88 protein-coding genes and 1 pseudogene (1 of these 89 running past the window's edge) are annotated in these 83,591 nt (G+C 60.7%); 38 read left to right on the forward strand and 51 right to left on the reverse strand.

Annotated elements, in window-relative coordinates; genetic code table 11:
* Nucleotides 1–146: the final stretch of a LysR family transcriptional regulator gene (locus AACW30_RS14295; RefSeq protein ID WP_106578490.1), read on the forward strand. The gene continues 760 nt to the left of window position 1, outside the view; only the last 146 of its 906 coding nucleotides appear in the window; its start codon lies off the left edge, out of view; its stop codon occupies nucleotides 144–146.
* On the opposite strand, the gene AACW30_RS14300 is transcribed toward AACW30_RS14295, so the two are convergent.
* Nucleotides 133–573 (reverse strand): multidrug/biocide efflux PACE transporter, encoded by a 441-nt coding sequence (locus AACW30_RS14300; protein ID WP_106578489.1) that lies wholly within the window; start codon nucleotides 571–573, stop codon nucleotides 133–135. The two genes, AACW30_RS14295 and AACW30_RS14300, sit on opposite strands and share 14 nt — an antisense overlap.
* A gap of 88 nt (nucleotides 574–661) precedes the next feature.
* Here AACW30_RS14300 and AACW30_RS14305 point away from each other — a divergent pair, with 88 nt between their 5' ends.
* Entirely contained in the window at nucleotides 662–1,516 is an 855-nt protein-coding gene (locus tag AACW30_RS14305) for a LysR family transcriptional regulator (protein ID WP_119741536.1), read from the forward strand.
* 144 nt (nucleotides 1,517–1,660) lie between these two features.
* On the opposite strand, the gene AACW30_RS14310 is transcribed toward AACW30_RS14305, so the two are convergent.
* Complete coding sequence (locus tag AACW30_RS14310; RefSeq protein WP_200622914.1) at nucleotides 1,661–2,503, reverse strand: LysR family transcriptional regulator; 843 nt, start codon at nucleotides 2,501–2,503, stop codon at nucleotides 1,661–1,663.
* A 111-nt stretch (nucleotides 2,504–2,614) separates the two neighbouring features.
* On the opposite strand from AACW30_RS14310, the gene AACW30_RS14315 reads away from it, so the two are divergent.
* Entirely contained in the window at nucleotides 2,615–3,340 is a 726-nt protein-coding gene (locus tag AACW30_RS14315; protein ID WP_200622916.1) for an SDR family oxidoreductase, read from the forward strand.
* Between the two features lie 126 nt (nucleotides 3,341–3,466).
* Here the strand turns inward: AACW30_RS14315 and AACW30_RS14320 are convergent, their stop codons facing one another.
* Genes AACW30_RS14320 through AACW30_RS14335 form a run of 4 tightly spaced genes read right to left on the reverse strand, consistent with a single transcriptional unit; the run spans nucleotide 3,467 to nucleotide 5,997 of the window.
* A complete protein-coding gene (locus AACW30_RS14320; RefSeq protein WP_200622918.1) occupies nucleotides 3,467–4,690 on the reverse strand; it encodes an RNA polymerase sigma factor in 1,224 nt (407 codons plus the stop codon).
* Nucleotides 4,687–5,163: an SRPBCC family protein gene (locus AACW30_RS14325; RefSeq protein WP_106578484.1), complete on the reverse strand. Its 477-nt coding sequence runs from the start codon at nucleotides 5,161–5,163 to the stop codon at nucleotides 4,687–4,689. Before AACW30_RS14325 ends, AACW30_RS14320 begins: the two co-directional genes overlap by 4 nt.
* A gap of 27 nt (nucleotides 5,164–5,190) precedes the next feature.
* The gene (locus AACW30_RS14330) at nucleotides 5,191–5,535 is read right to left on the reverse strand and encodes a YciI family protein (protein ID WP_200622924.1); all 345 of its coding nucleotides are present in this window, start codon (nucleotides 5,533–5,535) and stop codon (nucleotides 5,191–5,193) included.
* A gap of 42 nt (nucleotides 5,536–5,577) precedes the next feature.
* Nucleotides 5,578–5,997: a YybH family protein gene (locus AACW30_RS14335; RefSeq protein ID WP_200622925.1), complete on the reverse strand. Its 420-nt coding sequence runs from the start codon at nucleotides 5,995–5,997 to the stop codon at nucleotides 5,578–5,580.
* A gap of 147 nt (nucleotides 5,998–6,144) precedes the next feature.
* Between AACW30_RS14335 and AACW30_RS14340 the strand changes: the two genes are divergently transcribed.
* Nucleotides 6,145–6,633: a GNAT family N-acetyltransferase gene (locus tag AACW30_RS14340; protein WP_106578481.1), complete on the forward strand. Its 489-nt coding sequence runs from the start codon at nucleotides 6,145–6,147 to the stop codon at nucleotides 6,631–6,633.
* Nucleotides 6,634–6,654: 21 nt separating this feature from the next.
* Complete coding sequence (locus AACW30_RS14345) at nucleotides 6,655–7,260, forward strand: pyridoxamine 5'-phosphate oxidase family protein (RefSeq protein ID WP_119741528.1); 606 nt, start codon at nucleotides 6,655–6,657, stop codon at nucleotides 7,258–7,260.
* A 38-nt stretch (nucleotides 7,261–7,298) separates the two neighbouring features.
* On the opposite strand, the gene AACW30_RS14350 is transcribed toward AACW30_RS14345, so the two are convergent.
* Entirely contained in the window at nucleotides 7,299–7,781 is a 483-nt protein-coding gene (locus tag AACW30_RS14350; protein ID WP_106578479.1) for a GyrI-like domain-containing protein, read from the reverse strand.
* Between the two features lie 197 nt (nucleotides 7,782–7,978).
* Between AACW30_RS14350 and alaC the strand changes: the two genes are divergently transcribed.
* Nucleotides 7,979–9,196: an alanine transaminase gene (gene alaC / locus AACW30_RS14355; protein WP_200622926.1), complete on the forward strand. Its 1,218-nt coding sequence runs from the start codon at nucleotides 7,979–7,981 to the stop codon at nucleotides 9,194–9,196.
* Nucleotides 9,197–9,318: 122 nt separating this feature from the next.
* Here alaC and AACW30_RS14360 read toward each other — a convergent pair whose 3' ends face one another.
* The gene (locus AACW30_RS14360) at nucleotides 9,319–10,671 is read right to left on the reverse strand and encodes a GntP family permease (RefSeq protein WP_106578477.1); all 1,353 of its coding nucleotides are present in this window, start codon (nucleotides 10,669–10,671) and stop codon (nucleotides 9,319–9,321) included.
* Between the two features lie 84 nt (nucleotides 10,672–10,755).
* Nucleotides 10,756–11,289 (reverse strand): gluconokinase, encoded by a 534-nt coding sequence (locus tag AACW30_RS14365; protein WP_200622927.1) that lies wholly within the window; start codon nucleotides 11,287–11,289, stop codon nucleotides 10,756–10,758.
* A 212-nt stretch (nucleotides 11,290–11,501) separates the two neighbouring features.
* Here AACW30_RS14365 and AACW30_RS14370 point away from each other — a divergent pair, with 212 nt between their 5' ends.
* Together AACW30_RS14370 and AACW30_RS14375 are read left to right on the forward strand one after the other, a co-directional pair.
* A complete protein-coding gene (locus tag AACW30_RS14370) occupies nucleotides 11,502–12,533 on the forward strand; it encodes a LacI family DNA-binding transcriptional regulator (protein ID WP_200622993.1) in 1,032 nt (343 codons plus the stop codon).
* A 461-nt stretch (nucleotides 12,534–12,994) separates the two neighbouring features.
* On the forward strand, nucleotides 12,995–13,234 hold the full coding sequence (locus AACW30_RS14375) for a DUF6124 family protein (RefSeq protein WP_106578476.1): 240 nt from the start codon (nucleotides 12,995–12,997) through the stop codon (nucleotides 13,232–13,234).
* 134 nt (nucleotides 13,235–13,368) lie between these two features.
* On the opposite strand, the gene AACW30_RS14380 is transcribed toward AACW30_RS14375, so the two are convergent.
* Nucleotides 13,369–14,244, reverse strand: coding sequence for a LysR family transcriptional regulator (locus tag AACW30_RS14380; protein WP_179609653.1), 876 nt, complete (start codon nucleotides 14,242–14,244; stop codon nucleotides 13,369–13,371).
* A gap of 109 nt (nucleotides 14,245–14,353) precedes the next feature.
* Here AACW30_RS14380 and AACW30_RS14385 point away from each other — a divergent pair, with 109 nt between their 5' ends.
* From AACW30_RS14385 to AACW30_RS14405, 5 genes are all read left to right on the forward strand, one after another.
* Nucleotides 14,354–14,788, forward strand: a complete 435-nt coding sequence (locus AACW30_RS14385) for a PACE efflux transporter (RefSeq protein WP_200622936.1) — start codon at nucleotides 14,354–14,356, stop codon at nucleotides 14,786–14,788.
* A 59-nt stretch (nucleotides 14,789–14,847) separates the two neighbouring features.
* Nucleotides 14,848–15,480: a glutathione S-transferase family protein gene (locus AACW30_RS14390; RefSeq protein WP_106578473.1), complete on the forward strand. Its 633-nt coding sequence runs from the start codon at nucleotides 14,848–14,850 to the stop codon at nucleotides 15,478–15,480.
* A gap of 15 nt (nucleotides 15,481–15,495) precedes the next feature.
* Nucleotides 15,496–16,233 (forward strand): NAD-dependent epimerase/dehydratase family protein, encoded by a 738-nt coding sequence (locus AACW30_RS14395; RefSeq protein WP_106578472.1) that lies wholly within the window; start codon nucleotides 15,496–15,498, stop codon nucleotides 16,231–16,233.
* A 140-nt stretch (nucleotides 16,234–16,373) separates the two neighbouring features.
* The gene (locus AACW30_RS14400) at nucleotides 16,374–17,789 is read left to right on the forward strand and encodes an MFS transporter (protein WP_119741516.1); all 1,416 of its coding nucleotides are present in this window, start codon (nucleotides 16,374–16,376) and stop codon (nucleotides 17,787–17,789) included.
* A gap of 133 nt (nucleotides 17,790–17,922) precedes the next feature.
* On the forward strand, nucleotides 17,923–18,459 hold the full coding sequence (locus AACW30_RS14405; protein WP_119741514.1) for a hypothetical protein: 537 nt from the start codon (nucleotides 17,923–17,925) through the stop codon (nucleotides 18,457–18,459).
* Nucleotides 18,460–18,575: 116 nt separating this feature from the next.
* Here AACW30_RS14405 and AACW30_RS31540 read toward each other — a convergent pair whose 3' ends face one another.
* The 3 genes and pseudogenes from AACW30_RS31540 to AACW30_RS14415 all read right to left on the reverse strand — a co-directional run bounded on the left by AACW30_RS31540 (nucleotide 18,576) and on the right by AACW30_RS14415 (nucleotide 20,932).
* A complete protein-coding gene (locus tag AACW30_RS31540; protein ID WP_372239338.1) occupies nucleotides 18,576–19,148 on the reverse strand; it encodes a methyl-accepting chemotaxis protein in 573 nt (190 codons plus the stop codon).
* Nucleotides 19,149–19,166: 18 nt separating this feature from the next.
* Nucleotides 19,167–19,895, reverse strand: a pseudogene (locus tag AACW30_RS31545) (PAS domain-containing protein); the annotation flags it as partial.
* A 167-nt stretch (nucleotides 19,896–20,062) separates the two neighbouring features.
* Nucleotides 20,063–20,932, reverse strand: coding sequence for a LysR family transcriptional regulator (locus AACW30_RS14415; protein ID WP_106578468.1), 870 nt, complete (start codon nucleotides 20,930–20,932; stop codon nucleotides 20,063–20,065).
* A gap of 96 nt (nucleotides 20,933–21,028) precedes the next feature.
* Here AACW30_RS14415 and gstA point away from each other — a divergent pair, with 96 nt between their 5' ends.
* Nucleotides 21,029–21,631 carry a glutathione transferase GstA gene (gene gstA, locus AACW30_RS14420; protein ID WP_200622940.1) on the forward strand — a complete coding sequence of 201 codons (603 nt, stop codon included), beginning with the start codon at nucleotides 21,029–21,031 and terminating at the stop codon, nucleotides 21,629–21,631.
* Between the two features lie 125 nt (nucleotides 21,632–21,756).
* Here gstA and AACW30_RS14425 read toward each other — a convergent pair whose 3' ends face one another.
* The 9 genes from AACW30_RS14425 to AACW30_RS14465 form a co-directional block, all read right to left on the reverse strand.
* Nucleotides 21,757–23,151, reverse strand: a complete 1,395-nt coding sequence (locus AACW30_RS14425; protein WP_200622942.1) for an aromatic amino acid lyase — start codon at nucleotides 23,149–23,151, stop codon at nucleotides 21,757–21,759.
* Nucleotides 23,148–24,152 (reverse strand): ornithine cyclodeaminase family protein, encoded by a 1,005-nt coding sequence (locus AACW30_RS14430; protein ID WP_119741505.1) that lies wholly within the window; start codon nucleotides 24,150–24,152, stop codon nucleotides 23,148–23,150. The genes AACW30_RS14425 and AACW30_RS14430 overlap by 4 nt, the downstream gene beginning before the upstream one ends.
* 406 nt (nucleotides 24,153–24,558) lie before the next feature.
* Nucleotides 24,559–25,485, reverse strand: a complete 927-nt coding sequence (locus AACW30_RS14435) for an aliphatic sulfonate ABC transporter substrate-binding protein (protein WP_200622944.1) — start codon at nucleotides 25,483–25,485, stop codon at nucleotides 24,559–24,561.
* Nucleotides 25,485–26,498, reverse strand: a complete 1,014-nt coding sequence (locus AACW30_RS14440) for an ABC transporter substrate-binding protein (RefSeq protein WP_119741499.1) — start codon at nucleotides 26,496–26,498, stop codon at nucleotides 25,485–25,487. Before AACW30_RS14440 ends, AACW30_RS14435 begins: the two co-directional genes overlap by 1 nt.
* Before the next feature lie 151 nt (nucleotides 26,499–26,649).
* Nucleotides 26,650–29,286 (reverse strand): TonB-dependent receptor plug domain-containing protein, encoded by a 2,637-nt coding sequence (locus AACW30_RS14445; RefSeq protein WP_200622947.1) that lies wholly within the window; start codon nucleotides 29,284–29,286, stop codon nucleotides 26,650–26,652.
* A 241-nt stretch (nucleotides 29,287–29,527) separates the two neighbouring features.
* Complete coding sequence (locus AACW30_RS14450; RefSeq protein ID WP_119741494.1) at nucleotides 29,528–30,466, reverse strand: FecR domain-containing protein; 939 nt, start codon at nucleotides 30,464–30,466, stop codon at nucleotides 29,528–29,530.
* A complete protein-coding gene (locus AACW30_RS14455) occupies nucleotides 30,463–30,972 on the reverse strand; it encodes a sigma-70 family RNA polymerase sigma factor (protein ID WP_106578459.1) in 510 nt (169 codons plus the stop codon). Before AACW30_RS14455 ends, AACW30_RS14450 begins: the two co-directional genes overlap by 4 nt.
* 108 nt (nucleotides 30,973–31,080) lie before the next feature.
* Nucleotides 31,081–31,872: a phosphate/phosphite/phosphonate ABC transporter substrate-binding protein gene (locus tag AACW30_RS14460; RefSeq protein WP_200622948.1), complete on the reverse strand. Its 792-nt coding sequence runs from the start codon at nucleotides 31,870–31,872 to the stop codon at nucleotides 31,081–31,083.
* Nucleotides 31,873–31,881: 9 nt separating this feature from the next.
* Nucleotides 31,882–32,811: a fatty acid desaturase gene (locus AACW30_RS14465; protein WP_106578457.1), complete on the reverse strand. Its 930-nt coding sequence runs from the start codon at nucleotides 32,809–32,811 to the stop codon at nucleotides 31,882–31,884.
* Nucleotides 32,812–33,112: 301 nt separating this feature from the next.
* On the opposite strand from AACW30_RS14465, the gene AACW30_RS14470 reads away from it, so the two are divergent.
* A complete protein-coding gene (locus tag AACW30_RS14470) occupies nucleotides 33,113–33,544 on the forward strand; it encodes a GNAT family N-acetyltransferase (protein WP_106578456.1) in 432 nt (143 codons plus the stop codon).
* Between the two features lie 66 nt (nucleotides 33,545–33,610).
* On the forward strand, nucleotides 33,611–34,429 hold the full coding sequence (locus tag AACW30_RS14475) for a class I SAM-dependent methyltransferase (protein WP_200622949.1): 819 nt from the start codon (nucleotides 33,611–33,613) through the stop codon (nucleotides 34,427–34,429).
* Nucleotides 34,430–34,565: 136 nt separating this feature from the next.
* On the opposite strand, the gene def is transcribed toward AACW30_RS14475, so the two are convergent.
* From def to AACW30_RS14490, 3 genes are all read right to left on the reverse strand, one after another.
* Nucleotides 34,566–35,105, reverse strand: a complete 540-nt coding sequence (gene def, locus AACW30_RS14480; protein WP_200622951.1) for a peptide deformylase — start codon at nucleotides 35,103–35,105, stop codon at nucleotides 34,566–34,568.
* Nucleotides 35,102–36,070 (reverse strand): YihY/virulence factor BrkB family protein, encoded by a 969-nt coding sequence (locus tag AACW30_RS14485; RefSeq protein WP_106578453.1) that lies wholly within the window; start codon nucleotides 36,068–36,070, stop codon nucleotides 35,102–35,104. Before AACW30_RS14485 ends, def begins: the two co-directional genes overlap by 4 nt.
* Before the next feature lie 181 nt (nucleotides 36,071–36,251).
* Complete coding sequence (locus AACW30_RS14490; RefSeq protein ID WP_076015848.1) at nucleotides 36,252–36,437, reverse strand: CsbD family protein; 186 nt, start codon at nucleotides 36,435–36,437, stop codon at nucleotides 36,252–36,254.
* A 198-nt stretch (nucleotides 36,438–36,635) separates the two neighbouring features.
* On the opposite strand from AACW30_RS14490, the gene AACW30_RS14495 reads away from it, so the two are divergent.
* Nucleotides 36,636–37,013: a hypothetical protein gene (locus AACW30_RS14495; protein ID WP_106578452.1), complete on the forward strand. Its 378-nt coding sequence runs from the start codon at nucleotides 36,636–36,638 to the stop codon at nucleotides 37,011–37,013.
* A gap of 166 nt (nucleotides 37,014–37,179) precedes the next feature.
* Here AACW30_RS14495 and fadD1 read toward each other — a convergent pair whose 3' ends face one another.
* Together fadD1 and fadD2 are read right to left on the reverse strand one after the other, a co-directional pair.
* Nucleotides 37,180–38,871: a long-chain-fatty-acid--CoA ligase FadD1 gene (fadD1, locus tag AACW30_RS14500; protein WP_145159507.1), complete on the reverse strand. Its 1,692-nt coding sequence runs from the start codon at nucleotides 38,869–38,871 to the stop codon at nucleotides 37,180–37,182.
* Between the two features lie 389 nt (nucleotides 38,872–39,260).
* Nucleotides 39,261–40,949 carry a long-chain-fatty-acid--CoA ligase FadD2 gene (fadD2, locus tag AACW30_RS14505; protein WP_119741486.1) on the reverse strand — a complete coding sequence of 563 codons (1,689 nt, stop codon included), beginning with the start codon at nucleotides 40,947–40,949 and terminating at the stop codon, nucleotides 39,261–39,263.
* Nucleotides 40,950–41,170: 221 nt separating this feature from the next.
* Between fadD2 and AACW30_RS14510 the strand changes: the two genes are divergently transcribed.
* Nucleotides 41,171–42,115: an alpha/beta hydrolase gene (locus AACW30_RS14510; protein WP_200622952.1), complete on the forward strand. Its 945-nt coding sequence runs from the start codon at nucleotides 41,171–41,173 to the stop codon at nucleotides 42,113–42,115.
* A 71-nt stretch (nucleotides 42,116–42,186) separates the two neighbouring features.
* On the forward strand, nucleotides 42,187–42,657 hold the full coding sequence (locus tag AACW30_RS14515) for a MaoC family dehydratase (protein WP_003175719.1): 471 nt from the start codon (nucleotides 42,187–42,189) through the stop codon (nucleotides 42,655–42,657).
* A 69-nt stretch (nucleotides 42,658–42,726) separates the two neighbouring features.
* Here the strand turns inward: AACW30_RS14515 and AACW30_RS14520 are convergent, their stop codons facing one another.
* Nucleotides 42,727–43,194: a ferritin-like domain-containing protein gene (locus tag AACW30_RS14520; RefSeq protein ID WP_106578448.1), complete on the reverse strand. Its 468-nt coding sequence runs from the start codon at nucleotides 43,192–43,194 to the stop codon at nucleotides 42,727–42,729.
* Nucleotides 43,195–43,398: 204 nt separating this feature from the next.
* Here AACW30_RS14520 and AACW30_RS14525 point away from each other — a divergent pair, with 204 nt between their 5' ends.
* Both AACW30_RS14525 and AACW30_RS14530 read left to right on the forward strand, forming a co-directional pair.
* A complete protein-coding gene (locus tag AACW30_RS14525) occupies nucleotides 43,399–43,635 on the forward strand; it encodes a DUF3820 family protein (RefSeq protein ID WP_017139191.1) in 237 nt (78 codons plus the stop codon).
* Nucleotides 43,636–43,645: 10 nt separating this feature from the next.
* Nucleotides 43,646–44,821, forward strand: a complete 1,176-nt coding sequence (locus AACW30_RS14530) for an aminotransferase class V-fold PLP-dependent enzyme (RefSeq protein ID WP_200622953.1) — start codon at nucleotides 43,646–43,648, stop codon at nucleotides 44,819–44,821.
* A gap of 202 nt (nucleotides 44,822–45,023) precedes the next feature.
* Here the strand turns inward: AACW30_RS14530 and AACW30_RS14535 are convergent, their stop codons facing one another.
* From AACW30_RS14535 to zwf, 3 genes are read right to left on the reverse strand one after another with little or no spacing between them, the layout of a single operon-like run.
* A complete protein-coding gene (locus AACW30_RS14535) occupies nucleotides 45,024–45,689 on the reverse strand; it encodes a bifunctional 4-hydroxy-2-oxoglutarate aldolase/2-dehydro-3-deoxy-phosphogluconate aldolase (protein ID WP_106578446.1) in 666 nt (221 codons plus the stop codon).
* Between the two features lie 17 nt (nucleotides 45,690–45,706).
* The gene (pgl, locus tag AACW30_RS14540) at nucleotides 45,707–46,420 is read right to left on the reverse strand and encodes a 6-phosphogluconolactonase (protein WP_200622959.1); all 714 of its coding nucleotides are present in this window, start codon (nucleotides 46,418–46,420) and stop codon (nucleotides 45,707–45,709) included.
* Complete coding sequence (gene zwf, locus AACW30_RS14545) at nucleotides 46,407–47,873, reverse strand: glucose-6-phosphate dehydrogenase (RefSeq protein WP_106578444.1); 1,467 nt, start codon at nucleotides 47,871–47,873, stop codon at nucleotides 46,407–46,409. Before zwf ends, pgl begins: the two co-directional genes overlap by 14 nt.
* 219 nt (nucleotides 47,874–48,092) lie before the next feature.
* Here zwf and AACW30_RS14550 point away from each other — a divergent pair, with 219 nt between their 5' ends.
* Nucleotides 48,093–48,953 carry a MurR/RpiR family transcriptional regulator gene (locus AACW30_RS14550; protein ID WP_170039859.1) on the forward strand — a complete coding sequence of 287 codons (861 nt, stop codon included), beginning with the start codon at nucleotides 48,093–48,095 and terminating at the stop codon, nucleotides 48,951–48,953.
* A 130-nt stretch (nucleotides 48,954–49,083) separates the two neighbouring features.
* Here the strand turns inward: AACW30_RS14550 and AACW30_RS14555 are convergent, their stop codons facing one another.
* The 10 genes from AACW30_RS14555 to AACW30_RS14600 form a co-directional block, all read right to left on the reverse strand.
* The gene (locus AACW30_RS14555) at nucleotides 49,084–49,929 is read right to left on the reverse strand and encodes a D-hexose-6-phosphate mutarotase (RefSeq protein ID WP_200622961.1); all 846 of its coding nucleotides are present in this window, start codon (nucleotides 49,927–49,929) and stop codon (nucleotides 49,084–49,086) included.
* A 221-nt stretch (nucleotides 49,930–50,150) separates the two neighbouring features.
* Nucleotides 50,151–51,497 carry a carbohydrate porin gene (locus tag AACW30_RS14560; RefSeq protein ID WP_200622962.1) on the reverse strand — a complete coding sequence of 449 codons (1,347 nt, stop codon included), beginning with the start codon at nucleotides 51,495–51,497 and terminating at the stop codon, nucleotides 50,151–50,153.
* 96 nt (nucleotides 51,498–51,593) lie between these two features.
* Nucleotides 51,594–52,754 (reverse strand): ABC transporter ATP-binding protein, encoded by a 1,161-nt coding sequence (locus tag AACW30_RS14565; RefSeq protein WP_200622964.1) that lies wholly within the window; start codon nucleotides 52,752–52,754, stop codon nucleotides 51,594–51,596.
* 2 nt (nucleotides 52,755–52,756) lie between these two features.
* Nucleotides 52,757–53,602, reverse strand: coding sequence for a carbohydrate ABC transporter permease (locus AACW30_RS14570; protein ID WP_106578440.1), 846 nt, complete (start codon nucleotides 53,600–53,602; stop codon nucleotides 52,757–52,759).
* The gene (locus AACW30_RS14575; RefSeq protein ID WP_017253695.1) at nucleotides 53,595–54,503 is read right to left on the reverse strand and encodes a carbohydrate ABC transporter permease; all 909 of its coding nucleotides are present in this window, start codon (nucleotides 54,501–54,503) and stop codon (nucleotides 53,595–53,597) included. The genes AACW30_RS14570 and AACW30_RS14575 overlap by 8 nt, the downstream gene beginning before the upstream one ends.
* A 92-nt stretch (nucleotides 54,504–54,595) precedes the next feature.
* Nucleotides 54,596–55,882, reverse strand: coding sequence for an ABC transporter substrate-binding protein (locus AACW30_RS14580; RefSeq protein ID WP_106578439.1), 1,287 nt, complete (start codon nucleotides 55,880–55,882; stop codon nucleotides 54,596–54,598).
* A 104-nt stretch (nucleotides 55,883–55,986) separates the two neighbouring features.
* Nucleotides 55,987–57,246 (reverse strand): D-mannose isomerase, encoded by a 1,260-nt coding sequence (locus tag AACW30_RS14585; RefSeq protein WP_200622966.1) that lies wholly within the window; start codon nucleotides 57,244–57,246, stop codon nucleotides 55,987–55,989.
* A 256-nt stretch (nucleotides 57,247–57,502) separates the two neighbouring features.
* Entirely contained in the window at nucleotides 57,503–58,330 is an 828-nt protein-coding gene (locus AACW30_RS14590; protein WP_124418339.1) for an ATPase, read from the reverse strand.
* A gap of 127 nt (nucleotides 58,331–58,457) precedes the next feature.
* A complete protein-coding gene (locus AACW30_RS14595) occupies nucleotides 58,458–59,456 on the reverse strand; it encodes an NAD-dependent epimerase/dehydratase family protein (protein ID WP_119741470.1) in 999 nt (332 codons plus the stop codon).
* Nucleotides 59,457–59,554: 98 nt separating this feature from the next.
* Nucleotides 59,555–60,451, reverse strand: a complete 897-nt coding sequence (locus AACW30_RS14600) for a LysR family transcriptional regulator ArgP (protein WP_200622968.1) — start codon at nucleotides 60,449–60,451, stop codon at nucleotides 59,555–59,557.
* Nucleotides 60,452–60,549: 98 nt separating this feature from the next.
* On the opposite strand from AACW30_RS14600, the gene AACW30_RS14605 reads away from it, so the two are divergent.
* The 7 genes from AACW30_RS14605 (at nucleotide 60,550) to AACW30_RS14635 (ending at nucleotide 68,072) form a co-directional block, all read left to right on the forward strand.
* Entirely contained in the window at nucleotides 60,550–60,951 is a 402-nt protein-coding gene (locus AACW30_RS14605; protein ID WP_200622969.1) for an ACT domain-containing protein, read from the forward strand.
* Between the two features lie 5 nt (nucleotides 60,952–60,956).
* A complete protein-coding gene (locus AACW30_RS14610) occupies nucleotides 60,957–61,556 on the forward strand; it encodes a LysE/ArgO family amino acid transporter (RefSeq protein WP_119741464.1) in 600 nt (199 codons plus the stop codon).
* A gap of 178 nt (nucleotides 61,557–61,734) precedes the next feature.
* A complete protein-coding gene (locus AACW30_RS14615) occupies nucleotides 61,735–62,331 on the forward strand; it encodes a superoxide dismutase (protein ID WP_003212997.1) in 597 nt (198 codons plus the stop codon).
* A gap of 149 nt (nucleotides 62,332–62,480) precedes the next feature.
* Entirely contained in the window at nucleotides 62,481–62,720 is a 240-nt protein-coding gene (locus AACW30_RS14620; protein ID WP_200622970.1) for a hypothetical protein, read from the forward strand.
* 200 nt (nucleotides 62,721–62,920) lie between these two features.
* Nucleotides 62,921–64,972, forward strand: a complete 2,052-nt coding sequence (locus AACW30_RS14625) for a putative bifunctional diguanylate cyclase/phosphodiesterase (protein WP_200622971.1) — start codon at nucleotides 62,921–62,923, stop codon at nucleotides 64,970–64,972.
* 127 nt (nucleotides 64,973–65,099) lie between these two features.
* Nucleotides 65,100–66,443, forward strand: coding sequence for an imelysin family protein (locus AACW30_RS14630; protein WP_106578430.1), 1,344 nt, complete (start codon nucleotides 65,100–65,102; stop codon nucleotides 66,441–66,443).
* A 174-nt stretch (nucleotides 66,444–66,617) separates the two neighbouring features.
* On the forward strand, nucleotides 66,618–68,072 hold the full coding sequence (locus AACW30_RS14635) for a TrkH family potassium uptake protein (RefSeq protein WP_200622972.1): 1,455 nt from the start codon (nucleotides 66,618–66,620) through the stop codon (nucleotides 68,070–68,072).
* Here AACW30_RS14635 and AACW30_RS14640 read toward each other — a convergent pair.
* The gene (locus AACW30_RS14640; protein ID WP_106578428.1) at nucleotides 68,029–69,087 is read right to left on the reverse strand and encodes an AraC family transcriptional regulator; all 1,059 of its coding nucleotides are present in this window, start codon (nucleotides 69,085–69,087) and stop codon (nucleotides 68,029–68,031) included. The genes AACW30_RS14635 and AACW30_RS14640 overlap by 44 nt on opposite strands.
* Nucleotides 69,088–69,246: 159 nt before the next feature.
* On the opposite strand from AACW30_RS14640, the gene AACW30_RS14645 reads away from it, so the two are divergent.
* From AACW30_RS14645 to AACW30_RS14655, 3 genes are all read left to right on the forward strand, one after another.
* Nucleotides 69,247–69,558, forward strand: a complete 312-nt coding sequence (locus tag AACW30_RS14645; protein ID WP_106578427.1) for a DUF962 domain-containing protein — start codon at nucleotides 69,247–69,249, stop codon at nucleotides 69,556–69,558.
* A 391-nt stretch (nucleotides 69,559–69,949) separates the two neighbouring features.
* Nucleotides 69,950–70,132 (forward strand): hypothetical protein, encoded by a 183-nt coding sequence (locus AACW30_RS14650; RefSeq protein ID WP_169367492.1) that lies wholly within the window; start codon nucleotides 69,950–69,952, stop codon nucleotides 70,130–70,132.
* 103 nt (nucleotides 70,133–70,235) lie between these two features.
* Entirely contained in the window at nucleotides 70,236–71,432 is a 1,197-nt protein-coding gene (locus AACW30_RS14655; protein ID WP_106578425.1) for an MFS transporter, read from the forward strand.
* On the opposite strand, the gene arfB is transcribed toward AACW30_RS14655, so the two are convergent.
* The 3 genes from arfB to AACW30_RS14670 all read right to left on the reverse strand — a co-directional run bounded on the left by arfB (nucleotide 71,429) and on the right by AACW30_RS14670 (nucleotide 74,065).
* Nucleotides 71,429–71,842: an alternative ribosome rescue aminoacyl-tRNA hydrolase ArfB gene (arfB, locus tag AACW30_RS14660; RefSeq protein ID WP_034109044.1), complete on the reverse strand. Its 414-nt coding sequence runs from the start codon at nucleotides 71,840–71,842 to the stop codon at nucleotides 71,429–71,431. The two genes, AACW30_RS14655 and arfB, sit on opposite strands and share 4 nt — an antisense overlap.
* A 12-nt stretch (nucleotides 71,843–71,854) precedes the next feature.
* Nucleotides 71,855–72,538 carry a pentapeptide repeat-containing protein gene (locus AACW30_RS14665; RefSeq protein ID WP_106578424.1) on the reverse strand — a complete coding sequence of 228 codons (684 nt, stop codon included), beginning with the start codon at nucleotides 72,536–72,538 and terminating at the stop codon, nucleotides 71,855–71,857.
* A 105-nt stretch (nucleotides 72,539–72,643) separates the two neighbouring features.
* Nucleotides 72,644–74,065, reverse strand: a complete 1,422-nt coding sequence (locus AACW30_RS14670) for an amino acid permease (RefSeq protein WP_106578423.1) — start codon at nucleotides 74,063–74,065, stop codon at nucleotides 72,644–72,646.
* 647 nt (nucleotides 74,066–74,712) lie between these two features.
* On the opposite strand from AACW30_RS14670, the gene AACW30_RS14675 reads away from it, so the two are divergent.
* Nucleotides 74,713–74,850, forward strand: coding sequence for a hypothetical protein (locus AACW30_RS14675; RefSeq protein ID WP_003175756.1), 138 nt, complete (start codon nucleotides 74,713–74,715; stop codon nucleotides 74,848–74,850).
* Between the two features lie 73 nt (nucleotides 74,851–74,923).
* Nucleotides 74,924–75,883: a leucyl aminopeptidase gene (locus AACW30_RS14680; RefSeq protein ID WP_200622977.1), complete on the forward strand. Its 960-nt coding sequence runs from the start codon at nucleotides 74,924–74,926 to the stop codon at nucleotides 75,881–75,883.
* A 191-nt stretch (nucleotides 75,884–76,074) separates the two neighbouring features.
* On the opposite strand, the gene rluB is transcribed toward AACW30_RS14680, so the two are convergent.
* The 6 genes from rluB to AACW30_RS14710 all read right to left on the reverse strand — a co-directional run bounded on the left by rluB (nucleotide 76,075) and on the right by AACW30_RS14710 (nucleotide 81,115).
* Nucleotides 76,075–77,319 carry a 23S rRNA pseudouridine(2605) synthase RluB gene (rluB, locus tag AACW30_RS14685; protein WP_106578420.1) on the reverse strand — a complete coding sequence of 415 codons (1,245 nt, stop codon included), beginning with the start codon at nucleotides 77,317–77,319 and terminating at the stop codon, nucleotides 76,075–76,077.
* Between the two features lie 144 nt (nucleotides 77,320–77,463).
* Nucleotides 77,464–77,655: a DUF1289 domain-containing protein gene (locus tag AACW30_RS14690; RefSeq protein WP_005790815.1), complete on the reverse strand. Its 192-nt coding sequence runs from the start codon at nucleotides 77,653–77,655 to the stop codon at nucleotides 77,464–77,466.
* A 135-nt stretch (nucleotides 77,656–77,790) separates the two neighbouring features.
* Nucleotides 77,791–78,777: an SMC-Scp complex subunit ScpB gene (scpB, locus tag AACW30_RS14695; RefSeq protein ID WP_200622982.1), complete on the reverse strand. Its 987-nt coding sequence runs from the start codon at nucleotides 78,775–78,777 to the stop codon at nucleotides 77,791–77,793.
* A 12-nt stretch (nucleotides 78,778–78,789) separates the two neighbouring features.
* Nucleotides 78,790–79,488 (reverse strand): segregation and condensation protein A, encoded by a 699-nt coding sequence (locus AACW30_RS14700; protein ID WP_177410104.1) that lies wholly within the window; start codon nucleotides 79,486–79,488, stop codon nucleotides 78,790–78,792.
* A gap of 120 nt (nucleotides 79,489–79,608) precedes the next feature.
* Nucleotides 79,609–80,238 (reverse strand): L-threonylcarbamoyladenylate synthase, encoded by a 630-nt coding sequence (locus AACW30_RS14705; protein WP_106578417.1) that lies wholly within the window; start codon nucleotides 80,236–80,238, stop codon nucleotides 79,609–79,611.
* A 13-nt stretch (nucleotides 80,239–80,251) separates the two neighbouring features.
* The gene (locus tag AACW30_RS14710) at nucleotides 80,252–81,115 is read right to left on the reverse strand and encodes a PHP domain-containing protein (RefSeq protein ID WP_106578416.1); all 864 of its coding nucleotides are present in this window, start codon (nucleotides 81,113–81,115) and stop codon (nucleotides 80,252–80,254) included.
* A gap of 87 nt (nucleotides 81,116–81,202) precedes the next feature.
* Between AACW30_RS14710 and AACW30_RS14715 the strand changes: the two genes are divergently transcribed.
* The 4 genes from AACW30_RS14715 (at nucleotide 81,203) to AACW30_RS14730 (ending at nucleotide 83,312) form a co-directional block, all read left to right on the forward strand.
* Nucleotides 81,203–81,799, forward strand: a complete 597-nt coding sequence (locus AACW30_RS14715) for a septation protein A (protein ID WP_106578415.1) — start codon at nucleotides 81,203–81,205, stop codon at nucleotides 81,797–81,799.
* 1 nt (nucleotide 81,800) lies between these two features.
* Nucleotides 81,801–82,100, forward strand: coding sequence for a YciI family protein (locus tag AACW30_RS14720; RefSeq protein WP_015885584.1), 300 nt, complete (start codon nucleotides 81,801–81,803; stop codon nucleotides 82,098–82,100).
* Between the two features lie 119 nt (nucleotides 82,101–82,219).
* Nucleotides 82,220–82,627 (forward strand): translation initiation factor 2, encoded by a 408-nt coding sequence (locus AACW30_RS14725; RefSeq protein WP_200622983.1) that lies wholly within the window; start codon nucleotides 82,220–82,222, stop codon nucleotides 82,625–82,627.
* 7 nt (nucleotides 82,628–82,634) lie between these two features.
* The gene (locus tag AACW30_RS14730) at nucleotides 82,635–83,312 is read left to right on the forward strand and encodes a response regulator transcription factor (protein WP_200622984.1); all 678 of its coding nucleotides are present in this window, start codon (nucleotides 82,635–82,637) and stop codon (nucleotides 83,310–83,312) included.
* Nucleotides 83,313–83,591: the final 279 nt, after the last annotated feature.

Genomic DNA, 83,591 nt, shown 5'->3' on the forward strand with positions numbered 1-83,591 from the left:
CGCTCGATGCCGGCAGCCTGGTGGAGTTGTTTCCCGACTGGCCGGACGAGCGTTTTCCGCTGTACGCCTACTACCCGTCGCGGCATTTGCCCGCCGCCAAGGTGCGGGCGTTTCTGGAGTTTGTCGCCTCGCTCAAGCTTGGCTGACCAGCCGCCGCTGTAAGAACTTTTCCCGCAGCACGTCATAGCCCCAGTGATACACATAGGTGTACGGCAGGAAGAACAGCAGCACGCCGATGTCGAGAATAAACGCCTGCATCAGGCTGATGTTCAGCCACGCGGCGATCAACGGCACGCACACCAGAATCAGGCCGCCCTCGAACATCAACGCGTGCAGCACACGCGTCCAGCCGTTGTTGGCGAGCTTGCAGCGTGCCTTCAGGCGATCGAACAGGCCGTTGAAGATCACGTTCCAGGTCAGCGCCATCAGGCTGATTGCCAGGGTGACCATGCCCATCTCCAGGGCAGGCTTGTCCATGATCCATGCCAGCAACGGGGTACAGATCAACAACGCCAAACCTTCAAAACCAATGGCCTGGCATACACGTTCAGTAATCGACTTGGTAGGGTTCATGACCCGGCTCCGTGAGTGACGACGGTTGCCATGATTACCCTTTGAATCGATACTTCATAACTAATAACCATCGATCAAGGCGATAGTCATGGCCTCTCATGAAGTGCTGCAGGCGTTTGTCCAGGCGGCCACCCAAGGTTCGTTTTCCGCCGCGGCGCGCAAGTTAGGCAAGAGCCAGTCCACCGTAAGCGCGGCGGTCGCGAGTCTGGAGATTGACCTGGACGTGGTGCTGTTTGATCGCAGCAGCCGCAAGCCAACGCTCACGCCCGCCGGCCATGTGTTATTGCAACGGGCCGAGCAGGTGTTGGAAGCCAGCAGCCGCCTGGAGCTGGCGGCGAGCCAGTTGGCAATGGGTTTGGAGCCGAAGTTGAGTATCGCCATGTCCGATACGTATCAGTCGGAGCGTTTCGAGCTCGCGCTTAAAGCGTTTGAACAACGCTACCCGGACCTGGAGCTGGAATGGCTGATCGCCGAATGCGAAGACCTGATCGCCCTGGTGCAAAGCGGCCGCGCGCAGATTGCCTTGATCGAAGCCCAGGAGGTTTACCCGCCCGACCTGACCCGCGCGCCCGTGGCAGAGCGTACGGAAATCGCCGTGTTCGTGGCCCCCACTCATCCTTTGGCCAACGTGCAAAACCTTGACCCGCAGGCCTTGCAGCAACACCGCGAATTGCGTCTGGCCAGCATCATCAACCCCAACGAAACCCGCCCGACCGGCCGTGTGTGGTCGGCGCCGAGTTTTCTGATGCTGATGGAAATGGCCCAGCTCGGTTTCGGCTGGGCGGCGCTGCCGCGCTGGCTGGTGGAGCGATTTGGGAATGCCGGGCTGGTGGAACTTGAGGTGCGCAGTTGGCCACGTTCGGTGGCGGTGGATGCGCTGTGGTCACGCCAGCACCCGCCGGGGCCGGCGGGGAGTTGGATGTTGGGGCAGATGTTGGAGTGATTACTTGCAGGCGATAGAGATCCAAATGTGGGAGCGGGCTTGCTCGCGAAGGCGGTGGGTCAGTAAAAAATGCGCTGACTGGCACACCGCTTTCGCGAGCAAGCCCGCTCCCACATTGGAACTGCTTCGAACAGGAGATTTGTGTCACGCCGCAGAGAGCTGTGGCGGCCGATTGTTCTGGAAATATTCGTGCAGGGCGCGCAATGCAGGCAATTCCAACGCCTGCGCGGCAAAGCACAACCCCACGCGCCGCGTCGGCGCCGGCAGGTGCCATTCGCGAGTCACCACGCCGGCCCGTTCGGCCGCCATCGACTGCGGCAACATGGCCACGCCCACACCGGCCGCGACCATGTGCAGTGCCTGGGTCAACGAACCGGCATGCCCGGCCACTGCATGCGGCGAACGGCCGTACAGCGCCATCAAGCGTTGGTGCGAATCGTGTTGTGGGCAGGTGATCCAGTCTTCAATCGGCGCCCAGGCCTGCGCTTTACCGGCGTGTGCCATCGGGTGTGCCTCGGGCAATGCCATCACGTAGGACTCCTCCCAAAGCGGCAGGAACAGCTCGTCCTCGCAGCACATTTCCTCCACGGCCAAGCGCCCGTCGCCTTCGCAACCTTCCTGCAAGGTCAGCAGCAAACCCGGCAGGCCGTGGTGCGCCATACGCAGGAAAGTCTCGATCTGGCTGTCGGCAATATCGCCCTCCACGCCCAGCTCCAGGGCGATACGGTTTTCGCGCCCGCGAAACAAACCGCTCAAGGCGTCCGCTTCGGCGACCATGCGCCGCGCCTGCGGGTACAGCACCCGGGCCTCGGCGCTGACTTCTACACCCCGCGGTTGGCGCACAAATAACGCCACACCGAGTTCGTCTTCCAGCTGCTTGATGGTCACCGACAGCGTCGGTTGGCTGATAAACAAACGCTGGGCGGCCGCGGTGATGTTGCGTTCTTCGAACACCGCGAGAAAGGCCCTGAGGTGACGCACATCCATAGCTTTATCCGATGGCAGACAGAGGAATAAGGCATTTTTCAGCCTCGGCGGCGGTAAATATACTGCGCCGACCGTTCAGTTATCGATATTTCTTATTCCAGGAGTGCATTCATGAGCAAGCCACTGATCATCATCACCGGTGCCAGTTCCGGTATTGGCGAAGCCACCGCCCGCCTGTTGTCGGCCGCCGGCCACCCACTGCTGTTGCTGGCGCGGCGCATAGAGCGCCTGAACGACCTGGCACTGCCAAACACCTTGAACCGCGGCGTCGACATCACCGACCGCGTCGCACTGGTTGCCGCCGTTAAAGAAGCCGAGGCGCAATTCGGCCCGGCCGACGCGCTGATCAACAACGCCGGCGTCATGCTGCTGGGCGCCGTCAGCGAGCAAGACCCGCAGCAATGGGAGCAGATGCTCGACGTCAACGTGAAAGGTTTGCTCAACGGTATCCATGCGGTGGCCGGCAGCATGGTCGCGCGCAAGGGCGGCACGATCATCAACGTCAGCTCGGTGGCCGGGCGCAAGACCTTCCCAAACCATGTCGCGTATGTCGGCACCAAGTTCGCGGTGCATGGGATTTCGGAAAACCTGCGCGAGGAATTGTCGCCAAGCAACGTGCGGGTAATCACCATTGCACCGGGTGCGGTGGAAACTGAACTGCTCAGCCACACCACTGATGAGGCGATCAAGACGGGTTATCAAGCCTGGAAACAGGACATGGGCGGCACCGTGTTGAGCGCCGATGATGTGGCTTCGGCGATTGCCTACGCCTACCAGCAGCCGCAGCATGTGTGCATCCGTGAGATTGTGTTGGCGGCTACTCGTCAGCAGCCTTAACCGAACAAACTGCCCCCCCTGTTGAATGTGGGCGCAGGCTTGCCGGCGATGGCGGTGTATCAGGCTGTCAATCTGTTGGCTGATACACCGCTATCGCAGGCGTGCCAGTGCCCACAGTGTTGATCCTTATGGTCTGATGGTTTTGAGTTCGGCCAGGCGCCGCTCTAAAAAGCGCTTTTCTGGGGTTTGCTGAGTCAGTGACAGGGCTTTTTCGTACGAAGCACAGGCTTGCTCGGTACGCCCCAACTGCCGACAAAACTCCCCGCGCGCCGAATGTGCCCAGTGGTAATCCAGCAACTCGCCTCGCGCAAAAATCGCTTCCACTGCCTGCAGGCCTGCCCACGGTCCATCGCGCATGGCCAGTGCCACCGCGCGGTTCAACTCGATCACCGGCGACGGCACAGCCCTGAGCAACACGTCGTAGAGCCCGACAATCTGCAGCCAGTCCGTTTCCCCCGCGCTCGACGCTTCGGCGTGCACCGCCGCAATGGCGGCTTGCAGGCAATACGGGCCAAAACGCCGTGTGCTCAACGCCTGCTCCACCAGCGCGCAGCCTTCAGCAATCAAGGACGCGTCCCACAACCCACGGTCCTGTTCATCCAGCAACACCAACTCGCCGTCGGCCGAGGTGCGCGCCGCTCGGCGTGACTCGTGCAATAGCATCAGCGCCAGCAGGCCGATGACTTCCGGCTCTGGCAGCAGTTCCACCAGCAGGCGTCCCAGCCGAATGGCTTCGCGGGTCAGGTCCTCCCGCGTAAGGTTCGCGCCCATGGACGCCGAATAGCCCTCGTTGAACACCAGGTAAACCACGCGTAACACGCTGTCCAGGCGCTCGGGCAATTCGTCGCGGGACGGCACCTGATAGGGAATCCCTGCTTCGCGAATCTTGGCCTTGGCGCGCACGATGCGCTGGGCGATGGTGGTGGGCGTGGCGAGAAAGGCGCGGGCGATTTCTTCGGTGGTGAGGGCGCAGATCTCACGCAAGGTCAGCGCCGCCTGGGCGTCAGGCGCCAGCGCCGGGTGGCAGCAGGTGAACATCAGGCGCAGGCGGTCGTCTTCCACGTCGTCCTCATTCCACTCGGCCGCTTCCAGCGCGTCGGCCTGCTCCTGCAACAAGGGGGTAAAACGGGCCTGGCGGCGCAGGCGGTCGATGGCTTTGAAACGACCGGTCGAGACCAGCCAGGCGCGTGGATTGCTCGGCACACCGCCGCGCTGCCAGCGCTCGACCGCGACGAAGAACGCCTCGTGCAGGGCTTCTTCAGCGAGGTCGAAATCACCGAGCAAACGGATCAGCGTGGCGAGCACGCGGCGTGACTCGCTGCGGTAGATCGCCTCGAGTTCAGGCGTCAATCGGGCATGCCCTGGGTCACCAGCGTCACCAGGCGGTCGAGGCTCTGGCCCCAGCCGTCATGAAACCCCATGGCTTCGTGCGCCTGTTTATCGGCTTCGCTCCAGTGCATCGCGCGAGCGGTGTACAGCGTCTTGCCTTCGACCTCTTCGAAGGTCACTTCGGCGGTCATGAACGGCTTGCCCGACGGCACCCAGCCTGGCGCGTAAGCATCGGTAAACACCAGCCGGCTCGGCGCCTGGATCTCCAGGAACACGCCTTGGGTCGGGTACTCAGCGCCATCCGGTGCGCGCATCAGGGTACGAAACAGACCACCGACCCACAGGTTCATTTCGCACTCGGGCGTGGTCATGCCGTGGGGTCCCCACCATTGTTGCAACAAGGCAGGTTCGGTCCAGGCGCGAAACACACGGTTACGCGGGGCGTCGATCAAGCGGCTGATGGACAGTTCAAATTCGGCAATTGGCGTTGTCATGGGATAAACCTCTTGTGGTTGTTGTTTTCAGAGATTCAATTCACGCACGGGGCGTACTTCCACACTGCCGACCCTGGCTGCCGGTATGCCACCGGCCACCTGGATCGCTTCGTTCAAGTCCTTGGCCTCGATCAGGTAAAACCCGGCAAGCTGCTCCTTGGTTTCGGCAAACGGCCCGTCGGTGATCGACAACTTGCCATGGCGCATGCGCACGGTGGTGGCGGTGTTCACCGACTCCAGTGGCTCGGCGGCGAGCATGCGCCCACTGGCCTGGATTGCCTCGGCGTAGGCAAAACACTCAGGGTCCGCAGGGCTGTCCGGCGAGGTGTGCAACACCTGCTCGTCGCTGTAGATCAGGCAGAGGTATTTCATGGGCGTCTCCCTTTTCGGACTACTGACTATAGTTGGTGGCGGTCAGGGTTTCAGGTCGAACAATGCGCTGCCGCTGCCCATGTCGAAGGGCGCCGACCAATGCTCATGCACCACGCGCCATTGACCCTCGATGCGCTGGTAACCGGCGGTCACCCGCATCCAGCACGCCTTCACCACGCCATCGGGCCCGGCGCCGCCGCAATGGGCCAGCCAATGGGCAAACGCACTCTCTGGGGCCTCGACGATATGCAGCTCATGAAACTCGAAAATACCGGGGCCGGGGCAATGCTTCATGCAGTCTTCCCAATGCGTGCGGTAGGCCGCCCCGCCCTTGAATTGCAACGCGGTGACGGCGTCGAACGCGACGATATCGTCGGCGTAAAAGCTGACAATTTTATCGATATCACGGGCCAGCACGGCCTGCTGCCATTCATCGATCAGACGGGTGATTGCAGTGCTCATGGCGATACTCCTGAGGGTGGAAAATCACGAGGGACACCCTTAGTCGAACGCGCTTTGGGTAAATCGACAACGCGCTGAAAAATAATTTCGCCACGCGCAAACCCGCTAGAATCCACGCCTCTTTGTAGGATTTGGTATGCGCCCTCGATGGAAACTCGCCTCGTGCCCTATGAGACGCTGAGCCTTGTGCAAAAACAGCAACTCGACACCCTGCAAGTGCATCCCGAGCAACTGGCGTATTCAGGCGATATCTACTGCGCGCTGAACAGCCTGTTGGTCAATCCCAGCCCCAACGCCATCAAAGGCTTCGCCCTGCTCGCCGATGACGTTCCCGTCGCTTTCCTGCTGCTTAAACGCCCGCCCTGCCTGCCTCATTGGGCCGATGAACACAGCGCCACGCTGCATGCGTTGCAGGTTGATCGGCATCAGCAGGGGCGTGGGTTCGGCAAAGCCTGTTTGCAGGCGCTGCCGGCGGCGGCCCTGCAAGCGTGGCCGCAGATCAAAGCGTTGGAGTTGTCGGTGGACGCGCAGAATGTGGCGGCGATGGGCCTGTATCTGGCGGCGGGCTGGGTCGACAGCGGCGAGGCGTACAAGGGCCGGATTGGCCACGAGCGCCGGCTGGCGTTAGTGTTTTGAAACGATAAGGAGGTGGTGAACATGCTGACAACCCTGGAACAACTCGAAACCCTCTACGGCCTCCCCCACGAGCGGGCAGTGCGCAAGGAGATCCCGTTTCTCAACGAGGATTACCAGGCCATGGTGCGGGCGTCGCCGCTGGTGGTGGTCAGTTCATCCGGGCCGGAGGGCATCGATGGCTCGCCGCGCGGCGATGTGCCGGGGTTTGTGCGGATTGTGGATGAGCGCACCCTGGCGATCCCGGATCGGCCGGGCAATAACCGCCTCGATACCCTGCGCAACCTGGTGCAGGACCCCCGCATCGCATTGCTGTTCATCATCCCGGGCATTGGCGAGACCTTGCGCGTGAATGGCCGAGCGCAAATTTGCATCGAGCCCGAGTTGCTGGAGAGTTTTGCGGTGAATGGCAAGCCTGCGCGCTCGGTGATTCTGGTGCAGGTGCAAGCCGCGTATTTCCATTGCTCAAAAGCGTTTGTGCGCTCGGACTGCTGGAACCCCGAGAAGCACCTGGACCGTTCGGCATTGCCGTCGGCCGGGGCGTTTCACAAGCGGCTCAATGATGGGCAGTTTGACGCCGAGGCGTATGACCGGGAAATGCCGGAGCGGGTCAAGGCCACGCTGTATTGAAGGATCTGTGGGGCCGGAGCGCCGGCCCCTGTGATTCATCAGGCTTTCTTTTCGACCGGCATCCAGATCTCGACGGAACCCGTGCCTTTGCGTGCATCAAAATCCGCGCTGTAGCGCTCGAAATCCGCCCCGGCCACCTTGTAGCCCGAGTGTGGCAACCACTCGAACATGATGCGCTCGTAGGTCTGCTCAAGCGCTTGCACCGGGCCGTGGTGCGCGAATACCGCGTAATGACGGGCAGGCAATTCAACCGACTGGAAATTGCTGGGTACATCGCTTTTGGCCGGCACTTCAACGCCGGCCAGATAGTCGAACTCGCCTTGCTTGGCGTTGTAGCACACGCCGTATGTCTGGCGGTCAACGCGCTTGCTGATGTCTTTGATGTTGTTGTCGAGCACTTCCCACAACTTGGGAATGTCCCCCACGGTGGCTTTGTCGTAATGGCCCTTGAGCCCGGCAATCACCAGGGCTTTGCCCTCTTCCAGGCGTGGCTGCAACGGTAATTTTGTCTGCTGATCCATCTGAACAGTCTCCTTCTTGTTAGGGCACAAACCCGCATCGAGTATAGGGGCATATTGACGCCTCACCCCAATCAGAAATTTTTCCTGCGCCATCTGGACAACTGGCCATCACCGACCGTATTGTCTGCCCCGCAGGCCACCGCAGTGGCCGACGTCGCTCGGACGGTTCCGGGCGCTTACGTACTCTTGAGGCAACAATGGCAGACCAAGGTTCGCCGCGCCGCTTTGCGCGCATAGATCGACTCCCTCCTTACGTTTTCAATATCACTGCCGAGCTGAAGATGGCTGCGCGTCGGCGCGGCGAAGACATCATCGACTTGAGCATGGGTAACCCTGACGGCGCCACGCCTGCACACATCGTGGAAAAAATGGTCACCGTCGCCCAGCGTGAAGACACCCACGGCTACTCCACCTCCAAAGGCATTCCGCGTCTGCGCCGGGCGATCTCGCGCTGGTACAAGGACCGCTATGAAGTGGACATCGACCCGGAAACGGAAGCCATCGTCACCATCGGCTCCAAAGAAGGCCTGGCGCACTTGATGCTCGCCACGCTCGACCAGGGCGACACCGTGCTGGTGCCCAACCCGAGCTACCCGATTCACATCTACGGTGCCGTGATTGCCGGCGCCCAGGTGCGCTCGGTGCCGCTGATTCCGGGGGTGGATTTTTTCGCTGAACTGGAACGCGCCATTCGTGGCTCGATCCCCAAGCCGAAGATGATGATCCTCGGCTTCCCGTCCAACCCCACCGCGCAGTGCGTGGAGCTGGACTTCTTCGAACGGGTGATCGCCCTGGCCAAGCAGTACGACGTACTGGTGGTGCACGACCTGGCCTACGCCGACATCGTCTACGACGGCTGGAAAGCCCCGTCGATCATGCAGGTGCCGGGCGCCAAGGACATTGCGGTGGAGTTTTTCACCCTGTCCAAGAGCTACAACATGGCCGGCTGGCGCATCGGCTTCATGGTCGGCAACCCGGAGCTGGTCAACGCGCTGGCGCGCATCAAGAGCTACCACGACTACGGCACCTTCACCCCGCTGCAGGTGGCGGCGATTGCGGCGCTCGAAGGCAATCAGCAGTGCGTCAAAGACATCGCCGAGCAATACCGCCAGCGCCGCAATGTGCTGGTCAAGGGCCTGCATGAACTGGGCTGGATGGTTGAGAACCCGAAGGCGTCGATGTACGTCTGGGCCAAGATTCCCGACGCGTATGCCGCCATGGGCTCGCTGGAATTTGCCAAGAAACTGCTGCTGGAAGCCAAGGTGTGTGTGTCGCCGGGCATCGGCTTTGGTGAGTATGGGGACGATCATGTGCGCTTTGCGCTGATCGAAAACCAGGACCGCATTCGCCAGGCGGTGCGCGGGATTCGCGGGATGTTCCGCGCGGATGGGTTGGTAGCCAAAACCGGGTCATAACTCGGTCAACACTGTGGGAGGGGGCTTGCCCCCGATAGCGGAGTGTCAGTCACTGCATCGGATGACTGGTCCACTGCCATCGGGGGCAAGCCCCCTCCCACATTTGTTTTGCGGTGAACCTGTTACACCACCATCGACAGCAACATGATAAAGATCAGCGCCACCACCGACAGGATGGTCTCCATCGCTGTCCAGGTCTTGAACGTCTCGACCACGGTCATGTTGAAGTACTGCTTCACCAGCCAGAAACCCGCATCGTTGACGTGAGACAACACCAGCGAGCCTGCGCCCGTCGCCAACACCAGCAGCTCACGGTTAACCCCTGGGATCATGCCCACCACCGGCACCACGATGCCTGCGCCGGTAATGGTCGCCACGGTCGCGGAGCCAGTCGCCACGCGAATCACTGCCGCCACCAGCCAGGCCAGCAAAATCGGGTTGATCTGCGCGTTCACGGCCATGTGGCCGATCACATCACCCACGCCGCTGGTCACCAGCATCTGCTTGAAACCGCCGCCGGCGCCGATGATCAAAATGATCGCAGCGGTCGGCGCCAGGCTGGCGTCGAGCAGCTTGAGGATCTGCTTGGAATGAATGCCCTGGCGATGGCCAAAGGTGTACAGCGACAACAGCAACGCCAGCAGCAACGCGGTGATCGGGTGACCGATCATGTCCATCCAGTTACGAATGGCGTGGCCGTCCGGCAGCGCGACGTCAGCGAAGGTTTTGAGCAGCATCAGGAACACCGGCAGCAGCACGGTGATCAGGGTAATGCTGAAGCTCGGCAGGTCTTTGGACTCCGGCTCGCGGGCCAGTTGATCGACCAGTTCCTGGGACGGATTGCCCGGAATGTACTTGGCGATAAACGTACCGAAAATCGGCCCGGCAATGATGGCGGTCGGCAGTGCGACGATCAGGCCGTACAGGATGGTCTTGCCGATGTCCGCGCCAAACACGCCGATGGCCAACAGCGGGCCCGGGTGCGGTGGTACCAGGCCGTGCACGGCCGACAGGCCGGCGAGCAGCGGGATGCCGATTTTGATCAGCGACACGCCGGTGCGGCGCGCAACGATAAACACCAGCGGGATCAGCAACACAAAACCGATCTCGAAGAACAGCGGGATGCCCACCAGGAACGCGGCGAACATCATCGCCCACTGCACTTTCTCTTTGCCGAAGGCGCGGATCAAGGTCTGCGCGATCTGATCGGCGCCGCCGGACTCGGCCATCATTTTGCCGAGCATCGTGCCCAGCGCGAGGATGATGCCGACAAAGCCGAGCACGCCGCCAAAGCCGTCCTGGAACGCCTTGATGATCTTGTCCACGGGCATGCCCGAGGTCAGGCCGAGAAAGCCGGCCGCGATGATCAGTGCAATGAACGGGTGCACCTTGAACTTGGTGATCAAAAAGATCAGCCCGATGATAGTGACCACTGCATCTAGCAGCAGGTAAGACTCGTGGGACATGCCAAACATGGGGGGTCTCTCCTGTTTGTTGTTGTTATTAAAGCGGGTGTTGAATTTCCTGCCGGGGATAGCGCTATCTTTTCCGGCAAAAAATTAATGGGTTGGTTCAAAGCCGTGTTGCAGCCACCAGGCATTGGTTTGCTCGGCCAGGTCCTCGACGCTGTCTTCGCTGGCGTTGAGCGCCAGGGTCAGCAGCTCGCCCACGGGCGATTCAAGGGTGGCGAACTGGCTGTCGATCAGGCTGGCCGGCATGAAATGGCCGGGGCGATGGGACACGCGGTCGGCGGCCACGGCGCGGGTCAGCTCCAGGAACACAAAGCCCAGGCCCGGCGCGGCTTCGCGCAGGTGGTCGCGGTATTTTTTCTTCAGCGCCGAACAGGTCAGCACCGGATGCTCGCCGGCTTTGAGCGAGCGACGCAGCTCATCGCACAGGATATCGAGCCAGCCGGCGCGGTCTTCGTCGTTGAGGGGATGGCCGGCGCTCATCTTTTCGATGTTCGCGGCGGGGTGAAAGCTGTCGCCTTCGATGGCGGTGGCGCCGTTCAGACGGCACAGGGCTTCGCTGACGCTGGACTTGCCACAGCCAGAAACACCCATGATGACCAGGGCGGTAACAGGTTGACTCATGAAACACCTCAGGACGCAGATAGCGCTACCTTCGCACGCTGTAAGGCTAGTGCAAAAACAGGCTTTTCCCGCGCCGACTTGTCATTTTTATGGAGTGACGCGTGCATCCTCTCCAACACCGTTGAACCGGATCAGGCAACCCTGCGTTCAAGAATTTGCAGCCTTTTGGAGACAGCGCTACCTTAGTGCCTCGATTTTTGTTTGGCAACCGCCTGATGACCTCCAAGAACGATAAAAATACCCGCACCACCGGTCGCCCGACCCTCAATGAAGTAGCCGGCCTGGCCGGCGTCAGCCCGATCACCGCCTCCCGCGCCCTGCGTGGCATCAGCACCGTGGCCACCGAGCTGGTGGAAAAAGTGCAATTGGCCGCCGCCGAACTCAACTACGTGGTCAACCCCGCCGCCCGCGCCCTGGCCTCGGCGCAAAGCCACTCGGTGGTGGTCATCGTGCCGTCGCTGTCCAACCTGCTGTTTATCGAAACCCTGGAAGCCATCCACCAAGTGCTGCGGCCCAAGGGCTTTGAAGTGCTGATCGGCAACTCTCACTATTCGCGCGACGAAGAAGAAAACCTGTTGCGCAACTACATGGCCTACCAGCCACGCGGGTTGCTGCTGACCGGCTTTGACCGCACCGAAAGCGCGCGCCGGATGGTCGAGGCGAGCAATGTGCCGTGTGTGTACATGATGGACCTGGACCCGAATGCCGGCGTGAACTGTGTGGGCTTCTCGCAATTGGCCGCGGGTGAAACGGCGGCGGCGCATCTGATCTCGCGTGGGCGCAAGCGCCTGGCCTACATCGGCGCGCAATTGGACCAGCGCACGTTGCTGCGCGGCGAAGGTTTCCGCCGCGCGCTGCAACAGGCCGGCATGTATGACCCGGCGCTGGAATTGCTGACGCCGCGCCCCTCCTCCGTGGGTTTGGGTGGCGAGTTGTTTCTGCAGTTGCTGGCGGCGCATCCGGAGGTGGATGCGATTTTCTTCGGCAACGACGACCTGGCCCAGGGCGCACTGCTCGAAGCCCTGCGCCACGGCATCAACGTGCCGGAGCGCGTGGCCGTGTTGGGTTTCAACGACTTGCCCGCCTCTTCTTTCATGGTGCCGCGCTTGAGCAGCATCAGCACACCGCGTGAAGCAATTGGCCGGCGCTCGGCGGAGCACCTGTTGACGATCATGGCCGGCAACAAGATCGCCAAGCCGGTGGTGGACATGGGCTTTGAGTTGCAAGTGCGCGAGAGCACCTGATTTTTGAAGGCCAGACACACTCAACGTGTGGGAGCTGGCTTGCCAGCGATGGCGCAGTGTCAGGTAATGATGTGTTGACTGATTCACCGCCATCGCAGGCAAGCCAGCTCCCACCTTTTTTTACCGTGCTCGCTTGAGATGTAGGACGCCTGTAGGACGCGGCTGACATTGCGGTCAGCGCCTTGCCCGGCTGCCTACGCTTACGTCAGAATCCGCCGGCTTGTGCGCTTGGGTGGTGGTCTTTAAGGTTTACCGGTCGCTGAATTTCTCGGTGATCGGGTTTAGTAGCCCTACTTTTGGACACTCTTAATGCATGAGCCTCATCTGAGTTTGATGGCGGCTGTGCGTAGGGCATCTTCGGGTGCGCCGGCTTTGAGTGTCCACCGGTCTACTAACCTGCGTACAGCTGCCACCCCTCGTTTAGTAGCGATCCGGCGGCGGCCTGTTTCCAGGACGCTCAAATGATCAAAGAAACTGAAAAACCGGTAACTACTCTTTTCACCATCACGCCCGATACACCCATCGAGTCCCTACTGATCAACAGCTACGAAACCGTGTGTTCCGTCAGCGCCTTGTTGCTCGACCTGTCCGACGACCTCACTGGCAAGCACCGCGACATAGCTCTCGCCATTCACCAATTGAGCGAGCTATCAGTGCTCATGGTAGGCAAAGCCATGGACCAGCAAACACCGCGCACCTAACGCCTAGCGCGGTTAAACATGTGGGAGCTGGCTTGCCTGCGATGGCGGCGGGTCAGCTACAAATGGGCTGACTGACCCACCGCCTTCGCAGGCAAGCCCGCTCCCACCTTTACCGTGCCCACTTTAGGGCGGGGTTAATCCGCTGAAGCCAGCATGTTCACCAATGCCGACGCCCCCTTATGCAACGGCTGATTTTTCAACCACACCGCATTCACCACCATGGCCAGCCCGTTCTCGATGTTCTTGAAGTTCAAGCGCCGCAAGCGCCCCGCCGCCAACAACGGCGCCACCACCGACTGCGGGAAGTTGCCCCAACCCAGCCCGGCTTCCACCATTTCCAGCGCCATGCCCAGGGTGTCGGTCCGCCAATAGGATTGCCCCACCAGTGGTCGACAATCGCTGAGAGGCAAGTCCCGGCCGGCCACCAGAATCTGTCGCACCCGCACCAAGTCTTCCAAAAACGGCTCACCGCCCGCCTGAGGGTGGCGCGGGCTGATACAGGCCATCAGTTGCTCGCTGCCGACAAACTGAAACCGCTCCAGCACGTTCACGCTCAAGCCCGCATAGGCCAGGCACAGCTGCACCCGGCCGCTGTGCAGCAGCTGCAAAACGTCATCTTGCGGGGCGGTCAGCACTTCGATATCAAGCAACGGGAATTGCTCACTGAGCTCGCCAATGGCGGCCAGCAGGCGGCGCGTATTGATGTCGGCGCCCACGCCAATCGACAGCTTGCTCTCCAGCCCTTGGGACAGCTGCAACGCATGCACCTGCAATTGTTTGAGTTGCTCGGCCATCAGCCGTGCATGGGGAATCAACGCCAGCGCCAGGTCGGTGGGCACCGGCTCGCGGTGGCTGCGATCGAACAACGGGTAACCCAGCTCGGCTTCAAGGTTGGCAATGCCCATGCTCACGGCTGAAGGCACTTTGCCCAACGCCCGCGCCGCCGCCGAAAACGAGCCACGCTCCACCACCGCCAGGAACAATTGGACACTGTCACTGGTAAAACTCATCGCGCCACCTATCAATAAAATTGAAATCTTCTGACTTTTAGTATCAGTCAAACTGACGCTATCGTCTGCACCCTCTGACGTTCCTGTCACGTAAAAAAGAGGAAGTGCTATGCAAGGCGTGAAACGCAAACTGGTGTATGTGTCGCTCTATGAGCTGATCGGCATGACCTTCTCGGCGCTCGGGCTGGCGCTGCTATCGGGCACTCACCTGTCCAGCACAGGGCCGTTGGCTGTGGTCATCACGACCATCGCGGTCACCTGGAATTTCATCTACACCTCACTGTTCGAGCGCTGGGAAAGCCGTCAAGCCGACCGCACGCGCACCGTCAAGCGGCGGATTGCCCACGCGGTCGGGTTTCAACTGACGCTGATCGTCTTCCTGATTCCGCTGATCGCCTGGTGGATGAAGGTCAGCCTGGTACAGGCGTTTGTGCTGGACCTGGCGTTGATCCTGTTCATTCCCTGCTACACGTTTGCCTTTAACTGGCTGTTCGACCGCACCTTCGGTTTGCCCGCGTCGGCGTTGCCGGCCACAACCGCGTAGCGTCGAAGGTTTACCCCTGATAGATTCCCATGGGTCATCTCCATCGTCAGGGAAGTACCATGGGACACTCACTGAAAATCCTCGGCCGCACGTCCTCCATCAACGTGCGCAAAGTGCTCTGGACCTGCCAGGAACTGGGCATCGACTACGTGCGCGAAGACTGGGGCATCGGTTTCAAACCCACCCAGTCGGCCGAATTCCTCGCCCTGAACCCCAACGCCCAGGTGCCGGTGCTGATCGACGACCACGGCGTGCTGTGGGAATCCAACACCATCTGCCGCTACCTGATAGGCCTTTACCAACGCCACGATCTGTTACCCGCCGAACCGGCGCCACGCGCTCGGGTCGAGCAGTGGATGGACTGGCAAGCCACCGAACTCAACCGCGCCTGGGGCGATGCGTTCACCGCTCTGGTGCGCAACAACCCGGACGGTCTCGACCCGGCGCAGATTGTCGCCGCCGTGCGCGTATGGAACGACAAGATGGGCCTGCTGGAGCAACAGCTGGCCAAGACCGGCGCCTACGTGGCTGGCGACGAATTCACCCTCGCCGATATCCTCATCGGCCTCTCGGTGCATCGCTGGCAGAACACCCCCATGGAGCGCCCGCCCTACCCCGCAGTGGCGGCCTACTACCAGCGCCTCAGCCAACGCCCGGGCTTTCAGACCTTCGCCCTTGGCGGTCATAACTGAAACAAGGACACCACCGTGAAAGGACTCAACGTATTGCTCACCGGCGCCTGCGGCAGAATCGGCAAGGTGTTTTTCGAAGCCTCGAAAGACCGCTACCGCTTCACCCTTACTGACCGCATCGCACCGGACTTCGACCTGGGCGAGCACCGTTACATAAAAGCCGACCTCAGCGACAAAGCCAGCCTGGCCGGCCTGCTCAACGGCATCGACGTGATCGTGCACCTGTCAGGCATCCCCGACGCCAGCGCCGCGTTCGAGGACCTGCTGCCCAACAACATCCTCGCCACCACCTACCTGTTCGAAGCCGCCGTGGCCGCGGGCGTAACACGCCTGGTGTACGCCAGCAGCGCGCAAGCCATCGAGGGCTATCCGGTTGACCGGCAGATCACGCCCGGCATGCAGGTCATGCCCGGCAACCTCTACGGCGTGAGCAAATGCTACGGCGAGGCGCTGTGCAGCTACTACGCGGCAAAAACCGCGCTGTCGACCATTGCCCTGCGCATCGGCGCCTTCGAATCGCGCCAAGCCCCCGACCTGAACAACGCCCGCGACCTCAGCGCCTGGCTCAGCCCGCGTGACGCCGTGCAATTGCTGCAACGTTCGGTTGACGTCGAAGGGGTCAAACACCTGATCGCCCACGGCATTTCCAATAACCGCTTCAAGCGCCTGGACTTGAGCGAAACCACACGGGTGCTGGGCTATCAGCCGGTGGATGATGCATTCCAGACCTTCGAGATGCCCATCACCTATTGACCCCCTGCGCCATAAAACCTTCAAACCGGAAGGCTTGGCGCAATAAATCGGCAATTGCGTGCCGTGGCGCACGCAATTTCACAAGCGCCGGTTTACGTTAGCCCGCTAAGATTCCAGGTCACTGCCCCTGGAATCCGCCCATGTCGACACTCACCGCCTCAGCCACGGACGGCATTGACCCGATCCGTGCCGCCCACATCAGCGCGCGCATTGACCGCTTGCCCGCCGTCGCCACGCTCTGGCGCCTGGTGGCGTTGCTGTCGATCGGCGGTTTTTTCGAGCTGTATGACTTGTTCCAGACCGCCTATATCAGCCCCGGCCTGATCAGTGACGGGATTTTCCACACTGGCAGCGAGGGCGTGTTCGGGTTCTCCGACCAGGCCGCTTTCGCCTCGGCAACCTTCCTCGGCCTGTTCCTCGGCGCCAGCCTGCTCAGTCCCATTGCCGACCGCTTCGGGCGTCGGGCGATCTTCACCTTCGCGTTGATCTGGTACACCGTCGCGACGGTGTTGATGGGCATCCAGACCTCCGCCCTGGGCATCATCTGCATGCGCTTTCTGGTGGGCATTGGCCTGGGCATCGAACTGGTGACCATTGACGCCTACCTTTCGGAACTGGTGCCCAAGCGCATGCGCAGTTCGGCCTTTGCCTTTGCGTTTTTCATCCAGTTTTTGTCAGTGCCGGCGGTGGCGTTGATGTCATGGTGGCTGGTGCCCCAGGCGCCGTTCGGGGTGTCGGGCTGGCGCTGGGTGGTGCTCAGCAGTGCGGTGTTTGCGCTGTTTATCTGGCAACTGCGCAAGCGCCTGCCGGAGTCACCGCGCTGGCTGGCGCAGAAAGGCCGTTTTGACCAGGCCGGTCAGATCATGGACAGCCTGGAAGCACGCTGCCAGAAAGACCACGGCAAAGCGCTGGATGAACCCGAACCCGAAGCGGTCAGCGTGCAGGGCAACGGCCGTTTTGCCGATATCTGGCAACCGCCTTACCGCCGCCGCGCGTTGATGCTGATTGTGTTTCATGTGTTCCAGGCCATCGGCTTTTTCGGCTTCGGCAATTGGCTGCCGGCGTTGCTCTCGGGCCAGGGCGTGAGCGTGACCCACAGCTTGCTGTACGCCTTTATCATCACCCTCGCCTACCCGCTGGGCCCGTTGCTGTTTGTGAAGGTGGCCAACCGCTTCGAAAACAAATGGCAGATCGTCGGCTCGGCCATGGGCGCGATGATCTTCGGCAGCCTGTTCGCCCTGCAAACCACGGCGGTGGGGCTGGTGATCTGCGGGGTGATGATTACCTTTTGCAACGCCTGGCTGAGCTTCAGTTATCACTCGTACCAAAGCGAACTGTTCCCCACCAATATCCGCGCGCGGGCGGTGGGCTTCTGCTATTCGTTCAGCCGTTTGTCCACGGTGTTCAGCAGCCTGTTGATCGGTTTTATCCTCGAACACCTGGGCACGCCGGGCGTGCTGGCGTTTATCGCCAGCAGCATGTTGATCGTGATGATCACCATCAGTTGGTTCGGGCCGCGCACGCGTAACCTGGCACTGGAAAATATTGCGCACTGACGGCAAGCCTTGGCCGCCGGCGGGCCAAAGATTGCCGCGACGGCGGTGTCATCCCCAATAAAACCGGGCACATCGCCCTCGGCATGCTATTTGCTCCACCTCAAACACCGAACACATCCTCAGGTGACCGATCATGCTGGTTAACAACAACGCCCAAGCGGTGTCGACCGTCCAACAGCTCAAGCGACCCGACATGGACCCGGCCAATGCCGCCGCCAGCACGCTGTACAGCGGTGCCCTGCAAGCGGCGCAGCAAAGCGTGACCGTGCCGGCCGCGCAGAAGGACCTGGACAAGGCCAACGACCGCATCGACGAAGCCTTTGCCAAGACCCGTGTGCAGTTGCAAGCCACCACGGCGGCAACGACCGCCACGACGGCATCCACCACGACGGCAACAAGCACCGATGTGCCTGCCGCCGGCTCGACCACCAGCAGCGCGCGGGCCGACTTCACCGACTACATGAACAAATCCCCGGCCGAACGCATTCGCGAACAGCTGCTCAAGGAGCAGGGTTTGACCGAAGCGCAGGTGCAGGCCATGCCGCAGGAAAAACAAGACGCGATTGCCAAGCAAGTGGCTGATCGTGTGAAGCAGCAGCAAGAACAGCAAGTAGCGGCGAAAGCCACGGACCCGGCGCAGTCGGTGAAAGAGACCCTGGCTGCGATTTAACCGACACGGCCAATCAAAATGTGGGAGTTGGCGTGCCTGCGATGCAGACACCCCGGTGTATCAAGTACACCCAGGTGACGCTATCGCGGGCAAGCCAGCGCCCACAGGGGCCGTGCCTACTGCAGCTGCAGGGTCGAGTTGAACTGGCTGATCGCATCCACCACATGCCGTGACCCTTCCTGAATCTCCAGGATCACCTGCCCCGCTTCATTCGCCAGCTCCACCCCAAGCCCGGTGCGGCTCAAGCTCGACTGCATGCTCGAAACCGCGCTCAGCGACAGGTCGTGGTTCTTGCGCACCACATCCACAATCTCCACCGTCGCCTGGCTGGTACGCGCCGCAAGGCTGCGCACTTCGTCGGCCACCACCGCAAACCCGCGCCCATGCTCGCCGGCCCGCGCAGCTTCAATGGCCGCGTTGAGCGCGAGCATATTGGTCTGCTCGGCGATGCTGCGAATGGTCTGCACGATGGAACCGATGATGTCCGACTGCTTGCTCACCGCATCGATGCTCTGGGCCGCCTGGTTCAAGTCGTGGGAAATCTCCTCGATGATCTGCACGGTTTGCTGCACCACCTCCGAGCCCTTGCGTGCGCACGCGTCGTTTTGTACTGAGGTGGCGTGGGCCGAATCGGCGGCGGTACGCAGGGTGGTGACCTGATCGGTGATGTCACTGGCGAACTTCACCACTTTGTACAGGCGCCCATTGGCATCGAAGATCGGGTTGTAGGACGCCTCCAGAAACAGGGTTTTGCCGTATTTGTTTTTGCGTTCAAAGCGGTGGGAATGGTATTCGCCGCGGTTGAGCGAGGCCCAAAAGGCCTTGTACGCCGGGGATTCCACTTCGCCGCGATGGCAAAACATGCTGTGGTGCTGGCCAATGATTTCTTCGCGGGAATACTGCACGGTGCGCAAAAAGTTGTCGTTGGCATTGATGATCTGGCCTTGTGGCGTGAACTCGATCACGGCCATGGACCGGCTGATCGCATCGATCAGGCTTTGGTTCTCGTGTTCATGGTGGACCCGCGCAGAAATGTCCGACGCCACTTTGATCACGCTCTGCACCTGATTGCTGCTGTCCAGCACCGGCATGTAGCTGGCTTGGAGCCACACTTCCTCACCGCGCTTGTTCAGGCGCATGAACGTGCCACTGAGCGCTTCACCCCGCGCCAGGTCGCGCCACAGCTTGGCGTAGGTCTCGGTGTGGGTGTATGCCTCTTCGCAAAAGATGCGGTGATGCTTGCCGCGAATCTCCTCCACGCTGTAGCCCATGGTTTTACAGAAGTTGGGATTGGCGTCGAGGATCACGCCGTTGCGGTCGAACTCGATCATCGCCATGGAGCGGCTGATGGCAGCAAGCTTGGCGTTGGCTTCGGTGAGAGCACAGGAAAAACGTTCGATTTCTTGCAGGTCGGATTTGTGATGGCGGTTGAACATGGTCAGATCACCCTAGATTCCCGGCGCCTGAAACGGCGCATTCCATTCTTCAGTTGGCTATTGCTGGCACACCTTCATGGGAAAAAACCATCCGAATCGCTTTACATGCCAAGCGTCATCAACGGTTCTGGGTGAGCATAGACAGGGCATGGCGCTATGCAAGGCCACTAGTCAGCCAGCATTTTTAACAATGCACCGGCCGCCGCCGAGGGTGGAAGGGTCTGCGAACCGACCAAGGCAAACTCACGGTACAACGGCACCGTCAGCGGCATCACGCGCAGGCCATTGCGCTGGGCCGGCAAGGCCATTTCCGGCACCAGCGTGACACCGACGCCCTCGCGCACCAGGCTGTAGGCGCTGCTCCATTCACGCACTTCCACGCGGATATCGTGCAGGCGCAGGCCCGCGTCGGCCGCCAGGCTGCGGGCATTCGCGGTACAGCCGCCGGTGGCCAGTACGAAGGGTTGTTCGAGTAAGGCTTCGAGCGCCACGCTGGCATCCTGCGGGCACTGCGCCAGTGGATGGTGGGCCGGCAGCACTGCCATCCACAGGTCGCGACCCAATACCGTGGCGTTGCGCTCGGGTTTGGGGTTGAGCACCACGCCCAAATCGATCAGGCCCGCGTCGAGCAAGGTGTGCACTTCGCTGTCAGTCACTTCCAGGGTGGTGACCTCGATACCCGGGTTCAACTGACGGAAACGCTGCAGCAACGGCGTGAGAAAAGTCGCCAACACCTTCGGAAAACTGGCGATGCGAATGTTCCCACGCAGCAGCGGGCGCGCTTCATCCACCGTGGTGCGAATGGCCTGCAGCGCGCCCATCATCACCCGCGCCTGCGCGATCACGTCGAGCCCAAGCGCTGTGGGCAACGTCTTGCGCGGTTCACGGGTAAACAGTTGCGCGCCCAGCGTCGCCTCCATGGACGCCATGGCCTGGCTGGCGGCGGACTGCGTCATGCCCACCTGTTCGGCAGCCGCCGTGATGCTGCCGTGGTCGGCGACCGCCACCAGCAGGCGCCAGTGCATCAGGTTCATCATGGCAGTAGCTGTCCTTATGGATGGGGTGTGCAGGTTTAATTTTACGCACGGTGCCACGCCCGCGAGACTGGCGCAAACCCAACGGAGTCGCCTTTGATGAAACTGTATTTTTTCCCCAACGCCTGTTCGCTCGCCCCGCATATCGTGCTGCGTGAATTGGCGCTGCCGTTCGAGCTGGTGCAGGTGAACAACCAGGCTAAAACCTTCGGCAACGGCGAAGATTTCCTGCAGATAAACCCCAAGGGCTACGTGGCGGCGCTGCAACTGGACAACGGCGCTGTGCTGACCGAAGCCAGCGCCATCCTGCAATACCTGGCCGACCTCAAACCCGCCGCCCTGCTCGCCCCGGCCAATGGCAGTTGGCAACGCGTGCGGTTGCAGGAATGGCTGAACTTTATCGCCAGCGAGATTCATGGCGGCTTGGCGATTTTCTTCAACCCGGCCATTCAAGGCGAAGTGCGGGCGATGTTTTTGGCCACGCTGTTCAAGCGCTTTGCGATTCTGGTGCAGACACTGGAGCGTCAGGATTACCTGCTGGGCGAGCAGTATTCGGTGGCGGACACGTATTTGTTTGTGGTGCTGCGCTGGGCGGGTGTCCACGCTATTGATTTGCAACAGTGGCCGGCATTGGCGGCGTTTCAACTACGCGTAGGATCACGGCCCGCTGCTATCGCCGCATTGGCCGCCGAGGCCGCATGACCTGAAATGCAAATAAAAATGTGGGAGCGCGCTTGCTCGCCAATGCGGTGGGTCAGTCAGCACATGCATCAACTGATACACCGCAGTCGCGAGCAAGCCCGCTCCCACCGTTGATCTGCTTCGTTTCAAAGAAAGGGTTTCAAGCTGCCATCGGTGATGAACGCACTCAGCGCCAATACATCCACCGAACCCGACCGGTCCTGATCCAGATGCGCCACTTGGCTGCGCACCGCGTCATGGACCCGCCGCGTGCCCTGCCCCAATCGCGCTACACCCCGCAGGTCTACCGCCTGCGCCGCGACGATCAGTTCAATGCTGGCCAACCACACCACCCGCTCGGTCAACCGGCGGGTCTTGTCGACCACCGCCAGCGCCTGCCCGGCGTAGTCTTCCACCCGATCGGCCACCGGCACGCTGACGGCGGGCAGCGGGTTGGCCAGGTGCCCGATCTCTGCGACCAGCGCCGCGCTGGTGCGCTGCAAGGCCGCCATGCCGACATGCCCCGGCTGCGTGATCAGAAAGCGCGGCAAGTCACTGGACGCGGGCGACAGCAACTTGGCAATGCGCTCGGCGCTGCACGCGGCGACTCGACTCAGCGCCAGGCCCAAACCTTCAGCGGCGAGGGCCAGGTGCGTGCTGTCGAAATTGGCCGTGGCCAACACCAAAGATTCCTCGCTGATCAGCGCCGGATTATCCGCGCCGCTGCGCAGTTCCAACTCGATCAGTTCATGCAGTTGCTGTAACGCCTGTTGCGCAGCGCCTTGCACAACCGTGGCACAACGAAAGCTCAACGGATCTTGCAAGCGGCGCGGGCTGTACGCCAAATCGCCGCCTTCAAGCAGGTGCAACAACGCCGCCGACTGCTCGGTTTGCCCAGGCGCCGGGCGCAAGCGTGAGGCCCACGGCTGGAACGGGCTGAGGTTGGCCCGGTAGCCTTCACACGACAACGCCAGCGCCGCCAACACGGCCTGTAACACCTGCTGCGCCTCGGCCACCAGTAACGCCCCCAGCCCGACACTTGCCGCATTCGCCGACACCAGCGCCAGGCCATCCTTGCCGGTCAACGGCACCGTAAGCGCCAAGCTCAAGTGAGCCAACGGCGCCAGGTCACTCTCGCCCAGCGAGCCGAGCAACGGCACCTCGGGCTCGGCACCGGAATTAAGCAACGCCAACAGTGCCTCGGCCGCCGCCGGTGAAATGCCCGAACGGCCCTGGGCCAACCCGGCCAAACGGGCGGCGGTGATTGCGCGTAATTCCTGGCGGTTGGCCAGACGCCCGACGCCCACCGCTCGGCCCAGAGGAATAGTGGCCTGCAACGGTGCCACCGGCGTGTCCACCGCGGCACCGAGCCCGGTGGTCACGCCATAAATCGGCGTGCCCTCGGCCGCCCGTTTCAGCAGCAGGCGGTGGCCTTCGTCGATCCGCTGGCGCGCTTGCGCGCTGAACTGCGCCGGTGTGTCGTGCCGGGCAATGGCGAGCAGATCTGCCAACGCCAAGCCTTGGGGATCGAAGCTGATCATGCCCAGCGCAGCCGCTGGCCGATGCCCAATCGCTGGGCTTTTTCCAGCAGTGCATGGCCCAGGGCGATGTCGCTGAGGCTCAGGCCACGGTGCCAGAACAGGATGGTTTCTTCCGGGTTTTCGCGGCCGGTTTTCAAGCCGGCGACAATCTGCCCAAGCTCGGCGTGCAGGGTGTCGGCACTGAGCTTGCCGGCATCGACATGCGCGCGCAGTGCGCCAAACATCCCGCCTTTGCACTGGCCCCAATCGTCCACCACCAATTTGCTCATGATGTCGGTCAGCGACAATTGCACCGCGCTCATGGTGCCGTAGGGCACGACGAAGGCGCCGGGTTTGATCCAGTCGGTGTGCAACAACGGCTCGGGCTGATCCAGGCGCGAGGCCTCGACCACGATGTCGGCGCCACGCACGGCCGACTCCCAGTCGTCGGTGACAATCACCGGCTTGCCCAAGTCCTGGCGCAGGCGTTGGGCGAAGGCTTCGCGGCTTTCGCTGCGGCGCGAATGCACACGGATCTCCTCGAAGTCGAACAGATGGTCCAGCAGGCGCACATTCCAATACGCGGTGCCGCGCGCGCCGATATGCGCCAGCACTTTGCTGTCGGGCCGGGCGAGGTATTTGGCGCCGATGGCGGTGACGGCGCCGGTGCGCATGTCGGTGATTGCCGAGGCGTCGAGGATGGCCCTGGGAATGCCGGTGGCCGGGTCCAGCAGGTTGAGGATCGCCAACTCCGACGGCAGGCCCTTGCGGTAGTTATCGACAAAGTCGCCCACTACCTTGACCCCGGCATAACCGATGTCGCCGCCGAGCACGCCGCGCAACACGTTGAAGTGGCCGTTGATGCCGCCGCCAGGAATCAGGTGAGTGCGCGGCTCGATCACCGCCTCGCCACGGCCCTGAATCGCCAGGCTGGCTTGGATGGCGGTGAGGATTTCCTCGTTGGAAAGGTTGAGCGCGTCGATGTCCAGGCCGTTGAGAAAGTCGATGTAGATCGGTTGCATGGTCTGCTCACTGAGGGGAGGTTTTAGAACTTGTTGTGGCGTACGGGCTTGGTGTGGCGAGTGGGATTCCTGTGGCAAGTGGGCTTGTTGTAGCAAGTGGGCTTCCTGTGGCGAGCGGGCTTGTTGTAGCAAGTGGGCTTCCTGTGGCGAGCGGGCTTGTTGTAGCAAGTGGGCTTCCTGTGGCGAGCGGGCTTCTCGTGGCGAGCGGGCTTGCCCCGCGTTGGGCTGCGAAGCGGCCCCATTTCAAACCTGCGCGCGTCCCCTGACACACTGCGGTGAATGGTTTTGGGGCTGCTGCGCAGCCCAACGCGGGGCAAGCCCGCTCGCCACAACAAGCCTGCTCGCCATACCAAGCCCGCCCCCATACCAAGCCCGCTCACCACAGGAGCCTTGCTGGCCGCTGGATTCAAGGCGCCTTGAACACGATCTGCTGCACATCGACCTTCTTCGGGATCAGGCCGTTGGCAAAGAACAGGTCGGCAGTGCGTTGCTGGTTGGCGATGTCGATGGCTTCCAGCGGACGAATCGGCGCGGGCGAGCGGTGTTCGAAGTAGCTTTTAACCACCGCCGGTGGCAGGCCCAGGGTCTTGGCCATCAGCGCAATGCTTTGCTCGGGTTGATCCAGGGACAGGCGCTGGGCCTTGGCCAGGGTGTTGATAATCGTGCCGACCGCTTGCGGGTGCTGTTTGGCAAACGGGCTGCTGACCACAAAGAAACTGCCCGCCGGGTTGAGGCCTTGGCCATCGCCGAGCACGCGGGCGGAGCCGTCGACCACGGCCGCGGAGTAGTACGGGTCCCACACTACCCAGGCGTCGACCTTGCCTTGTTCAAACGCGGCACGGCCGTCGGACGGCGACAGGTACACCACGTCTACATCCTTCCACTGCAAACCGGCGCGCAGCAGACTCTTGAGGAACAGGTTGTGTGCGCTGGAACCCTTGAGCAGCGCCACGCGCTTGCCCTTGAGTTCGGCCACGTGCTGGATCGGGCTGGCTTTGGGCACCAACACTGCTTCGGTCTTGCCCTCATTCGGCTCGACGGCGAAGTACTGCAGATCAATGCCGGCGGCCTGGGCGAAGATCGGCGGGATGTCGCCGATGTTGCCGATGTCCAGGCTGCCGCCGTTCAGCGCCTCGATCAGCGGCGGGCCGCCAAGGAATTCGATCCATTGCACCTGGGTGCCGGGCAGCGCGTCTTCAAACAACTTGTGCTCGCGGGCCAGCACCATGCTCACCGAGCTTTTCTGGTAGCCGATGCGCAATGTGGAAGGTTCGGCGGCGAGCACATGGCTGGCCACCAGCGAAAGCACAACAACAGCGAGGGCTTTGAGCATCAGAGGGCTCCCTTGACCTTGGCCGCGACATCCGCCGGCACCCATTGCTGCCAGACGTTCGGCTGCGCTTTGAGGAACGCCAGCGCGACCTGGCGTGGCTGTTCACGTTTCTCGCTCATCTGCGCAAGGATGCCGTTGAGCAGGTCGATCGGCAGGTCGACTTTTTCAAAGAACGTGACCAGTTGCGGGTACTGCGCCTTGAACGGCGCCGACACACCAATCGCCAGATGCGCCGGCATTGAACGGGTGCCGATGGGGTGCGGGTTGTTGGCGTCGGCCAGGGTTTTCCAGGCCTCGGCGTTGAACGGCGGTTCTTCCAGTTTGATCAGCTTGAAGCGGCCCAGCAGCGGGGTTGGCGACCAGTAGTAGAACAACACCGGTTTGCCGCGGCGGATCGACGACGCCACTTCGGCATCCAGCGCCGCGCCGGAGCCGGTACGGAAGTTGACGAAGGTGTCGGTCAGGCCATACGCCTTGAGCTTCTGGCTGTTGACGATTTCCGAGGTCCAGCCGGTGGGGCTGTTGAGAAAGCGGCCTTTGCTGGGGTCTTCGGGGTCGCGGAACACGTCCTTGTAGCGCGACAGGTCGGCCACCGACTTGAGGTCCGGGGCCAGGGGTTTGATGCCGCGCTCGGCGTCACCCTTGATCACGTATTCCGGCACCCACCAGCCTTCGGTGGCGCCTTTGACCGTGTCGCCCAGGCCGAACACTTTGCCTTCGCCTTCAGCCTTGACCCACGCCGGACTGCGCCCGGCCCACTCTTCGCCGATCACTTGAATGTCGTCCTTGGCCAGCGCGGCTTCCAGGCTCACGGTGCTGCCGGGCAAGGTGTCGGTGGGCAGGCCGTAGCCTTTCTCGACGATCAGGCGCAGCACTTCGGTGATCAGGCTGCCGCTTTCCCAGGTGATGTCACCGAAGTGGATCGGTTTGACGGCATCGGCAGCGTGGGCCGGCTGGGCCAGGACGGTCAGTGCCAATAGCGAGCCACCGAGCAGGTTTTTTAGTGTTCTCATGAGTAGCCTCTTGGAGATTCGATTCACAACGCATTCACAGTGGGCATGGTCAATGTGGGAGCTGGCTTGCCTGCGAAGGCGGTGGTGGCTTCAACATCGCTATCGCGGGCAAGCCAGCTCCCACACTTGATCGGTGTGCTATTGCAGTGGGTTAAAAGTCATAACTGAGCCGCGTGTAGTAAAACGCCCCTTCCGGCGCGGTCGGTGACAGGTAGCTGTATTGCTGGCCCGGCGTCTGGCGCAGGCGGCTGTTGAAGTCGTCGGGTTTGCTGTCGAACAGGTTGTTCACGCCCACCGACACGCGCAGTTGCTTGGTGAACGCGTAGTTGACGTCGAGGTCGGTGCTCCATTGCGCACTGAAAACCTGGTCGTACTGCGCGTTGGTCTCGCTGGCCGCGTATTTGCGGTATTTGCCGTAGCGGGTTTGGTTGAGGGCGATGGTCCATTGGTTGAGCGTGTGCACCGCGCCGAACACCAGTTTGTCTTCGGGATAGCCGTGTTCGATAAAGCCACGCGCTTCGCGGGTCAGCACTTCAAAGCCGTTGGGGTTTTCGTGGACTTTCTCGATGGTGGTGCGCGCCTTGGTGTAGCCGGCGGACAGGGCCAGGTTGCCGAACTGCGCGAGGTACAGGTTGTACTTGCCGACGATGTCGACGCCGCGCGTGCGGGTGTCGGCAGCGTTGGTCATGAACTGCGCCCAAGAGTACTGGCCGTAACCGGCATTGGTGAGGATCTGCTCGGCCAGTGGCCCGGAGATGCCGCCGCTGAACAGCAAGCGGTCGCGAATCGAGATTTGATAGGCGTCGATGGTCAGCGAGGCATTTTCTGCCGGTCGCAGCACCAGGCCCAAAGAGTAGTTGGTCGATTTCTCAGGTTTGAGCGGTTGCGCGCCAAGGGCACGGGCCGCCGGGTTGTCGGCCGGCAGCATGCGCGTCAGCACCGGGTTGCCGTTGGCGTCCAGGTTGGTGGTGGTGGTCCACGAGGTGCCGATCTGCCCCAGGCTCGGCGCGTGGTAAGCATTGTTGACCGTAGCGCGCACGCCCACTTGCGGGGTGAAGTCATAACGCGCCGAGAGCTTGCCGGTGGTGGCCGAGCCGAAGTCCGAGTAGTGCTCGGTGCGCCCGGCGACACCGACTTGCAGCTTGTCGGTGACCTGGTTTTCAAGGCCGAAATACACGCCGCCCACGTCCCGTTTAAACGTGCCGGCGTCTTCCGGGGTCAGGCCCGAGGCTTGTACCGCGCCAACCTGTACGCCATCGATGCCGCCGTAGGAATAGGAATCGTAGTCGCCGGCTTCGAGGCGATATCGCTCATGCCGATACGCCACTCCGCCGGAGACAGTCAGCGGGTGGCTGGACCAGCTCACGTCCAGGTCCTTGGCGTAATCGAGAGTGATGTTGGTCTGGTCGTTGACCAGCGTGGCGACGTTGAACTTGGTCGGGCTGTTGGCGCCGTAGCTCGGGTTGACCGTGTTGAAGGCCAACTCGTCGTGCTCGTCGCGGCCATAGGTGGCGCTCAGGTCGAAGCGGCCGATGCTGTCGTCTTCATAACGCGTGCCCACGGTGATGGCGCCGTCTTCGTAGCGATAGCGGTACTTGGGAATCGTGCCGCCGGGGTAGATCGAGGCAACGTTGTTCGGGCTGCTGGCCAACAGCGGCGGCGTGTTGTTCACCGAGGTGTCCTGGCCGAAGGTGGCGAAGCTGTAGACGCGCCATTGGTCGTTCAGGCCGATCTCGGCGTTGGCCGCCAGGTTGTATTTGTCACGCCCGGCGCCGCCCCAGCGTGGGTCTTGCACCTGACCGTCGGCGATGTACTTGTCGCCAATGTCGTCGGGCTTGTTGTTCAACGTGTTGAAGCTCAGGGTCAGGAAGCCATCGCCCGGCAGGCCAATGCCGTACCAGCCGTCGGTGGTTTTGCTGAAGCCATCGCCCTGGGCGTATTTGCCCAGTTGCGTGTTGATGCCGCCACCGCTGTCGCGCTCCTTGAGCACGATGTTGACCACCCCCGCCACTGCGTCGGAGCCGTACTGTGCCGAGGCGCCATCACGCAGCACTTCGACGTGGTCGATGGCGCTGATGGGGATCATGTCCAGGTCCACCGGCTGGGCGCCAATGAACGGCACGCCACCGGAAATATTCACCACTGCCGAGGTGTGCCGGCGCTTGCCGTTGATCAGCACCAAGGTCTGGTCAGGCGACAGGCCACGCAAGGAAGCGCCTTTGGGGTCTTGCCCGCGGGTGGCGCTGTTGTTCTGCGGAAAGTTGAACGACGGCAGCAGTTGGAACAGCGCTTGGTTAAGGCTGGTGGCGCCGGTCTGCTTGAGTTCTTCGGCGTTGATCACATCCACCGGCGCGCTGCTGGTCAGGGCGGTGGCATTGCTGCGCCGGGTGCCGATGGCGACCACGCGGTCGAGGGTCGGCGCCTGCGCGGCGCTGGTCTGCGCCTTGACGCTGCTGGTCGCGTTTTTGGCTGCGCCTTCCTTGATGATGAACGCACCGTCCGGGCTCACCTGCACTTGCAGGCCGGTGCCCTTGAGCGCGGCGTCCACCGCCTGGTGCGCTGACAGCGAACCGTCGACCGTGGCCGAGGAATAATTGCCCAGTTGTGGCGTGAAGGAAATCACCTGGCCGCTCTGGCGACTGATGTTCAACAGCACTTCATCCAGCGGGCCGGGGGCGATGTGGTAGACCTGACGCGCCTCTTCGGCACTGGCGGCAAATGACAGAAACAGGCTGGCCAACGGCACCAGGGCAAAGGTTCGAAGCGGCACACGGTTGAACTGACTCACTTTGGCTCCCCCCAAGGAAACTCGAGAACGCTGCTCCCCGCAGCGCTTACGGGAGTGATGTGGGATGGCGGGGGCAAAACTTGCAGATCGTTTGGTTATGTCGATAGAACCCACCCGCGAAGTGAAAACCCCACCCCTGTGGGAGCTGGCTTGCCTGCGATGCAGGCGACTGGGTCCATCAGCCACCACCAGGTGATGCCATCGCAGGCAAGCCAGCTCCCACATTGGCCGAGCAAGTCCGTCAGGCCGCATTGACGGTCACCCACAACCCGGTGCGGCGGGTGATGTGGATCGGCAAGGTGCGCGCCAGGGTGTCGAGGATTTGCTGCGGGTTGTCCAGCCGATAAAGGCCGCTGACGCGCAAGCCGGCGACTGACGGGTCCAGGCGCAACACGCCAGTGTGATAGGGCCGCAACGCGTCGATGACTTCGGCCAGCGGACGGTCACGCACTTGCAGGAAGCCGTCGATCCACGCCGTGGCGCCGGCCGAACTGACCTGCACCGGGCCGAAGCCGGCGCGGTCGAAATGCACTTCATGGCCGGCGGCGAGTTGCAGGCGTTCGCCGCTCTGACGATCGATTTCCAGCGCGCCATCGAGCGCCACGACCTGGCCCTGCCCTTGCCTCTCGCGCAACACAAAGCGATTGCCGTAGGCGCGCACCTGCGCCTGCTCGGTCTGAATCAGAAAGGGGCGGTTACGGTCGCTGGCGACCCTGGCCAGCAACTCGCCTTCGCGCAGGCGCACCAGGCGCCGCTGCGGGTCGAACTGGATATCCGCCGCGCTTTGCGCGTTGAGCAACAACTCGCTGCCGTCGGCCAGGGTGACGGTGCGACGTTCACCGGTGCCGGTGCGGATGTCCGCAGTCAGGTCCGCTAACCCCATGGGTTTGCTCAACAGCGCAGCGCCCATGGCCACGCCTGCACCCGCCAATGCGACCTGCAAGACATGGCGGCGGCTGGAAGGCGCATCCAGCGCTTGCTGCAGAACCTTGCCGCTTACGCCTTGCGCTTGCGCAACCTGAAACACGCCAAGGCGCGTTTCCAGTTGCCGGCACAATGCGTCATGCCGCGGGTCGGCTGCGCGCCAGTGGTGATAGCGCTGCCAGTCCGCCGCCGTGGCCTCGCCCGAACGCAGCAGCACGTACCAGCGCGTGGCGCTGTCGATCAAGGCGTCGTTCATTCCAGGCACAGCCGCAGGCAACGGTTGAGCGCGCGGGCCATGTAGTCGCTGACCGAGCGTTGGGAAATCCCCAGTTCAGCGGCAATCTCGGGATACGTCAGGCCATTGAGTTGCGACAGCAGGAAGGTCGCCTTGACCTTGGCCGGCAAGCCGTCGAGCAACTGGTCGATGGCCTGCAAGGCTTCGAGCATGTGCGCCAGGTCTTCGGGAGACGGTGCGGTGCAGGTTTCGTCGTTGTCCAGGGCATCGAGATAAGCGCGCTCCAGATCCCGCCGGCGCCACAGCTGGTACATCAGGCGCTGGGCAATGGTGGTGAGCAAGGCGCGGGGCTGACGAATCGGCACCACGCCTGGCGAACTCAGCAGTTGGACGAAGGTGTCGGCGGCGATGTCTTCGGCGTGGGCACGCGAGTCGAGATGGCGGTGCAAACGGCTGCACAGCCAGTCGTAATGACTGCGGAACAATCCGCCCACGTAATCGCTGTGAGAAGTGTCGGCGCCGGACATAGTGGCTCCATCTGAGTAGGTTGCGCGTTATGTCCGGTGTTCCGGTGGAGCGATCCTAGCAAGGCGGCTTATTCTTTAATAATATTTAAAAGGTATTTTTATATAACCTTATTGAAGCTTCGAATAACCCGCGTTGACCGCCTGTTGCTGGTAATCCAACAGCACGCGGTAGTCGTCTTCGCGCGCGGGCAGCACTTGCTGGATACCCAGCGTGTCGACCACCTGCGGCAGATCCTGCAACGCCAGGTTCATTGCCTCGCGGATCTGCGCCACGTGCTCATCGCTCAGCCTAAGCGGCCCGATGTAAGGCAAGGTCGGGCTCGGCGCGCTGCGGGTGACGATGCGCAGCCCCGCCACTTCCTGCGGGGCGAAACGCGCCAGGTAGTCGTAGGTGACGCTGTCGATGGCGGCGAGGTCGGCAAGGTTTTCGCGCAGCCAGCGCAGGCTTTCACGGTGGGCGCCGCTGATGCCGACGCTGGCAAAGAAACGACCGCCGCGCTGCAACGGCGCGAGGCGTTCGCGCAGCAGGTTCATGCCGCTGTTGGAGTCATGGCCATTGATCACGCCACGGCTGAGGTAGAAGTCCGCCAGTGCGGTGCGCGGGTCGTCGTCGCGGGCCAGCAGCAGGCTGCAATGTTCGCCCTGGCTGCTGTGGGCCAACTCGTAGCGTGGGCGACCGATCATGCGCACCTGGCCGCGCAGTTGGGTCATCAGCGGATAGCCGCAGGTTTGCGTGACGAGCAGTTCGGGCGCCAGCCACAGGCCGTGCAGGTCGAGGTGGTCGGCGTTGCGGCGGCTCAGGTTCAGACGCTCCACTATCCGCGCCAACCACTGCTGGTTGGCGCGCTGCACCGCTTCGGGGGCGACGTACATCAGCAGTTCGGCGTAGTGATCACTCATGGGCGTCTCTCAGGCAAAAGGGTGCCGGGGGCTGTCGATGGCCTTGAGGCCGTGGCGGCTGATCAATTGGCCGTAGCCCTGCACCACAAACCCGCCGCTGCGCGCCACCCATTGTTCACGGCGGGCGTGGTAGACGGTGGGCAGTAAGTACCAGGGCAGTTTCGGCAAGTCATGGTGCACCAGGTGCAGGTTGTTGTTGAGGAACAGCCAGGTCCAGGGCCAGGCCGCTTCGTTGAGGACGGTGCGCTGTTCCGGCTGCAGGTGTGGACGGTGCTCATAGTAAGAACGGATCGACGCCAGGGACAAGGCCGGCACGCTGACCAGCAGCAGGTAGTGCCACACCGGCAGTGCGCTGCAGTGGGCAATGAAGCTCAGCATCAATAGGGTCACGGCGCCGTGGGCCAGCCACATCGGCCACACGTGGGGCAAGCGTTGAAACTCATGACGCGCCAGTCGGCCAATCGCCAACGGCGCCGCGAGCAGGAAACGGCCGAGCACGGTTTTGGTCAGCCAATGCACGCTGCGTTTGAACAACGAGCTGTTGTCCCATTGGGATTGGTTAAGGTAGCGGCTTTCCGGGTCGATGCCCGGCAGCGTCAGGTCTTCATCGTTGTGGTGCAACAAATGGCTTTCGCGGTACAGCGTATAGGGATACCACACGGCAAAAGGTGCATAGCCGAGCAGTTTGTTCACAAGAAGCGAGCGGGTGGGATGGCCGTGGAGCAATTCGTGCTGCACCGACAGCCACAGCGTCACCAACGGGATCAGCAGCAAGGTGCTCAGCCACAGGCCCAGCCATTGACTGGCGAGCATCACGGCGAACCAGCCCGTGTACACGCCGATCAGCAACAGCCAGGTCGGCCATTCGGTTCGGGCGGTAAAACGGTGCACCAGGGCTTCGATTTCCCGGCGCTGGGTCAGATCAAGGTAATTGGCCATCGGCAGCTCAGAGCAGGTGTTTCCTGCTCTGTGCATTGAGGCTTGAAAATCTTGCAGACCGTTTGGTTCTAAGCTTGTAACTCAGTGACCGAACAGGCCTGTGTCGGACTTCTTGGCTTTCTTGTCGGCGCGTTTTTCATCGGCGGTTTTTGCCGGCTTCTTCTTCGCGGCTTTCTTTGAATCCATACCTTTGGCCATGATGCATGCTCAACTGAAGGGGATGTAACAGTGGGTATACCACCTATTGCCGGGCAGAAGGCGCTTATAATCCCCGACCCTTGATATTGCTCGCCTGAAGACCATGCCCGAACTGCACCTCGAACCGCTGGCAGCGCCGCTGTGGCCGCTGCTCAACAAGTTTTACCGTAGCCACGACTCGTCGATGAAAGCCATTAAAGGCGGGCGTTTATGGGTGGCGCGCGACAGCGAGATCGTGGCCGGGTTGTGCCTGAGCCCGGTGCTGGGCGGGCAGTGGCTGACGGGGGTGTTTGTGGACCCCGCGTATCGCGGCAACGGGTTGGCGGCGCGCCTGATTCTGCAGGCTGTGGCCGAAGTGGAAGGCACAGTGTGGCTGCTGTGCCATCCGGATCTAGAAGGTCTGTACCGGCGTATGGGCTTCACTCAGGACACGGTGCTGCCACAATCGCTCAGCGAGCGGCTGGTGCGCTACAAACGCAATAAACCAATGATCGCCATGGGGCTTATAACCAAGGGTGAGGTGCACCTCGGATAATGTGTGATCGCCCGGTAGAGGGCCCATGCTAGCCTCGACGGCACAGTGGCCCCTTACAGGATGATCATGAAAACGACGCTTGCAGCTCTGTCCCTCACCGCCCTCCTCGTTCCAACGCTCAGCCAGGCAGCCGACGCACCGATTACCGCCGCGCAGTACACCAGCGTGCTTGCCGGCAGCTGGCGCGACCCGGCCAACAGCGCGCGCGACGTTTATCGCCATCCGCAGCAAACGTTGGAATTCTTCGGCCTGGGCGCCAAGCAGACGGTGATCGAAATCACCCCGGGCGGCGGCTGGTACAGCGAGGTCCTGGCGCCGTTGCTCAAGGACCATGGGCATTACGTCGCCGCCGTGCAGGCTGCGAGCAGCAGTGCTTACGCCGCGACGTCCGAACAGAACCTGAAAAAGAAATTCGCCGCCGACCCTGCGCGTTATGCCAAGGCCGAGGTTGTCGAATTCGATCCCAAGGCGCCGGTGTTCGGCAAGCCTGCGTCGGCCGATGCGGTACTGACCTTTCGCAATGTGCATAACTGGGTTGACGCGGGCACCGCGCCGGCCACCTTCAGCGCGTTCTACACGGTGCTCAAGCCCGGTGGGGTGCTGGGCGTGGAAGATCATCGCGCCAAGGATGGGGCGGATCTGGAAGCGATCAAGGACAGTGGTTACCTGACCACCGCGCAGGTGGTGAAGCTGGCAACGGACGCCGGGTTCAAGCTGGCGGGACAGAGTGAGGTGAATGCCAACCCGAAGGACACCAAGGATTACCCCGGTGGCGTATGGACCTTGCCGCCGGCATTGAAGTTGGGTGAGCAGGACAAGGCCAAGTATGTGGCGATTGGTGAGTCGGATCGGATGACGTTGCGGTTTGTGAAACCGGCCAAATAACCCGCTTTGAAATGCAATGCACATGTGGGAGCGGGCTTGCTCGCGAATGTGGAGTATCAGTCACAGGATAAGTCACTGATACACCGCTTTCGCGAGCAAGCCCGCTCCCACATTTGGATCTCATTGGGCTTGAACGCTATTCGTCAGCGTTCGGGTCCATGTCTGGAAACATCACTTCGATAAACCCGAACTTGCTGAAGTCGGTAATCCGCGAGGGGTACAACCGGCCGATCAGGTGATCGCATTCATGCTGCACCACGCGCGCATGGAAACCCTCGGCGATGCGCGTGATCGGCTCGCCTTTGGGGTCGAAACCCTCGTAGCGAATCTGCTGATAACGGTCTACCGCGCCACGCAGGCCGGGCACGGACAGGCAGCCTTCATAGCCCTCTTCCACCACCGGGCTGAGCGGTGTGATCAACGGGTTGATCAGGATGGTCTGCGGCACCGGCGGCGCATCCGGGTATCGCTCGCTGGCTTCGAAACCAAAGATCACCAGTTGCAGATCGACGCCGATCTGCGGTGCGGCCAGGCCAACGCCGCCGACGTGTTCCATGGTCTGGAACATGTCGTCAATCAACTGCCAAAGCTCGGGGCTGTCGAACATTTCCGGCGTAACCGGCGGTGCAATACGCAGCAGGCGCTCATCGCCCATTTTCAGGATTTCACGGATCATCGATCAGGCTCAATGGGTGTGGGCTTGGAGTGGTCCCGGCCTAGGCCTGAGACGTGCTGTTTTGCATCCGTGTCAGAAACTTCTTCGGCGGGTTCATCGAACTCCTTTTCTCCCGGGTCCTTGCCTTCAGCCGACATGTGTTCGATCACGGCATTCATCTCCGCGCCCAGCAACAGCACCGCGGCGGAAATATAGAAGTACAGAAGCAGGACGATGATCGCACCGATACTGCCATACATGGCGTTGTAGTCGGCGAAGGTTTTGACGTAATAGCCAAAGCCCAGGGAAGCAACGATCCACACCACTACGGCGAGCACCGAGCCGGGCGTGATGAAGCGGAATTTCTGCTCCACATCGGGCATCACGTAATACATGAGGGCCACGGCAAACATCAGCAGAATCACAATCAGCGGCCAGCGCAGGATGGTCCACAAAGTCACCACGAATTCCTGCATGCCGATCTGCCCGGCGAGCCACTCCATCACCTGCGGGCCAAGCACCATCAAGGCGGCGGCGGCGAGCAGCATGCCGGCGATGCCGACGGTGTAGAACACCGAGAGCGGGAAGCGCTTCCAGATCGGACGGCCTTCGACCACATCGTAGGCAGCGTTCATCGCGCTCATCATCAGCCGTACACCGGCGGAGGCAGTCCACAGGGCGATCACGATACCAACGGAGAGCAAGCCACCTTTGGACTGCTGCAACTGGTCGATCACCGGGTTGACCTGCTCCAGCGCCTGGGGCGGCAGCACCAGTTCCGATTGCATGCGCAGCCAGGTGAAGAAGTCCGGCAGATGCAGGAAACCAATCAGGGCGATAAGGAACAGCAGGAAGGGAAACAATGAGAACAGCATCTGGTAGGCCAGTGCCGAGGCATAGGTGGGCATTTCGTCATCGACGAATTCCTTGACGGTGCGCACCAGCACCTTATGCAGGGGTAAACCTTGTAATACCGGAAAAATCATAGCGTCTCCTTTCGCCGCAAAAGGGTGAGGTCGTGGGCGACTCAGGGGCCGTTTTCTACATCAAAAGTAGCCTACTTGGCGACTTTGAAACAATTACCAGATTTTAGTTGCAGCATCTGACATAAAAACGGCCATCCGTGGATGGCCGTCGGGCTGCACGCATACAGCCAACGATTCAGACTTACTTGGTGGCTTTTTTTACCGCGTCTTTGGTATCGCCCACCGCTTTCTGCACTTCGCCTTTCTTTTCCTGAACCACGCCTTCGGCGCGCAGCTTGTCGTTGCCAGTCACTTTGCCAACACCTTGCTTGACGTTGCCGACGGCTTCGTTAGCCAAACCTTTTGCCTTATCCGATGTGCTGCTCATGGTATTTCTCCTGGAACAATCGAGGTTTTTGGTCATTACGTAGAGATTGACCCGAGGCTGTTCGGCAGAGTTTCAATTATTTTTCGACGGGCATTTCATCGCCGCTTGCAGGTTTGGCTTTATGTTTTGCAGCCAACCCACGAGAATGCCCCGCACATTCAGGCTATAACGCTGAATAACAGATCCCGTAGGAAGGTTATGAAACTCAATAAAGCACAGGCTATCGCCCGCAGAAACCAGGAACTGGGCGGTGCCGTACTCGGCCTCAACAACTGCCACTTCACCGACCTGGACCGCAAACGCAACATCTGGTGGTTCGACCTGCCGGTGGGCCGTATTGCCGTGGGCCAATACGAGTGGATTCACTTGTTGATGCACAACGCCGAGTCCGACCAGTTGCTGCACCTGAAGGTGCCGACAGCATTTTTGCGTGAAAAACTTGAAGGGCTGGTAGTGCGCAATGCAGGCAAGCGCAGCCCGGAGATCACGCTGGAGCTGAGCGCGGACAAGGATTCGTTCCTCACCGATGTGCGCCCGGCAGGTGCGGGTGTGAGCTTCGCGCAGTTTGCGGTGTAAAAACGCAGATCAAACATGTGGCAGCGGGCTTGCTCGCGAACACGGGGTGTCAGTCGCCGGATGTGTTACTGACTCGCCACTTTCGCGAGCAAGCCCGCTCCCGCATCTGGATTGCATTCCAATCCAGGCATAAAAAAACCCCGCAATTGCGGGGTTTTTTATTGGGTTACTTTTTCAGGCCCAGCTTCTTCAGTTCTTCATCACGCAATTCACGCCGCAGGATTTTGCCCACGTTGGTGGTCGGCAACGCATCACGGAACTCAACGGCCTTGGGCACCTTGTAGCCGGTGACGTTGGCGCGCATGTGCTCCATCACCTGATCTTTGGTCAGGGTGGCACCGGGCTTGACCACGATGAAGATCTTGATGTGCTCCCCGGATTTTTCATCCGGCACGCCGATGGCCGCGCACTGCAGCACGCCGGGCAGGGTTGCCAGCACGTCTTCCAATTCGTTGGGGTAGACGTTGAAGCCGGAGACCAGAATCATGTCTTTCTTGCGGTCGACGATGCGCATGTAGCCGTCAGGCTGGATGATCGCGATGTCACCGGTCTTCAACCAGCCTTCGCTGTCGAGGATTTCGGCGGTGGCATCTTCGCGCTGCCAGTAGCCCTTCATCACTTGCGGGCCCTTGACGCACAGTTCGCCGATTTCACCGAGAGCCAGCTCGACGCCGTCATCGGTGATGACTTTGCACACAGTCGAAGGCACCGGAATGCCGATGGTGCCGATCTGGATGTTCTGGATCGGATTGACCGTGGCCACCGGGCTGGTTTCGGTCATGCCGTAGCCTTCGCAGATGTTGCAACCGGTCACGTCCTTCCAACGCTCGGCCGCGGCCAGTTGCAGGGCCATGCCGCCGGACAGGGTGACTTTCAGCGCAGAGAAGTCCAGCTTGCGAAAGCCTTCGTTGTTGCACAGCGCCACGAACAACGTGTTGAGGCCGACAAAGCCGCTGAACTTCCACTTCGACAGTTCCTTGACCATCGCCGGCAAGTCGCGCGGGTTGCTGATCAGGATGTTGTGGTTGCCGATCAGCATCATCGCCATGCAATGAAAGGTGAAGGCATAGATGTGGTACAGCGGCAGCGGCGTGATCAGGATTTCGCAACCTTCATTAAGGTTGGAGCCCATCAGCGCCTTGCATTGCAGCATGTTGGCGACCAGGTTGCGGTGGGTGAGCATCGCGCCCTTGGCCACGCCGGTGGTGCCGCCGGTGTATTGCAGCACGGCAACATCGCTGCTGGCCGGGCTGGCATCATTGACCGCCTGGCCGTGCCCCTTGGCCAGCACGTCGTTGAACTTGATCGCCTTGGGCAAGTGATAGGCCGGGACCATTTTCTTCACGTACTTGATGACGCTGTTGATCAGCAAGCGCTTGAACGGCGACAACAGGTCGGCGACTTCAGTGACGATCACGTGTTTGACGGCAGTCTTGGGCACGACTTTTTCAGCCAGGTGCGCCATGTTCGCCAGGCAGACCAGGGCCTTGGCCCCGGAGTCATTAAATTGGTGTTCCATTTCCCGCGCGGTATACAGCGGGTTGGTGTTGACCACGATCAGGCCGGCACGGATGGCGCCGAACACGGCAACCGGGTATTGCAGGACGTTGGGCAGTTGCACGGCGATGCGATCGCCAGGCTTCAAGTCGGTATGTTGTTGCAGGTAAGCGGCGAAAGCACCGGACAATTCGTACAGTTCACCGTAGGTGATTGTTTTGCCCAGGTTGCTGAAAGCCGGCTTGTCGGCGAAGCGCTGGCAGGACTGCTTCAGTACCGCCTGAATATTTGGATACTCGTCTGGATTGATGTCTGCAGCAATCCCGGCGGGGTACTTATCCTTCCAAAAGTCTTCGTTCATGGAAGCCCACTCCTCAGCGACGCGAATTCATCATCGCATTTGATGCGATTATTATTGGTGTATGTTTTTTTAAGGTGAGTCTGGCGCTTTCAAGCAGGCCGAGAAGTCACAAAGCGCGCCGAGAGTAGCAGCTTTGCCAAGGGCCGCCTAGAGCCAAAAGGGGCCCCTACGGTCATAAACATGACTGTCCTACAATATTTGGTCACACTTTAAGCAGCGATCAAATATCCCAGCAAAAGGCTCTGGAATAGGGTTTTCAGGGCAATAAAGAATCTATGTGTAAGGGGGCTTGCCCCCGATAGCGGTGTATCAGCCAACACATCTGCTGACTGATACACCGCCATCGGGGGCAAGCCCCCTCCCACATTTTGAGTGGCTTTCAATCATGGTCAGGCGATGTCGCGAAGCTCCCTGCGCAAAATTTTGCCCACCGGCGTCATCGGCAGCGAGTCGCGCAACACAATATGCTTGGGCACTTTGTACCCGGTGAAATTGGTCTTGCAGTACGCCTTCAGCTCTTCAAGGCTCACGCCTTGGGTACGCGCCACCACAAATAGCTTCACCGCCTCCCCGGTGCGGTCATCCGGCACGCCGATGACCGCGCAGTTGGCCACCGCCGGGTGGGCCATCACCACGTCTTCGATCTCGTTGGGGTAAACGTTGAAGCCCGAAACGATGATCAGGTCTTTCTTGCGATCAACAATGCTTACGAAGCCATCGTTGTCGATCACCGCAATGTCACCCGTCTTGAGCCAACCGTCGGCGTCCAGCGCCTCGGCGGTAGCGGCCGGCTGCTGCCAGTACCCCTTCATCACCTGCGGGCCCTTGATGCACAGTTCGCCGCGCTCACCCAATGGCAGCTCGTGCCCGTCATCGTCGATCACCTTCATCGCCGTACCCGGCACCGGAATCCCCACTGTGCCCAGGCGCGATTGGCTGCCGTACGGGTTGGTACTGGCCACGGGTGAGGTTTCAGTCAGGCCGTAGCCTTCGCCGATGGAACACCCGGTCACCGCCTTCCAGCGCTCGGCCGTGGCCTTGATCAGGGCGGTGCCGCCGGAGTTGGTGATCTTGAGGTGGGAGAAATCCAGGGTCTTGAAGTCGGGGTGGTCCATCAGTGCCACAAACAGGGTGTTGAGCCCCAGCAGGCAGGAGAACCGCCACTTTTTCAGCTCCTTGATGAACCCGCCAATGTCGCGCGGGTTGGTGATCAGCACGTTGTGGTTGCCGGTCACCATCATGCACATGCAGTTCGCCGTGAAGGCATAGATGTGGTACAGCGGCAGCGGCGCGATCATCACCTCCTGCCCTTCCTTTACCAGCGGCTGGCCATCGTCGGTGACCTGGGACATGCACGCCCGGGCCTGCTGCATATTTGCCACCAGGTTGCCGTGGGTGAGCATCGCGCCCTTGGCCAGGCCAGTGGTACCGCCGGTGTATTGCAGCACGGCGATGTCATCCAGCGTGACCGGATGCCGGATCAACCCCTGCCCCGCGCCCATGCGCAACGCGCGTTTGAACGATACCGCCCGAGGCAGGTGGTAGGCCGGGACCATTTTCTTGACTTTGTCGACCACGGTATTGATCAACCAGCCCTTGGCGGCGGGCATGAAGTCGCCCATTTTGGCTTCGATCAGGTAATCGATCTCGGTGTCGGCGCACACCTCCTGCACCCTCGCACCGAACAGGTTGAGGTACACCAGCGCACGCACGCCGGCATCCTTGAACTGATGACGCATCTCGCGCGGGGTGTACAACGGGTTGGTGTTGACCACGATCAGCCCGGCACGCAGTGCTCCGAATACGGCAATCGGGTAATGCAGCACGTTGGGCAACTGCACCGCGATACGCTCGCCCGGCTTGAGGTCGGTGTGTTGCTGCAGGTAACCGGCGAACGCAGCACTCTGGCGCTCAAGCTCGGCGTAGGTCAGGGTGATGCCCATGTTGCTGAACGCCGGACGGTCGGCAAAGGCCTTGCAGGAACGTTCGAAGACTTCGATCACCGACTTGTACGTGGTGAGGTCGATGTCATTGGGAACGCCCGCGGCGCGTTTGTCATTCCAGAAATCAGGTTGCATTATTCTTGTCCTCTTACCTGAGTGTGTCCGACCGCTGCAGCGATAAAAACGTGCTGCTATAAAAAGCGGAGCTTTGGGGACGTTAGCAGCTATGGCCAAACAGGCAAATACAGGAAAGAGCGTCATTAATTGCGTGAATCTTCCTACAAGGGCCTGCACTGATCAGACGCAAGCCCGAGGATGAGCTATACACTGCAACGACCCTGAGCAAAGGAAGCGCCATGAACCACAGCACCTTCTGGCTGACCGCGAATGACCGCAGCCGCCTGTACGTCAATCAATGGCTGCCGGAAGGCGAGACCCGGGCAGTCGTCATGCTGTCCCACGGCATGGCCGAGCACAGTGGTCGATATGCACGCCTGGCCCAAGCCCTGTGCGGTGCCGGTTACGGTCTGTATGCGCTGGACCAGCGCGGTCATGGCCGCACCGCCGATGAAGGCACGCTGGGGTTGTACGCCGAAAAGGACGGCTGGAACAAAGTGGTGGGCGACCTGGCCAGCCTCAACCAGCACATCGGCCAGCAGCATCCGGGGCTGCCCATTATCCTGCTGGGCCACAGCATGGGCAGCTACATCGCCCAGGCCTACCTGCTGCACCACAGCGCCAGCCTGACTGGCGCGATTCTGAGCGGGTCGAATTTCCAACCGATTGCGCTGTACCGCGCGGCGGCGGTGATTGCTCGTATCGAACGGGCACGCCAGGGCTTGCGCGGGCGCAGTGCGTTGATCGAGTTCCTGTCGTTCGGCTCGTTCAATAAAGCCTTCAAGCCCAACCGAACGGCGTTTGATTGGCTCAGTCGCGACCCGGTCGAGGTCGACCAGTACATCACCGACCCGCTGTGCGGTTTTCGCTGCACCAACCAGTTGTGGATCGACCTGCTGGGCGGCTTGCAGCAAATCAGCAAAGCGTCCAATCTCGCGCAGATCGACCCGGGCCTGCCGATCCTGGTGATGGGCGGCGAATGTGATCCGGTGAGTGAAGGCAAGCGTCTCAAAAGCCTGGCCCATGCGTTGCGTAAGGCCGGCTGCCAGCACCTGCAATTGAATATCTACCCGCAGGCGCGTCATGAAGTGTTCAATGAAACCAACCGTGATGACGTCACAGCGGATGTACTGGCGTGGTTGCAACAGGCTCTGACCTTGCGCAGGCCGACCCGCCGCGAATAAATTTTCGTTTAAAATCAAACGCTTAAAATCATACTGTTTAATTACCGATTAGCCACAGGATGCACCCCGAGATGACGCAGGTTACCAACACCCCGTACGAAGCCCTCGAAGTCGGCCAGACCGCCAGCTACAGCAAGACCGTCGAAGAGCGCGATATCCAGTTGTTTGCCGCGATGTCCGGCGACCACAACCCGGTGCACCTGGATGCCGAGTACGCCAAGGCGACCATGTTCAAGGAGCGTATCGCCCACGGCATGTTCAGCGGCGCCTTGATCAGCGCGGCCGTTGCCTGCGAACTGCCCGGGCCGGGCACTATCTACATCGGCCAGCAGATGAGCTTCCAGAAGCCAGTGAAAATCGGCGACACCTTGACCGTGCGTCTGGAAATCCTCGAGAAGCTGCCCAAGTTTCGCGTGCGCATCGCCACTCGCGTGTTCAACCAGCGCGATGAGCTGGTAGTGGACGGTGAGGCGGAAATCCTGGCACCCCGCAAGCAGCAGGTGGTGACGTTGACCGAACTGCCGCCGATCAGCATCGGCTGATGCCTGGGTGTAAAAATTGCCCATAAAAAAAGCCCCGCATCAGCGGGGCTTTTTCTAATCAGGAGCGACTCAAGACTGAGCGCGAGCCTGGTTACGCAGAGCTTTCACCTGGTCGTGGTTACGTTGGGCGCCATGGAACTGACGCTCAACCAGGTCACGAATACCCAGCAGGTTGTGCTTGTTGATCTTCTCGATCGCTTCTTTGTAAGCCTTCAGTGCGTGGTCTTCACCACGCTCGGCTTCGTTCAACACGGCTTCTTCATCTTTGCCGGTGACCAGCGATTTCACGTCGACCCAACCACGGTGCAGTGCGCCGGCAACCGAACCGGATTTTTCCGGATCGCCACCCAGGGCTTTCACAGCGGTTTGCAGCTCGGCAGCAGCGCTGGCGCAGTCGGCGGCACGCTTCTGGAAGAGCGCTTTGAGCTCTGGGTGCTTGATGTCTTCAGCACAAGTTGCGAAGCCTTTCTGGCCGTCTTTGCTGGTCTCGATCAGGTCGTTGAGTACAGAGATCGATTCTTTGTTGATGTCAGTCATTTTTCAATTCCTTGTGCGGGTTAAGAAACGTGTATTAATGATTGCAGCGCCCGTGCCAAGTTTTTAAAAACAACTTTTCCCTTATTTTTCAACTAGATAAAAATTATTGAACCATCTGTATGCGAGTTATTTGCATGATCTGTCATTTGGCCTTCATGCAGAATGCCTGTATTTTCCAAGGTCTCGACTTAAACGCCTGATGCCATGAACCCCGAAAAACTCGAATTGCTGATCACCCGCGAAATGCCCTTCGGCAAATACAAGGGGCGGATCATCGCCGACTTGCCCGGCCCCTACCTGAACTGGTTTGCCCGCGAGGGATTTCCTCACGGCGAGTTGGGCGGCTTGCTGGCATTGATGCAGGAAATTGACCACAACGGCCTGTCCGAACTATTGGAACCGCTGCGCGTAAAGCACGGCAAACCTGCCCCCCGCCACTGAGAGTCTCGCCATGCCAAGGAATGCAGATAACGAACGTCATTGGCAGGCCATTGCCCAGCGCTATGAGCTGGAACCTGGCCCGATCAATCTGGAAAACGGCTACTTCGGGCGTATGAGCCGCGCGGTACGGGCGCAGTACCTGGAGCACGTCGCGTTTATCAACCGCAGCAACTCGCTGTATGTGCGCCAGCGCTTTGAGCAGGGTGAAAACGTCGAGGTGCGCCGCCAACTGGCCGGGCTGATCGACGCCGACCCGGAGTCGATTGCCTTCACCCGCAATGCCACTGAGGCGTTGCAGTCACTGATCCGCAACTACAACAACCTGCAACCGGGCGACCAAGTGCTGATCAGCGACCTGGAGTACGACACGGTCAAAGGCGCGATGCGCTGGCTGGCGGGCTATCGCGGTGTGGAGGTGATCGAGTTATCCCACGCCCACCCGGCCAGTTTCGACAGCCTGGTACAGACTTATCGCACCGCGTTTGTGCAGTACCCGCGCCTCAAGTTGATGGCCCTGACCCATGTGACCCACCGCACCGGCCTGGTAATGCCCGTCGAGGCGATTGCCAACGCCGCACGTGAGCACGGCGTGGATGTGATCCTTGATGGCGCCCATGCCCTGGGCCAGATCGAATTCAACCTCGCCCAACTGGGCATCCAGTTTGCCGGCTTCAATCTGCACAAATGGATCGGCGCGCCGCTGACCCTGGGCTTTCTGTACATCGCCCCGGAGCGCCTGGCCGCTATCGACCCGGACATGGGCGAGTTTCATTACCCGCCCACCGATGTTCGCGCGCGTACGCCCTACAGCACACCGAATTTCCCGGCACTGATGACCTTGCCGCTGGTGCTGGAAGAGCACCGGGCATTGGGTGGCTCGTCAGCCAAGGGCGCACGGGTCAATTATCTGCGGAATCTGTGGGTGAACCAGGTGCGTCAGTTGCCGGGCATCGAGGTGCTGACGCCGGATGACCCACGGCTGTATTGCGGGATCACGGCGTTCAAGTTCACCGGGCGTGATCAGCAGGTGATGGCGGATCGGTTGCTCAAGGACTACGACCTGTTTACCACCACCCGTGTCGGCGCGGCCTTTGGCAGCTGCATTCGGGTGACGCCGGGGTTGGTGACCTCGGCGGCGGACATCGATGTCTTGGTCAAAGCAATAACCGAGCTAAGCGCGGACTGAAATGTGGGAGCGGGCTTGCGCGCGAATATGCTGTGTCAGTCGACGAATAGGCCAACTGAACCAGCGCATTCGCGCGCAAGCCCGCTCTCACATTGATCGGCGTTGAATTTGAGGTTTTCTACAGGCAAAAAAAAGCGGCACACCGACCAAGTGCGCCGCAAAAATGCCGTTAAGCACAGCAACAACGATTCGGTAAATCAGCTCAATCCAGCAGCGCCAGCGCCTGTGCGGTGACTTCCTGGATGCGGGCCCAGTCGCCGTTCTTGATCCATTCCGGATCAAGCATCCAGCTACCGCCCACGCACATCACGTTTTTCAACGCCATGTAGTTTTTGATGTTGGCCGGGCCAACGCCGCCGGTAGGGCAGAACTTCACTTCGCCGAACGGCCCACCCAGCGCCTTGATCGCAGCAACGCCGCCGCTCACTTCAGCCGGGAACAGTTTGAAGCGACGGTAACCCAGGCCATAGCCCTCCATGATGCCGGAGGCGTTGCTGATGCCTGGCAGCAACGGGATCGGGCTGTGCACCGAGGCTTCCAGCAGGTCACGCGTAATGCCTGGCGTGACGATAAACTGCGAGCCCGCCACTTCGGCGGCTTCAAGCATGTGGCGGTCGAGTACGGTGCCGGCACCGGTGCACAATTCCGGGCGTTGCTCGCGCAGCACTTGAATTGCCTTGAGGCCAAACTCGGAACGCAAGGTCACTTCCAATGCGGTCAAACCGCCGGCTGCCAGGGCATCGGCCAGCGGCAGGATGTCCTGTTCACGGGCGATGGTGATCACCGGCAGGATCCGCGCCTTGGCGCAGAGGCTGTCGATCAAGGCAACTTTATCCGCCATGGACACGGTCGGTTGAGGGCTTTTCATAGCGGCTGATCCTTGGCTCATGGGCACCAGTAAATCTCTAAAGTAGGTTGCAAAAACGCGCGAATCGGCATGGCAGCAACGTCGTCACTGGCCAGCGCGGCGCTCAAGGTGGTCAATTTCGCGCTGCCGGAAATCGACAGCACGGTGTAGTGGGCCGTGGCCAGCAACGCACGACTCATGGTCAGGCGCTGGTGCGGCACGGTCGGCGCGAGCATCGGCCAGCAACGGCGGGTACCGTCGGGCTTCAGTGCTTCAGCCAGGTTCGGGCTGTTGGGGAACAGCGACGCGGTGTGGCCGTCATCGCCCATGCCGAGTACCAGCACGTCGATGGCGGGCAACTCTGCCAACTGGCGATCGGCCAGTTCGGCGGCGTCTTCAAGCGTGGCTGCAACGTGATACAGGCTGAGGAACTTGGCCTTGGCCGCCGGACCTTGCAGCAAGTATTTTTTCAGCAGGCCGGCGTTGCTGTCGGCGTGTTCCACCGGCACCCAACGTTCGTCGGCCAACGTGATGGTGACCTTGGACCAGTCCAGGCCCTGTTTGGCCAGGTTCTGGAAAAACGCCACGGGGCTGCGGCCGCCGGACACCACCAGGGTCGCCTCGCCACGGGCACTGATGGCCGCGCGCAGTTGCTCGGCCACGTCATTGGCCAGGCCATCGGCCAGCAATACGGGCGTGCGGTACTCATGAGCAGTTACGCCCTGAGGCAGTTTCAATTCAGATATCGCCATACCATGACCTCCCATCCCGCGTGATCAGTGCAATTGAGCTCATCGGCCCCCAGGAACCCGCCGCGTACGGCTTGGGCGCATCACCGGATTTTTTCCACCCGGCGATCAACTGGTCACACCATTTCCACGCGGCTTCGATTTCATCTTTGCGAACAAACAGGTTCTGATTGCCGCGCATCACTTCCAGCAACAACCGCTCGTAGGCATCCGGAATACGGGTGCTGCGATAGGTGTCGGAAAAATTCAGTTGCAGCGGGCCACTGCGCAGTTGCATGCCCTTGTCCAGGCCTTGCTCCTTGGTCATCACACGCAAGGAAATACCTTCGTCCGGCTGCAGGCGAATGATCAGTTTGTTGCTGATCTGCAGGCGCTGCTCGGGGGCGAAGATGTAGTGGGACGGTTCCTTGAAGTGGATGACGATCTGCGACAGCTTTTGCGGCATGCGCTTGCCGGTACGCAGGTAGAACGGCACCCCGGCCCAGCGCCAGTTACGGATATCGGCACGCAGGGCGACAAAGGTTTCGGTGTCGCTCTGGGTGTTGGAATTCTCTTCTTCCAGGTAACCCGGCACTGGCTTGCCGGCACTGTAGCCGGCGATGTACTGGCCGCGCACCACTTGGGTGGTCAGGCCTTCCGGGCTGATCGGCGCCAGCGCCTTGAGCACCTTGACCTTCTCGTCACGGATGCTGTCGGCGGACAGGTCGGCCGGCGGGTCCATGGCGATCAGGCAAAGCAGTTGCAGCAGGTGGTTCTGGATCATGTCGCGCAGCTGGCCGGCCTTGTCGAAGTAACCCCAGCGGCCTTCGATACCGACCTGCTCGGCCACAGTGATTTCCACGTGGGAAATGTAGTGCTGGTTCCACTGGGTTTCGAACAGGCTGTTGGCAAAACGCAACGCGATCAGGTTTTGGACCGTCTCTTTGCCCAAGTAGTGGTCGATACGGTAGGTGCGGTTTTCCGGGAAAAACTGCGCCACGGCGTCGTTGACCTTGCGCGAGGACTCCAGGTCCGAACCGATGGGTTTTTCCAGCACGACGCGGGTGTTTTCCGCCAGGCCGACCTTGGCCAGGTTTTCGCAGATCGCCCCGTAAACAGCCGCAGGAGTGGCGAAATAGGCGATCAGGCGTTGGTCACTGCCGACCTTCTCGGCCAGGCCGACGTAATCGTCGGCTTTCATGAAATCGACATGCACATAGGCCAGGCGCGCGAGGAAGCGTGTGGCCACGGCTTCATCGAGTTCCTTGCCGACGTACTTACGCAGTTCTTTCTCGATGTGGGCCATGTGCTGCTGTTCGGAGCCGGCCTCACGGGCCAGGGCCAGAATGCGCGTGTCGTCGTGCAGGAGGCCTGCGCCATCGAGTTGATAGAGAGCAGGAAATAACTTGCGCAGCGCCAGATCACCCAACGCGCCAAACAGGGCAAAGGTGCAGGGTTCTACGGTTATCGAAGGCATGATGTTTGTTCTTTTATCAAGTTAAGCTACAAATACCTTTTTTCAAGGCATCACTCAAGGAAAAATGTAGTAATAACCACAACATTTTCCCAAAATACGCATTCCGAGTGGTGGTGTTCAGCTACCCTCAGTAGGATAGGCCACCGCAAAGAACCACTCGTCGATTGGTTACCGCCCTTAATTTGCATCGTCGCCCGAAGGAAAGACTGAATGGACCGCGTGCGAAATCTTCTGGAACAGATCCGGAACCGCCTCGAAGAATTGAACAAGGCCGAGAAAAAAGTCGCCGAGGTCATCCTGCTCAACCCGCAGCAGGCGACCCGCTTCTCTATCGCCGCCCTCGCCCAGGCCGCCTCGGTCAGCGAACCGACGGTCAACCGTTTCTGCCGTTCGTTCGGCGTCAGCGGTTACCCTGAACTTAAATTGCAGCTGGCGCAAAGTTTGGCCAGTGGCGCAGCGTATGTCAGCCGCGCCGTGGAAGCCGATGATAACCCTGAGGCCTACACGCAGAAGATCTTTGGCAGCGCCATCGCATCTCTGGACAGCGCCTGCCAGGCCCTGGACCCGGCCCTGATCAGCAAGGCCGTGGACCTGTTGATCCAGGCGCGGCAGATCCACTTCTTTGGCCTGGGCGCTTCGGCCCCGGTGGCCATGGATGCGCTGCACAAGTTTTTCCGCTTCAACCTGGCCGTGACCGCGCATGCCGACGTGCTGATGCAACGCATGATCGCCTCGGTGGCGCATACAGGCGAGCTGTTCGTGATTATTTCCTACACCGGGCGTACCCGCGAGTTGGTGGAAGTGGCGCGCATCGCACGGGAAAACGGTGCGTCAGTACTGGGCGTGACCGCCGAGAACTCCCCACTGGCCAAGGCCAGTACGGTGAGCCTGAACATTCCGCTGCCCGAAGACACGGACATCTACATGCCGATGACCTCGCGGATCATCCAGCTCACCGTGCTGGATGTGCTGGCGACCGGCATGACCTTGCGCCGCGGCGTGGATTTCCAGCCGCATTTGCGCAAGATCAAAGAGAGCCTGAATGACAGCCGGTATCCGGTGGGGGATGAGTTTAACTAGCAGCAATCTCCACCTGCAGTACCGGCCCTATCGCAGGCAAGCCAGCTCCCACACTGGGCCGAGTTGCACATTTGGAATGCATTCCCCGGTGGGAGCTGGCTTGCCTGCGATGGCAGCATAAGCTCCACCGCTAAGCCCCAGCCCTGGCCTGCAAACTCAAATGCGCCCTCTCCCCTGGCGCCAGACTCGCACCGGCCATCGCCGACTCCACGCACACAAATCCTGACGCTTCGTTAAAGCTCACGCCCAACAACGGCCGGCTTCCCGGATGCCACACCACGGTGTCGGCGCTGTCGCCGGTGTCGATGCACAATTCGCGCTGCCAGGCGTGGTCCTTGAGGTGCAATTCGCCCTCGTGCTGGAACACCCGTTGGCACCCGCCATCCACGCGAAGCTCACCTTCCTGCTGGCAAGCCTGGCGATTGAGCTGATCGTAACCTTGCGCGCCATCCAGCCCAGACAGCGCTATCTCATCCACGTGACCAATACGCCAATAGGCGTGCAAAGCATGGCTCAATTGGCACGGCAACTCGTCCTGATGCTCAGTGCACAGGCGCAGCGCCAGGGTTTCGCCCAAGTGGGCGTGCAGGTCGACCTGCCAGTCGCACAGCTGCAATTGCCAGTGCAGGCGCACGCCGTCGTCGTCGGTGCTGCTGTCGAGCAGTTTCCAGTCGATCAGCCGCGCCCACCCATGGGAAGGCCAGGCGTTTTCGCTCGGATGGCGCCCATACCACGGCCAGCACACCGGCACGCCGCCCCGGATGGCGCCGACTTGCGGCCACTTGGCCGCGCACCACAGCCAGGGTTTCTGGCCACGCGGTTGAAAGTGCAGCAATTGCGCACCCTGACGACTGAACACTGCCTGGCACAACGGATGGTCGATGACCAACACGTCGCGCATCTGAAAGCGTTCCCAGGCGAATACCGGACGCTCGCGCAGGGATTTAAAAAAGCGTTGCAGCGGATGCTCATGCATGTGCCACGGTCCTGAAATTCATTGTTGCTCAAACCTTGGGTGACCCTGTGGACGCTGGCTTGCCTGCGATAGCACCGCCTCGGTCATTCAGACAAACCGAGGCGCCTGCATCGCTGGCAAGCCAGCGCCCACATGAGGTGTGCACGGCTGCCCAAAAAAAAGCGGATAGCCATGGCTATCCGCAAAATGCGCACAGAGAGAAGGAGCTTATCGCAACAGCGTTAGAACGTAGTCTGAATTTTCAGGCCCGCAACTACCGCGTTGTCGACTTGTTTCACACCACCTGGGTTGGCGATGTACTGCAGGTTAGGACGCACGGTCAGCCAGTTGGTGACGTGGATGCCGTAGTTGAGTTCGACGTTGTACTCAGTGTTACGCAGCGGTGCGTAGCCCGCTTGATCGTAATCAGTGAAGCCGCCGGCCGCATTGAGCAACTCAGCGGTTTTCTTCACGTCACTGTTAGCGTGGATACGCGACACACCGATACCGACGTCATCCTTGGTACGCGCGTCAAATGGCCCTTTGTACACAAGCATCAACGACTGGTAGTTGTCGACCAGGTTGGTGTCTTTGTCGTGGAAGGTCACGTTGGCCGCGATGTTCAGACCACGGGAAGCGTCGCCATTGTGCGTGGTGAGTTGTTGCTGCAGAACGCCCCAGTAGCCGCTTTTGCTGCTACGAACGCGGAAAGCCGCGCCGGAGCTGCCAGCATCACCGCCGTTGACGTCTTCACGTACGTCGGTGGCATCGGCGGTGCTCTTGTAGTAACCCACACGGTATTCGCCCGGCAGGCCATTGACCTTCGGCGACCAGACCAATTCCACCGGCAATACGGTGCCCTTGGTGCCGCTGCCGCTGAGTTTGAAGCCGTTGCCGTGCTCCAGCTGCGATGGGTTCTGGTTGTACGCACCGATTTGCGCATACAGCTCAGGCGTGATGTTGTACTTCACGCGGATCGCCGCTTGGCTGACAGGCCAGTTGTACCAGGTGTTTACATAGTTACCCACTTGCGAGCCGCAGAACGAGAGGTTCTGGAAGTCGCACGGGAAGGTGTTGAAGTCTTCGCCTTCACCGAAGTAACCGAGTTTCACGTCCAGCTTGTTGTCGAACATCTGGTGCTGAATCCAGAATTGGGTCAGACGCACCATGTGGCCACGGCCATCAACTTCTTGAGACGAACTCAAGGTGCCGGCACGCGGGTCACCAATGCGGTCATTGGAGATGTTCGCACCATTACGGTTGGTCAGTTGGATCTTGGCCTGGGTGTTATCCCAGCCCCACAGCTTTTGCAGATCCAGTGCTACGCCCAGACCGAACTGGTCAGCGTAACGGGCAGTTTTGTCGTTGTTGTAGCCACCGCTCAGGTTGCCACCGACTTCCCCAACGTAGTCAGCCTTGATGTCGATACCTTGCTCGATCAGCTTGGTACGCTCGCCGCCCCAATCGCCGGTCATCCACTTGGAATCGGCACTGAAAGCATCGTCCGCCATCGCATTGGCGGACAATACCAGGGCTGCTGCCGCTGACAATTGGCAGATCAGCCGGGTGTTGTTGTGTTGCTTTTTCATCCCTACATCCTCGTCTTTATTGTTATTAAACTGTTTTTATCTAACGCGGGTTACTTTTTTAACCAAAACAACAAGTTATCCATTCAGGCGCAACACTCAGCGTCCCTTGAATTGGGCCACATTGTCCGCACGGTCCTGTGCTGGCAATGAAGCGGCAGTGCCCAGGCGCTCGCCGGTGTTGGCGTCAAACAGCAGCACCTTGGCAGGATCGAATTGCAGGGTCAGGGTCTCGCCCACCTGCGGCGCCACGTCGGGCGCCAGGCGGCAGCAGACCTTGGTGTCGTTCAGTTGCACGAACACCAGAGTGTCCGGGCCGGTCGGCTCGGTGACCTGGACTTCGGCACGAATGCTCGATGCACTGTCGCCCTCGCCTGCCGCCAGCATGATCTGCTCCGGGCGCAGGCCCAGGATCACATCACGGTCTTCGAGGCCGGCGTCCGTCGCGTTAAGCGCCAGCTCGCAGCGCGCCTGGCCGCTGTCGAGCAGCGCCACCAGACGACCGTCCTTGCGTTGCAGGCGCAGCGGCACGAAGTTCATGGGTGGCGAACCGATGAAGCTCGCCACAAATTGGTTGGCGGGGTTGTTGTAGATCTCTTTTGGCGTGCCGAACTGCTGGATGATGCCGTCCTTCATCACCGCGACTTTATCGCCCAGGGTCATCGCTTCGATCTGATCGTGGGTGACGTAGACGGTGGTGGTTTTCAGACGCTGGTGCATCAGTTTCATTTCGGTGCGCATCTCGACGCGCAGCTTGGCGTCGAGGTTCGACAGCGGTTCATCGAACAGGTAAATCTTTGGTCGACGTGCCAACGCACGGCCCATGGCCACACGCTGTTGCTGGCCACCGGAGAGTTGTCCCGGTTTACGGTTGAGCAAGTGTTCGATCTGCAGCAGCTTGGCCACGCGCGCCACTTCGGTGTCGATATCGGCCTGGCTCATTTTGCGAATCTTCAGGCCGAACTCGATGTTCTCGCGCACGCTCATGGTCGGGTACAGCGCGTAGGACTGGAACACCATGGCGATGTCGCGATCCTTGGGGCTCATGCCGCTGACGTCTTTATCACCGATCATGATTGCGCCGCCGGTGATGGTCTCCAGACCGGCGATGCAGTTCATCAGCGTGGATTTGCCGCAACCCGAAGGGCCGACCAGGATCAGGAACTCGCCTTCCTTGATCGACAGTTCGATGTTCTTCAAGGTGTCGGGCAGGCCGGCGCCATAGGTCTTGTTTACGTTACGAAGTTCAAGCGTAGCCATGATTACCCCTTGACCGCGCCGGCCGTGAGGCCGCGCACGAAATACTTGCCTGCGATCACATAGACCAGCAGGGTCGGCAGCCCGGCGATCATCGCCGCCGCCATATCCACGTTATATTCCTTGGCCCCGGTGCTGGTGTTGACCAGGTTGTTCAGCGCCACCGTGATGGGCTGTGAGTCGCCGCTGGAGAACACCACACCGAACAGGAAGTCGTTCCAGATCTGGGTGAACTGCCAGATCAGGCAGACCATGATGATCGGGGTCGACATTGGCAGAATGATCTGACGGAAGATGGTGAAAAAACCCGCACCGTCCAGTCGTGCCGCCTTGATCAGCGCATCCGGAATGCTCACGTAGTAGTTACGGAAGAACAGTGTAGTAAACGCCAACCCGTAGACCACGTGCACAAACACCAGGCCGGTGGTGGTGCTGGCCAGGCCCATTTTGCCGAGGGTGAACGAGGCCGGCAGCAGCACGGTCTGGAACGGCAGGAAGCAGCCGAACAACAGCAGGCCGAAGAACAACTGCGAGCCTTTGAAGCGCCAGAACGACAGCACGTAGCCGTTCAACGCGCCGATGGCGGTGGAGATGAGTACGGCCGGAACGGTGATCTTGATCGAGTTCCAGAAGTAGCCATCCACAGTGGCCCAGGCCTTGACCCAGCCGATGCCGGTGACCACGGTCGGCCAGCTCAGCAGGTTGCCGGTGCTGATGTCTTCCGGGGTTTTAAAGCTGGTCAGCAACATCACCACCAGCGGCACCAGGTACAGCAGCACAGCGAGGATCAGTACCGCGTAGATCGCGACGCGACTCAGGCTGATGGTCGGTTTGGAAGCAAGACTAGTCATTACGCTTGGTCCTCAGCTCGGAGTACAGGTAAGGCACGATGATCGCGAGGATCGCGCCGAGCATCAGGATTGCGCTGGCCGAGCCCATGCCCATCTGGCCACGACTGAAGGTGAACGAGTACATGAACATCGCAGGCAAGTCGGACGAGTAGCCCGGGCCGCCGGCGGTCATGGCTGCGACCAGGTCGAAGCTCTTGATCGCGATGTGCGCCAGGATCATCACCGCACTGAAGAACACCGGACGCAGGCTGGGCAGCACCACGCTCCAGTAAATGCGCGGCAGGCTGGCGCCGTCGATCTGGGCGGCACGGATGATCGACTGATCAACCCCACGCAGGCCGGCGAGGAACATCGCCATGATGAAACCGGAGGCTTGCCACACGGCGGCAATCACCAGGCAGTACACGACACGGTCGGGGTCGATCAGCCAGTCGAGACGGAAGCCTTCCCAGCCCCAGTCACGCAGGAGTTTGTCCAGGCCCATGCCCGGGTTGAGCAGCCATTTCCAGGCGGTACCGGTGACGATCATCGAGAGCGCCATCGGGTACAGGTAAATGGTGCGGATAAAGCCTTCGCGGCGGATTTTCTGGTCGAGGAAGATCGCCAGGGTCACGCCAATCACCAGGGTGATGCCGATAAACATCCCGCCAAAAACCGCCAGGTTCTTGCTCGCTACCCACCAGCGGTCGTTGTCGAACAACCGCGCGTATTGCGCAAGACCCGCCCATTTGTAGCTTGGCAGGAACGTGGAATTGGTGAACGACAGCACGAACGTCCACAGGATGTAGCCATAAAAGCCCACCAGCACGATGAACATGCTGGGCGCCAGCACCAGTTTAGGGAGCCAGCGCTGCAGTGCATCGAACGGCGAGGCCTTGCTGAACACAGCAACAGAACTCATGGGAAAATCCAGTACAGGGAAAAAGGACTACAGGAACAAGCCTTGTGAGGGGTCAGGGGGTTTCCCCTCACAAGGATCAGCCTTGCTAACCGTTACTTGGCAGACTTGATCGCAGCGCCGAGTTTCTTGGCGGTGTCGGCCGGGTCGGCTTTCGGGTCGTTGATGTAGTTGGTCACGACATCAAAGAACGCACCTTGCACGGCCAGGGTGGTGGCCATGTTGTGCGCCATGCTTGGCTGCAGGCCGCCGGTCTTGGCGTCAGCCAGGAAGTCCTTGGCAGCGGTCTGGGCGCAGGAATCGAAACCGAGCTTGTCCATTTCGTTGAGCATGTCGGTCCGCACCGGGATCGAGCCTTTGTTGATGCTGAAGACTTTCTGGAAGTTTTCACCCAGCACGACTTTGGCAATGTCCTGCTGACCGGCAGCAGTGCCTTTGTCTTTCTGCTTGAACACCGCCAGGGAGTCGATGTTGTAGGTGAAGGCTTTGTCGGTGCCCGGGAAGGCTACGCACTCGTAGTCCTTGCCGGCGACTTTCTTGGCGGCTGTCCACTCGGACTTGGCCCAGTCACCCATGATCTGCATGCCGGCCTTGCCGTTGATGACCTTGCCTGCTTCCAGGTTCCAGTCCTGGCCTTTGCCGTCGACGTCCATGTAGGTCGCGACTTTCTTCAGCTCAGTCAGGGCCTTGACCATTTCAGGGCCGGTGAGCGCGCCGTTGTCCAGGTCGACCAGGGCTTTTTTGTAACCATCGGCACCCATCACCGACAGTACGACCGCTTCGAACACGGTGCTGTCCTGCCAAGGCTGGCCACCGTGAGCAAGCGGAATGAAGCCTGCGGCTTTGAGCTTGTCGCCGGCTGCGTAGAACTCTTCGAGGGTGGTCGGGTTCTTGGTGATACCGGCTTTCTTGAAGACTTCCGGGTTGATCCACAGCCAGTTGACGCGGTGGATGTTGACCGGCACGGCAACGTAGTTACCTTCGTACTTCACGGTATCGGAGACTTTCTTGTCGAGCAGGGAGTCCCACTTTTCTTCTTTGGCGACGTCTTTGAGCACGTCGGTGTCGAGCAAGCCAGTGGACGCCCATTCCTGGATGTCAGGGCCTTTGATCTGGGCAACGCCAGGCGGGTTGCCGGCAACTGCGCGGCTTTTCAGCACGGTCATGGCCGTGGCACCACCGCCGCCTGCGACAGCACCGTCTTTCCAGGTGAAGCCGTCTTTCTCAACTTGGGCCTTCAGGACATCTACAGCCGCTTTTTCACCGCCCGAGGTCCACCAATGCACAACTTCAACCGTCCCTTTCGAGTCGGCGGCAAATGCACTGAGGGGAAACAACGAGGCAATGGAAATAGCTACGGCGAGGCGATTAATCGCGTTCATCTGAGTACCTTTTCTTGTTGTTATGCATGCAAGTCTAGAGCTTGCGCTGCACGGAGTTTAAACAGGCATTTTCAAGGCGCAGGTAACAAAGGGACGTACAAATGTCACCACTTGGTGACATAGCAACCCTGTGCCAAAGCGCTGGTCATGCTGGGTGACAAGGGTAGCGCAGGCAGCACCACCGCTTGCCAGGCGTGATAAAGATCCGGCTTGCCGCCCCAGATTTTGCTGCTGGGCTGGTTGTGCGGGTTCAGCTCGTGGTGCCAGCTGCCCTGGACACGGTCGATAAAGTGATTTTCGCAAAACTCCCAGAACCGCCGATACCAGGTTTCGTAATGCAGCTCTGCGGTGCGTTTGAGCAGCGCTTGGGCCGCGGCGCTGGCCTCGACATGGGTCCAGTGCAGGCGCTCGCGCACCACCGGGCGGTGGTTCCAATCGAGCGTGTAGACAATGCCGGGAGCACCGTCCACGGCCCAGGCGTATTCGCAGGCACTGGCGAACAAGCCCTTGGCATCGGTGACCAGCCAGTCCGGGGTCGTCAGCCCGGCTTGCAGGCGGGCGGCCTCCAGGTGCAGCACCAGCCGCGCCCACTCAAAACCGTGGCCGGGGGTGATGCCAAAAGGGCGGAAGCCGTCGGCGGGATTGTCTTCGTTATAGCCCAGCAGCGGTTTCCACTGGGCATCGAAATGCTCGATGACCATGAACTGGTTGCCGGCGGCGCAGGTGTGAATAACGCGCTCGACAATGCGCAGTGCGCGGTCCAGCCAGCGCGTGTCTGCGGTGACATCGGCCAGCGCCAGAAACGCTTCGGTAGCGTGCATGTTGCTGTTCGCGCCGCGATAAGCCTCCACACCGGTCCAGTCCTGAGCAAAGGATTCGAGCATGGCGCCCTCCTCCTCGCTCCAGAAGAACTGGTCGATGATGTGCACGGCGTCGTTCAACAGACTCTGCGCACCGGGCGCGCCCACTGCCACCGCCGAACTCGCCGCGAGGGCAACGAAAGCATGCAGGTAAGCGGCCTTGCCACGGTTGCCATCGACGGCCTGGGGCGCGGCGAACCAACCGCCGTGCTCGCTATCACGCAATGGGCCACTCAGGGCCGCGACGCCGTGCGCCACCAGCTCGGCATAACCGGGCAGGCCCATGGCGTGGGCCATGGCAAAGCTGTGGGTCATGCGGGCGGTGTTCATGGTTTCGGCGTGGGCATCGGCGGGCAATTGGCCTTGATCGTCGAGGTTGCCAAAACCGTCAGGCAGGCGCGAGGCTTTGGCGAATGCCAGCAGGCGCTGCCCTTCGGTGGCGAGCCAGCTGTGATGGGCAGGTGCGTTCAGCCAACTACTGGCAGGCAGTGGTTGCATGGTCATGGGTAGCCCTTATTATTTTTTATGGGATGACCGGAGTCTAAACAAGGGTGACATGAGGGCAAGTAACGAAGGGGATTGGAAGTGTCACCAAGCGGTGACAATTCAGACGAGCGCCCTGTGCCTAACGCTGACCCCCTTTAATCGTGGGGGATGGCTTGCCTGCGAGAACACTGAGCCCGTTACAAAAGCATGAGCCGACAGACCGCTATCGCAGGCAAGCCAGCTCCCACCGTTTGAAACCGGCTCACACCGACTATCACTGCCCCCCTAGAGGCCTGACTTTCGCCGGTTCGTTGAGCTGTTGCTGCAGGTTCTGCACCTGGCTCTGCAACGTGGTGATGTTGCGCGTGGTCTGGATACGGAACACGTCGAACTCTTTATTGGTCGGTGCATCGCTGTTGGCGGGCTGGTTTTCCTGAGCGCTTTTGAGTACCACCAGGTCCTGCTCCAGGCGCGCAATCGCCGCGCTTGGGTTGCCCTGTTTCTTCAGGGCGGCCACGTCGGCAGACAGGTCTTTGATTTCGCCTTGCGCCGCCTTGAGCGTTGCCACCGCGTCGGTCAACGCCTGCACCTGGCCCTGCAATTTGGCATTCGCGTTAGCCAGGTCGGTCGTGCTGGCGGTCATTTGCGCCAGGCGCTGGTCCAGCTCGCTCGCCTGGCCGGCAACGCCGACCTGTTGCTTGCCTTGCTCCTGCAACTGCGCTTCCAACTGCTTGATTTGCAACTTGAGCGCTTCGCTGCCGTTGTTCACGTTGGCTTCGCTGGCGACCACCTTGCCGGAAATGTCCTGCAAACGCCCCGCCGCTTCTTCACTGATGCGCGCAAAGCTTTCTTGGGTGGCAACCAATTGCTGGCCCATCAGGGAGATCTGCTGAAAGCTCCACCAGGCAAGGCCCGCAAAGGCGATCAGCAGCGCGCCTACCAGTGCCCACAACGGGCCGGTCGTGGCGCTCTTGACCTTGACCACCGGCGTATTGCGCGAGCGCACGGAGGTAGCGGGTGTCGGCTCGAAATCATCATCGTCCCCGATGTCAGCCCGCAGGCTGGGAACGTTGTCGAAATCGTCTTTAGCATCGTTACGCATGAATCAACCCTGAATCGGTGAGATGGCTACCTGAAAAGCCGAGCGACGGCAGTATAAACCGCGTTCGCGCCGCACTGATCGACCCGGAACCGCACATTCGGTTCCCGATGTATTGCCGGTTGTGAAATTACCTGAGCCCCGGATCTTGAGCTTTCCACCAGCTGCAGAATTCGTCGAGGGCGGTCCACAGGCTGACCTTGGGCTCGTAGTCGAGATAATGCCTCGCGCGGCTGATGTCGAGGGTGAAATCTTTGTTCATCACCTGCATGCCCAAGCGCGACAACGCTGGCTCCGGACGCCCCGGCCACATCGCGCAGAATGCCTCGTTCAACGCGGCCACGCTGTAGGACAAGCCGTAAGACCGATAACGCGTGACCTGGGGCATGTCCATCTGGCGCATCACGTAGTTGACCACGTCCCACACCGGCACGGGCGCGCCATTGCTGATGTTGTAGGCCTTGCCCAGCGCCGAGCCGGTCGCCAGCAAACTGCTGAGCAACGCTTCGTTGAGGTTGTGCACGCTGGTGAAATCGACCTTGTTCAGGCCATCGCCGACGATGGCCAGGCGGTTCTTGCGCTGCATGTTCAACAGGCGCGGAAAAATGCTCATGTCACCGGCGCCCGTGACAAAGCGCGGGCGCAAGGCCAGCACTTCCAGGCCGAACTCCTGGGCACCGAACACCTTCTGTTCCGCCAGGTATTTGGTAGCGGCATACGGGTGCTTGAAGCGCTTCGGCACTTGCTCTTCGGTCAGCCCCAGGTGATCACGCCCGTCAAAGTAGATCGACGGCGACGACAGGTGCACCAGCCGGCCGACGCGCTGCTTGAGACAGGCTTCGACGACGTTTTCAGTGACCAGCACATTGCCTTGATGGAAGTCCTGATACTTGCCCCACAGCCCGACGGCGCCGGCGCAATGCACCACGGCTTCGACGTCTCGGCACAGATCGCGCACCAGGTCGGCATCATTCAAATCACCCTGGATAAACTCGGCACCGCGCCGTACCAGGTGTTCCACACCTTCGGCGCGCCGCCCGTTGACCCGTACGTCCAGGCCTTGCTCCAGAGCGAACCGCGCGAAGCGCCCGCCGATGAAGCCGCTTGCGCCGGTGACCAGAATCTTCATGTAGCCTCCTACGGATGCAGCTGCCAGCGTCAAGCTTCAAGCCACAAGTTAAAAACGATCCGCAAGCTTTTCTCTTGCAGCTTGCAGCTTGACGCTTGTTACTGCTGATAGGGCACCAACCATTGGCCACATGCCTGGGCCAAATGGTCGGTCAACAAGCCCAACAGTTGCCCGCCACTGCGCCAATGATGCCAGTACAACGGCACGTCGATGGGCTTATCTGGCAACAACTCGACCAATACGCCGGTTTGCAGCTGTTCGCGCACCTGTAATTCGGGCACCAGCCCCCAGCCCAGGCCGGCTTCGGTCAAACGGATAAAGCCTTCGGACGAAGGGCATAAATGGTGCTCGAAACCGCCATCGACTCCCAGAGAAGCCAGGTAACGGTGTTGCAGGAAATCATCCGGGCCGAACACCAGCGCCGGTGTTCGCGCCAACTGGTCGGCACGCACGCCCTCAGGGAAATGCCGCGCAATAAACGCAGGGCTCGCCAACGCGCGATAACGCATGGCACCGAGCAACAGGCTGCGCGCGCCAGCCACGGGGCGCTCGCTGGCGCAAATACAGGCCGCCACTTCACCGGCGCGCATGCGCTTGAGGCCAACAGTCTGGTCTTCTACCACCAGGTCCAGCAGCAAATGCTGCTCGGCGCAAAAGTCGCTGACCGCCTCGGCCCACCAGGTGGCGAGGCTGTCGGCATTCAGCGCGATGCGCAAACGCTCGGGCATGCCCTCCTCGTCCAGCGCCGGCACCTGGCTTTGCAGGTCGCGCTCCAGCAAGCGCACCTGTTGCACGTGGTTGAGCAGGCGCCGGCCGATGTCGGTGGGCGTCGGCGGCGAGGCCCGCACCAACACCGGCTGACCGATACGCGCCTCAAGCAACTTGATGCGTTGAGAGATCGCCGACTGCGACAACCCCAACACCTGGGCGCCACGTTCAAAGCCGGCCTGTTCCACCACCGCGGCCAATGCAGACAGCAATTTATAGTCGAACATCAGTTTCTCTAATGAGCGATCAGCAATATTGGTTTTTCTTATACAGCGTAGCCCGCGAGAATGACCAGCATTGCTTCTCTCTATCAAGGAATTCTCACATGGCTGGTGAAACCGCCCTGGCAACCCTGCTGCGCAGCATGAGCCCGCACCTCAATGAAGGCGATTATGTGTTCTGCACCCTGCCCGATCAGCGCGTGCCGCAAGGGTGCGACGTGATCGGCAGCTTTCGCGAACAGGAAGGCCTGACACTGATCCTTGAGCGCCAACAGGCAGAGCACGCCGGGCTGGCGTTTGACTATGTCGCTGCGTGGATCACCTTGAACGTGCACTCCGCCCTGGAAGCCGTGGGTTTAACCGCAGCCTTCGCCAGCGCGCTGGGCAAAGCCGGCATCAGTTGCAACGTGATCGCCGGTTACTACCACGACCACCTGTTTGTCGGCCGCAGCGATGCTGAGCGGGCCATGGATGTATTGCGCCACTTGGCAGCAAACGCGGAGTAACCCTTATGTGGCAAAGCTATGTGAACGGGCTGCTTGTGGCCCTCGGCCTGATCATGGCGATCGGCACCCAGAATGCGTTTGTGCTGGCGCAAAGCCTGCGCCGTGAACACCACTTGCCAGTAGCTGCGCTGTGCATCGTGTGCGACGCAATACTTGTAGCAGCCGGGGTATTCGGCCTGGCCACGGTGCTGGCGCAGAACCCGCTGCTGCTGGCAATCGCCCGCTGGGGTGGTGCGGCCTTCCTGCTGTGGTACGGCACCCTGGCGTTGCGCCGGGCCTGTTCCAGGCAAAGCCTGCAACAGGGCGAAAACCTCAAGGTGCGTTCGCTGCGCGCGGTGCTGCTCAGCGCCCTGGCGGTGACCCTGCTCAACCCGCATGTGTACCTGGACACCGTGCTGTTGATTGGCTCATTGGGCGCTCAACAAACTGAACCCGGCGCCTACGTAGCCGGTGCCGCCAGCGCGTCATTCCTGTGGTTTGCCACACTGGCATTGGGCGCTGCGTGGCTGGCACCCTGGCTCGCGCGCCCCGCTACGTGGCGGCTGTTGGACTTTCTGGTGGCAGCGATGATGTTCAGCGTGGCGTATCAACTGATCAGTGCTTGATGAATATTCCAAAACGCTCTGGAACCTCTATCCCACACAGTTGTTGCGTGGTTTTGCTGCACCCCCGGTGCTATGATCCGGACCCTGCGCCGCAAAGAGTACAAACTCCCCGGCGCTTGTTTGGCCGCCCGTGATCGGCCTTGCGCTCACCGCAACTGACCTGATTAGGAGAATCATCATGGCTTTCGAATTGCCGCCGCTGCCCTACGCACACGATGCCCTGCAGCCGCACATTTCCAAGGAAACCTTGGAATACCACCACGACAAGCACCACAACACCTATGTCGTGAACCTGAACAACCTGGTGCCAGGCACCGAGTTCGAAGGCAAGACCCTGGAAGAAATCGTCAAGTCTTCTTCGGGCGGCATCTTCAACAACGCCGCTCAGGTCTGGAACCACACTTTCTACTGGAACTGCCTGGCGCCAAACGCCGGCGGCCAACCCACCGGCGCACTGGCTGAGGCTATCAACGCCGCTTTCGGTTCGTTCGACAAGTTCAAAGAAGAGTTCACCAAGACGTCCGTCGGCACCTTCGGTTCCGGTTGGGGCTGGCTGGTGAAAAAGGCTGACGGTTCCCTGGCTCTGGCCAGCACCATCGGCGCCGGCAACCCGCTGACCAGCGGCGACACCCCGCTGCTGACCTGCGACGTCTGGGAACACGCTTACTACATCGACTACCGCAACGTGCGTCCAAAGTATGTGGAAGCGTTCTGGAACCTGGTCAACTGGAAGTTCGTGGCTGAGCAGTTCGAAGGCAAGACCTTCACTGCCTAAGCAACGCTTGCGGTAAAGAGAGCCCGGCCATAGTGCCGGGCTTTTTTATGGGCAGCGAATTGTGCTCTGGTGGCTGGAACTCGGTGCGCAGATCTTGCCACGTAGACAGTGTGAGGAATTCGCCTCTCGTACCTGTCGGAGAAATTACTATGACCATCGGCGCAATAACATCCATGCTCCCTATGGTTGCCGGTTTGGCCCAAGAGGGTCTCAAGGCTGTGACCGAGCTCGCTAAAGCGGCCGGTCAAATGGCTCAGTCGCAATCTGGCAACAAGCAAGGTGAAGGTGATCAAAACAAGATTGCGCATGAAGCCATGCATAACAAGGAACGTGTGAATTTTTCGAACAGCGAATCCACCACCAGCACCGTCAACATCAACGTCGCGTAAAAAAGCGTCAGTTCCCAGCGCATCCGCTGCGCCCGCGGGAATTGCTCAAGGCAGGCGGATCCATGTCCGCCTCGCCCCAGCGCCCCTCTTAAGTTCCTTGTCAAACCTGCCGATGCCCTAATGTTCCTTTGACTGCCATCACGAGATTGCCAATACTCATGGCATATTGAGGCCACCCGCATGGAACAAGGAATGCCCCTTTGAAGCTGGAACTCAAAAACAGCTTGTCGGTGAAGTTGCTACGGGTGGTGCTGCTGTCGGCATTGATCGTGGGCGTTGCGCTGAGCGTGGCGCAGATCGTTTTCGATGCCTACAAGACGCGCCAGGCCGTGGCCGGCGATGCCCAGCGCATCCTCGACATGTTTCGCGACCCCTCGACGCAGGCGGTCTACAGCCTGGACCGCGAGATGGGCATGCAGGTGATCGAAGGCCTGTTTCAGGACGATGCCGTGCGCATGGCCTCCATCGGTCATCCCAACGAAACCATGCTCGCCGAAAAAAGCCGCGCATTACAGCAATCGCCCACCCGCTGGCTGACCGACCTGATTCTTGGCCAGGAGCGCACCTTTACCACATCATTGGTCGGCAAAGGCCCCTACAGCGAGTATTACGGTGACTTGAGCATCACCCTGGACACGGCCACCTATGGCAAAGGTTTTCTGGTCAGCTCGGTGATCATCTTTATTTCCGGCGTACTGCGCGCCCTGGCCATGGGGCTGGTGCTGTACCTGGTCTATCACTGGCTGCTGACCAAGCCGTTGTCACGGATTATCGAGCACCTGACGTCGATCAACCCGGACCGGCCCAGCGAACACAAGATCCCCCAAATCAAAGGCCATGAACGCAACGAGCTGGGGCTGTGGATCAACACCGCCAACCAGTTGCTCGAATCCATCGAACGCAATACCCACCTGCGGCACGAGGCAGAATCGAGCCTGCTGCGCATGGCCCAGTACGACTTCCTCACCGGCCTGCCCAATCGCCAGAAATTGCAGGAGCAACTGGACAAGATCCTGATCGACGCCGGCCGCCGACAGCGCCGCGTTGCGGTGTTGTGCGTAGGCCTGGATGACTTCAAAAGCGTCAACGAACAGTTCACTTATCAGGCCGGCGACAAACTGCTGCTGGCCCTGGCCGATCGCTTGCGCGCCCACAGCGGCCGCCTCGGCGCCCTGGCCCGGCTGGGCGGCGATCAGTTCGCGCTGGTGCAGGCGGATATCGACCAACCTTACGAAGCCGCCGAACTGGCACAAAGCATCCTGGATGACCTGGAAGCCGAATTTGCCCTCGAGCATGAGCAGATTCGCCTGCGTGCGACCATCGGCATCACGTTGTTCCCGGAAGACGGCGACAGCACCGAGAAGCTGCTGCAAAAAGCCGAACAGACCATGACCCTGGCCAAGAGCCGCTCGCGCAACCGCTATCAGTTCTATATCGCCAGCGTCGACAGTGAAATGCGCCGACGCCGCGAGCTGGAAAAAGACCTGCGCGACGCCCTCAGCCGCGACCAGTTTCACCTGGTCTACCAACCGCAGATCAGCTACCGCGACCACCGCGTGGTGGGCGTGGAAGCCTTGATCCGCTGGCAGCATCCGGAACACGGCCTGGTGCCGCCCGATTTGTTCATCCCGTTGGCCGAACAGAACGGCACCATTATTCCGATTGGCGAATGGGTACTCGACCAGGCCTGCCGGCAATTGCGCGAATGGCATGACCTGGGCTTCACCACCCTGCGCATGGCGGTCAACCTGTCCACCGTGCAGTTGCACCACACCGAGCTGCCGCGGGTGGTCAACAACCTGATGCAGATTTACCGCCTGCCGCCGCGCAGCCTTGAACTGGAAGTGACCGAGACCGGCCTGATGGAAGACATCAGCACCGCCGCCCAGCACTTGCTGAGCCTGCGCCGTTCCGGGGCGCTGATTGCGATTGATGACTTCGGCACCGGCTATTCGTCCCTCAGCTACCTGAAAAGCCTGCCACTGGACAAGATCAAGATCGACAAGAGCTTCGTCCAGGACCTGCTCGATGACGACGACGACGCAACCATCGTGCGCGCCATTATCCAACTGGGCAAAAGCCTGGGCATGCAGGTGATCGCCGAAGGCGTGGAAACCGCCAAGCAAGAGGCCTACATCATTTCCGAGGGCTGCCACGAGGGCCAGGGCTATCACTACAGCAAACCGCTGCCAGCGCGGGAGTTGGCGGCGTATCTGAAACAGTCCGAGCGCAACAACGCGGCGATTCTCTGATCGCTCAAAACAATACTAAATATTTCCCTCGTATAAACCTTTACACAAAATGCAAATCTTTCGCATTATGTCGCAGTTTTTGCGCTCCTCCGCGCGCCCTATCAACAACCGAAGCAGGATGTTCGCCATGATTCGTATGCCCCTGGCCACCGCCAGTCTGCTGGCCATTGCCATTTCTCTCGCCGGTTGCGGCGAAGGTAAAGACAAGGCCGCCGCGCCCCAAGCGCCGACCCCGGCTGCCAGCACCACCGCTCCAGCGGCTGCCACCCCAGCAGGCCAGGTCGACGAAGCGGCCGCCAAGGCCGTGGTCGCGCATTACGCTGACATGGTGTTCGCGGTGTACAGCGATGCCGAATCCACCGCAAAAACCCTGCAAACCGCAATCGACACCTTCCTCGCCAATCCGAACGACGACACCCTCAAAGCGGCCCGTACCGCCTGGATCGCCTCGCGCGTGCCGTACCTGCAGAGCGAAGTGTTCCGCTTCGGCAACACCATCATCGACGACTGGGAAGGCCAAGTTAACGCCTGGCCGCTGGACGAAGGCCTGATCGACTATGTCGACAAATCCTACGAACACGCCCTGGGTAACCCAGGCGCCAACGCCAACATCATCGCCAACACCGAGATCCAAGTGGGCGAAGACAAGGTCGACGTGAAAGAAATCACCCCGGAAAAACTCGCCAGCCTCAATGAGCTGGGCGGTTCCGAGGCCAACGTCGCCACCGGCTACCACGCCATCGAGTTCCTGCTGTGGGGCCAGGACCTCAACGGCACCGGCCCAGGCGCGGGCAACCGCCCTGCGTCGGACTACATGACCGGTGACGGTGCCACCGGCGGCAACAACGAGCGTCGTCGCACCTACCTGCGCGCGGTGACTCAGCTGCTGGTCAGCGACCTGGAAGAAATGGTCGGCAACTGGAAACCCAACGTCGAAGACAACTACCGCGCCACCCTGGAGGCCGAACCGGCCACCGACGGCCTGCGCAAAATGTTGTTCGGCATGGGCAGCCTGTCCCTCGGCGAGCTGGCCGGTGAGCGCATGAAGGTGTCCCTGGAAGCCAACTCGCCGGAAGACGAGCAGGACTGCTTCAGCGACAACACCCACAACTCGCACTTCTACGATGCCAAGGGTATTCGTAACGTTTACCTGGGCGAGTACACCCGCACTGACGGCACCAAGATGACGGGGCCGAGCTTGTCGTCCCTGGTGGCCAAAGCTGATCCGGCCGCCGACACCACGCTGAAGGCTGACCTGGCGTCGACCGAAGCGAAGATCCAGGTCATGGTTGACCACGCCAACAAGGGCGAGCACTACGACCAACTGATCGCCGCGGGTAACGACGCAGGCAACCAGATCGTGCGTGACGCCATCGCCGCGCTGGTCAAGCAGACCGGTTCGATTGAAGCGGCGGCGGGCAAGCTGGGTATCAGCGACTTGAACCCGGATAACGCTGACCACGAGTTCTGATCCGTGCCGCGTTGAATGAGGCGACCTTCGGGTCGCCTTTTTTATGCCCGCCTATATGGAGCCCGATGACCACCACAAACCCCACATTTGATCGACGTCGCTCCCAAGCCCCGGTTTACAAGCCCTGCACCGCGGGTAGAATGGCGCCACTCTCCCAACACCCGAGCTTTCTTCATGGCGTTGCCGACCCTACGCATCATCGGTTTCATCATCGGCATCTTCCTGATCACCCTCGCGATCGCCATGGTCATTCCGATGGCCACCCTGGTGATTTTCGAACGCACCAGCGACCTGCCCTCGTTTCTGTGGGCCAGCCTGATCACCTTTCTCGCAGGTCTGGCGCTGGTCATTCCTGGCCGCCCCGAACACGTGCACCTGCGCCCCCGAGACATGTACCTGCTGACCGTCAGCAGTTGGCTGGTGGTCTGCGTGTTCGCCGCGCTGCCGTTTTTACTGACCCAGCACATCAGCTACTCCGACTCCTTTTTCGAAAGCATGTCGGGCATTACCGCCACCGGCTCCACCGTCTTGAGCGGGCTGGACAGCATGTCACCGGGCATCCTGATGTGGCGCTCGCTGCTGCACTGGCTGGGCGGCATCGGCTTTATCGGCATGGCGGTGGCGATCCTGCCACTGCTGCGCATTGGTGGCATGCGCCTGTTCCAGACCGAGTCCTCGGATCGCTCGGAAAAAGTCATGCCGCGCTCGCACATGGTGGCGCGCCTGATTGTGGCCGCGTATGTGGGCATCACCATCCTCGGCAGCCTGGCGTTCTGGTGGGCCGGGATGGGCTTGTTCGATGCGATCAACCACGCGATGTCGGCTATTTCCACCGGCGGGTTTTCCACCTCCGATGAGTCCCTGGCCCACTGGAAACAACCGGCGGTGCACTGGGTCGCCGTGGTGGTGATGATCCTCGGCAGCTTGCCCTTCACCCTGTATGTCGCCACCTTGCGCGGCAACCGTCGGGCGCTGATCAAGGATCAACAGGTGCAAGGCTTGCTCGGGTTGCTGCTGGTGACCTGGCTGGTACTGGGCACCTGGTACTGGTGGACCACCGACCTGCCGTGGTTCGATGCGCTGCGCCACGTGGCGGTGAACGTCACGTCGGTGGTGACGACGACCGGTTTTGCACTCGGGGACTACAGCATCTGGGGCAACTTCTCACTCATGCTGTTCTTCTACCTGGGCTTTGTTGGCGGCTGCTCGGGCTCCACGGCGGGCGGGATCAAGATCTTCCGCTTCCAGGTTGCCTATATCCTGCTCAAGGCCAACTTGAACCAGCTGATTCACCCGCGCGCGGTGATCAAGCAGAAGTACAACGGCCACCGCCTCGACGAAGAGATCGTGCGTTCGATCCTGACCTTTTCGTTCTTCTTCGCCATCACCATCTGCGCCATTGCCCTGGCACTGTCGCTGCTGGGGCTGGACTGGATGACCGCATTGACTGGCGCGGCCAGCACCGTTTCCGGCGTGGGCCCGGGCCTGGGCGAAACCATCGGCCCGGCCGGTAACTTCGCCAGCCTGCCGGATGCGGCCAAGTGGATCCTGTCGTTCGGCATGCTGCTGGGCCGACTGGAGATCATTACAGTCTTTGTTCTGTGCATTCCGGCGTTTTGGCGGCACTGACCGTCGACGCCTCGAGCAACCGCGCCCGGTATTCGCCGGGCGTGGCATCGAACCAACGGCGGAACGCGCGGAAAAAATTGCTCGGGTCGGCGAACCCCAACAGGTAGGCAATTTCCAGCAGGGTCATGCTCGGCTGCGCCAGGTACTGCTCGGCGAGTTCGCGGCGGGTGTCGTCGAGCAATGTCTGGAAACTGGTGCCCTCCTCCTGCAAGCGCCGCTGCAAGGTGCGCTGGGACAGGTGCAAGGTCTGGGCGACCACTTCGCGTTTGGGTTCGCCCTGGGGCAGCAGACGGCACAGCACTTGCCGCGCCTTGTGGGTCACGCGGCTCTCGGAAAAACGCGCGAGGTATTCACCGGCAAACCGATCATGCAGCAACGCCATGGCTTCGTTCGCCGTGGGCAACGGCGCATCCATGTCGGCCTGCTCAAAAATCAGCGCGTCATAGGGTGCGTTGAATTCCAGGGGTGCATGGAAGGCTTGTTTGTAAGGCGTCAGGTCCGCCGGCTGATCGCCTTGCAGCAGCACTTTGCGCGGTTGCAAGGTGCGGCCGGTCAGCCAGCCGCACAATGCCAAAGCACTGGCCAGCGAGGCTTCGGCGCTCTGGCGAGTCGGTGGCAAGTGGTCGCCGTGCACCGTCAGAATCAGCGCATAGCCTTCAGGTAAGAGTCGGAAGCTCAAGTCGGCACTTTCGGCGATGATGCGCTGATAACGCACCAGGCGCATAAAGCCCTCGGCCAACGTGTTGCTGGACATCAGCGCATAACCGGCCACATGAAACGACGCCGGGCGAACAACCTTGCCCATGTTCAGGCCGATCGCCGGGTTGCCCGACAGCTCAACTGCCCGTTGCCACAGCCGCGTCATCGAGTCCTGAGGGAAACGCGCGTCAGGGTCACTGAGGGCGGCGTAGTCCAGGCCCAACTGCTTGAACAGCACTCGGCAGTCCAGGCCGTCCATTTCCAACGCCTTGACTATCCCCATCGCCCAGCTTGCAGAAGTTGTTCGTTCGCTCATGGCGTCTTCTTAAAAAAGCAGGCTTAACGGCAGCCAGGAAGCCAAGGATACTAAAGTGGCATCTATTGTCACTGGCTGTTACCACTGATCACTCTAGACTCAAATAAGCTCCCCGCCGAACATCTGTAAGGCGGTACAACCACCCAAGGGCCGGCCAACGTGGAAAACGTCAAACAATTCAATAGCTTCGCCGAGTTCTATCCTTACTACCTGAGTGAACACGGCAACAGCACATGCCGGCGCTTGCACTTCATCGGCACCACGCTGGTGATTGGCATCCTGGCGTACGCCATCGGCAAAGGTTCGATGGGGCTGCTGCTGGCGTTGCCCATCGCCGGTTACAGCTTCGCCTGGATCGGCCACTTCTTCTTCGAAAAGAACCGCCCGGCGACCTTCCAACACCCGCTCTACAGCCTCTTGGGCGACTTTGTGATGTACCGCGACATGATCTTGGGCAAAGTCCCTTTTTGAACAGGGCGCCTTTTAAGGGGCGTCCTTAGAGGTGTGACCTCTTGTCACTTGCCTAAAGAATGAAAATTCGTACATACGTCGACATAAAATTCTTTTTGTCATTTTCAGTGCTGTATCCTGCCAAGGCTTTTTGAGAGCGCGCAATCACACTGCGATTGATTAAACAGACCTTGCGAGGAGCGACGACGATGCACGAGATACCTAATCTCCCCTTCCCAAGCCTGCACCCAACAGAGCAGCCAACACCGCAGCAAGCCAGCGACAAACAGCCTGAGACCAAAGAAGCACAACCAGTCGACAGCAAAAGCCAGGACTGACGCCGTACCAGACCGTGTGGAAAGCGCACCTTTGAGCGCTTTCCACACTGCCTGAATCACCCGAGATGCCCGCCATGACTGATACCCTCCCCGACACCCCCGACGCCGCTGTACTCGACGCAGCGCTGCAAATGATCGACGTGTGGCACCGCCTCAGCCCTGAAAAACAGGCGCTACTGCTCGAGCGCTTCGGCACCCAGGAAAACGCCCTGGCCGCCCTGGTGACCACGCAAATGCTGACGCCTGCCAAACCCTGATCTGTCGGTAATCTGAAGTTTTTGCGTTTTGCCGCCCCGCGAGGCGTCAGCGCCGGTATCATTAGCAGCCTATCTTTACCTGCTGCGACAGTGGACCTCTCCCATGCCAGATACCCAGCGCCCCATGGCGGTCACGCTGCAAGTCGTTTCCATCGTGCTGTTTACCTTTATCGGTTACCTCAATATCGGCATTCCCCTGGCCGTGTTGCCAGGCTATGTCCACAGTGAACTGGGCTACGGCGCGGTGATTGCCGGCCTGGTGATCAGCGTGCAGTACCTGGCCACGCTGCTGAGCCGCCCGTATGCCGGCAAAATCATCGACAACCTGGGCAGCAAGCGCGCGGTGTTGATCGGCCTGGTGGGCTGCGGCCTGAGTGGCGTATTCATGTTGCTTGCCGCGTGGTTTTCGAGCCTGCCGGCTGTCAGCCTGATCAGCCTGCTCATCGGCCGACTGGTGCTCGGCAGCGCCGAAAGCCTGGTGGGTTCGGGCGCCATCGGCTGGGGCATTGGCCGGGTCGGCGCGGCCAATACCGCCAAAGTCATTTCATGGAACGGCATCGCCAGTTACGGCGCACTGGCCGTCGGCGCACCGCTTGGGGTGGTGCTGGTGAGCCATTTCGGATTGTGGAGCATGGGCGTCAGCATCATTCTGCTGGCGGTGCTCGGCGTGTTTCTGGCCTGGAATAAAGTCGCAGCGCCGATTGTGGCCGGTGTGCGCCTGCCGTTCATGAACGTGCTGGGCCGCGTGCTGCCCCACGGCTGCGCGTTGGCCCTGGGCTCGATCGGCTTTGGCACCATCGCCACCTTTATCACCCTGTATTACACCACCCAGCACTGGGACAACGCCGTGTGGGCACTGAGCCTGTTCGGCGCCAGCTTCATCGGCGCGCGCCTGCTGTTCGGCAATTTGATCAACCGGATCGGCGGCTTTCGCGTGGCGATTGCTTGCCTGTCCGTGGAAATCCTCGGGTTGCTGTTGCTGTGGCTGGCCCCTGACGCCCACCTCGCCCTGGCCGGTGCGGCGTTGAGCGGGTTCGGCTTTTCCCTGGTGTTTCCGGCGTTGGGGGTGGAGGCGGTCAACCTGGTGCCAGCCTCCAGCCGGGGCTCGGCAGTGGGGGCTTATTCGCTGTTTATCGACTTGTCGTTGGGCATCACCGGCCCGTTGGCGGGTGCGGTGGCGGCGGGTTTCGGCTTTGCCTCAATCTTTCTGTTCGCCGCGCTCGCCGCCGCAGGTGGCTTGCTGCTGAGCCTGTACCTGTATCGGCAAGCGCCCAAGGCCCGCGAAGCGCGCGACGCTTAAAAGTCGACCTTGCCGCGCCCGGCCTTGATGCTGCCGCGCTTGGTCTTGGATTCCAGGCGGCGCTTCTTCGAGCCCAGGGTGGGCTTGGTCGGGCGGCGCTTCTTCTCGACCTTGGTGGCGCTGAGGATCAACTCCACCAGGCGCTCCAGCGCATCCGCGCGATTCTGTTCCTGGGTCCGGTATTGCTGGGCCTTGAGCACCAGCACGCCTTCACTGGTGATACGGCTGTCGCGCAGCGCCAGCAGCCGTTCCTTGTAAAAGTCCGGCAACGACGACGCCGGAATATCAAACCGCAGGTGCACCGCGCTCGATACCTTATTGACGTTCTGCCCACCGGCGCCCTGGGCGCGGATGGCGGTCAGCTCGATCTCGGCATCGGGCAGGTGCACGTTGTTGGAAATTACCAGCATCACTCAAAAACCTTAGGCAACGGACAAGCCCAATTCGGATAACAACATCGACGCCTGGGCTTTGGAAATCACGGCGCCTTTGAACAGTTTGGCATCATTGAGGCGAAAGCCGCTCAAATCCGCGCCCCGCAAGTCAGCGCCGGCAAAATTGGCACCGTTGATGCGGGCGTGGGCGAGGCTGCAGTCGATCAGTTCGGCCTTGCGAAAGTCTGCATCCGACAAGTCGCTGTCGGAAAAATCCAGATTATTGAGCACGGTTCGGGCAAACGACAGGCCGGACAAGAACGCGCTGTTGAGCAAGGTTTCGCTGAAGCTCAGGCCCAGGGACGCGCAATGGGTGAAGTTGGCGCCCGTCAGTTTGCACTGCGTGAAATTGGCTTGGGATAACTTGCTGCGCTGCCAACGGGTGTTGTTCAGGTCGCAGCTGATCAATTGCGCCTCGAGCAGGTTGGCCGCCTCGAACACGGCGTGCCCGGCCCGGCAACTTTTCCACTGCGTGCCTTCCAGGCGCGCACCGAGAAAAGAGGTTTGCGCCAGTGTGCAGCGCTCGAACACCCAATGCTCCAGCACCATCCGCGACAGGTCTGCCCCGCTCAAATCGACGCCCATCAAGCGCAACGGCCCGCGGTGCTGGTCGATCAGGTCTTGCACCTCATCGCGCTGCAAGCTGCCGCCGTCGATATCGATGTGCTGCATGAAGCCTCCGGGCAAGGGTCGATGAAAAAGAAGGCGCGAGTCTACCCTGTCGGCGCCGACAAAAAACCCGGCAAGGCGCCGGGTTTTCTGTTGAGGCAACACGGCTTACTTCAACGCCGCACTCGCCGTGGTCAACGCCGCTTCAGCGCTGCGCTTGTTCTTGATCCAGTAGCACAGCCCCATGAACGCCACCCATACCGGAATCGCGTACACCGAGACCTGAATGCCCGGAATCATCAGCATGATCACCAGGATAAACGCCACGAACGCCAGGCAAACGTAGTTGCCGTACGGGTACCACAGCGCTTTGAACAGCGGCACCTGGCCGGTGCGGTCCATGTGCTGGCGGAATTTTACGTGCGAGAAGCTGATCATCGCCCAGTTGATCACCAGCGTGGCCACGACCAGCGACATCAGCAGCTCGAGCGCGTGTTGCGGGATCAGGTAATTCATCAGCACCGCCACCAGGGTGACCGCCGCCGACGCGAGGATCGAACGCACCGGTACGCCACGCTTGTCGATCTTCGCCAGGGCTTTGGGCGCATCGCCCTGCTCGGCCATACCCAGCAGCATGCGGCTGTTGCAGTAGGTGCCGCTGTTGTACACCGACAGCGCTGCGGTCAGCACCACAAAGTTAAGGATGTGCGCGGCAGTGTTGCTGCCCAGCATCGAAAACACCTGCACGAACGGGCTGCCGCTGTAGGCATCGCCGGACGCATTGAGGGTTGCCAGCAGGCTGTCCCACGGTGTCAGCGACAACAGCACCACCAGCGCGCCGATGTAGAAAATCAGGATGCGGTAGATCACCTGATTGATCGCTTTTGGGATCACGGTTCGCGGCTGGTCAGCTTCGGCTGCGGTAAAACCGAGCATCTCCAGGCCGCCGAACGAGAACATGATGATCGCCATGGCCATCACCAAACCGCTGACGCCATGCGGGAAGAAACCGCCGTGGTCCCACAGGTTGCTCACCGAGGCTTGCGGCCCGCCACTGCCGCTGACCAGCAGGTAGCTGCCCAGGGCGATCATGCCGACGATGGCCACTACCTTGATGATGGCAAACCAGAACTCGGCCTCGCCGAAGACTTTGACGTTGGCCAGGTTGATCATATTGATCAGCACGAAGAACGCTGCCGCCGAGACCCAGGTCGGGATCTCCGGCCACCAGTAGTGCACGTATTTGCCGACCGCCGTCAGCTCCGACATGCCCACCAGAATGTACAGAATCCAGCAGTTCCAGCCCGACAGGAAGCCGGCGAAACCGCCCCAGTACTTATGGGCAAAGTGGCTGAAGGAGCCGGCGACCGGCTCTTCGACGATCATCTCGCCGAGCTGGCGCATGATCATGAAGGCGATAAAGCCGCAGATGGCGTAGCCCAGGATCATCGACGGCCCGGCTGATTTAAGCACCCCGGCCGAGCCCAGGAACAGGCCGGTGCCGATGGCGCCACCGAGGGCGATCAACTGGATATGCCGATTTTTCAGGCCGCGTTTCAGCTCGCCTGAAGAGGAATGGGGTCCACTCATGAAAAGGGTCTCACGCAAGGTTTGATGATGTTGAATGCACGTTGCTGCCTTGAATCTCGACTCAAGCAGCGCCGCTCAAACCCCAGCGCAGGCACCAGGAGTACAGCGTCTTTCTAACGGTCATGCGTCACCTGTTTGTTTTTATCTGTGACGAAATCGAACCCGTCCGGCTCGTGGCCAGGCGGAGTGATCAGGGTGGATAAACCCTGAGGTCTTGGCCTTTTGCGTAGGTACGCAAGGGAGTCACAGTAAAACGCGGCGCATTGTACACCGCTCGACAGCTTCGGGCCGCCCTCGGGGCGCGCCTGTGACAATCTGTCAGGCATTCCTTACAGCACCAGGGTGCTCAATGAGCGCGCGTGTTTATCGTAAATTAATCGTTACAGCCCGGAAAATAAGCGTTACAGCCGCGCTTGATCCGTAAGAAAACGGAAAAATGTCAGTATGACAAATCCTACAAATTAGCTTCGCCAGTCCGTTGTTTTTTCTGAATAAAAAACCGCCGCTAAAAAACAGAAGAAAAAATCCAAATGAGACCGTGTCAATAAATATTTTGCATTCTGAAACACACTCTCCTAGGTTCTTTCACTTGCCAGCGAAGCCCGTTGGCAAGCCGTTCTCAAACAACGTCCTCTAGGAGATACACCATGCAAGCACTGGAAAACGACCTGGAAACCGAACTGCAACTCGACGATTGGTTTGAAGCGCCGACCCATGAGGCCGCCGTTGAAATGATGCAAGCTGATGCCGTTGTGCCCTTTGGCACCGCGATGTGGCCTTTCTAATACCCGGCAGGCAACCGGCAGGTGTTGTGCACGGCACCTGCCCCCTTACCCCAGGCACAGAAGGACACACGTCATGGACAAGGCCCGCGCCGTCGAACACTTTCTCTACTACCTTGCGCATCACCCGGCCCTCGATGGCCTGAGCCGCCCAACCGTGCTGCTGGGCCACACCGAGCGCTATGACGCCATTGCCCAGGCGATCACCCACGGCAGCGCCGCCCGATTCAATTTCCAGTTGCAGCGCCTGGACCTGGCCGCCAGCGACACCCTGGCCCAGGCCATCGAAACCTGTGACCTGTACCTGTTTCTCTACGATTCCTCGACCCTGCCCAACCCACGCGCCGAAGGCCCGGACTTTATCCGCGCCCTGCAGGAGGTGATGGCCGAGCACTGGAAGAAATCCCTGCTGTTCAAGGATTACGGCGACTATTTCTACGACACCTTCAGCGTCGAGCCGCAACGCATTGCCGACCTCAACGCCACGCTGATCCGACGCATGTCCCAGGCCAACGTGCTGAGCTTTACCGACAAACACGGCTCGCGCCTGGAAGCGCCGATGAGCAGCATCAAGAAGTGGACCAATATCAATGGCGTCGGCAACCATGACCTGGCGCCGGGCGAGATCGCCACGCACAGCGAGGCCATCAACGGCCAGGTGCGGTTTGTCGGCACGTTTCTGAGCACCATCCCGTTTGCGCGCAAATACGGCGTACTGCAATCACCGCTGGAGCTGTGGATCGAGAACTCGACGATTTGCAGCGTGGCCAGCGATGTGCCGGGCTTGGCGGACGATTTCAACAAGTACTTGAATGCCAACCCGTCTAACCGTCGCGTGGAAGAGCTGGGGATTGGCACCAATGAAGGGGTCAAGGATTTGTACGCGCGCAATGCCGGGTTCGAGGAGCGCCATTGCGGCTTGCACCTGGGCTTGGGCGGCGGGCAGAAAGGCAGTCATCACCTGGATTTGATCTTTGCCAGCGGCGTGTTGGCGCTGGATGACAAGCCGGTGTTTGATGGAACGTTTGCGTTCTGAGCACAAAATTCAGAAACACTGGAGATACAAATGTGGGAGCGGGCTTGCTCGCGAATGCGCAGTGTCAGTCACCCGATGTACTGACTGATGCACCGCATTCGCGAGCAAGCCCGCTCCCACATTTTTGACCGTATTTCATGGCAAAAAAAACGCCAACCCGAGGGTTGGCGTTTTTTTGTGCAGCACTTACATCACTGCGGCTTCTTGCGACCAAAACCAGGACGCTGGCCCGAACCGGCCGGGGCGCCACGGCGCTTGCCCGACGGCTCGTCCGCGACCAGTTTCGGCCCAGGACGCTTGTTCGCTGCCGGCTTGGCTGGACGCTTGGTGCTGGCGCTGTCGGCTGGGCGGTCGGATGCCGGAGCACCACGGCCTTCACCACGGTTGCCGCGGCCGCCGCTTGGTGCTTCGCCGCCACGCGCAGGACGCGGGGTGCGAGGGCCACGCTCGCCTTCCTGGCGGGACGGCGCGGTTGGGCGACGCTCGCCTTCGATGTGCGGCTCACGCGAGATGCGACCGCCGGTGGCCGGCGCGTTCAGCGCAGGGCGCAGGGTGCGGGCAACACGTTCGGTACGGGCCACAGGACGCGACGATTTACGCTGCATACGCTCAAGCTTGTCTTTGCTCTTGGCGTTCATCTGCGGCATGGCAACCGGCGTCAGGCCAACTTCAGCGCTGAGGATATCGACCTCGTACTGGCTCATTTCGCGCCAGCGGCCCATCGGCAGGTCGGAGTTCAAGAACACCGGGCCGAAACGCACGCGTTTCAGGCGGCTGACTACCAGGCCCTGGGATTCCCACAGGCGACGCACTTCACGGTTACGGCCTTCCATCACCACGCAGTGGTACCAATGGTTGAAACCTTCGCCGCCTGGTGCCTGCTTGATGTCGGTGAACTTGGCCGGGCCGTCTTCAAGGACGACGCCCGCTTTCAAGCGCTCGATCATCTCGTCATCGACTTCACCGCGTACACGCACGGCGTATTCACGGTCCATCTCGTAGGACGGGTGCATCAGGCGGTTGGCCAGCTCGCCGTCGGTGGTGAACATCAGCAAACCGGTGGTGTTGATGTCCAGACGGCCGATGTTGATCCAGCGGCCTTCTTTCGGCTTGGGCATTTTGTCGAACACGGTCGGACGGCCTTCCGGGTCGTCACGGGTGCAGATCTCGCCGTCAGGCTTGTTGTACATGATGACGCGGCGCACCGATTCGGCGGCCTCTTCACGCTTGATGACCTTGCCATCAATGGTGATTGCATCGTGCAGGTCGACGCGCTGGCCAAGGGTGGCTTCAACGCCGTTGACCTTGATGCGCTTCTGGGTGATCCAGGCTTCGACGTCGCGGCGCGAGCCCACGCCGATACGCGCCAGCACCTTTTGCAGTTTTTCGCCTGCTGGGCCGATTTCCTGGCTGTCGTTCTGGTCTTGGTCGTTCATCTTAAGCACCTCCCGGTGGGTCGATTCAGGCGTGGCCTGAGGAGTGTTGAAAGCGGGGCTTTGGGCGAATACGTCGCCAAAGGGTCGCGAATCATACGCGCATGGCGCGCGTTGCGCATCACAGACTAGTCGATTAAGGCGCAGTCATTTGCTTTTCCGCCGACCGGTGGCGCCCAACGCCAACAGGCGCAGCTCGGCTTCGGCCAATACCGTGCGCTTGTCGACCTTGTCGAGCTTCTTCCAGGCGCGGATTTCGCGCTTGCTGCGGCCACAGCCGACGCAGATATCGTCGCTGAATTTGCAGATGCTGATGCACGGGTCTTTGGTGGAACTCATGTTTTCTCCCAGACAATCCAGACAATGGAGATCCAATGTGGCAAGGGCGCTTACCCCCGATGCAGTGTGTGAGCCTGCATTTTTGTCACTGGGGCACTGCTATCGGGGGCAAGCCCCTTCCCACATCGAAGTGCGTCAGTCTTCGAGTTGGCGGCGTTCGTTTTCGATGGCCTCGGCCAGCGCCCGGGCTTCGTCTTCCTCGTCGCTCAACGGCGGTTGTTCGAGGGCGGCGACGGCAGCCAGGAGTTTCTCGCGGGCTTCAGCCACGCCAAGGATGTCGTCCTCGGGCTCCGGTTCTGGCTCGGCTTCCGGTTCCGGTTCCGGTTCCGGTTCCGGTTCCGGTTCCGGTTCAACTTCGACCTCGGGCGCGGTTTCACCGTTCACCTGGGTTTGCGGTTCACTCGCACCGTCACGCAGCAAGTCATCGAAGTCGGTCTTGATCCCCTGCTCCATGTCGTCCAATTCGAGCAACAACGTATGGAAACTGGTCTCGTCCTTCGGCTCTTCCGGCTCGGCCGTGGCGTCGGCGAGTTCCTGCAGGCTGGCAGGAACCGGTGCGTCGTCGAAATCCAATACCGGTTCGGCCTCCATCTCGCGCAGTTCGGCGAGCGGCGGCAGGTCATCCAGGTTTTTCAGGTTGAAGTGGTCGAGGAACACCTTGGTGGTGGCAAACATCGCCGGTTTGCCGGGCACATCGCGGTAGCCGACGATGCGGATCCACTCACGTTCCAGCAATGTCTTGACGATATGGCTGTTGACCGCCACACCGCGCACGTCCTCGATTTCGCCCCGGGTGATTGGCTGGCGATAGGCGATCAGCGCCATGGTCTCCAGCATCGCCCGCGAATAACGCTGTGGACGCTCTTCCCACAGACGGCCGACCCAGGGGGAAAACTTCTCACGGATCTGCAGGCGATAACCCGACGCCACTTCGCGCAGCTCAAAGGCGCGGCCATCGCAGGACTTGCGCAGGATCTCCAATGCCTTCTTGAACACCGGTGGCTCGGGGCGCTCGGCCTCTTCAAAGAGTTCGAACAGGCGCTCAAGGGATTGCGGTTTACCCGAGGCCAGGAGAAAGGCTTCCAGCAGCGGCGCCAGTTCGCGGGGTTCAGTCAAATTCATCGATTCAGCTCGTTATTCGGCTCGCGCCCGCACGTGGATAGCCGCAAAAGGCTCATTCTGGACCAGCTCGACCAAGGATTCCTTGACCAGCTCAAGGATCGCCATAAAGGTCACCACCACCCCCAGGCGCCCTTCTTCTTTGGTGAATAACTCGACAAAGGGTACAAACCCGCCGCCCTTGAGACGTTCGAGTACATCGCTCATGCGCTCGCGGGTCGACAGCGCCTCGCGACTGACCTGGTGGCTTTCAAACATGTCGCCCCGGCGCAGCACTTCGGCCATGGACATCAGCAATTCTTCCAGGCTCACATCCGGCAGCAGCTTGCGCGCCCGGGCTTCCGGGGCGTCGAGCTTGGGCACGACCACGTCACGGCCAACGCGGCTCAGGCCGTCGATGCCTTCGGCGGCGGCCTTGAAACGTTCGTACTCTTGCAGGCGACGGATCAGTTCGGCGCGCGGGTCGTCCTCTTCGGCTTCGATGGTCTCCGAGCGCGGCAACAGCATGCGCGACTTAATCTCGGCGAGCATCGCGGCCATCACCAGGTACTCGGCGGCCAGCTCCAGGCGCACGGTCTGCATCAGCTCGACATACCCCATGTACTGGCGAGTGATTTCCGCCACCGGGATGTCGAGGATATTGATGTTCTGCTTGCGGATCAGGTACAGCAGCAAGTCCAGCGGGCCTTCGAAGGCTTCAAGGAACACTTCCAGGGCGTCCGGCGGGATGTACAGGTCCAGCGGCATTTCCAGGACCGCCTGGCCATAGACCATGGCAAACGGCAGTTCCTGCTGGGCGCCGGCCTGGCTGTCGACGGTTTCGACGACCGACATTCAGGCCTCGACCATGAACGGCGTCGGATCGCCGCAACCCACACGCACCACTTCCGGCTCGCCGTCGGCCAGGTTGATCACGGTGGAGGCCTTGTTGCCGCCGTAGCCACCGTCGATGATCAAGTCGACGTGTTTTTCCAGCAGGCGGCGCATTTCGTACGGGTCGTACAGCGGCTCTTCTTCACCGGGCAGGATCAACGACACACTCATCAGCGGCTCGCCCAGTTCAGCCAGCAACGCCAGGGCAATCGGATGCTCCGGCACACGCAGGCCGATGGTGCGCTTTTTGGGGTGCAGCAACAAACGCGGTACTTCGCGGGTGGCGTTGAGGATAAAGGTGTAGGGCCCCGGCGTATGGGCCTTGAGCAGACGGAAGGTGCCGGTGTCGACCTTCGCAAACAGCCCAAGTTGGGACAGGTCGCTGCAAATCAGTGCGAAGTTGTGATTCTTGTCCAGGTCACGCAGGCGTCTGACCCGTTCCACCGCGTTCTTGTCGCCGATTTGGCAACCAATGGCGTAGGACGAGTCGGTTGGGTAGATCACCACGCCGCCGGCGCGGATGATCTCCACGGCCTGTTTAATCAGGCGCGCTTGAGGGTTTTCCGGATGAATCTGGAAGAATTGACTCACGTGTTCTACCTGTTCAGACGGTGGCAATAATGGGGTCATGCTTGAATCGCCCCCACAACAGCGGCAGATCTTCCGGTACCTGGCGATACTCGCCAATCTCGGACCAGCCGCCTGGGCCATGAAAGTCACTGCCGGCGCTGACCAGCAGACCAAATTCGCGAGCAAGTATCGCCAGGCTGCCCACCTGATCGGCGGGTTGGTGCCCGTTGACCACTTCGATAGCGTGGCCGCCCGCTCCAATATAGTCGGCAATCAGCTTGCGGCGCTTGCTGCGGGTGAAATCGTAATGCCACGGATGCGCCAGGCTGACCCAGGCCCCAGCGGCCCGCAGAGTGGCGACGGTGTCTTCCAGGGTCGGCCAGTGTTGCTTGACGTCACCCAACTTGCCGGCGCCCAGCCATTTGCGAAAGGCCTCGGCGCGATCCTTTACAAAACCTTCACGCACCATCCAGTCGGCAAAGTGCGGACGGGCTGGGGCGTTGCCGCTGTCGCCCAGTTCCTGCTGGATGGCGCGGGCGCCCTCCAGGGCATTGGGCATGCCTTTAAGGCTGAGCTTGCGGCTTATTTCTTCGGACCGCAGCCAGCGGCCATCGTGCAATTGGGCAATGGCCTCGACCAACGGCGCGGCGTTCTGATCAAAACCGTAACCGAGCACATGAATGGTGGCGCCGCCCCAGGTACAGGACAATTCCACGCCGTTGACCAGTTGCATGCCCAACGCATGCGCGGCCGTACGGGCTTCATCGAGGCCTTCGAGGGTGTCGTGGTCGGTCAAAGACAGGACTCGCACGCCTTTTTCAAACGCACGCGCAACCAGTACCGCGGGCGCCAGGGCGCCGTCGGAGGCCGTGCTGTGGCAGTGCAAATCAACATTCACGGGGGTGTGTAACCTCAAGTCAGCTGGCGCTATCGCAACCAAGGATGTTTGTTATTATGCCGCCACATCCAGCTTCTGGCTCTTACTGTGAAACAATTCATCGACTTCATCCCGCTGTTGCTGTTTTTCATCGTTACCAAACTCGACCCCAGGGTCATTGATATCGCCGGTCACGAGCTGACATTCGGGGGCATCTACAGCGCCACCGCCGTGCTGATCATCAGCTCGATCGTGGTCTACGGCGCCATCTTCATCTCCCAGCGCAAGCTGGAAAAAAGCCAATGGCTGACCCTGATTGCCTGCCTGGTATTCGGTGGCCTGACCCTGGCCTTCCACAGCGAAACCTTCCTTAAATGGAAAGCCCCCGTGGTGAACTGGCTGTTCGCCCTGGTCTTCATCGGCAGCCACTTCATCGGTGATCGCCTGCTGATCAAGCGCATCATGGGCCATGCACTGACCCTGCCGGACCCGGTGTGGACACGCTTGAACGTGGCCTGGATCGTGTTTTTCCTGTTCTGCGGCGCCGCCAACCTGTTCGTGGCCTTTACCTTCCAGGCCTATTGGGTCGACTTCAAGGTCTTCGGCAGCCTGGGCATGACCGTATTGTTCCTGATCGGCCAGGGTATCTATCTGTCGCGCCACCTGCATGACACCGCCCCTACCACGCCGAAAACCGAGGACTGACATGCTCTACGCCATCATTGCTACCGACGTCGCCAACTCGCTGGAAAAACGCCTGTCCGTGCGCCCGGCCCACGTTGAACGCCTGAAACAGCTGCAAGCCGAAGGCCGCATCGTGCTGGCCGGCCCACACCCAGCCGTGGACAGCAACGACCCGGGCGACGCCGGCTTCACCGGCAGCCTGATCGTCGCCGAGTTTGCCTCGTTGGCCGACGCCCAAGCCTGGGCCAAGGCCGACCCGTATGTAGCAGCAGGCGTCTACGCTGATGTGGTGATCAAGCCGTTCAAGCAAGTCCTGCCTTGAACCGCTTTCTTTAATAAGGCCGGGCCGAACCTATTCGGTTCGGCGCGCTCCTAATTGCTCATTATTCTCGGTGACCTGCCGACAACGTTCTGAATATTCGTGTGGAATCAGGAGTTCCGATGCGCTTACGTCAGTTGTGTCTGTTGGCCGTGTTAACGATCGGGGCTACCGCCCACGCTGAAGAAACCTCGAACACCGGCAGTTCCACGCCCCTGTCCCTGAGTGCCGGCAGCCAGATCACCGAGTTGCAGCAACGTTTGAAAGAAAGCGAACGGCTGCGTGAAGAACTGAGCAAGCAATTGCAAAGCGCAGACACTGCCCGCGAAAGTGCCCAACTGAGTCGCTTGCGCCAAGAGAACCAACGCCTGGCCCAGCAACTCAAAGCATCACAAGGCGGCGCCTTGACCCGCTGGCTGACCGAGCAACAACAGTGGTTTGTCACCGGAGCGGCCGTCGCCCTGATCGCCCTGCTGTGCGGTATCTTCGCCAGCGGTGGGCACCGTCGCCGTCGACAATGGCTAAATTGAGTGAGTCATGAGCGAGCTGTTACTGATAGATGATGACCAGGAGCTCTGTGAGCTGCTGACCAGTTGGCTGAGCCAGGAAGGTTTCCAGGTGCGCGCCTGCCACGACGGCTTGAGCGCGCGCAAAGCCCTGGCCGACAGCGCCCCTGCAGCAGTGGTGCTTGATGTGATGCTGCCCGACGGCAGCGGCCTGGAGCTGCTCAAGCAATTGCGCAACGACCATCCGGAATTGCCGGTGCTGATGCTTTCGGCACGGGGCGAGCCGCTGGATCGCATCCTCGGCCTGGAGCTGGGCGCCGACGATTACCTGGCCAAGCCCTGCGACCCGCGCGAACTGACTGCCCGCTTGCGCGCCGTATTGCGCCGCAGTCATCCGGCGGCGGTGTCTACTCAGCTGGAACTGGGCGACCTGTGCTTCAGCCCGGTGCGTGGGGTGGTGACCATCGGTGAGCAGGAATTTGCCCTCACCGTTTCGGAGAGTCGCCTGCTTGAGGCCTTGCTGCGCCAGCCGGGTGAACCGCTGGATAAGCAGGAACTGGCGCAGATTGCCCTGGGGCGTAAGTTGACCCTCTATGATCGCAGCTTGGATATGCACGTGAGCAACCTGCGTAAAAAGATCGGCCCACACCCGGATGGCCGACCACGGATCGTGGCGTTGCGTAGTCGCGGGTATTATTACAGCCTCTGAGGATTGCAGGGGGTTGGGCTTTTTGGGGTGGGGGTATATCCGTTATTTGGGTGATGGCCGCTTTGGGTTCCGCCCTTACGGCGGGTCACTTTGGAAAAGCCCCAAAGTAACCAAAGGGCTCTTGCCCCACCACTCGGCACCTCGCTCACGCTTCGGTGTGCCCTCACTCCGGCTTGAATCCGTGGGCCGCCGTGACGGGCCATCCATGGCCCAACACGGCTAACCCGGCGTCCTGCCGGGTTACCCACGGATTCAAGCCTGCGTTCGGCCAGCGTGGTT

The organism is Pseudomonas sp. MF6747 (assembly GCF_963890955.1).
In the GTDB taxonomy this organism is placed as follows: Bacteria; Pseudomonadota; Gammaproteobacteria; order Pseudomonadales; family Pseudomonadaceae; genus Aquipseudomonas.

Coding starts and splice junctions, on each gene's coding strand:
- AACW30_RS14670 (WP_106578423.1), bottom strand. CDS start 74,065: ATGAGTGGACCCCATTCCTCTTCAGGCGAGCTGAAACGCGGCCTGAAA.
- alaC (WP_200622926.1), top strand. CDS start 7,979: ATGGCAGACCAAGGTTCGCCGCGCCGCTTTGCGCGCATAGATCGACTC.
- fadD2 (WP_119741486.1), bottom strand. CDS start 40,949: ATGCAACCTGATTTCTGGAATGACAAACGCGCCGCGGGCGTTCCCAAT.
- AACW30_RS14610 (WP_119741464.1), top strand. CDS start 60,957: ATGTGGCAAAGCTATGTGAACGGGCTGCTTGTGGCCCTCGGCCTGATC.
- AACW30_RS14655 (WP_106578425.1), top strand. CDS start 70,236: ATGCCAGATACCCAGCGCCCCATGGCGGTCACGCTGCAAGTCGTTTCC.
- AACW30_RS14330 (WP_200622924.1), bottom strand. CDS start 5,535: ATGAAATACCTCTGCCTGATCTACAGCGACGAGCAGGTGTTGCACACC.
- AACW30_RS14565 (WP_200622964.1), bottom strand. CDS start 52,754: ATGGCTACGCTTGAACTTCGTAACGTAAACAAGACCTATGGCGCCGGC.
- AACW30_RS14495 (WP_106578452.1), top strand. CDS start 36,636: ATGAAACTCAATAAAGCACAGGCTATCGCCCGCAGAAACCAGGAACTG.
- AACW30_RS14340 (WP_106578481.1), top strand. CDS start 6,145: ATGGAAACTCGCCTCGTGCCCTATGAGACGCTGAGCCTTGTGCAAAAA.
- AACW30_RS14465 (WP_106578457.1), bottom strand. CDS start 32,811: ATGGCCAATTACCTTGATCTGACCCAGCGCCGGGAAATCGAAGCCCTG.
- def (WP_200622951.1), bottom strand. CDS start 35,105: ATGATCCGTGAAATCCTGAAAATGGGCGATGAGCGCCTGCTGCGTATT.
- AACW30_RS14510 (WP_200622952.1), top strand. CDS start 41,171: ATGAACCACAGCACCTTCTGGCTGACCGCGAATGACCGCAGCCGCCTG.
- AACW30_RS14455 (WP_106578459.1), bottom strand. CDS start 30,972: ATGTCCGGCGCCGACACTTCTCACAGCGATTACGTGGGCGGATTGTTC.
- AACW30_RS14375 (WP_106578476.1), top strand. CDS start 12,995: ATGATCAAAGAAACTGAAAAACCGGTAACTACTCTTTTCACCATCACG.
- AACW30_RS14590 (WP_124418339.1), bottom strand. CDS start 58,330: ATGCGTAACGATGCTAAAGACGATTTCGACAACGTTCCCAGCCTGCGG.
- zwf (WP_106578444.1), bottom strand. CDS start 47,873: ATGCCTTCGATAACCGTAGAACCCTGCACCTTTGCCCTGTTTGGCGCG.
- AACW30_RS14300 (WP_106578489.1), bottom strand. CDS start 573: ATGAACCCTACCAAGTCGATTACTGAACGTGTATGCCAGGCCATTGGT.
- AACW30_RS14475 (WP_200622949.1), top strand. CDS start 33,611: ATGAAAACGACGCTTGCAGCTCTGTCCCTCACCGCCCTCCTCGTTCCA.
- AACW30_RS14720 (WP_015885584.1), top strand. CDS start 81,801: ATGCTCTACGCCATCATTGCTACCGACGTCGCCAACTCGCTGGAAAAA.
- AACW30_RS14400 (WP_119741516.1), top strand. CDS start 16,374: ATGTCGACACTCACCGCCTCAGCCACGGACGGCATTGACCCGATCCGT.
- AACW30_RS14665 (WP_106578424.1), bottom strand. CDS start 72,538: ATGCAGCACATCGATATCGACGGCGGCAGCTTGCAGCGCGATGAGGTG.
- AACW30_RS14690 (WP_005790815.1), bottom strand. CDS start 77,655: ATGAGTTCCACCAAAGACCCGTGCATCAGCATCTGCAAATTCAGCGAC.
- AACW30_RS14595 (WP_119741470.1), bottom strand. CDS start 59,456: ATGAAGATTCTGGTCACCGGCGCAAGCGGCTTCATCGGCGGGCGCTTC.
- AACW30_RS14485 (WP_106578453.1), bottom strand. CDS start 36,070: ATGATTTTTCCGGTATTACAAGGTTTACCCCTGCATAAGGTGCTGGTG.
- AACW30_RS14675 (WP_003175756.1), top strand. CDS start 74,713: ATGCAAGCACTGGAAAACGACCTGGAAACCGAACTGCAACTCGACGAT.
- AACW30_RS14310 (WP_200622914.1), bottom strand. CDS start 2,503: ATGGATGTGCGTCACCTCAGGGCCTTTCTCGCGGTGTTCGAAGAACGC.
- AACW30_RS14385 (WP_200622936.1), top strand. CDS start 14,354: ATGCAAGGCGTGAAACGCAAACTGGTGTATGTGTCGCTCTATGAGCTG.
- AACW30_RS14345 (WP_119741528.1), top strand. CDS start 6,655: ATGCTGACAACCCTGGAACAACTCGAAACCCTCTACGGCCTCCCCCAC.
- AACW30_RS14520 (WP_106578448.1), bottom strand. CDS start 43,194: ATGACTGACATCAACAAAGAATCGATCTCTGTACTCAACGACCTGATC.
- arfB (WP_034109044.1), bottom strand. CDS start 71,842: ATGCTGGTAATTTCCAACAACGTGCACCTGCCCGATGCCGAGATCGAG.
- AACW30_RS14470 (WP_106578456.1), top strand. CDS start 33,113: ATGCCCGAACTGCACCTCGAACCGCTGGCAGCGCCGCTGTGGCCGCTG.
- AACW30_RS14535 (WP_106578446.1), bottom strand. CDS start 45,689: ATGAAAAGCCCTCAACCGACCGTGTCCATGGCGGATAAAGTTGCCTTG.
- AACW30_RS14380 (WP_179609653.1), bottom strand. CDS start 14,244: ATGAGTTTTACCAGTGACAGTGTCCAATTGTTCCTGGCGGTGGTGGAG.
- AACW30_RS14425 (WP_200622942.1), bottom strand. CDS start 23,151: ATGATCAGCTTCGATCCCCAAGGCTTGGCGTTGGCAGATCTGCTCGCC.
- AACW30_RS14725 (WP_200622983.1), top strand. CDS start 82,220: ATGCGCTTACGTCAGTTGTGTCTGTTGGCCGTGTTAACGATCGGGGCT.
- AACW30_RS14530 (WP_200622953.1), top strand. CDS start 43,646: ATGCCAAGGAATGCAGATAACGAACGTCATTGGCAGGCCATTGCCCAG.
- AACW30_RS14430 (WP_119741505.1), bottom strand. CDS start 24,152: ATGCAACCGATCTACATCGACTTTCTCAACGGCCTGGACATCGACGCG.
- AACW30_RS14680 (WP_200622977.1), top strand. CDS start 74,924: ATGGACAAGGCCCGCGCCGTCGAACACTTTCTCTACTACCTTGCGCAT.
- AACW30_RS14555 (WP_200622961.1), bottom strand. CDS start 49,929: ATGCATGAGCATCCGCTGCAACGCTTTTTTAAATCCCTGCGCGAGCGT.
- AACW30_RS14730 (WP_200622984.1), top strand. CDS start 82,635: ATGAGCGAGCTGTTACTGATAGATGATGACCAGGAGCTCTGTGAGCTG.
- AACW30_RS14335 (WP_200622925.1), bottom strand. CDS start 5,997: ATGAGCACTGCAATCACCCGTCTGATCGATGAATGGCAGCAGGCCGTG.
- rluB (WP_106578420.1), bottom strand. CDS start 77,319: ATGAACGACCAAGACCAGAACGACAGCCAGGAAATCGGCCCAGCAGGC.
- AACW30_RS14515 (WP_003175719.1), top strand. CDS start 42,187: ATGACGCAGGTTACCAACACCCCGTACGAAGCCCTCGAAGTCGGCCAG.
- AACW30_RS14365 (WP_200622927.1), bottom strand. CDS start 11,289: ATGAGTCAACCTGTTACCGCCCTGGTCATCATGGGTGTTTCTGGCTGT.
- AACW30_RS14640 (WP_106578428.1), bottom strand. CDS start 69,087: ATGAGCGAACGAACAACTTCTGCAAGCTGGGCGATGGGGATAGTCAAG.
- AACW30_RS14570 (WP_106578440.1), bottom strand. CDS start 53,602: ATGACTAGTCTTGCTTCCAAACCGACCATCAGCCTGAGTCGCGTCGCG.
- AACW30_RS14405 (WP_119741514.1), top strand. CDS start 17,923: ATGCTGGTTAACAACAACGCCCAAGCGGTGTCGACCGTCCAACAGCTC.
- AACW30_RS14315 (WP_200622916.1), top strand. CDS start 2,615: ATGAGCAAGCCACTGATCATCATCACCGGTGCCAGTTCCGGTATTGGC.
- scpB (WP_200622982.1), bottom strand. CDS start 78,777: ATGAATTTGACTGAACCCCGCGAACTGGCGCCGCTGCTGGAAGCCTTT.
- AACW30_RS14415 (WP_106578468.1), bottom strand. CDS start 20,932: ATGATGAACCTGATGCACTGGCGCCTGCTGGTGGCGGTCGCCGACCAC.
- AACW30_RS14305 (WP_119741536.1), top strand. CDS start 662: ATGGCCTCTCATGAAGTGCTGCAGGCGTTTGTCCAGGCGGCCACCCAA.
- AACW30_RS14460 (WP_200622948.1), bottom strand. CDS start 31,872: ATGAGTGATCACTACGCCGAACTGCTGATGTACGTCGCCCCCGAAGCG.
- AACW30_RS14575 (WP_017253695.1), bottom strand. CDS start 54,503: ATGAGTTCTGTTGCTGTGTTCAGCAAGGCCTCGCCGTTCGATGCACTG.
- AACW30_RS14350 (WP_106578479.1), bottom strand. CDS start 7,781: ATGGATCAGCAGACAAAATTACCGTTGCAGCCACGCCTGGAAGAGGGC.
- gstA (WP_200622940.1), top strand. CDS start 21,029: ATGAAACTGTATTTTTTCCCCAACGCCTGTTCGCTCGCCCCGCATATC.
- AACW30_RS14360 (WP_106578477.1), bottom strand. CDS start 10,671: ATGTTTGGCATGTCCCACGAGTCTTACCTGCTGCTAGATGCAGTGGTC.
- AACW30_RS14490 (WP_076015848.1), bottom strand. CDS start 36,437: ATGAGCAGCACATCGGATAAGGCAAAAGGTTTGGCTAACGAAGCCGTC.
- AACW30_RS14325 (WP_106578484.1), bottom strand. CDS start 5,163: ATGACAACGCCAATTGCCGAATTTGAACTGTCCATCAGCCGCTTGATC.
- AACW30_RS14390 (WP_106578473.1), top strand. CDS start 14,848: ATGGGACACTCACTGAAAATCCTCGGCCGCACGTCCTCCATCAACGTG.
- AACW30_RS14630 (WP_106578430.1), top strand. CDS start 65,100: ATGATTCGTATGCCCCTGGCCACCGCCAGTCTGCTGGCCATTGCCATT.
- AACW30_RS14600 (WP_200622968.1), bottom strand. CDS start 60,451: ATGTTCGACTATAAATTGCTGTCTGCATTGGCCGCGGTGGTGGAACAG.
- AACW30_RS14650 (WP_169367492.1), top strand. CDS start 69,950: ATGACTGATACCCTCCCCGACACCCCCGACGCCGCTGTACTCGACGCA.
- AACW30_RS14615 (WP_003212997.1), top strand. CDS start 61,735: ATGGCTTTCGAATTGCCGCCGCTGCCCTACGCACACGATGCCCTGCAG.
- AACW30_RS14620 (WP_200622970.1), top strand. CDS start 62,481: ATGACCATCGGCGCAATAACATCCATGCTCCCTATGGTTGCCGGTTTG.
- AACW30_RS14450 (WP_119741494.1), bottom strand. CDS start 30,466: ATGAACGACGCCTTGATCGACAGCGCCACGCGCTGGTACGTGCTGCTG.
- AACW30_RS14560 (WP_200622962.1), bottom strand. CDS start 51,497: ATGAAAAAGCAACACAACAACACCCGGCTGATCTGCCAATTGTCAGCG.
- AACW30_RS14635 (WP_200622972.1), top strand. CDS start 66,618: ATGGCGTTGCCGACCCTACGCATCATCGGTTTCATCATCGGCATCTTC.
- AACW30_RS14440 (WP_119741499.1), bottom strand. CDS start 26,498: ATGAGAACACTAAAAAACCTGCTCGGTGGCTCGCTATTGGCACTGACC.
- fadD1 (WP_145159507.1), bottom strand. CDS start 38,871: ATGAACGAAGACTTTTGGAAGGATAAGTACCCCGCCGGGATTGCTGCA.
- AACW30_RS14605 (WP_200622969.1), top strand. CDS start 60,550: ATGGCTGGTGAAACCGCCCTGGCAACCCTGCTGCGCAGCATGAGCCCG.
- AACW30_RS14585 (WP_200622966.1), bottom strand. CDS start 57,246: ATGACCATGCAACCACTGCCTGCCAGTAGTTGGCTGAACGCACCTGCC.
- AACW30_RS14580 (WP_106578439.1), bottom strand. CDS start 55,882: ATGAACGCGATTAATCGCCTCGCCGTAGCTATTTCCATTGCCTCGTTG.
- AACW30_RS14525 (WP_017139191.1), top strand. CDS start 43,399: ATGAACCCCGAAAAACTCGAATTGCTGATCACCCGCGAAATGCCCTTC.
- pgl (WP_200622959.1), bottom strand. CDS start 46,420: ATGGCGATATCTGAATTGAAACTGCCTCAGGGCGTAACTGCTCATGAG.
- AACW30_RS14435 (WP_200622944.1), bottom strand. CDS start 25,485: ATGCTCAAAGCCCTCGCTGTTGTTGTGCTTTCGCTGGTGGCCAGCCAT.